Genomic DNA, 101,329 nt, shown 5'->3' on the forward strand with positions numbered 1-101,329 from the left:
GGCCGCGCCCACGGCCGGTGCTGCGCCGCCGCCGGCAGCGGCCACCGCCTTCTCGCAGGCCGGCGACACCTTCTCCTTGTTCTTTTCGAGGCACTGCAGCGCCGATGCGCCGCCGGTCGGCACGCCCGCGCAGACCTTGGGATAATCGGAGCGGCAGGCGCTGCGGATCGCGGAGATCTGTGCGCTGCTTGGCTTTCCTGCTGCGGCCTTCGGTGCCGCCGTCTCGGCGGGCTTGGCCGTCGTCGCCGCGGGCGCCGCGTCGGTCTTGGCTGCTGCGGGTGCAGCGGCCGGCGTTTCCACGGCCTTCACTGCGCTGGCGCAGCCCGGTGCGAGGCTTGCCATGTTCTTCTGCAAGCATTGCAGTGACGCTTCGCCGCCCGGCGGAACGCTTGAGCAGTGTGCGATGTAGTCGTTGCGGCATTGCGACTTGATGGCGTCGCGCTGCGCCTGGCTCGGCGCCTGCGACAAGGCCGGCGCGGCGCTCATGATTGCCGCAAGCGCAAGCCATGCGGACAGCTTCGTTGCACGTGTCAACGCATTGATCATCTGAATAAATCCTCTCGTTGCGCCGGAAGCTTCCAGCTCAACTGAATGGCGTTTTGAAAATGTCTTGCTCTAACAACCTCGGCGAGCGCCATCATTTTCGCTTTCGAGTTCCGCTGCAAGCGGATTGTTGCTATGGATGCAGCATGCGGATTTTTTGCCCGCAGCGACGTCTTCGAATTAAGTCATTTGAATCGAGGCTCGGAAATGAGGCATGCGTACGCATCGGCACATTTCAGTCAGAGCGATTTTGTGCGGCTGCGAAATGCGAGACCGGCACGCGCCGCCTTGGTCATATCGGCTTTCGTCAGTTTAAGTGCCTGCGAGCAGAACAGTTTTGTTGCGCCGCCGCCGCCCAAGGTCGAAGTTGCGCCGCCGGTGCAGCGCGCCATCACACGTTATCTCGATGCCACCGGAAACGCCGCTCCGATCAAGACCGTTGATCTGGTCGCGCGCGTGCAGGGCTTTCTGGCGTCGATCAACTATCAGGATGGCTCCTTCGTAAAGCAGGGGACCACGCTGTTCACGATCGAGCCGGAGACCTACAAGCTGAAGCTGGAGCAGGCGCAGGCCGCCGAAGTCGGCGCGCAGGCGACACTGAAGCAGGCCGAGTCCGATTTCAAGCGGCAGCAGGATCTGGTGCAGCGCCAGGCGGTCTCGCAGGCGACACTGGAAAACTCGACCTCGACGCGGGACAACGCCCAGGCCAATCTGCAGCAGGCCCAGGTCAACACCAGGATTGCCGCGGTCAATTACGGCTACACCAACGTGGCGGCGCCGTTCGACGGCATCGTCAGCACCCATCTGGTGTCGATCGGCGAACTGGTCGGCGTGGCGTCGCCCACCCAGCTTGCCACCATCGTGCAGCTCGACCCGATCTACGTGAACTTCAACGTCAACGAACAGGACGTGCAGCGGGTGCGGGACGAAGCGCGCAAGCGCGGCATGACCGCGAACGATCTCAAGTCATTGCCGGTCGAGGTCGGCCTGCAGACCGAGACCGGCTATCCGCACAAAGGCAATCTCGATTACGCGTCTCCGACGCTCAACCAGTCGACCGGAACTCTGGCGGTTCGCGGCTTGATACCCAATCCCGATCGCGTGCTGCTGCCCGGCTTCTACGTTCGCGTTCGCGTGCCCTTCACCAAGCAGGACAACGCGTTGCTGGTGCCTGACGTCGCGATCGGCAGTGACCAGAGTGGCCGCTACGTGCTGGTCGTCAATGCCGAGAACGTGGTCGAGCAGCGCAAGGTGACGACCGGTCAGCTCGACGAGGGGCTGCGCATCATCGAGAGCGGACTGAAGGCCGATGATCGCGTCGTGACCGCCGGGCTGCTGCGCGCGATCCCCGGGCAGAAGGTCGATCCGCAGATGCAGAAGGCCGACGCGGCGCCGGCACCGGCGCCAGCCAAATAGGACGTAGCGCGCCATGATCTCGAAATTCTTCATCGAGCGGCCGGTGCTTTCCAACGTCATCGCGATCCTGATGATCCTGATCGGCGGCGTCGCGCTGTTCAATCTCGCGGTCGCGCAATATCCCGATGTGGTGCCGCCGACCGTGCAGGTGACGACGCGCTATCCCGGCGCGTCGGCAAAAACCGTGATCGACACCGTGGCGCTGCCGATCGAGCAGCAGGTCAACGGCGTCGAGGACATGCTGTACATGCAGTCCTACAGCGGCGCCGACGGCACCTACACGCTGACGGTGACCTTCAAGATCGGCACCGACCTCAACTTTGCGCAGGTGCTGGTGCAGAACCGCGTCTCCTCGGCGCTGTCGCAGCTGCCGACCGCGGTGCAGAACCAGGGCGTCACGGTGCAGAAGCGATCGACCTCGATCCTGCTGTTCGTGACGCTGACCTCGCCGAACAGGACCTATGACAGCCTGTTCCTGTCGAACTATGCCACCATCAACATCCGCGACGAGCTGTCGCGTCTGCCGGGCGTCGGCAACGTCACCGTGTTCGGTGCGGGACAATATTCGATGCGGGTGTGGCTCGATCCGAACAAGCTGCAGGCGCGCGGGTTGATGCCGCAGGACGTCATCCAGGCGATCCAGCAGCAGAGCCAGCAGGTCACCGCGGGCCAGGTCGGCGCGCCGCCCGCCCCGCAGGGGCAGGCGTTCCAGTACACGCTGAACGTCAACGGGCGGCTCGACGACGCGAGCCAGTTCGAGAACATCATCGTGAAGACCGGCAACGTCGGCGACGTCATCCGCATCCGCGATCTCGGCTCGGTCGAGCTCGGCGCGCAGACCTACAGCCAGGTGTTCTCGCTCAACCAGAAGCCGGCCACCGGCATCGGCGTGTTCCTGTCGCCCGGCGCCAACGCGCTGCAGGTCGAGAAGGAAGTGCAGAAGAAGGTGGCGCAGCTCGCCAGGCAGTTCCCGCAGGACATCCAATACGACACCCCGTTCGACACCACGAAGTTCGTCAACGCCTCGATCGAGGAGGTCTACAAGACCCTGATCGAGGCCGGCCTGCTGGTGCTGGTCGTGATCCTGGTGTTCCTGCAGGACTGGCGGGCGATGCTGGTGCCCGCGACCACGGTGCCGGTCACCATCATCGGCGCATTCGCGGCGATGGCCGCGCTCGGCTTCACCATCAACCTGTCGACGCTGTTTGCGATCGTGCTGGCGATCGGCATCGTGGTCGACGACGCCATCGTGGTGGTCGAAGGCGCCGCGCACAACATCGAGCGCGGCATGTCCGGCCACGACGCCGCGATCAAGGCGATGGACGAATTGTTCGCGCCGATCGTCGGCATCACGTTGGTCTTGATCTCGGTGTTCCTGCCGGCGGCCTTCCTGCCGGGGTTGACCGGCCGGATGTACGCGCAATTCGCCCTGGTGATCGCAGCGACCGCGCTGCTCAGCGCCGTCAATGCGGCGACCTTGAAGCCGACGCAATGCGCGCTGTGGCTGCGGCCGCCGGTGCCAGCGGAGCAACGAAATTTCTTCTACCGCGGCTTCAACGCCGTCTATGACCGACTGGAGCGCGGCTATACGCGGCTGGTCGGCGGCATGGCCGGCCATGCCAAGACCTCGGTCCTCGTCGCCCTGATCCTGATCGGGATTGCCGGCTACGGGCTGTCACGCGTGCCGACCGGCTTCATTCCGATCGAGGACCAGGGCTATCTGCTGGCCGCCGTGCAGCTGCCCGACGGCGCCGCGATCGATCGCACCCAGCGGGTGCTCGATCAGGTCACCGAGATCGCCCGCAAGACGCCGGGCGTCGAGCAGGTGGTCGCCATCGCCGGCATTTCCGCGCTCGACAACTCGTCGAGCCTGGCCAATGCCGGCGTTGCCTATGTGATCCTGAAGGATTGGGGGGCGCGCGGCCCCGGCGAGGATCTGCGCTCGCTGGTGTATGGTCTCAACGACAAGCTGGCGGTGATCCCGGAGGCGCGCATTCTGGTGATCCCGCCGCCGCCGATCGAGGGCATCGGCAACGCCGCCGCTTTGCCATGCAGGTACAGCTCCGTGACGGCAACGCCGATTACAGCAAACTGCAGGCGGTCACCGGCGCCGTCGTCGGCAATGCGCAGACGCAAAGTGCGCTGCAGCGGGTGCAGTCGTCGTTCCGCTCGATGGTGCCGCAGTTCGACGTCCAGGTCGACCGCGTCAAGACCGAGACGCTGCACGTCACCACCGACCAGATCTTCTCGACGCTGTCGTCCTATCTCGGTGCGAGCTACGTCAACCAGTTCACCAAGTTCGGCCGTACCTTCCAGGTCTACACCCAGGCCGATGCGCAATACCGCCTGACGCTGCGCGACATCGAGAACATGATGGTGCGCAACAGCAATGGCGACATGGTGCCGCTCGGCACCGTGGCCAAGATCACGCCGTCGGTCGGGCCGTCGCTGATCAGTCTCTATAATCTCTATCCGTCCGCGACGATCATCGGCCTGCCGTCGCAGGGCTACAGCTCCGGCCAGTCGATGACGCTGATGGAGGAGATCGCCACCAAGACGCTGCCGCCGGGCACCGGGTTTGAATGGACAGCGATGTCGTACCAGGAGAAGGAGGTCGGCAGCCAGATCTACTTCGTGTTCGCGCTGGCGCTGTTGCTGGTCTACCTCGTGCTCGCCGGACAATATGAGAGCTGGTACGCGCCGATCTCGGTGATCCTGGCGGTGCCGCTGTCGCTGCTCGGGCCCATGCTGGTGCTGACGTCGCTTCGGATCGAGAACAATCTCTACACCCAGATCGGCACCATCCTGCTGATTGCGCTGTCGGCCAAGAACGCGATCCTGATCGTCGAGGTCGCGCTCGAGCATCACATCCGCGACGGCAAGCCGGTGCTGGAGTCGGCGATCGACGCGGCGCGCGCGAGATTCCGGCCGATCCTGATGACGTCGTTTGCCTTCATCCTCGGCGTGCTGCCGCTGGTGCTGGCGACCGGCGCCGGCGCCAATGCCCGCAAGTCGATCGGCATCACGGTGTTCTCCGGCATGATCGCCTCGACCTGCCTCGCGGTGCTGTTCGTGCCGGCGTTCTTCGTCGTGGTGCAGAATTTCGAGAACTGGCGCAAGGCGAAGAAGGGCAAGACCGCCGCGCCGCAGCCGGCAGCGGAAGCGCCGAGCACGGCGCATTAGGTCCGCGCACCAAACTCTATCCCCGTCACCCTGAGGAGGCCGCGAAGCGGCCGTCTCGAAGGGACGACGGCCCGCCCGTCTCCGCGCCGCGGTATCTGGGCCGTGCATGCTTCGAGGCGCGCAAGAGCGCGCACCTCAGCATGACGGAACTGAGAGCTTTCGCTCTTACACCTTCACCATGCGCTTGCCGCGGTTCTCGCCGGCGAGCAGGCCGATCAGCGCCTGCGGCGTGTTCTCGATCCCGTCGATGACGTCCTCCTGCACCTTGAGCTTGCCCGAGGAGACCCAGGATTGCAGGTCGGCGAGCGCGGCATCGCGCTGGTCCATGTAGTCCATCACGATGAAGCCCTGCATGATCAGCCGTTTCACCACGATCAGGCCGGGCACGCCGCGCGGGCCGTGCGCCGAGGGCACGCCGTCATATTGCGAGATCGCGCCGCAGCAGGCGATCCGGCCGCGGTTGTTCATCTGCGCCAGGCAGGCCTCCAGAATGTCGCCGCCGACATTGTCGAAATAGACGTCGATGCCCTTGGGGGCCGCCGCGCGCAGCGCCTTGTAGGTGGCGCCGTCCTTGTAGTCGACCGCGGCGTCGAAGCCGAGCTCCGAGGTCAGCCAGTGGCATTTGTCCGCGCCGCCGGCGATGCCGACGACCCGGCAACCCTTGATCTTGGCGATCTGGCCGACGATCGAGCCGACCGAGCCGGCGGCGGCCGACACCACCACCGTCTCACCCTCCTTGGGCTTGCCGACATGGAGCAGGCCGAAATAGGCGGTCAGGCCGGCAACGCCGTAGACGCTGAGCAGATGTGTCATCGGCTCGAGCTTCGGCATCTTCGCCAGGTGCTTGGCGGGCACCGCGGCATAGTCCTGCCAGCCGGTGTCGCCGAACACGATGTCGCCGGGCTTCAGGCCGGGGTCATTCGAGGACACCACTTCGGCGATGCTGCCGCCGGCCATCACGGTGTTGGCTTCCACCGCAGCGCGGTAGGTGGCGCCGTGCATCCAGGCGCGGTTGGCGGCATCGAGCGAGATGTAGCGCGTCCGCACCAGCGCCTCGCCGTCCTTGGGCGCGGGGACTGCGCCTTTGGTCATCCGGAAATGCTCGGGGCCGAGCTTGCCGGTCGGCTTTTCGACAAGCAGGATCTGGCGATTGACGTTGTCGTTCATGGATGTCTCCCCTCACGTTGGTCGTTTCGCATGCAGTTTGACTGCCGCGCGCGCAGCTCATTGCACAGATTGTGCGCTGCATGAACGCTAGTCTGCGCGCTGGCATTCCACAACGGGAACATTCCGGCAAAGGCCCGCTCGGCCCGAAGCGTGTTGCGTAGCTGCGTAAATCTGCCACACTTGCCGCTCGTCGGGAACTTACGGGGGTAAGAATGTCGAACAGGTTTACGCAGTACATCCTGATTGCGATGGTCCTTGGCATCGCGATGGGGACGATCGTCTTCAACTATATGCCTGACAGCCGCGCCGAGATCGCAGCCGACGTCAACCTGATCGCGATGCTGTTCTTGCGCCTGATCAAGATGATTATCGCGCCCCTCGTCTTCGCAACCCTCGTCGGCGGCATTGCCCATATGGGAAGCGGTGCCAAGCTCGGGCGTATCTTCGCCAAGACCATGGGCTGGTTCGTCTCCGCCTCCTTCGTCTCGCTGCTGCTCGGCCTCGTGATGGTCAACCTGCTGCAGCCCGGCGCCAATTTCCCGGGCACGCTGCCCGACAAGGCGCAGTCCACCGGCCTGCCGGTCTCGGCGTTCTCGATCGAAAAGTTCCTGACCCATCTGATCCCCACCTCGATCGCGGATGCGATGGCGCAGAACGAGATCCTGCAGATCGTGGTGTTCGCGGTGTTCTTTGCGGTTGCGCTCGGCGCGATGCCTGAGCGGGCCAAGCCGATCATGAGCCTGATCGACGATCTCGCGCACATCATGCTCAAGGTCACCGGTTACGTGATGCTGTTCGCCCCGCTCGCGGTGTGGGCGGCGATCACGGCGACCGTGGCCAAGAATGGCCTCGGCGTGCTCTGGAAGCTGATCGTCTTCATGGGCGGTTTCTATCTCTCGCTGATGATCCTGTGGGGCATCCTGGTCGTCGTCGGCTTCATCGCGATCGGGCCACGCTACAGCCATTTGCTGCGGCTGATCCGCGAGCCCCTGATGATCGCGTTCTCGACCGCCTCCTCGGAGGCGGCCTATCCGAAGACGCTGGAGGGGCTGAACAGGTTCGGCGCCTCCTCGCGGATATCGGCCTTCGTGCTGCCGCTCGGCTATTCGTTCAATCTCGACGGCACGATGATGTACTGCACCTTCGCGAGCATCTTCATCGCGCAGACCTACCATATCGAGATGTCGCTCGGCACCCAGTTCGCGATGCTGGCGACGCTGATGATTACCTCGAAGGGCGTCGCCGGCGTGCCGCGCGCCTCCCTCGTCGTGATCGCCTCGACGCTCGGCCAGTTCGGCATTCCCGAGGCCGGCCTGCTGATGATCATGGGTATCGACACCTTCCTCGACATGGGCCGCAGCGCCACCAACGTGATCGGCAACTCGCTGGCGACTGCCGTGGTCGCGAAGTGGGAGGGCGAGCTGAAGGCCGAGCACGAGCTCGGGCCCGACGACGCGGTGCCGCAGGACGCGGTGCCCGGCGCCGTGATGGCCGGCCATTGACGGGAGGGACGCATGGATCGCGCCCGCTGGAGGCCGACACGGGCTGAGGCGCCTCTGCTGTCGACATGCCTGCTGTCAGCGTGCCTGCTGGCGGCAAGCCTGCTCGCCGGACCAGCCCTGGCACAGCCGGCGGGCGAGGGGCTCAGCCCCACGCTCGCCAACATCAAGGCCACGCACACGGTGCGGATCGGCTATCGCGAGAGTTCGCCGCCGTTCTCGTTCCTCGATCACTCCAACCGGCCGATCGGCTACAGCCTCGAGCTGTGCGACGCGATCGTCGACGAGATCGGGGCCGAGGTCGACGACGCCAATCTCAAGATCGATTACGTCAAGGTCACCTCCGACGACCGCATTCCGGCGGTCGTGGACAAGAAGATCGACCTCGAATGCGGATCGACCACGGCGAATTCGGAGCGCGGCAGGCTGGTCGCGTTTTCGCCGCTGATGTTCGTGGCCGGTACCAAGCTGATGGTGCCGAAAGCCTCAGGCGTCAACCAGGTTGCCGACCTGAAGGGCAAGACGTTGGTGGTGACGAAGGGCACCACCAACGAGCAGGCGATGCACAATGTCGACGCCAAGCAACAGCTCGACCTCAACATCGTGACCGCGGGCGACCATGAGCAGTCCTACCAGATGCTGGTGGACGGCAAGGCGGATGCGTTCGCGACCGACGACATCCTGCTCTACGGCCTGATCGCGCGGCACAAGTCGCAGGACAAATTCCGCGTCACCGGCGACTATCTGTCCTACGATCCCTACGGCATCATGTACCGCAAGGGCGAGCCGCAGATGAAGAACGTGGTCGAGCGCGCGTTCCGCAAGCTCGCCTCGAACCGCGACATCATCCCGCTCTATAACAAATGGTTCGTCGCCCGCCTGCCGACCGGCGAGAAGCTCAACGTCGCGCTGTCACCACAGCTCGAAGAAGCCTTCAAGGCGCTCGACGATTCGGCGGGCGGCGCGAACTAACTTCGCATTTCGACCTCTCCCCAAGTAGGTCCCAAGTGGGGGAGGTCGAAAGTCCGCCGCGGCTTCGCTCACCGCCAATAGCGATGCGACACATCCAGACACTGCCGGACCCAGAATCCGTTCACATGAATCAACTGGCATGTGCTCGGAGGTGGCTCCTTGATGATCGGGTAGCCGTGGATGTCGATATTCATCGGGGCCGTGACGCCGCGCCAGAACACGGCGTTGGCGGCCGGCGGATTGAAGGTGGCGATGAACGCCGCGACTGCGAGGAAGCTCAAAAGCAGTTTGCGCATAATCTGCATCCGGATCAATCAATGAGCGGAAGCGTACTCCCTTGAGCGGGATGAGCAAGCCGCGGAATCGATGAAACTGACCCGCACAGCGTCGCGCCCGCGTTAGGCGCCTCGCACCGCCATGCAGGCGAGCGCAACGATGCCGACCGCCGTTAGCACAACCATGACCTGGAAGATCGCGCGCCCAACAATAGCCCCCATCAACGCTCCATCGATCCGGCGGAATCTGGTTCGAGTTTCCACGCGCCGCGATCGCTCAGGCATAATCGGCAGGCAAAGTTCAATATTGGGATTTCCGAACGCGCCGCTTCACCGGCTAATGCCGCTCCGCGACGATTCGCTTGACCACCTGCGATAGCTCCGCTTCCATTTCGTCAATGATGTCGTGCAACAGGCGGGCGCCGAGCGGATCGGTCGTCTCTTGCTCCATCGTCTTGAACCGCATGACGTTGGCGCGTTGTTCGCGGACCTCATCTTCAACCGGTCGTGGAGAGGACTGATAGCTCCGCGCGCTCGGCGCTGCGTCAGCGCCAAAGGCTTCGCAAAAATCCTGATGCGACTGTCCAGCGTCCTTCATGAGTGTTGCCTCCTGGCACGACTTCCTTTCCCCAAGCCCGAGCCATTCGGCTCGTCGCTCATCGATGACTCCGACACCTCGAAAGTTGTTCCGGTTGGAACTTGCGAAGGCTTGGCGGAATTCGCCGGTCATTGAGTTTGGAACCAGAACTTTGGGCGTCCTCAGTCATTAATCAGAGTTGACCGATTGGAGGATGCCATGGGTTACGCTAGGCCAATTCGCCAAATCGCAGTCGTGGTTGAAGACGATACGATCCAGCGCGACATGATCGCGTTGCTGTTGGAGGAAGGTCACTTCGATGTCATCCAATGCGAAGACGCAGAGACAGCAGCGCTGGCCATCAAGAAGCGTCACCCGTCGCTGGTGGTCACCGACGTAAAGCTCACGGGCAAAATGGATGGCGTCGAGCTTGCTCGTCTGGCCATCGATTGCGACCCGGGAGTCCGGGTCCTGGTCATCTCGGGCCGACCTCCGGACAGCGCGCTGCCTGACGGCGTCAAGTTCTTCGAGAAGCCGGTTTATCCACCCACCCTGCTGCGAGAGCTGGCGTCGTAATTCTTGCGGATTGGGAGGTGGGCGAAAGCGCGTGGCGCGCTACTCACGCGAACACGGCGTCCAGCGCCGCCGAATACGCCGCTTCGACCAGCGCCGGTTGCCGGCGGCCCAGCGCTTCCATCTTCACGCCTGAATTCACCTCGAGCACTTTCCATACGCCGTCGACGCGCACGACGTCGATGGAGGCAAAGCGGATGCCGACGGCCTGCGCGGCTGTGACCGCCAGCGCAACGCAGGCGCCGCGTGTGGCGTCGTCCGTGAGCAGCACGGGCTCCGCACCGGCGTCGAGATTGTGCCGCCAGTTCAGCAGAACCCGTTCGCCGGCAGAGGGAATGGCGTCGAGCACGGCGGCGTCGAAATCCTCGGCCATGGTCTTGAGTTGTTCGGCCGTCGCGGCCGCCTGTGCCAGCGCACGTAACGACTGGATGCCGTCGCCGACAACCGACGGGCGCGTCTTGGCGTAGACGATCAGCGCGCGCGCATCGAGCAGCACGACGCGCACCTCGTCGGTGATTTCGACATAAGGCGAGATCGCAAGGCTTGGATGCGCAGCAAGGATGCGCGCGACTGCGGTCTCCAGCTGCGTTGGCGTCGTCACGCGGAAGACGAGTTCGCCGGATGTCCCCTGATTGGGTTTGACGACCAGCCCATGCGGATGCGCGTCGAGCAGACGCCGCGTCGCGTCCAGCGAGTCTGATCCTGGAATGTGCTTGCTGAGCCTCGCGCCGAGAAACAGCGTATGCGGAATCGCGGGGACGCAGGCCGATGCGAGCACATCCGCGCAGGCCGACTTGTCGTTGGCGACCTGATGTGCGACCGCGCTGTTCAGCCCGATGTCGTAGCCGATCGCAAGCCGCCGCTCGCTGCCCCTGGTCATGACGACCAGCCAGCCGCCGGACCGCACCTCGACGGCAACGGAGTGCGCCAAACAATATTTTTTGATGGTTTCCAGGAAGATTCGCTGGCTGATCAGGACCACGAGATCATTTTCCCTTCGCCGCGGTTTTCGTAGCAATTAATTGCCAGATCGGCCCTGATCTCAGCAAGTAAATTACGTGCAGCGCCACGTGTTAACGATGCCGCGGCTGAACCTCTCCGCGAAATCGAACGACTGCCATTCTGAGATCGCAATTGCACGCCAGTTGATCTTGACTATCTCACGCATTGGGGCAATGGAAACGCGAGATCTTCAGTGATTTCGGCCACTTCTGCGCCATCGCGAGCAGTCTAGAAATCAAACCATTCTAAATCTGGTCAGTCGAGAAAACGAAAACCCATGAGCGCGTTCTATCGAGAGAAAGTTCTTTCCGTTCAGCACTGGACCGATACGCTTTTCAGCTTCCGGGCGACCCGTGATTCCGGTTTCCGCTTCCAGAACGGGCAGTTTGCCATGATCGGCCTCGAGGTCGAGGGCCGGCCGCTGCTGCGCGCCTATTCGATGGCGAGCGCCAATCACGAGGAAGAGCTCGAGTTCTTCTCGATCAAGGTGCAGGACGGCCCGCTCACCTCAAAGCTGCAGAAGATCCGCGAGGGCGACACCATCCTGGTCGGCCGCAAGGCGACCGGCACGCTGATCACCGACAACCTGATCCCCGGCAAGCGGCTGATGCTGCTGTCGACCGGCACCGGCCTTGCGCCGTTCGCCAGCCTGATCAAGGACCCCGAGGTCTATGATCGCTACGACCAGATCCTGCTGGTGCATGGCTGCCGCCAGGTCTCCGAGCTCGCCTATGGCGAGGAACTGGTCGCCAAGCTGCGCGATGACGAGCTGTTCGGGCCGCTGCTGTCGGAGAAGCTCTCGTACTATCCGACCGTGACCCGCGAGCCGTTCCGCAACCGCGGCCGCATCACCGACCTGATCACCTCCAACCAGCTGTTCACCGATCTGCACCAGGGTCCGCTCGACATCGAGACCGACCGCATCATGATGTGCGGCAGCCCGGCGATGCTGGAAGAGCTGAAAGTGCTGTTCGAGACCCGCGGCTTCAAGGAAGGCAGTGGCAACACCCCCGGTCACTTCGTGATCGAGAAGGCGTTCGTCGAGCGCTGATCTTGCGTCGTCCCGGCGCAGGCCGGGACCCATTACCACCACTGCCTATTTGACGAAGGCTGGGGCCCCATCGGACTCCAGCCTTTTTCTTTTGTGGTTGGGTCCCGGCCTGCGCCGGGACGACGATGGTGTTTGTGGTGCGCACCATTCCCCCGCTACTATAACGCCTCCAACCCCGCGCGCCGTTTCCCGAACGCGGCGACCAGGGAGCCGCACTTTGTCCATCACCGATCCGGATGCACCGAAGACTGCCTTTGTATTTGCCGGCGGCGGCAGCTTTGGCGCGATCCAGGTCGGCATGCTGCAGGCGCTGGCCGGGCATGGCATCGTCGCCGACATGGTGGTCGGCTCCAGCGTCGGCGCACTGAACGGCGCCTTCTATGCCGGTGACCCGACGGTCTCGGGCGTGGCGCGGCTCGCCGAGATCTGGCGCCATCTGAACCGGCAGGACGTATTTCCGGTGACCTGGCGGACGCTGGTGAGCTTCCTGTGGCGGCGCGACTTCCTGATCCCGCACGATGGCGTCCGCAAGCTGATCGAGGACTACATCCCGTTCCGCAATCTCGAGGACGCGCGGATTCCGATCCACATCGTCACCACAGACATCATCAGCGGCGACAGCGTGGTGCTGTCGGAAGGCTCGGCCGCGGAGGCGATCGTCGCATCGACCGCGATCCCCGGCGCGTTCACGCCGGTGCACTATCGCGATCACTACCTCGCCGATGGTGCGATCTCCAGCAACACGCCGGTTGGCGTAGCCGTGGAGCATGGCGCAAAACGCCTGATCGTGCTGCCGACCGGGCATGCCTGCGCCAACCAGGCGCCGCCGGTCGGCGCGCTCTCCAACGCGCTGCATGCGCTGACGCTCTTGATCGCCCGGCAGCTTGTCAACGAGCTCGAGAATATCGGTCCCGGTGTCGAGTATTTCGTCGTGCCGCCGCTCTGCCCGCTGGTCGGCTCGCCCTATGATTTCTCCCGGACCGCCGATCACATCGCCCGGGCGCTCGACACCACCAATGCGTGGCTTGCCGGCGACGGCCTGAAGCCGGGCCACATCCCGCACGAATTGCAGCCGCACGATCATTGAAGGGCGGTGGGCGCGGTGCCGCTTCTTGGTGCAGTGCAAAAGTCGATTTCAAATCAATTTGGCCGGGTGCGGCAAGAGCACCCGCCCATCCGGGCGGTTGTCACATCTGTGACCGCTCGGCCGTATAACCGTAGTGCACTTGTTCCGCGAGTTGGATTAGGCTCACGGCCGACAGGGTAGTCAGGGCAGACCGTAGGGGATTTGATGGACACGATGCTGCTTCCGTTCTCGCCGCGCTTCATCGTGCTGACGATCTGCGCCGTCGTCACCACGCTCCTGCTGCTGGTTGGAATTTTCGACCACAAGGTCTTCAAGATCGTTCTGATCCCGCTGCTGATCTTCGGTGCGCTGACGTTGCTCGGCATCCGAGACCTGACGCAGAAGAACCACGCGGTGCTGCGCAACTACCCGATCTCGGCGCATATGCGCTTCCTGCTCGAGGAAATCCGCCCCGAGATGCGGCAATATTTCTTCGAGAGCGAGAAGGACGGCATGCCGTTCTCGCGCGACACCCGCGCGTTGGTCTATCAGCGCGCCAAGGCGGTGCTCGACAAGCGGCCGTTCGGCACGCAGGAGGACGTCTACCGCGAGGGCTATGAGTGGATGCACCATTCGGTGGCGCCGAAGCCGCGCGCCGAGGAGAAATTCCGCATCACCATCGGCGGCCCCGACTGCACCAAGCCGTATTCGGCGTCGGTCTTCAACATCTCGGCGATGAGCTTTGGCGCGCTGAGCCCCAACGCGGTGCGGGCGCTCAACGCCGGCGCCAGGAAGGGCGGCTTCGCCCACGATACCGGCGAGGGTGGTGTCAGTCCCTACCACCGCGAGATGGGCGGCGACATCATCTGGGAGGTCGGCTCCGGCTATTTCGGCTGCCGCAACCGCGACGGCACCTTCAATCCGGAGCTCTTCGCAAGCGTCGCGGGTGACGACCAGATCAAGATGGTCGAGCTCAAGATCAGCCAGGGCGCCAAGCCTGGCCATGGCGGCGTGCTGCCGGCCGCGAAGGTCTCCGAGGAGATTTCAAAGATCCGCGGCGTGCCGATGGGCGAGGACTGCATCTCGCCGGCCTATCACAAGGCGTTCTCGACGCCGGTGCAGATGATGGAGTTCGTGGCGCAGATGCGCAAACTGTCCGGCGGCAAGCCGGCCGGCTTCAAGATGTGCATCGGCCATCCCTGGGAATTCCTGGCGATCTGCAAGGCGATGAAGGAGAGCGGGCTCTATCCCGACTTCATCGTGGTTGACGGCAATGAGGGCGGCACCGGCGCCGCGCCGCTCGAGTTCATGGATCATTTGGGCATGCCGATGCGCGAGGGCGTCAATTTCGTCCACAACGCGCTGATCGGGATCGGCGCGCGCGACCGCATCAAGATCGGTGCCTCCGGCAAGATCGCGACCGCCTTCGACATGGCGCGCGCGATGGCGATCGGGGCTGACTGGTGCAATTCGGCGCGCGGCTTCATGTTCGCGCTCGGCTGCATCCAGTCGCTGAGCTGCCACACCGACCGCTGCCCGACCGGCGTCACCTCGCAGGATCCGATCCGCAACCGCGCGCTCTACGTCCCCGACAAGATCGAGCGCGTGTACAACTACCATCACTCGACCCTGCACGCGCTGACCGAGCTGCTCGCCGCCGCCGGCCTCGAGCACACCAAGGATCTGCGCCCGATCCACTTCTCGCAGCGGAGCTCGACCACCGACGTCCGTACTTTTGCGCAGCTCTATCCGACGCTGCGCCCGGGCGAGCTGCTCGAAGGTACCCAGGATCCCCGCTTCCGCGACGCCTGGGCGATGGCCCGCGCGGATTCGTTCCAGCCGGCGGGGTAGCGGCGCTCCGCTAGGCAGGCGCGCCGAACCATTTCGCCAGCGCCTCGGTGAGCCCCGCCTGCGTTCGCTCTCCGACCCACGCCACGTAGCCGTCGGGCCGGACCACCACCGCGGTCGGGGCCGAAACTTTTCCGAGCACGGGAAGTTCCCATTTGCCGTCATACGCGGCATCGACCAGCTGAACCCGGCCGATCCATCCCGCGATATCGATGCTGCCGGGCTCGCCGAAATTCAGCAGCACCGGTCGTGCCTGGTGCAGCAGCGCGAAGGCGTGCGTCGGGCCGTCGGCGGTGACGAGGTCGAGATCGGGCATGCGGCGGCCGAGCAGCGGATGGCCGCCGCCGAGATCGTATCGAATGTCCAGCCCGGACAGCACCGCGGCAAAGCGCTTGCGCGGCTCGTCCATACTGAGCAGTTCGCGCACGAACTCATCCAGCGCCTTGGAGCGGTCGTCGGTACGGCGAAGCGCGACCTGCGCCATCGTATTGCGCAGCACTCGGGCGCCGATCGGGTGGCGCTCGGTGTGGTAGCTGTCGAGCAGGCTGTCCGGCGCGATGCCCTCGACCACCAGCGCCAGCTTCCATCCAAGATTGACGGCGTCCTGCACGCCGATGTTGAGGCCCTGTCCGCCCATCGGCGGGTGCACATGCGCGGCATCGCCGGCGAGCAGCACGCGCCGTTCGCGATAAGCGTCAGCCTGACGCGTCATATCGGTGAATCGTGAAATCCAGCCGGGACTGTGGATGCCGAAGTCGGAGCCATAGATCGCGATGAGCGCCTCGCGCACATCGCTCAAGTCAGGTTCGGAGGAGTGCAGCTGCCGCTCGGTCAGCACCAGCCGTAAACCGCGACCGTCCTCTATTTTACCGATCCCGTGGATCCCGACGGCATCGTGATGAAAGCCGAGGGGCGGCTCCTCCACCATCTGCGCCTCCGCGATCAGCCAGCTGGTGGTCGGATCGAAGCCGGGGAAATCGATGCCGGCGGTCTTGCGAACCAGGCTGCGTCCGCCGTCGCAGCCGACGAGATACCGTGCCCGCAGCAGTTCGCCGTCGGACAGCGTGACATCGACGCCGCTGTCGTCTTGCGCAAAGCTGGTCACGTCACGCCCGCGATAGATCAGTACGCCGAGCTCGCCGGCCCATTGGGCCAGGATGCGCTCGATATCATTTTGCCACAGCGCGAGCGTGTAATTGTGCCGGGTAGGAAAGTCGCTGAGATCAAGCGGCATCGGGTGGACGTGCACGATCGGATGGCGCTGCCCTTCCGAGACGAATCGATCCGCGATGCCGCGCTGGTCGAGCACCTCGAGGGTGCGCGCGTGCAATCCGCCTGCACGCGAGCCCGCAAGTTGCTGGCTGGCGCGCCGCTCGACGATGGCAACGTCGATCCCCGCCAGCGCCAGCTCGCCCGCCAGCATCAGCCCGGTCGGACCTCCGCCGGCAATCACCACAGCATGTTCCCGCATCCCGCACTCCTCCGTTCGATTGGGCGCGCGTTCTACGGGATGACCCCGGGCTTGCGGCAAGCCCGGGGGGTCTACATATATCTGAGTGGGGAGAGGGCGGTGGCGTGGCCGTGCCCAATTTCGGTCAATCCGTCATTGCGAGGAGCGAAGTGACGAAGCAATCCATGCTTCCGCGCGTGCGGAATTATGGATTGCTTCGCTTCGCTCGCAATGACGTGCAGATCAGAACTCGCCGTGCAGACGGCCGGAGAAGATGTGCACCGGGCCGCGGTCGGCGTTGTAAGCTGGATTGGTGATGAACTGATAGTCCGCGGTCACCGTGAAGTGCTTGTTGACGGAGTAGGCGTAGTAGCTCTCGAAGATGCCTTCGTTGCGATAGTTGAGCGCGCCGTCGCCAATCAAAAGACCGAGGCCGCCGGCGGCGAGGTAATCGCGGTGCGAGGCGGAGAGCCCGTTGATCGCGCCGCCGATGCCGATCGTGTCGTCCGGCCGTCCCCATCGGCTGCCCTTGATCGACACGCCGCCCGACAGGCTGCGATCGACATCGGTGAACGACAGGATCTCGTTCTGGCCGTCATTCCAGCTCAGGCGCCCGAACAGGCCGACATCGGTTGCGATCTGCTGTTCGGCATTGAGGTAGAAGCCGTATTTCAGGTTGTCCTTACGAATGCCGGCCATCACCGCGTTGATGTCGAGCGACGGGTCGGTGGCTGCGATCGCGAGCGCCTGGCTGTAATTGCCGGTGTTGCCGCGATTGCCGAACACGCCGACGCGGAGTTTGCCGGGCTGATCGAACACCGAGTAACGGCCCTCGAATTCGACCACCGCACCGCCGGTCTTGAACGTGAGGACGTCGCTGTTCGGCGCATCCGGCACCTGGAACACGCCGGCGCGCACCGCCCAATCCTTGCGGTTGAGCTCGGCCACGGCGCCGCGGGTATAGCCGGGCAGATCCGCCGGGAAATCGTAGGCTGCGGAAGCCCACATCGCCCAGTTCATGAAGTCGGCACGTGGATCCTTGGCGTAGGAATTGCCGTCGAAGAAGTCGCCGACCGCGAACCGGCCGACGATCAGTGTCAGGCGATCGATGTCGCGCTTGCCCGCGATCTGGTTCGGGCCGTCGGGGACATCTTCCTGTTCGCCGCCGAAGCCGAAGGTCTGCTTGATGTAGTAACGTTGCGGCCGAATCCTCGGATATTCGGCGCCGGCCTTCTGGGCTTCGCCGTTCGGGAAGCCGGCGAGGCCGAGCGTGCCGTTGAGGCCGAAGCCCTGGGCGGTTTCCGGATTGAAATAGAGCTCGCCGCCTTCCCACAGCTTGACGCCGACGAACGCGGTCGTGGTCCAGGTCTGCTGCGCCTGTCCGGCCGCGGGGAGGCTGTCGGTGCCGGCATAGGCTGCGCGGAAGCCCGGGTAACCCTGCCCGATCAGGGTCGTCTGGCCATGGATCGACCAATTATCGGAGTCCGGCAACCGCGGCTGGGCCGGCGTCGCCGACCATGGCGAGTCGCCGAGCTGATAGTTCAGGCCGAATTTCAGCAGGTGCAGCCGCGGGTCGATGGTGACGCCAGGCATGCCGAAGTCGTTGAGGCCGAGCGTGCGGCGCGACAGGTCGATGTAGTCGTATTCGATCTTGGCCGTCCAATTGCCGCTCAGCGCAAATTCGGCACCGCCGCCAACGGTCCATCCGGTCTGGTACTGCCCCGGTTCGGAGACGACACTGCCCGCAGCGTCATTCACCCTGACCTGGGCGCGGCCCCAGGCGAAGCCGCCGGTGACGTAAGGCATCCAGCCGTTGAAGGCGTAACCGGCACGGCCGCGCACGGTGCCGACATAATCGACCGAGCTGTTGAAGGGGCCGAGCGTGCGCCGCGGCAGATCGACCGGGCCCACGAATGTCGCGTCGGCCTCGACGCCGAGCACGACGCGGTTTGCGAACTGGCGATTATATCCGGCCTGGAAGCCGCCGGTCCCGCCCGTGACACTGTGCGGGAAGAAGACGGCCTGCAGGGGCAGCGGATTGGTATCGGGACCGAGGCTGCCGTCGCCGTAGCCGACATGGCCGCCGACGTAGAAACCGGTCCAGTTGTAGACCGCGTTCAGGGCCGGTGACTTGACGGCCATGTCGGCCGCGGTCGCCGGCGCGCCGAGCGTAGCCGCACCGAGCGCTGCGCCGGCGGCGATCTGAACCCTGAAGAGGCGGACGCAGGTCATGACGCGGCTTTCCGCGAACGGGTGGCGGGTTTGCCCGGCATTACAGATTTGGCGGCCACTTGCCACCCGAGATTTGAAGTCATCGCCCGCCGTCCCCGGTCCGATCCGTGTCGTCCCGTCCAAAGCCAGCTCAGCACCTGGCATTCCCCAACTTTTATTGCAAGTCATTCGCAATAGCAACTGGGGTGCGCCAGATGCCCCTTCGATTTGCACGCCGCCATGACAGTCACGTAACAGCACGCGGCAGCAGGCCCTATCGGCTGCGATCGACAGCGCGTCTGTGGCAAATCGGTCGAAACCCGACCGTTCAATCGATGTCACCATTGTCCCTGTCCCTTGTTTCGATGAATGCCGGCTGCGATGCCCTGCCGAGCACGACCCTCGCGCCGGCCCGTTCGACCCATCGCGCCATCGACAGCGCCGTCCGAAGCTCGGCGCCTGAAATCATGCGGCGCTGAAAGAGCGCGGTTGCACTGCGTAGGATGGCGCTCGCCAGCCTGAACAACACGATCGCGCTCCATCGCCGGCCGCGGCCGAGCGCCGTCACGCACCCACCGTGGCGAGCTGCGCGATCCGCAGCAGCACGAGGCCCGCGGCAACGACCAGATAGCCGCGCAGCACGATCATCCAGATCCGGCTCAGCGGGCTGAGCCGCGCCGGCGGCAGCCGGTCGAGCGGCGGCATCCGCCAGGTGTCGCGATCGAACAGCGGCGGCTTCGGCTTGAAGCGGAACGATGCGTTGTGACGCGACGACATCTCGTACAGCTTGACCAGCGCGGTGACCGCAAGCGCGAGCACGCTGCCGCCGACCAGGATGCCGATGATCCATTCCTCGCCGAGATCGGGGAACAGCACCGACGCGGTCAGGATCACCGACAGCATCACGAGCCCCGCCACGACAGCGCCGGTGAACAGGTTCAACCGGGTCGAGTTGATCCAGGGTCCGAGAATATGGCGGTCGTTGCAGAGCAGCAGCAGGAACACCGTCGCGCTCGGCAGCAGCACGCCGGCCAACGTCTGCACCGCGTTGGTGAGCAGTCCGAGCGGCGTGCCCGGCGTCAGCACCAGCGCCGCCGCGAGCACGATCAGCCCGCAATACACGCTGTAGAAGCCTTTTGCGTCCCACGGCTTGCGGTGCAGTGAGTGCTTGACCGCGAACACGTCGCCGATCGCGTAGGCCGTCGAGAGGGAAACCGCGGCCGCGCCGATGATGCAGGCATCCAGCAGTGCGAGGGCAAACAGCACCGCCGGCAGCCGGCCGGCATATTTCTCGAGCCCGAGCGCGGTTCCCAACGCGTCGGTGTAGTTGCCGAATTCGGGCGTCCCAGCGAACACCGCCGCGCAGAACGAGATCATCGCCACCGCGCCGATCACAACCAGCACGATGCCGATGCATAGATCCATCCGTTCATAGCGGATGAAGCGCGGTGTGATCCGCTTGTCGACGATGTAGCTCTGCTGGAAGAACAATTGCCACGGTGCCACCGTGGTGCCGACGATGGCGACGATCAGCAGCATCACCTCGCTGAGCTTGGCGTCATGCGGCATCTTCGGCACGAAGAAATCAGCTGCGATCTGCCCGACCGGCGGATGCACCATCAGGATCACGGGCACCAGCAGCAGGCTGCCGAACACCAGCACGATCCCGAAGCGTTCGAAGCGGCGGAAGTCTCCGGTCGAGACCGCCAGCATCACGATAACAGCCGAGGCCAATACGCCCCAGAACCGCGAGACGCCGAGAAAGTGAAGCGCGAAGGTGATGCCGATGAATTCGGTGACGATGGTCAGCGCGTTCAGCACCAGGAGATCAATGACGCTGAAGGCGCCCCAGAATTTGCCGAAGCGTTCGAAGATCAGTCGCGCATGGCCGACGCCGGTGACGGCGCCGAGCCGCACCACCATCTCTTGGTTGACGTAGAGCACGGGGATCAGCAGCAGCAACGTCCACAGCAGCGTGGTGCCGTAATTCTGTCCGGCCTGGGTGTAGGTGCCGAACGCGCCGGCATCGTTGTCGCCGACCATCACGATCAGGCCGGGGCCGACGATTGCCATCAACGTCTTCAGGCGGGCAAGCAAGGTCGCCCGCGGTGCGGTGTCGTCCCGCGCGATGCTGCCGAGCGCGCCGCGGATGTCGCCGGCATGCGCGCTATCGAGAATGGCGGTTTGGGTGGTCTTGCTTTCGGTCATTTCGTGTCCTCTCGCCGCCTTGCGGGCACGGCGAGAGGGCGCGGAATCGTCAGGCGCGCGCGTCTCCGCTACCGTGAGCAGCGGCATTTCCAGATGTGATGCAGATCAAGGGTCCCGTTGCCGTGCCGCGATGGCACGCAACGGGACGACTAGGTCCTTCGTCCAATGTGGCCTCCTATGCGCAGAGTTGCGGCTTCGTCGCGCGCCGCCGCCGGCGATCGAGATCGTTGCTGGTCTCTTCGACGATCCACCGGCACTCCAGCCGGCCGTCGATCAGGATCCAATGACAGGCCGGGGTTGGACGCCGGCGGTCCGCCGGGCGGCGAAAACCCGGCAGGTTGTCATTGGAATAGGCGGCCGCCCGCGACGAGATGCGCCGCGGCTCGAACGGCCGAAATTTTGCGAGCTTTTCGAACATCGCTCACCTCCACTTCCGCTGGTCGCGGCAGGCCGGTGAGGAGCAGGCGGTCAGCCGAGGCGCGACCACCCATCCACGCAGCGGAAGCCTGCGCGATCAGTCTTGCTGTGCGGCGTCAGCAGTCCCGTCGTGGGTCTACTGTCGCCTGAGTTGCTACTGCCCATGTGCCTTCTGTGCTGGCTCGTGGTCGGGGCGACGCCCCGGTGCGGAACGAATGTTCCGACAGTCGGCCAGTACGCTTGACGCAGAGGGCTGTCAAGCTGATTTCACTATCCCCCGGGGGATAGTGATTATCCTCCGGGGAGGATAGGAGGATCATATGTCCGACGACCACCCGCACATTGCTATTGCCCGGCGCCTGAAGCGCGCCAACGGCCATCTCGAGACCATCGTCGAGATGATCGAGCAGGGCCGGCCCTGTGCGCAGATCGCCCAGCAATTGCAGGCGGTGGAGAGTGCGATCGAGAGCGCCAAGAAGGCGCTGATCCACGATCACATCGGCCACAGCCTCGAGGAGACGTTGAAGGCATCGGGTCCGAAGGGCCGCAATGTGCTGCGCGACTTCCGGCTGATCGCAAAATACCTGTGACCCAAGATAGCTGTGACCCAAGGCCGCATGTGGCGGACTGAAAAGGGTCGACCCGTCCGGGGATCACCGGACGGGTCGGTTGCGACACGGGGTGGATGAGGACCCGTGCCGAACACAGGATCCGCAGCCTGAGTAAAAACCCGTCGATCAGTAGCAGGTGCGCACGCGGCCGATGTAATTGCCGTAGGCGTCGAGCTGGCGCACCCAGCCGCAGCGGCGGTAGCCGGCGTCGTAGTATCCGTCACTGGCCGCGATCGCGCTACCGACGATGGCGGCGCCGACCAGGCCCGCACCAACGCCCCAGCCCCAGCCATACGGCTTGGCTTCGGCCTGCGAAGTGGTGGACGCGATGGTGCCGGTCACGGCGAGCGCGGTGAGAGCGAGGGCGGCAAACTTGGTCTTGATCGACATGGGATACTCCATCCTGTTTGAGCGCGGTCCGGTTTGGTCCGCATGCCCGTTGGACGGAGGCTTTTCGGTTCCGGTTCGAAGTCCGGCCGCGAAATATGGTTTCGTGGATTGTTTCGTCGCCTCGACCAGGACGAGGGAATTCCCGGTCAGTTGCTGCCAAAGGCGCCCGGATCGAACCTGTCGACATCGGCCAGCAGCTCGCAGAACGCGCGTGCACCGTGCTCGATCAGCTTCTCGCCCTTCTCGGCCGAGGCCTTGGTGGCATCGCCGATCGCGCCGCTCGGATTGAGGTCCTGCGCCTGCCAGGCGAACGGCGCCGGCCGCTGGGTCGACAGATGGCGATGATCCTTCTCGATCTGCACGCTCGCAGGTGTGAAGTCCGCGATGGCATCCTTGCGCACGGCCTGCGGATATTTCGCCAGCATGATCGAGGTCTCGACCGCGCCGCCGTGGATGCCGTGGCGCAATTCGGCAGCATCGAACAGCCCGTCGGGCGCGCCGAAGCGCGACCAGCTCGTGGTCACCACCAGCATCTTGTGTTGCGCGCGCAGATCCTGCGCCACCAGCGACATCGCGGCGGAATTGCCGCCATGGCTGGTTACGATCACGAGCTTCCTGACCCCGGCGCGCGCCACGCTCTCGCCGAGCGCCATCCAGCTCTTCAGCGCCACGTTGGTCGGAAGCGTCAGCGTGCCTGGAAAATCGATGTGCTCGGTGGAGATGCCGACCGGTTGCAAGGGCAGGAAGGTCGCTGGGATGGCCGCCGGCAGCAGCTCCTGAACCCGCGCCAGATACGCTTCGCCGATCATGACGTCGGTTCCGAGCGGCAGATGCGGTCCGTGCTGCTCGGTCGCGGCCAGCGGCAGCACCGCGATCCAGCGCGCAGTCACGCCCTTGGCGAGGTCGGGCCAATGGATGGCGGTCCAGTCGCGGGGCGGAAGCTGAGAGGTCATCAAGCCGGTCGTTTCAATACAAGCGTTTCATTGAATGGATTTGCAGGCTAGTTTGTCTAACATCAGTGGGGCGTTCGCGTCTCCGGGCGCGGTCCACGTCGTCCCGCCTTCCATCATGGGCCATAATATCAGACGGAGTCCAACCATGATCCGGGCCTTTTTGCCGCGAGCGTTAACCATGGGCCTGCTGGCCGCCGCCCTCAGCGCTTCTGCGGCCCTTGCTCCTGCGCGGGCGCAGAGCCCGGACAAGACTTTGGACAAGGTCTCGTTCGGCACCAACTGGGTCGCCGAGGGCGAGCATGGCGGGTTCTTCCAGGCGCTGGCCGACGGCACCTACAAGAAATACGGCCTCGACGTCACCATCGTGCCCGGCGGTCCCAACGAGAACAACCGCATGCTCCTGATCGCGGGCAAGCTCGACTTCTTCATGAGCGCGAACTCGTTGCAGACCTTCGACGCCGTCACCAACAACGTGCCGCTGGTCGCGGTCGCCGCCATGTTCCAGAAGGACCCGCAGGTGTTCCTGACCCATCCCGAGGTCAAGGTCGGCAAGATCGAGGATCTGAAGCCGCTGACGCTGCTGATCTCGAAGGAGGGCATCACCAGCTACTTCCAGTGGCTGAAGTCGGAATACGGCTTCGACGAGAACAAGGTGAAGCCCTACACTTTCAACCCGCAGCCCTTCATCGTGAACAAGCAGACCGCGATGCAGGGTTACGTCACCTCGGAGCCCTTTGCGGTCGAGAAGGCCGCCGGCTTCAAGCCAAATGTTCTCCTGATTGCCGATTACGGCTTCAACTCCTATTCGACGCTGATCGAGACCCGCCGCGACCTGGTCGACAAGAAGCCCGACCTGGTGCAGCGCTTCGTCGATGCGTCTGTTGTCGGCTGGTACACGTATGTCTACGGCGACAACTCGGCCGGCAATGCGATGATCAAGAAGCTCAATCCCGACATGAACGACGAGCTGCTCGCCTATTGCGTCGCCAAGATGCGCGAGCACGGCATCGTCGATTCCGGAGACTCCATCAAGAACGGAATCGGCGCCATGACCGACGAGCGGATGGCGAGCTTCTTCGACAAGATGGTGCGCGCCGGCGTGGTCAAGGGCACGATCGACTATCGCCAGGGCTACACGCTGCGCTTCGTCAACAAGGCGGTCGGCGTCGAGCTTCGGCCGAAGAACTGACGGCTGCGAAATCGCGATGGCGGAGCCTGCGTTGTCTGGATCTGATGCCGGGTCAGCGGTGCGCCTGCGCGGCGTCGCCAAGACTTACGACAGCGGCGTAGCGGCGCTCGGGCCGCTCGACCTCGACGTCGCCAGCGGCGAGTTCGTCTCGCTGCTCGGACCTTCCGGGTGCGGTAAATCCACCGCGCTGCGGCTGATCGCCGGCCTCTCCAGGCCGAGCGCCGGCACGGTCGAGCTCTCGCATCACGGCACGGAGCAGCGCGGCAGCCACAGGATAGGCTTCGTGTTTCAGGAGCCGACCCTGATGCCGTGGGCCAATGTGCGCGACAATGTCCGCCTGCCGCTGAAGCTCGCCCATGCGCCGGCGGCCGATGCCGATGCGCGCATCGCCGCTGCGCTCGATCAGGTCGGGCTTGCGGATTTTGCCGGCGCCTACCCGCGCGAATTGTCTGGCGGCATGAGGATGCGGGTGTCGCTGGCGCGCGCGCTGGTCACCGATCCGGATATCTTGCTGATGGACGAGCCGTTCGCGGCGCTCGACGAGATCACGCGCTTTCGCCTCAACAACGACCTGCTGTCGCTGTGGCGCAACCTGCACAAGACGGTCATCTTCGTGACGCACTCGGTGTTCGAGTCGGTCTATCTCTCGCAGCGCGTGATCGTGATGACGGCGCGGCCGGGCCGGATCGGCGCCGAGTTTCGCATCACCTCGCCGGAGCCGCGCGGCGAGGAATTCCGCACCTCGGCCGAATATGCCGCGTTCTGCCGCGAAGTCTCGGGTGCGCTGGCGCCGTCTTACGCAGGGCAGGCGGGCGCATGAAGTCTCCTCAGGACCTCGTCCGCTTTCTGCTTCCGCTTGCGGTGTTTGCCGCAGGCCTCGTGCTCTGGGAAGCGATCGTCCGCGCCTATGACATCCAGCCCTATGTGCTGCCGAGTCCTTTGTTGGTGCTGAAGACGCTTGTCGCGGACTGGCCGATTCTGTCGCAATCGCTCGGCGTCACGCTGCTGACCACGCTCGAAGGCTTCGTTGCCGCAGCGGTCGGCGGCGTGGTGCTGGCGCTGTTGTTCAACCAGTCGAAATGGCTGGAATATTCGCTGTTTCCCTACGCGGTGGTGCTACAGGTGACGCCCGTCATCGCGATCGCGCCGCTGCTGCTGATCTATCTGCAACAACAGACCGCCGTGATCGTCTGCGCCTGGATCGTGGCGTTCTTTCCGGTGCTGTCGAACACCACGCTCGGCCTCAATTCAGTCGATCGCAACCTCGCCGGATTGTTTCAACTTTATGGCGCATCAAAGCTGCAGGCGCTGCTGTTCCTGAAGCTGCCGGCGGCGCTGCCCTATATCCTCGGCGGCCTGCGCATCGCGGGCGGCCTGTCGCTGATCGGCGCCGTGGTCGCGGAGATCGCGGCAGGCAGCGCCGGCGCTGGCTCGGGCCTCGCGTTCCGGATCGCTGAATCAGGCTACCGGCTGAATATTCCCCGCATGTTCGCAGCCCTTCTGCTGCTATCGCTGGCCGGGATTGTCATCTATGGGTTGCTGGCGTTAGTTTCGCACCTCCTGTTGCGGCGTTGGCATGAGAGCGCGTTAGGAAAGGACAATTGATGGCCCCGATTTCTTCCGAAAAGATCGATCTGTTGGTTTATGGACCGATCCGGCCAATCCTCGAAAACGGCTTTTCCGATCAGTATGTGCTGCACCGTGCCGAGAGCCGCGGCGACCTCGAGCGGCTGACGCCCGACACGATGGGCAAGATCCGCGGCATCGCCGTCACCTATCACACGATGGCGACCGACAGGACCGCGATGGCGCTGTTTCCGAAGCTCGAAATCGTCGGCAGCTTCGGCGTCGGCTACGACCACGTCGATTCTGCTTATGCGCGCGATCACAATATCGTGGTCACCAACACGCCCGACGTGCTGACCGAGGAGGTCGCCGACGTCGCGATGGGGCTGCTGATCGCGACGCTGCGCGAATTCGTCAAGGCCGACCGCTATGTGCGCTCCGGCCTGTGGCAGACCCAGAATTATCCGCTCAGCGTCGGCTCGCTGCGCGATCGCAAGATCGGCATCGTCGGCATGGGCCGGATCGGCCAGGCGATCGGGCGGCGGCTCGAAGCCTCGCGGGTGCCGGTGTCCTATCATTCGCGCAATCCATCCAAGGACGTCGCCTACAAGCACTATCCCGACCTGATCGAGATGGCGAAGGCGGTCGACACCCTGATCGTCATCGTGCCGGGCGGCGCCTCGACGGCGAAGATGATCAACGCCGACGTGCTGAAGGCGCTCGGCCCGCGCGGCGTGCTGATCAATGTCGCGCGCGGCTCGGTGGTCGATGAGCCGGCGCTGGTCGCGGCGCTGAAATCCGGCACCATCCTCGCCGCCGGTCTCGACGTGTTCGCGGCCGAACCAAACGTGCCGGACGAATTGAAGGCGATGCAGAACGTCGTGCTGCTGCCGCATATCGGTTCGGCCTCGGTGGTGACGCGCAATGCGATGGACCAGCTCGTGGTCGACAACATCACGAACTGGTTCGCCGGCAGGCCGCCGCTGACCCCGGTTGCGGAAACGCCCGTCAGGGATCGCTGATGGCCTCGTCCCGCTTCAACGTCGTGCTGCTTGTGCTGCTGGCCGCGTGCGGTCCGGCAGCCGCGCAGGACGCCTCGACGTTGAAGAAGGACATGATCGGGCAGTGGGAGCTCGCCACGACCGAGCGCAGCAAGACCTGCGTCGTGACGCTGAAGAGCGATGCGACGCCGCAGGGCTTCAAGCTCGAGCTCGAGCCGGCCTGCGCCGCCGCGCTGCCCTTCACCAAGGACATCACCGGCTGGAGCATCAAGGGCCTCGGCGACATCGTGCGGCTGCACAACGCGGCCGGCGAGGCGGTGATCGATTTCACCGAGGTCGAGACCGGCATCTTCGAAGGGATGCGCACCAACGAGGGCGTCTACATCCTGCAAAACCTCGCAGCGGCCCGCTCGCTCGCCAAGTCGATGGACCAGATGATCGGCGACTGGTCGATGGTCCGCGGCAACGGCCAGGCGATCTGCGCCCTGGTGCTGACCAACACCGAGGCCGGCAACGACAATTTCCAGGTGTTCCTGAAAGGCAAGTGCGATTCTGCGGTCGCGGCCTTCAATCCGACGCTGTGGCGGCTCGACCACGGTCAGATGATCCTGATGTCGCCCAAGGGCGAGACCTGGCAGTTCGAGGCCGACGATAACGCCCAGTGGCGCCGCGTCCCCGACAGCGCCGACCCGCTGATCATGCTGCGGGAGCAGTAATTCGCGCCGGCCGGAACGGGACGAATTTCCGGCCGAATCTCTCCAAAATAATTCCCGACCTCATGTCGATCCGGCCGCCCCCGGATCGTCGTCCCCCATAGCGAGCCGATTTTGCGGCGATCATCGCCGCTTCTCGCCCAACAGGAGTTTTCCCATGCGGTTCATGTATATCGTCACCTCGTCCCAGCCCCCGCGCCCGCCGACGCCGGCGCTGATGGAGGCGATGGGCAAGCTCGCCGAGCGGGAAATCAAGGCGGGCCGCATGATCGACACCGGCGGTCTGCTGCCGGTCGCGATGGGCGCCCAGGTGCGCATCACCGACGGCAAGCTCAATGTCATCGACGGGCCCTTCGTCGAGACCAAGGAGATGATCGGCGGCTACGCGATCTTCGAGCTGCGCAGCAAGGAGGAGGCCGTCGCGGCCGCCGTCGAGTTCATGCAGCTGCACAAGGAGCATATGCCGGGCTGGGACGGCACCTGCGAGGTGCGTCCGTTCGCCACCCCGGGCGTCGACGGCGCCTGCCAGGTCGATGTATCCGCCTTAGCCTGATGCGCGAACCGGAACGTTTCAAGCGAGGTGGACACCGCTTCGCGTGAAGAAAACGCGACGAGCAGAGATATCAGGTCGGCGGCGATGACGGCCGCCGACATCCAGGCAACCATCCTTGCGGTGTGGCGCATCGAGCAGCCGCGGCTGATCACCAGCCTGTCGCGGATGCTGCGCGACGTGCCGCTGGCCGAAGATCTGACCCAGGAAGCGCTGGTCGCCGCGCTCGAACATTGGCCCGCCGACGGCGTTCCGGAAAAGCCCGGCGCCTGGCTGATGGCGGTCGCCAAGCGCCGTGCGCTCGATCATCTGCGCCGTGCTCGGATGCTCGTCGAGCGGCACGGTATGCTGGCGCACGATCTGGCGCGGGAGCAGGACACCATGCCCGATCTTGATTCCGCGCTCGACGACGATATCGGTGACGAATTGCTGCGGCTGATCTTCACCGCCTGCCATCCGCTGTTGTCGCGGCAAGCCCGTGCGGCGCTGGCGCTTCGGATGATCTGCGGCCTCACCACCGAGGAGATCGCGCGCGCCTTCCTGCAAGCCGAGGCAACCATCGCCCAGCGCATCGTGCGTGCCAAGCGCACGCTGTCGGAATCCGGTCTCGTCTACGAGACGCCGCGCGGCGAGGAGCTGTCCGAACGGCTCGCCTCCGTGCTTGAGGTCGTCTACCTGATTTTCAACGAGGGCTATACCGCGGCCCGCGGTGACGAATGGCTGCGCCCGCAGCTCTGCAACGAGGCGCTGCGCATCGGCCGTGTGCTGACCTCGATCGCACCGTCGGAGCCGGAGGCGCACGGGCTGCTGGCGCTGATGGAGTTCAACGCCTCGCGGCTGGCGGCGCGCACCGATGCGGCCGGCGAGCCGATCCTGCTGATGGACCAGAATCGCGCGCAGTGGGACCACCTGCAGATCCGCCGCGGGCGCCTGGCGCTGGCGCGCGCCCGCGAGCTCGGCGGCGCCGGCGGCTTCTATGTGCTGCAGGCCGCGATCGCTGCCTGCCACGCCGAGGCCGACACGTCAGATGCGACCGACTGGCGCCGCATCGCCGCGCTGTACGGCGATCTCGCCGCGCTGCTGGATTCGCCGGTGATTGCGCTCAATCGTGCGGTCGCGATCGGCATGGCCGAGGGGCCGCAGGCGGCGCTTGCGATCGTCGACGGTCTCGCCGACGAACCGGCGCTGAAGTCCTATCATCTGCTGCCGAGCGTGCGCGGCGATCTGCTGCACAAGCTCAGCCGCTTCGCCGAGGCGCACGCCGCGTTCGAGGCCGCCGCCGCATTGGCCGGCAACGCGCGCGAACGCGAGTTCCTCAAGCGCCGCGCCGCCGCCGCACGCGCTGCGCAGGACCACGGCTGTCGCTGACGGCTCCGCGATTTCGACTCAAATCGCGGGCATGCTTGCGGAATCGCAAACCGATCAGGAACCACCAAAATGACGAAGCCATCCGTGCTGGCGATCGGGCTCGACCCCACCTTCGTCGACCTGTCCGTCATGCCGCAGTTCACTCCCGAACTCGTGCGCAGCTACATCGACGCGCAGATCGAGGGCCTGCGGACGCTCGGCTATGACGTGGAGAGCTGCCTGGTCGACCTCGGCGAGACCGCGGAAGCGGTGACCGCGACGGCCCTCAACGCGCGCCGCTACGATTGCGTCGTGATCGGCGCCGGGCTGCGCGAGCCGCCGGAGCGCCTGCTGCTGTTCGAGCAGATCCTCAATCTGGTGCATCGGCTCGCGCCCGGCGCCGCCATCTGCTTCAACACCAATCCGGCCGACACCGCGGCGGCCGTACAGCGCTGGGTCAAGCCTTAGGCGCAACGGGCACAGCCTTGCCGCGCAGCCCCCACAACAGCAGGATCGATGCTGCGATGATCGCAAGCCCGATCGAGACGAACCCGGCGGTCACCAGCGTTTCCTGCCACTGCGCGGCACTCCGCCCGGCGGCCGTGACCGGCGAGAGTGCACCGGTTCCGAGAACGGAGGCGAGTGTCGTCACGGCCCAGTTGCCGTACGTTCCGCAGAGCAGCGCCCAATAAGCTGCGACGCTGGCGCGGTGCGACAGTCTCACCTCGCTCCAGATTGCGCCGACCGCGAGCAGGAACGTGCCGTTCATGACGCCTTCGAGATGCGCCGCGAGCGCCATCCGCACGTTGGTGAAGTGCTGCTCGATGAGACCGGTCAGCAGCCCGATCAGGAACAGGGCCATGCCGTGAAACAGCAGCCGTCGTCTGTAATCCATTCTCGCCCCTTTTGTAGCCTTGCCCCAATAATGACTGACCATAGCAGAAAGCGCGAAGGCGCCGGTCGCGACCTGGACCCGTGACCCGGGCTCTCCGCGCTGCCCGCCGGCTCTTGGCGGAAGCACGACGCGGCCAGGGGGTGGCGCAACGCCGCCCCGGACCGGGCCCTGTCCACAAAGGCCCGGCGGTTGTTGCCGGCGGCAACCTATGACACCATCCAGATTCCGATTTGTTTTTGATTTTGGAAGCCCATGCCGCGCCGCAAATATGCCTGGGAGAAGCTCACGGATGCGCAGTTGCTCGAGCAACGCCTCAGTAGTTTGAGGGTTGCCGTCGAGGGCACCTGGCTCGCGGATTGTGTCAGCACGCTTTACGAAGAGCTCGAAGAGCGGGGCATCCGGCTGCGGCCGCATACATGGATTTCGAGCGAATGGTTCAGCCCGGCCGATGTGCCCGGCATCGCCATTCCATTCTATCTCGCCCATCCCCGCCTGATGAAGCTCGAGAAGAAGATGATGCTCGACGTCGAGGGCGCCTCGTGGTCCGAGTGCATGGCCATTCTCCGTCACGAGGCGGGGCACGCCATACAGCACGGCTACCAGCTGCAACGCCGCCGGCGCTGGCAGCAGCTGTTCGGCCCGTCGTCGCAACACTATCCGCGCTACTACCGGCCCAATCCGGCCAGCCGCAATTATGTCCAGCATCTCAGGCTCTGGTACGCGCAGAGCCATCCCGACGAGGATTTTGCCGAGACCTTCGCGGTGTGGCTGCGGCCGCGGTCGAACTGGCGGACGCGCTATGCCGGCTGGCCGGCGATGAAGAAGCTCGAATATGTCGACGAGCTGATGGGCGAGATCGCCGGCAAGCGGCCGCTGCTCACGACGCGCGAGCGCGTCGATCCGCTGCATGCGCTCAAGCAGACGCTCGGCGAGCACTACAAGAAGAAACAGGCGTTCTACGCCTTCACGCCGCCGAAGACCTACGACCGCGATCTGTCAAAACTGTTCTCCGCCGATCCGCGGCATCATCGGCATCCGCCGGCCGCATCTTTCATCAGGCGGCACCGCGCCCAGATCAGGCAGCTGGTCGCGCGGTGGACGGGCGAGAACCAGTTGACGCTCGACGCCGTGCTTGACGACATGATCTTGCGCTGCCGCGAGCTCAACCTGCGTGCGGTCGGCCCCGAGCAGAAGCTCGTGACCAACTTCACCATCCTGCTGACCGCCAAGACCATGCACGCGCTGTTCGGCCCGTCGCGCCGCAAATGGATCGCGCTATGAAACACTTTCGCATTCTGGTGCTGATGCACCCGGACTGTGTTCCGCCCGACTCCAGCGATGGCTACTCCGCGCGGGAGATCAATGAATGGAAAACCGAATACGACGTCGTGAGCACCCTGCGCGCGGCCGGTCATGAGGTTCGTCCGCTCGGCGTGCAAGAAGAAATCAAGCCGGTGCGCGACGAGATCGAAGGCTTCAAGCCGCACGTGGTGTTCACGCTGCTGGAGGAGTTTCACTACAACGTCGTGTACGACCAGCACATCGCGAGCTATCTGGAGCTGATGAAGATCCCGTATACTGGCTGCAATCCGCGCGGTCTGATCCTGGCGCGCGGCAAGGATCTGTCCAAGACGCTGGTGCATCACCGCCGCATCCCGGTGCCGGCCTTCGCCGTGTTCCCGATGCGGCGCAAGGTCAAGCGGCCGCCGCGGCTGGCGCTGCCGCTGATCGTCAAGAGCCTGAGCAGCGATGGATCGCTCGGGATCTCGCAGGCATCGATCGTCGATACCGACGAGAAGCTCGTGGAGCGCGTCGCCTTCATCCATGAGCGGATCGGAACGGCCGCGATCGCCGAGCAGTTCATCGAGGGACGCGAGCTCTATGTCGGCGTGCTCGGCAATAACCGGCTACGGGTCTTGCCGGTTTGGGAATTGAAATTCGGCAGCATGGGCGGCCCGGTGGCGCGGCAGATTGCGACCGAGAAGGTCAAGCACGACACCAGCTATCAGGAACGCGTCGGGATTGTCGATGGCCCGGCCGAGGACCTGACGCCCGAACTATCCGCACACATTCAGCGGCTGGCGAAACGCATCTACCGGACGCTCGGGCTCGATGGGTACGCGCGTATCGACTTTCGCCTGTCCACCAATGGCGTTCCATTTTTCATTGAGGCCAATCCCAATCCCGAGATCGCGAAGAGCCAGGAGTTCGCGACAGCGGCCGGGCATGATGGACTGGACTACCCAGGTCTGTTGAACCGCATCCTGACGCTCGGAATCAGCCGCGCCAAGGCCGGCGTATCCCTGGGCTGAACCAAGCCGTCAAAGGCTGCGCTGCATCAGATGGCGCCGTGCGTCCCTCGGGATGAACATCGCAAACGTTTCCCTAACACGCGCCGCCGGCGTCGCGTTCGCAGTGGCGACGGGAGCGGACGCCATGGTCGGATGAAACGCATTCGGTTCCGGCCACCGTCGTGCAAGGATTTCGTTTACCGAACCCGGCATGGCGAGCGCATTGCGGCGGCAGGTATCGTAGACGTACAAGCCGGCAAGAAAAATCGATACGACAACAAGGATCGTCCTGAAAATCGGCATTGTGTTTGCGCCTTCTTGATTGAGGCGAACAATGCCCGGCAAGGGTGAACCGCGCGTTGAGCGGGCCGGTCGATCGGCCGATACGGTTCCCAACTGATGAACGCGGCTGCGTAAAGAGCTCGCTTACCAATGCCTTCAAGGTTGCGGCAACCAGCTTTCCTCACCGGCGGGAAAGAAGTCTCTGGCATTGAGAGACCAAGAAAAACACTGAGGAGGCACCATGTTCGTCGCCATTCGAGTCATGATCCTGATCGCCAGCGCGTATGCCGGCTCCGCCATTGCGGAGATGCAGTTTGCGCCGCTGCCGAGTCTTGCGGCTTCGTCCGCGCCGTAGGCGCGTTGTGGAGGCGTCGAGTGAGCCTGGCGACCGATCGACGTCGAGCATCAAGACAAGAAACACGGCAAGCGCTGCGATGACGAATCGCATTTACTTCGTGAGACCTGAATTGTGATGTGAGCTGCGCGCAAGTGCATTTCGGATAGCGACTCTTAGCGGGTCGATTGCGCCAAAGCGGTGATCTCTGCCGTTCCGCCGCAGCTTTGCACATTGGAACTTCGGCGCTTGCCGTAACTTTACGGAAGGTAGCCACGTTGGGATACGCGATGTTCCGACATTTTTCCGTTGCGCCTTTTGCTCTCGTCCTTTTGCTTGCCCCGGCCGCGCCCGCGATCGCGGCCGGCCTCGATGCCGCCGCGATCAACGACGCTGCGGCACCACCGGCAAAATTGCCGGGCAGGCAACAGATCAACGCTTCCATTGCCAAGCTAGAGATCCTGCTCGATCGCGCGCATTTCTCCCCCGGTGAGATCGACGGCGAGCTTGGCGAGAACGCGCAGAAGGCACTCACTGCGTTCGCCACTGCGAACGGATTGTCGTTCGACAAGGCCGTGACGCCGGATCTCTGGACCAGGCTCACCTCTGCCAGCGAAGGCGCCGCGATCGTCAATTACACGATCGTCGACGCTGATGTGAAAGGCCCGTTCCTGGCGAAGGTCCCCGTAAAGATGGAGAGCATGAAGAGTCTGCCGGCGCTGAATTACACCAGCCCGCGCGAGGCGCTCGCCGAGAAATTCCATATGAGCGAGGCGCTGCTTCAGGCACTCAATCCCGGACGGAAGTTCGACAAGGCCGGCGAGACTATCGCGGTTGCGAACGTGCTCGACGTCGCAAAGCCTCCGGCGATTGCGCGCCTGGAAGTCGACAAGACCCGACAGACGCTCAGCGCATTCGACGCTGCGGGGAAGCTGCTCGCCTTCTATCCCGCGACGGTCGGCAGCGCCGAGAAGCCCACGCCGACCGGCACGTTGAAGGTGACTGCGGTCAACAAGAACCCGACCTATCGCTACAATCCCAAATACAAGTTCAAGGGCGTCAAATCAAACAAGCCGTTCACGATCAGGCCCGGCCCTAACAATCCGGTCGGCGTGGTGTGGATCAACCTCTCGGGGGAAGGCTACGGCATTCACGGCACCGGCAATCCCGGCCTGGTCTCCAAGGCGGCATCCCATGGCTGCGTCCGGCTCACGAACTGGGATGCGCTGCGCGTTGCGGCCGGCGTCGCGAAGGGGACGCCGGTTACATTCGTCGAGGGCGCACGATAATGCGGTGACCGCAGGAGACGACGGCTATTGGTCGGTCGGACGTTTTCTGCTCAGGAATTCCGGCATCGCATCGTGACTCGCAGGCAGGCTGTCGTCCAGCAACAGGAAGTGCACGCAGCCCTCGACGGCTTGCGATGTGCGAGCAAATTGTTCGGCGAGGCTTAGAATGATTGCGCGCTTGTCCGGCTCCATGATGCAATAGAACGCCAGCGTGAGTCTGAGGGCTTCCTTATCGTCGGGGCGGCCGAGCATTGAAGTCTCCGAGAATTCGCAGCAGGCCGCAGCGCGCGCGAGGCCGTTAGTCCCGTTCGGCATCTTGACATCGGCAGCAACGGCTTCCGAGCGAAGATTCTCCGCGATCGCCGACGAGGCTTCGCGGACAAATCCCGCGGCGCGAATCGCTTCGGCGACGAAGCGCAGGTCGATGCGGAAGTGCAGGGCGCGCAGTAGATCCTGTCTGTTTTGTTTTCGGGGCACGCTCGCTTCGTCATTCCGGGGCGTGCGAAGCACGAGTCCGGAATCCATTTCACCACCAACACTGACGCGCGATGGATGCCGGGCTCAGCCCTTTGGGCCGCCCCGGAATGACGAGCGAGGGCAGGCGCGGGCCCATGCAACCGATTGCCCGACGGCGCAAGCTCCCTGCGCCCGCTGCAAGAACGGGCGGAACGAAGAGTAAGGCTCGGGCAATCATGCCGCGAGAATGCGAAGCCATCGTCCACCGACCGCGCAACACATCTGGTGTCATCCCTGCGAAAGCAGAGACCCATAGCCACAGATGCCTGACGTTGAAGGACGGCGGAACGACGAGTCCTGCTCATTACATCCGCCGCGGAGTATGGGTCCCTGCTTTCGCAGCGACGACCCGCGGAAGAAGCGCGCCTCTCAGCTTAGGCGCGGCGGCGGCCTTATTGGTCCACCTTCGGCGGCTTGGCCGCAATGTCGAAGCCGAGCCGCAGCGCACGTTCCTGGCGCTCTTCCGACAAGAACCTCAGCTCCCGTTCCAGCGACCGCGCAACCTCGTCCTGCGTTTCCTTGGAGTGGCGGCGGGAGCCGCCTTGCGGTTTGGCCGGTTGGGCAGTCACGGGAGAACCCTTGTCATCGCAGCGTCACACGCCGTGATGCCACGACCAGCGTCGGCACGACAATCAAAAAGAATTCAGCCGATGCCGTTTGGAATGTTTGTTGTGCAACTGACTCAAATTTGGGCAGGAAATTCTCTCGGGCCTCGTCTGAGCCTCGCCGCGAACACAACCGCATTCAGGCGGGGACCTGCGATCTCATCAATTCGGATGAGAACGCTCGGTTCCCACGAAATCATTTCCGGAATCGCGCGAAGACGTCCTGAAACCGACAAGGTCTAACCTTAGTAGCGTTGTGAAGGACGGGGCCTGGTGAGACGCTGACAACTGTGGTCGTGAGATTCACGATCTGGGTCGTGAGGTCCGCCGGTCCTCCTGAGACGTTGGGGTTGATCTCGGAAATGAAGAAGCCGAATGCTGTGCCATATGTCTGGGCGGCCGCGCTGATCGCGGTCGTGATATGGGGCGTGAGCGGTACCCCGCAGATGGCACATACCTCCGCCAACACGCATCTGGCCCGGGCGCGGTAGCGCCCGAGAGGCCCGGCTAGAGCTTCGGGCGAAGCGAGCGCTGCATGTCCATCGTGTAGGTGTAGCGCCCTTCGGGGTGCGTGGTGATGGTCACCTCGAACAGTTCCTCGCGTACACCGTAGTAGCGGCGGACCACGGTGAGCGCCGGCGAGCCGGTCTTGACGCCGAGCGACTTGGCGATCGGCGCGGGCATGCCCCGGACGAAGATCTCCATCTGCGCGCGCTCGGTGACCTGGCCGTACATCTTGGCGATCTGCTCGTGCACCGGGGTGCGGCCGTGGTCGCTGCGTGTCACCACATCGGCGAACCGGCGCAGCACGTAGATCTCGGTCCAACCGAGCGGCGCGGCGAACTGGTCCGAGCGGCGCACCGCCTCGATCAGGAACCAGCTCCTGCCGGGCTCGCATTTCAGAAGTCCCGCCAGCTTGCGGTCGGCCACGATGTCGCTGCTGGCAACGACGTCGCGGTAGGTTTCGTTGGAATAGCGCAGCCACTCGCCGAGCGACTTGACGCTGTGGGTGAACAGCACCGGCGGCTCCGAGGCGATCACCACCGAACCGAGGCCGGCGCGGCGCACGATCAGGCCCTGGTCGATTAGGATGCGCAGCGCCTCGCGCACGGTCTGGCGGCTCGCCTGGTAGCTCGCCATCAATTCGGTTTCGGTCGGCAGCAGATTACCGACCGTGTAGGTGCCGAGCCGGATGTCCTTCTGCAGTCCGGTGGCGATGTCGCGGTAGCGGGACGATCTCGCTCGGTCCGGTTGTTCAGACATGGCAAGTCACTGGTATGCCGTATGGCAGGCAACCGGATGTCCTGTCTGCATCGATTGCAGCGCGGCCTCGAACGCGGCGAGCGTCGCGAGCACATCTGCCTCCGGTACCGGGAACGGCTGTCTGCCTTCGACCGCGTCGGCAAAGGCGGCGAGTTCCGCGGTGAGCGTGTTGACGGCCGGATAACGCCTCGTCGCAGGTGCTTCGCCGGATGTCCGTAGCACCATCGTCCCCTCGTCGAGCACCTCTGCCGATCCCTTCGTTCCGAACACATGCACGCGCCAATAGAACGGTGTTGCGCGGATCGTCGCAAGGGTTGCATTGACGCCATTCACAAATTCAATCGCTAAAGTTGCAGTGTCGAGCGGCGGCGGTCCCGCCTCGCGTTCGCTCAACCGGGCATAGACCCGGCGTGCCGGACCAAGCAGGCTGACGAAGCCGTCGAGCACATGCAGCCCCGCGCCGGTCAGCCCGCCGCCGGGTGACTCCTCCGGCGACAGCCGCCAGCCCTGCGTGATGGCCTGCGAGTTCTCGTTGCTGTTGTGGCCCTCGGCATGCAGGATCGTGCCGAGTTCGCCGGAGGCTGCGATCGCGCGCAGCGCCTGCATCGAGGGCCAGAACCGGCGGTTATGCCCGACTGCGAGCAGCACGCCGGCGTCGCGGCAGGCCGCGAACATCTCGGCCGCATCGTCGCGCCGGAGCGCCAGCGGCTTCTCGCAAAACACCTGCTTACCGGCTCTGGCCGCCGCGATCACCTGGCCCTTGTGCAGCGAATGCGGCGTTGCCAGCAGCACGGCATCGATGCCTGGCTCGGCGAGCACGGCCTCCAGGCTTGGCGCAGGCGACAGGCCGTGCGCTGCGCAGAAGCTCGCGGCGCCGGGGATGTCGGGTTCCACCGCGCTGACGATCCTGAGCCGGGGCTCGCTCTGCGCAGCCTCGACCAGCGCGCGGCCCCAGCGGCCGAGGCCCGCGATCGCACAATTGATCATGAGTGGTCCTTGTCCTGATCGCGTCCGGCACGGATCGCCTCGATGATTGCGGAGCTGTCGCTGTCCGGGCCCTCAAGCGCGATCGCCGCGCGCAGCAGTTCGGCTTGCACGGAGGTCAGCGGCAGGGGCAGGCCGCGCCGGCCGGCCTCCTGCAGGATCAGTTCGGCGTCCTTCAAGGTCTGCGCGATGTGCGATTGCGGCGAGAAATCCCGCGCCAGCATCTTCGGTCCCTTGCTGTCCATCACTCTGGAATATGCCGCCGATTGCCGCGCGGTCGCAAGGAAGGTCGTGCCGTCGAGGCCGAGCGCCTCGGCAAGTGCGATGCCTTCGGCCAGCGCGGCGCGGTTGTTCTGCAGGATCAGGTTGATGGCGAGCTTGGTGCGGCTGGCATTGCCGATCGCGCCGACATTGATCCGCTGCGGGCAGAGTATGTCGAGCGTTGCGGCGGCGGCGATGATGTCGGCCTCACCGGCGACCAGCGCGGTGGCCGTGCCGGCGCGCACCTCGGCGCTGGTGCCCGAGATCGGCGCTTCGATGAAGCCAAGGCGGGCGTGCGCCGCGAATTCGGCGATCGCCGTAATCTCGCCCGGCGCGCAGGTGGTGGTGCAGATCACGACCGGCGGCAGCCTGGCGCTGGCAAGGTCCGGCAGCAATCCCTTGACCTGGGCCGCGTCGTACACCGCGATGACGATGGTCCGGCAGCGCGCCGCCACGTCGGCGGCGAAGGCCGCGAACTCGGCGCCGCTCGACCTCAGCCCATCGGTCTTCGCCGCATCGATATCGAAGCCGATCACGCCTACGCCGGCGTCGATCAGCCGCGCGGAAAGCGCCGATCCCATCAGCCCCAATCCGATCATGCCGACAGGTGTCTCGTGAGACATGATGCGACGCCGCTTCGCGCTATTGCGGCTGGATGCCCGCCGCCTTCACCTCCGCCGACCAGCGCACGACCTCGCTCTTGACGAAGGCGCCGAACTCGGCCGGCGTCAGCGGCGCCACGATCACGCCGACATCGGCGAGTTTCTTCTTCGTCTCCGGCATCGCGAGGTATTTGGCGCACTCGGCGTAGATCTTGTTGACGATCGGTTCCGGCGTACCGGCCGGCGCGAACAGCCCGTACCAGATGGTGGCCTCGAAGCCGGGCATCGCTTCGGAGAGGGCGGGCAGGCCGGGCGTGAGCTCGTTGCGCGCCGCGGATGTGACGGCGATGCCGCGCAAGGTGCCGCCCTGCATCTGGGGGATCGCGACCGAGAAATCGCCGAAGGTCAGGTCGATCACACCCGCCATCACGTCGGTCATCGCCTGCGGCACGCCGCGGTAGGAGGCCGCAATCAGCGACAGGCCGCCGCGCGACTGCAGCTGCGCGATCGAGAGCTGCGATGCGCCGGAGCCGTAGCCGGCGGTCAAATTGGGCGTGGCCTTGGCGTAGCTGAGGAACTGCGGCAGGTCCTTGGCCGCAAGCTTCGGGTTGACCAGCAGCACCATCGCCGTCGTGGTGGTGCGGATGACCGGTGCGAAATCTTTCACCGGATCGTAGGGCAGGCTCTTCAGCGTCGCGACGTTGCTGGCATGGGTGGTGTTGGTGCCCATCAACAGCGTGTAGCCGTCGGGCGCGCTGCGGGCGACTTCCTGGGCGCCGATGCTGCCGAGCGCCCCGGCGCGGTTCTCGATCAGCACGGTCTGGCCGAATGCGTCCTGCAGATGCTGGCCGACCAGCCGCGCGACATTGTCGGGGCCGGCGCCGGCCGGGAAGGGCACAATGATCTTGAGCGGCCGTTGCGGGAAATCGTCCGCTGCGAGTGCCGGCAGGCCCGGAAGTGCCGCGAGCAGGACGACGAGCAGCCCCAGCCGTAACTTCATCCCGGTCCCTCCGCGCCTGCTTTTGCAGATTTATACGGACAAATATATCCGAATGGCAAGCGTCCGGCCTATCGGAATATTGAGGCGTGCAGGATTTATCCGTATAAATAGCCCATTCAGGGGAGCCAGAAGACGATGGTGGACATCAGCGATCTCCATGCGCGCGGGCTGCGCCGGCGCCAGAAGATGTTCGGCGAAGGCGATGTCGCCAAGCGGATGGCGGCCGCGGGCGATTTCGGCACGCCGCTGCAAAACATCATCAATGCCTATGTCTATGGCGATGTCTGGGAGCGCAGCGGGCTGTCCGACCAGATCCGCAGCCTCGTGATGCTCGGCATCACCGCGGCGAGCAGCAAGCCCGCCGAGTTCCGCGTGCATGCCAAGGGCGCGCTCGCCAACGGCTGCACCGCCGCGCAGGTGCAGGACGTGCTGTTGCTGGTCGCGATGTATTGCGGCATCCCCGCCGCGATCGAGACCAGCAAGATCGCAGCCGAGGTGTTCGGCGAGGCGCCTGCGGAGGGGTAGGGCACCAGCCCGTGCCGTGATAGGGACGTTGCCGACTGCGACGGCAACAGGATGTGCCCAAGGATCTGCCATGTCCGCCTTCCCGACCTCGACCACCGTGCTCGATTCCGTGCTGTTCCGCGATGCCTTCGGCACGCGCGCGATGCGCGAGGTGTTTTCCGATCTGCGGCTGATCGAGCGCTATGCCGAGGTCGAAGTCGCGCTGGCGAAGGCCGAAGCGCGTTGCGGCGTGATTCCGGTTGAAGCGGCCGAGCAGATCGCGGAGCGGACCAACGTCGCCGCGTTCGATTTCGATCTGCTGCGGCAGGAGACCGATGTGGTCGGCTACCCGATCCTGCCGCTGGTGCATCAGATGGCAAAGCAGTGCGGTGAGGCCGGCCGCTATGTCCATTGGGGCGCGACCACCCAGGACATCATGGACACCGCCGTGGTGCTGCAGCTGCGCGATGGCCTGGGGATCATCGAGGATGACATCGCTGCGTTGCGCGGCATCCTCGTCGATCTCTCGAAGAAATACCGCGACACGCCGATGGCCGGCCGCACCCATTTGCAGCAGGCGCTGCCGGTGACCTTCGGCTACAAGACCGCAATCTGGCTCGCCGCGTTCGATCGGCACGCCGTGCGACTGGCAGAGCTGAAGCCGCGCGCACTGGTCGGCCAGTTCGCCGGCGCTGCCGGCACGCTGGCCTCGCTGGGCGACAAGGGCTTCGAGGTCCAAAAGGCGCTGTGCGAGGAACTCGGGCTCGGCGTTCCTGTCTCGACCTGGCATGTCGCGCGCGACGGTCTGGCGGAAGCGGTAAATTACCTCGCGCTGGTCACGGGAACACTCGGCAAGATCGCGCTCGACATCATGATCATGGCCTCCACCGAATTCGGCGAGGTCTACGAACCCTTCGTGATGGGACGCGGCGCGTCCTCGACCATGCCGCAGAAGCGCAACCCGATCTCGTCGGAGCTGATGCTCGCGGCCGCCAAGGCGGTGCGTCAGCATGCCGGCCTGATGCTGGACGCGATGGTGCAGGATTTCGAACGAGCCACCGGTCCGTGGCACGCCGAATGGATGGCGATCCCGGAAAGTTTTGTGCTGACAGCAGGCGCTTTGCACCAGGCCAGGTTCGCGCTTGGCGGCCTGATCGTCGACGGGAAGCGGATGGCCGACAATCTCGACGTCAGCCGCGGGCTGATCGTTGCTGAAGCCGTGATGATGGGCCTTGCGCCCGCGATCGGCCGGCAAGAGGCGCACGACGTCGTTTATGATGCCTGCCGTGTGGCCAACGACAAGGGCCTGACGCTGGCCGAGGCGCTGGCCGCGGATGATCGCGTCGCGAGCCGGATCGATCGGGCGACGATCGACCGCCTCACCGCGCCGAAAAACTATCTCGGCCTTGCGCCCGAGATGGTCGACCGGGTGCTGACGTCTGTGAAGCGGTAAAATTCGACGCAATTGCTCGCTGTGGCGTGATCGGGCGCCGCGGGCGGGAACCTTGCGAATGCGGATCGAATTGGACTACGAATCCTGAAGAGACCCTCAAACGACACGGCGCTTCATGACCGCACATCAACGCAATCTTTCCGCCTCGATCGATCCGGTGAAACTCGATCGGCTCGCCGAAGTCGCAATCAAGGTCGGCCTGCAGCTGCAGCCGGGGCAGGATTTGCTGCTGACCGCGCCTGCGGCGGCAATGCCGCTGGTGCGGCGGGTCGTGGAGCATGCCTACAAGGCCGGTGCGGGTCTCGTGACCCCGTTCTTCTCGGACGAAGAGCTGACGCTTGCGCGCTACCGCTACGCCAACGACGCGAGCTTCGATCGCGCCGCAGGCTGGCTCTATGAGGGCATGGCGAAGGCGTTCGGCGCCAACACCGCGCGGCTTGCGATCGTCGGCGACAACCCGATGCTGCTGTCGGGCGAAGACCCGACAAAGGTTGCGCGCGCCAGCAAGGCCAATTCGATCGCCTACCAGCCGGCGCTGGAGAAGATCGTCAATTTCGACACCAACTGGAACATCATCGCCTATCCGAGCACGTCGTGGGCGAAGCAGGTATTTCCTGACGATGCCGAGGACGTCGCGGTGGCCAAGCTGGCGGATGCGATCTTCTCCGCGTCGCGGGTGGACCAGGACGGCGCCGTCGCCGCCTGGGAGAAGCACAACGCGAAGCTGCGCGAGCGCACCGAATGGCTGAACGGCCAGCGCTTCCATGCGCTGAAATATTCCGGTCCCGGGATGGATCTCACGATCGGGCTTGCCGATGGGCATGAATGGGAAGGCGGTGCGTCGACCGCCAAGAACGGCATCGTCTGCAATGCCAATATCCCGACCGAGGAAGTGTTCACGACGCCGCACTGCCGCCGCGTCAGCGGCCACGTCGTCAGTTCCAAGCCGCTGTCCTATCAGGGCACGCTGATCGACAACATCTCGGTCAAGTTCGAGGAAGGCCGCATCGTCGAGGCCAGGGCCTCGCGCGGCGAGGAAGTGCTGAACAAGGTGCTCGACACCGACGAGGGCGCGCGCCGCCTCGGCGAGGTCGCGCTGGTGCCGCATTCCTCACCGATCTCGAAGAGCGGGCTGCTGTTCTTCAACACGCTGTTCGACGAGAACGCCGCCTCGCACATCGCGCTCGGCCAGTGCTATTCGAAATGCTTCGTCAACGGCGACAAGCTGACGCCGCAGCAGATCGCCGCGCAGGGCGGCAACAAGAGCCTGATCCACATCGACTGGATGATCGGTTCTGCCCACACCGACATCGACGGCATCCATGCCGACGGCCGCAGCGTGCCGGTATTCCGCAAGGGCGAGTGGGCGTAAGGGCGCAGCTAGCTAGCCCAGTTTGCGCGCGGCTCAGTCCCGTCATCCCCGCGCAACGGCTTCGCCGTTGTCGCTGGAGGTGCGCGCCCTTGCGCGCCTCGAAGGATGCACGGCCCGGATATCGTGGCGCGGAGAGGGCCCGGCCGTTCGCCATTCGAGGCTCGCTTCGCTCGCACCTCAGGGTGACGGGGATAGGTTTGCGGCGCCGGACTAACGTTGCAGAGGGCTATTGAAACCGCCGCTCGCGCGCGGCGATCAGTTCGCCTCGCATCGCCAGGAAGCGGCAGGTCTCGTGCTGCGGCCGGAAGCCGAGGCGGCGATAGATCTTCAGCGCGGGGGCGTTGCGGCTCGAGACATTGAGCCAGCAGGGATGTTCGACCGAAACGTCGTGTGCGCTCAGCACCCGATAGACCAGGAGCTGGCCGAGCCCGCGTCCCTGCCGCGCCGGGTCGACGGCGACCGACTCGATCCACATCGAGTTCCGCTCCGGTTCGGTCAGGCAGAAGCCCGACATCTGTCCGTCCTCCGAGGCGATCCAGACTTCGCTCTCGGTCAGGACCTGCGCCATTTCCTCCGGCGAATACAGCCGGAATGCGGCGTCCGAGGCATAGGCGGCGTTGTGGATGCGCGCGACCTCGCCCGCGCAGGCGGTGACGTCTGAGACCTGCTCGATAGTGGCACGGGCGGCCGCGAGCGTGCGCGCCGGCTGCAACGGCTCGACGCATGTCATCCCGATCTCGGACTCGACGTGAACAAAGCCGAAAGCGGCGACGAAGGCCATTCCCGCCGGCCAGTCGCTGCTCACCAGCGTCTGCACGGTGAGATCGGCGTCGGTGTCGATCGCAAGGACGTCGTCGACCAGCGCGAGGCCAATCCGGCGGCGCCGCATCTCGGGCGCAACGACGATCTTGAGGAAGCGGGAAAGGTGCGCGCCCTGGTCGCGCAGCGAGGACTCGGCGAGCCCGACCAGCCGGCCATTCAGCTCGGCAACACGAAAGTCGCGCCCGCCACGGTTCTGCGGCAGCTTCAGGAACTGGTCCCATTGCGGCAGCGTGACAGGGCCTAGCCGCGGTTCCACCGCGGCTGTCTTTGCGTAAAGTGCGACCACCGCTTCCGCATCAGCCTCTCGAAGCGGCCGGATGGTGATGCTGTCATCCATGAGTCGGAAGTTTACCCGATATCGAGCCGATAGACATCCTTTGCCGTCTTCAAGAACAACGCCGTCTTCTCGGCTTCGCTATATTGTGATGCAAGCCGTTTAAAGGTGTTGAAGATCACCTGATAGCTGCACTGTCCCTTATCAGGTGGGAAGTTGCTCTCGAACATGCAACGGTTCGGGCCGAACGCCTCGATGCAGGTCTCCACATAGGGCCGCCAGGCGGCGGCGAGTTCCTCCGACGAGGGCGGCCGGGGGCGCAGGTGGAAGTCATAGCCGAGCAGGCACATCGCCAGCCCGCCGAGCTTGACCACGACGTTCGGGCATGTGGCGATCTCCTGGATCGACGCCTTCCAGAGCGGAAAGGTTTCCGCGCGCTTGCCGGCGAAGCGGCCGGTGCCGACCGGGCCGCCGCAATGGTCGAGCACGATCCGTGTGTCGGGGAAGGCGCGGGCGAGGTCGGTGAGCTCGCCGATCTGCGGATGGAACAACCAGGCATCGAAGCTCAGGCCGAGCGGCGCCAGGCAGGCAAACCCCTTGCGGAAGGTGGCATCCAGCAGAATTCCCTTCGGCCGGTTTGCATACATGTGGGCGACATTGGGGTCCTCGTCCCAGGCCGAGGAGTGGCGGATGCCGCGGAACCGGCCGTTGCCGGCGGCAATCTCGGCCTCCAGGACCGCCTTGGCCTGGTCGCCGATCAGAAGGTTAACGTGGCTGACGATGCCGGCGCAGATCGCCGCCTTGCCGTAGCCTCCGCTCGCCGCCATCGCCGCGACGCCGTTTGCGAACTCGACCTCGCCGACCGGGCGGAACGCTTCCGGGCCATCGGCGCGGTACATCGACCGGCAGTCGACATAGACGGTGGCCACGATGTTGTGACCTGAGGCAATGTCGTCGCGCATGTCCTCGATCAGGTAGCGCAAGCCCCCGCGATCCCAGAGGTGGTGATGCGGATCGACGATCGGCCTGTCAGCATCGATGATCTCCTCGGCGTATTGGGCGAGCCAGTCTTCGCGCGGATCGGCATAGAGCCCGCTGGCGGAGGCGGGTAACGTGCTGGCCATCGATTTTCACTCCCGTTGGTTTTGCTTCTTCTTGAACAGAGACATTACACGCCGTCGAGAATGATCACCGTCGGCGTCGCAGGCAGGGTGTCGCGCGAAATCCGTAAGGTACGCTCGCCGCCGCGGCGGTCGATCTCGAATTGCTGGCCGATCAGGCGCATGAACTCATCGAGCGGGGTGGCGAAGCGGTGCATCGGCAGTACCACCGATGCGCGCAGCCGCTTGGTGATCTCGGAGATGCCGTCGAGCGACATCGTATAGGTGCCGTCGATCGGCACCATCACGATGTCGAGCCGGCCGATCGCCGCAAAATGGCTGTCGTCGAGCCTGACGTGGAGGTGGCCGAGATGGCCGATGCAGAGACCGGCGACCTCGAAGATGAAGATCGAGTTGCCGTCCTTGATCATCTCGCCGCCGGAATCTTCGCCCCAATAGCGGCGGATGTCAGTGGTGACGTTGCGGATATAGACGTCGCCGATGCGGTCAGCGTAATGCGCGGGCTGGCCGTTCTCGCCCCAGCCGTGCAGCACATGGGGAATTTTCGGGTCGGGAAACAGCGTGTAATGCGTCGCGTGGGCCCGGTTCATGGTCGCGACGTCGGGCAATCGCCCGGTCTGATAGACGCCGTTGTAGTCGGTCGCGATCCGGACGCCGCCGGGCGTGTCGATATAATAGGTCGAATGGCCGGCATAGGTGATCGCGACCTCGTCGGCCTTGGTGGCTGTCTTGGCAGCGACGCGTCGGAAGTTCACCGGAATGGCGCGCGGCGGCGCGTTGGCCATCGCCAGGCATTCGCTGCGCTGGGCATCTTGCGCGACGGCATGGCTGGCCAAGGTTCCCAGCAAGACGAGCGCGGCGAGCAATCTCAGCATGACCTGTCCCGTCATTGGCGGCGCCAGCCTATCGCGCAATGGCCTTGCCGTCATGATGAGACCAGCGCATCGCTCCATGGCGCTGATTGCAACACGATCCAGGCGATTATCGCGCCGCGACGCGCTACCATGCCGTGCAGATCATGGAGATCAGGGAGTTCTGCGTGACCGACACCGCCTCTTCGCCACGTGCGTCATCGACCAAACGGCTTGAGCCATTGCGCCATGTCGACGCAGGCGTGCTCAACATCGCCTATTACGAGGCCGGCCCGGCGGACGGTCCGGCCGTGTTGCTGATGCACGGCTTCCCCTACGACATCCACTCCTTTGTCGACGTTGCGCCGATACTGGCGGCGGAGGGCTGCCGGGTCATCGTGCCCTATCTGCGCGGTTACGGGCCAACGGTATTCCGCGACAAGGCGACGCCGCGCTCGGGCGAGCAGGCCGCGGTCGGGGCCGACCTGATGGCGCTGATGGATGCGCTCGACATCAAGCGCGCAGTGTTCGCCGGCTATGACTGGGGCGGCCGCGCCGCGTCGATCGGCGCGGCGCTGTGGCCGGAACGCTGCATCGGCTTGGTCTGCACCAATGGCTACGTGATCCAGGACATTGCGCATGCAATGGTGCCGGCGCCGCCGGAGCGCGAGGTGCCGCTCTGGTATCAGTACTACTTCCAGCTCGAGCGGGGGCGCGCAGGGCTTGCCGCCAACCGGCGCGGCATCGCGAAAATCCTGTGGTCGCAATGGTCCCCCACCTGGGCGTTCGACGAGGCCTGCTTCGAGCGGACTGCGGTCGCATTCGACAATCCTGATTATGTCGACGTCGTGATCCACAGCTACCGGCATCGTTACGGCGTTGTCGAAGGGGACCCGCAATATGCCGATCTGCAGCGGCGGCTCGCCGCATTGCCTGTGATCAAGGTCCCGGCCATCTCGCTCGACGGCGCCGACGATGGCGTGACGTTCGTGTCCGACGGCACTCGTACCGCGGCAAAGTACTCCCGCCGCCTGGCATATCGCGCAATTCCGGGCGTCGGCCACAATGTGCCGCAGGAAGCCCCTGAAGCATTTGCCGCGGCGGTGATCGAGGTGATGAGGGCTTAAGCGCGGTCTCACGCTTGCCGCGGGCTGATCTTCCAGGCGATGGCGAGCGTCATCAGCGTCAGGATGCCGCTGACCAGCGCAGCTCCTGGAATCGTCAGCGCCAATGCCGCGGTTGCGGCCCAGCCGATCGAGGAGAAGGCCTCCGCGAAGGTGGCGATCTGGGAGGAGGTCTGGCGCCGGCGGAACTGGCTGCGCTTGGCCTGCGCACGGAACCAGAGCTGGACGGCGGCAGCGGATGCGGTCGCGATGATGATCGCGATTGCCGTCACCGCAGCCTGCTGCGGCGAGGCGAATACCAATGCGGCCACCAGCGGCGCGAAGACCACGGCGATTGCGATCAGCACGACCTCGATCTTGGCACGGGTCACGCGCGACGGCGGCAGCGGCGCGGTCGCCACCAGATCGGGAGCGTCCTCGCCCGAGATGGTCAGCCACGCAAGCCCGCCGGCGAGCTGGCCCGCGGCCATCACGATGACAGGCGTAATCAGCACGATCGCGGTCGAGGTGCCGGAGAAGCTGCGCCACAGCATCAGCGCCGGCGGCAACAGATAGAGCATCTGCATCAGGCTCTGCGACAGCAGCCACGGATCGCGGCGCAGCAGCAAGATCTCCTTGCGTCGCAACGCCTGCTGCCGCGAGCCGGGGCGGAACGCGCGGGCGCGCCCCTGCGTGACCGCAGCCGGATTGGCGGCGACGCTCGCGACCGTGTCGGCAAACCGCGGTGCGAACACCGCCATCACGACGCCGAGCAGCACGAGGCTTGCTGCGAGCAGCAGCATCATGATCTCGAGATCGCCGAGTGAGGCGCGCGCCGGCCACCAAAGCAGGCTGTCGAGGGCGGGAGCAATTCGTGCCGCGGTATCCGAGGTCAGAAAGGCAAACCGCGACAGCGTGCCATAGGACAGCACGGCGACGATCTGCAGCGCGATGACGAAGCCCGCGCCGATGACGGCGGAGACGATCTGCGCCACAAGCCGGGTCCGGCTCGGCCCGATCAGGCGAAACAGGAAGGCGGTGACGGCGATCGCCGTGGCGGCCGCCGACAGCCCGATCGCAAGCACGACGCCGAAGCCGGCGAGCCAGCGCGGGCCACCGAGATACACCAGCACGTCGATGAAGGGCGTCGACAGCAAGAGCGCCATGCTGCTCACCGTCAGCGCGATGGCGGCGATCCGGATCGAGAAGATGTTGGTGAGCTTCGCCGGCGACGACATGATCAGATCGAGATCGGCCCGGGCATAGAACACGCGCGTCACCGATTCGATTGCCTGCGACAGCATCAGCGCCCAGGCCAGGAAGATCGTCGCGGTCAGCACGATCAGCGAGGACGGATCGAGCGGAAACCGCAGATCGGCATAGCGGCTGACCACGGCATACGCCGGCAGATGCAGGATCGCCGCGAAGATCAGGAGGCCGATCACCACGCGATTGCGCCGGCGCCGGCCGCCGGTCATCATCGCCAGCCATTCGCGCCAGGCCAGGCGGAATTCGTGGCGCACGAACCAGGTGAGATGGGCGGTCGAGCTCACGCGGCCGCCGCTTCGGTGTCGACCAGCGCGATGAACATGTCTTCGAGCGTGGTGTCATTGCGGCCATTCTGCGCGCGCAGCTCGGAAAGCGTGCCCTCGGCGATCAGTCTGCCGGCCGCGATCACGCCGATGCGGTCGGCCATGCGCTCGGCGACCTCAAGAATGTGAGTCGTCATGATCACGGTGCAGCCGGCGCGGACGCGCTCCTGCAGCAGCCCCTTGACGTGACGCGCCGACAGCGCGTCGAGGCCGGTCAGCGGTTCATCGAGAATGATCAGGCGGGGATCGTGCACCAACGCGCCGGCGAGCGCCACCTTCTGTCGCATGCCCTTGGAGAAGCCTTCGCAGCGCTCGTTGAAATGCGGCTCGAGCCCGAGCGACGCCAGGAGATCGCGCGCCGACTTCTCCGAGGTGCGGGGATCGATGCCCCACAGGCCGGCGACGAATTCGAGATACTCCAGCGGGGTCAGCTTGTCGTAGATCATCGGCTCGTCGGACACCCAGGCCATGATCTGCTTGGCTGAGACCGGGTCGGCCAGTGCGTCGATCCCGAGGATCGACACCGAGCCGGCATCGGGCCGCAGCAGCCCCGCCACCATGCGCAGCGTCGTGGTCTTGCCGGCGCCGTTCGGGCCCAGCAGTGCATAGAACTCGCCGACACGGACGGTGAGATCGAGCGCGTCCACCGCCGGGCGGTCAAAACGCTTGCTTAACCCTCGCACGGCGAGTGCGGACAGTTCCGAAGTCATGATGTTTGGCGATCCGGGAGTTCGCTCGTCGGTTGCGTGACCTTGGACAAAAACCGTTTCGGTGCAGTGAATCGCACGGGGACAATCGAACGCGATATCCGTATTAGTCCGTGCTGCGGTAAATCTCCGCAAATGTGATGATATAGCCGGATTAGCGGTTTGTTGACAGGGAACGGGCGTTTTGGCTCAATCGGGGCGGACATAGGCGGCTTTCAGCGCTCCCGACACAAGGGTGCGAAGGCGGGATGCAACGAGCGATCGGATAAGAATCGCCGGGCATCGGGGAGGGAACGATGCTGGACTTTGTTCAGCAGCTCGTCAGCGGCATTGCGCTCGGCTGCGTTTACGGCCTGATCGCGCTCGGCTTCGTGCTGGTCTACAAGGCAACCGAGGTCGTCAATTTCGCGCAAGGCGATTTGATGATGCTGGGCGGGTTTTTCGCCTTCACCTTCATCGGCATGCTCGGGCTGAATTACTGGGTCGGCTTCGCCGGCGCGGTGATCTGCATGGCGCTGTTCGGCATGCTGGCCGAGCGGCTCGTGGTGCGGCCGATCCTCGGTTATCCGCAGTTCTCCATCATCATGGCGACGATCGGGCTCGGCTATTTCCTGCGCTCGGTTGCCGGCATGATCTGGGGCACCGACGACTTCAAGATCGAAACGCCGTTCAGCCAGGGCGTCTTGCGGATCGGCAGCCTGGTGCTCGCCTATGACAAGCTGTCGGTGATCGCGGCGACCATCATCCTGTGCGCGCTGCTCTACCTGTTCTTCAACCGCACCACGCTCGGCACCGCGATGCGCGCCAGTTCCGAGAACATGCTGGCTGCCTATTACATGGGCATCCCGGTCAAGCGCGTGGTCTCGATCGTCTGGGCGATCTCGGCGGCGGTGGCGACCTGCGCTGGCGTGCTGCTGGCGCCGATCACCTTCATCCATTCCAATGTCGGCCTGGTGCTGGGGCTGAAGGCGTTTCCCGCCGCGGTGCTCGGCGGCTTCGGCTCGATCCCCGGTGCGGTGGTCGGCGGCGTGCTGATCGGCGTGATCGAGAGCATGGCCGGCTTCTACCTGCCGCAGGGATGGAAGGACGTCGCACCCTACATCGTGCTGCTCGCGGTGCTGCTGCTCAAGCCCGAAGGCCTGTTTGGCCTTCATGTGCGCAAGAAAGTCTGAGGAGGAAGCATGCGGTTTCTCTTCAAGACCGACTATGAAGACGACATCAGGCTGTTTCCGCATTCCGGCTACGTCTATTCCTACGGCCTGCTGCTGGCGGTGCTACTGATCGCGCCCTATGTACTCTCGAGCTATCTGATGAGCCAGCTGGTCTTCGTCTGCATCTACGCGACGGTCGGCGTCGGGCTCTTGATCCTGACCGGCTTCACCGGACAGGCCTCGCTCGGCCATGCCGCGTTTCTGGCGATCGGCGCCTACACCGCGGCCTATCTGCAGCAATTCAACGTGCCGTTTCCGGTGTACTTCCTCGCTGCCGGGCTGTTGACCGGCGTCGTCGGCGCGCTGGTCGGATTTCCGGCGCTGCGGCTGCAAGGCATCTATCTCGTGATTGCCACGATCTCGTTTGCCTTCATCGTCGAAGAGATCATGGCGCGCTGGGAAAGCGTGACCAACGGCAATGAGGGCATGCGGGTCAAGACCATGCAGCTCTTCGGCATCACGGTGTCGCGCGACGGCCCGACCTTCTATTATCTCTGCCTCGCGGTGCTGGTGCTGACCATCGTCGGGACACTCAACCTGTTGCGCTCGCCGACCGGGCGCGCCTTCGTCGCGATCCGCGACAGCGAGACTGCGGCGCGCAGCATGGGGATCAATGTCGCGCTCTACAAGGTGAAGTCGTTCGCGATCTCGGCGGCGATCACCGGATTCGCCGGCGTGCTGTTCGCCCACAAGCTGTCCTTCATCTCGCCCGAGATGTTCACGCTGCAGCTCTCGATCGAGTTCATCATCGTGATCCTGATCGGCGGCACGTTCAGCCTGCATGGTGCGGTGCTGGGCGCGATCTTCCTGGTCATGATCGATCCGTTCCTGACCTATCTGAAGGACGACATGCCCGGCGTGATCGCGGGCGCTGCGGCCACGCTGGGCGCCGGCGCCGAGCGCGCAGGCCACATCCAGGATGCGGTCGCGGCCTTTGCTTCCGCCAACGGACTCAAAGGCGCGATCTACGGCATCATCATCGTGGTGTTCGTGCTCTTCGAGCCCTTGGGGCTTTATGGCCGCTGGCTCAAGATCAAGCTCTTCTTCCAGCTGTTCCCGCTCTACAAGCGCGCGACCTTCAAGCGGCAGAAGATCTACGTGAAATCGGAGCGGAATCGATGAGCTATTTCCGCGCCGAGAACCTGTCGCTGCATTTCGGCGGCCTCAAGGCGGTCGATGCCGTCAGCTTCGCGGTCGAGAAGGGCGAGATCCTCTCGATCATCGGGCCGAATGGCGCCGGCAAGAGCTCGATCTTCAACCTGATCTCGCGCATCTATCCGCCGACCTCGGGCAAGATCTTCTTCGAGGATCAGGACATCACCCAACAGCCGGCCTACGACATCGCGAAGCTCGGCATCGCGCGCACCTTCCAGAACATCGAGCTGTTCGAGAATGCGACCGTGCTGAGCAATCTCCTGGTCGGCCGCCATCGCCATTCCACGACGCAGCTCTGGCAGGAGCTGTTGTTCCTGCCGAGCGTCCGCGCCGGCGAGAAGGCGCACCGCCGCCGGGTCGAGCAGGTGATCGAATTCCTCGATCTCGAGCCCTACCGCGACAAGCTGATCTCGGGCCTGCCCTACGGCGTGCGCAAGGTGATCGAGCTGGCGCGGGCGCTGTGCTCGGAGCCGAAGCTGATTCTGCTCGACGAGCCGTCGTCCGGCCTCAATGTCGAGGAGACCGACGACATGTCGTTCTGGATCCGCGACATGAAGAGCGAGCTCGGCATCACCGTGCTGATGGTCGAGCACGACATGACGCTGGTCAACCGCGTCTCGGACCGCGTCATCGCGCTGAACTACGGCCGGGTGCTGGCGATGGGTTCGCCCTCGGAGGTGCAGCACCATCCCGACGTCGTCGCCGCGTATCTGGGCGCATGAGGATGACGCCATGAGCACGCCGGACATCATCCTGAAGCTCTCCAACATCGAAAGCTATTACGGGCCGATCATGGCCATCCGCGGTATCAGCCTCGAGGTGCCGCGCGGCCGGATCGTGACGCTGCTCGGCGCCAACGGCGCCGGCAAGACCACGGTGCTGAAGACCATCTCCGGCATTCTCGACCCGCAGAAGGGATCGATCGAATTTTTGGGCAAGCCGATCCAGCGCATGGAGGCCGACCGGATCGTGCGGCTCGGCCTCAGCCATGTGCCTGAGGGACGCGAGGTGTTTCCGTTCCTGTCGGTGCGCGAGAACCTGATGATGGGCGCCTATCTGCGCAAGGACCGCGACGGCGTGGCGCAGGACCTCGAACGCGTCTACGGCTATTTTCCGCGGCTGAGGGAGCGGCTCGGCCAGCCGGCCGGCCAGCTTTCGGGCGGCGAGCAGCAGATGCTGGCGATCGGGCGCGCGCTGATGAACCGGCCGACGCTGCTGCTGCTTGACGAGCCGTCGCTTGGGCTGTCGCCGATCCTGGTGAAGGAGATCTTCACCATCATCCGCCGCGTCAACGAGGAGCAGGGCATGTCGATCCTGCTGGTCGAGCAGAATGCCAAGATCGCGCTGGAGACGGCCCATTACGGCTATGTGCTGGAGATCGGCCGCGTCGTCATGAACGACACCTGCGAGCGGCTGATGAATTCACCAGATATCCAGGAGTTCTATCTCGGCGCCAAGGAAGCCGGCGCCCGGGGTGAGCGGCGCTGGAAAAAGAAGAAAACCTGGCGCTAGGAAGGTTGGCGTCGACGAAAGTCGACGCTGCGCTGCGAGAGAGTTGGAGCTAGATTTCAGGCCTGTTTCGCAAACAAGACCGGCGCCCGAGCCGGCGCGTGAAACAAGCGGCAGAGGAGGGAGCGCGCATGGCAGGACCAGCGGTGCTGACGGTTGCCGACACGATCGCGCGGAGCTTTCTGCTCGCGGTGCAAACGCGTGGCGACAGGCCCGCGATCCGCGAGAAGAAGTTCGGCATCTGGCAGCCGACCAGCTGGCGCGAATGGCTGCAGATATCCAAGGACATCGCCTTCGGCCTGCATGCGACCGGCTTCCGCCCCGGCGACGTCGCCTCGATCATCGCCAATGCGGTGCCGGAATGGGTCTATGCCGACATGAGCATCCTGTGCGCCGGCGGCGTGTCGTCCGGCATCTATCCGACCGATTCCGCAGCGCAGGTCGAATATCTCGTCAATGATTCCCGCACCCGGGTGATCTTCGTCGAGGACGAGGAGCAGCTCGACAAGGTGCTGGCCTGCCGGTCGCGCTGTCCGACGCTGGAAAAGATTGTCGTGTTCGACATGGAGGGCCTCTCCGGCTTCTCCGACCCGATGGTGCTGTCGCTCGCCGAATTCGCGGCACTCGGCCGCAATCATGCACAAGGCAATGACGCCTTGTGGGACGAGATGACCGGCAGCGGCACCGCCTCCGATCTCGCGATCCTGGTCTACACCTCGGGCACCACGGGCCCGCCCAAGGGCGCGATGCATTCCAACCGCAGCGTGACGCACCAGATGCGCCATGCCAATGATCTCTATCCCTCGACCGACAGCGAGGAGCGGCTGGTGTTCCTGCCGCTCTGCCACGTCGCCGAGCGGGTCGGCGGCTATTACATCTCGCTCGCGCTCGGCTCGGTGATGAATTTTGCCGAGAGCCCGGAGACCGTGCCGGACAATCTGCGCGAGGTGCAGCCGACCGCGTTCCTTGCGGTGCCCCGGATCTGGGAGAAGTTCTATTCCGGCATCACCATCGCGCTGAAGGACGCGACCCCGTTCCAGAACTGGATGTACGCCCGCGCGCTCGCGATCGGCAATCGGATGACCGAGTATCGCCTGGACGGCGAGATGCCGCCGCTGTCGCTGCGGCTCGCCAACCACGCTGCCTACTGGCTGGTGTTCCGCAACATCCGTCGCATGCTCGGGCTCGACCGCTGCCGGATCGCGTTGACCGGCGCTGCACCTATCTCGCCGGATCTGATCCGCTGGTATCTCGCGCTCGGTATCGACATGCGCGAGGTCTACGGCCAGACCGAGAATTGCGGCGTTGCGACCATGATGCCGGCCGACCGCATCAAGCTCGGCTCGGTCGGCAAGGCCGCGCCCTGGGGCGAGGTGATGATCTGTCCGAAGGGCGAGATCCTGATCAAGGGCGACTTCCTGTTCATGGGGTATCTCAACCAGCCGGAGAAGACCGCCGAGACGATCGACGCAAAGGGCTGGCTGCACACCGGCGACGTCGGCGCGATCGACAATGAAGGCTATGTCAAGATCACCGACCGGATGAAGGACATCATCATCACCTCCGGCGGCAAGAACGTCACGCCGTCCGAGATCGAGAACCAGCTCAAATTCTCGCCCTATGTCTCGGACGCGGTCGTGATCGGCGACAAGCGGCCGTATCTCACCTGCCTGATCATGATCGATCAGGAGAATGTCGAGAAATACGCCCAGGACCAGGACATTCCGTTCACCAATTACGCGAGCCTGTGCCGGGCCCGCGAGATCCAGGACCTGATCCACCGCGAGGTCGAGGCGGTCAACGCGAAGTTCGCGCGCGTCGAGACCATCAAGAAATTCTACTTGATCGAGCGCCAGCTGACGCCCGAGGACGAGGAACTGACGCCGACCATGAAGCTGAAGCGCAGCTTCGTGAACAAGCGCTACGCGGCCGAGATCGACGCCATGTATGGCGCGCGGGCGGTCGCATAGCCGGCGGAAAGGGAATTGGCGAAGGAGCGAGCAGGCCCGACCCTTCGCCCAACATGGGCCGTTGTGTAAGGAGGAGACTGCAATGTCGAAATCGCTGAAGGCGCTGGGCCTTGCGGTGAGCGCGCTGGCGCTGACCTGTCTGTCGGCCGCAGCCCAGACCAAGGTCACCAATGAAGGCATCTCACCGACCGAGATCGTGATCGGAACGCATCAGGATTTGTCCGGCCCGATCAAGGTCTGGGGCGTTCCGGTGTCGAACGGCATGAAGATGGCGGTTGAGGAGATCAACGCCGGCGGCGGCATCAACGGCCGCAAGATCAAGATGATCCTGGAGGACAACGGCTACGACCCGAAGAAGGCCGTGCTGGCCTCGCAGAAGATGGTCGAGCGCGACAAGGTGTTCGCGATGATCGGCCCGATGGGGTCGCCGACCGTGCTTGCGGCGCAGGATATCCTGTTCGATGCGGGCGTGCTGCAGCTGTTCCCGCTGACCGCCGCCGAATTCACCTTCAAGTTCGATCCCGCCAAGCCGCAGGAGCGGCTGAAGTTCAACAACCTCCTGCCTTATGTCGAGAGCACGCGCGCCGCGCTCAAATACATGATGGAATGGAAGAACTTCAAGAAGCCCTGCATCATGCACCAGGACGACGAGTACGGAAAGAACGTGCTCGACGGCTTCACCCAGCAGCTCGGCGCGATGAAGGTGCCGCCGGCCTCGGTCACGAGCTACAAGCGCGGCGCCTCCGACTTCTCGGCGCAGGTTGCCAAGATGAAGTCCGACGGCTGCGATCTCGTCGTGCTCGGCACCGTGATCCGCGAAACCATCGGCGCGATGAACGAGGCCAGAAAGCTCGGCTGGGACGTGACCTTCCTCGGCGCCACCCCGACCAACGTGCTCGAAGTGCCGGCGCTCGGCAAGGAGGCCGTCGAAGGGCTCTACGCCGCCTCGGGCTTCGAGATTCCCTATGAGGACACTGCCAAGGGCAAGGTGAAGGACTGGCTGGTCAACTACAAGAAGATGTTCAACACCGACGCCAACACCCAGGCGATCATCGGCTACAACGCGGTGATGACCTTCGCCTTCTACGCGCAGAAGGCGGGCAAGGATCTCACCGGCCAGAAGATGCTCGACGCGCTGGAGTCAGGCGACAAGTTCCTCGACATCTTCAGCTCGCCGCCGACCAGGTTCTCCAAGACCGATCATCTCGCCAACACCATCACCCAGGTGCAGCAGGTCAAGGGTGGCCGCTGGGTTCTGGTGAAAGACAATCTGATGTTCTGAAGCGCAGTTCGAGCTGGCCGTCATTGCGAGCCACCCGGTCGGCGCGAAGCGCCGCCGGATGACAGGCTCCGCGAAGCAATCCATCATTCCGCAAGCGCGGCGGCATGGATTGCTTCGTCGCTTCGCTCCTCGCAATCACGACTTACGGCCGTTACGTCCCGTAGCGATCAATTCACCGCGCAGCAGGCCGCCACGCGGCTTCGGTGACCAGCGGCGCATCGACGTAGCGGCTGACGCCATTCTGGTCGATCACGAAGGTCGGCCGGAAACTCCTGATGTCGCTGTCCTCGATCATCGCCATGCGGCGATTGTCGAGCATCAGCCAGTGGCCGTCGAGCCGCGCCGCGACCACGGCATGGTCCTCGCCGCCGGGCAGGTCATGCATGACGACGATGCGCAAATCGTCCGGCGCGACGCCGGCCTTGCGCAGCGCCACGAATTTCGCGATCGCATAGTCCTCGCAATCGCCGCTGCCGCGCGCGAAGGTGGCGAGCGGCGTGGCCCAGACGTCGGGCTCGCCGTAGGTTGCAAGATCGCTGCCCGGACGGATCGCAAGGTTGATCGCGCGGTTGATTTCGCCCAGCCGCGCGCGCCTTGGCGCGCCCGTCCGGCATCGACGATCGCCAGGAACCGCAGCGCCTCCGGCGACGCGCAGCCGGCGCGATCGCTCTCGCAGTCTGCGAGTTGCACCAGTTCGCCGGCGAGCTGGCGCTGCACGCCGAGCCATTTATCGTAAAGGCCGCCGCCGGCAAGCAGGCTGGTGGCCAGACCGAACGGCTCGATTGATTTTCTGATCAGCGACGACGGGCCGGGCGAAAGTATCGAGGCGGCATTGAGCTCGGTGACCGACGCCGCGAGCACCAACCCGAAGCCCAACATGACGGAACGCAGCGCAAACGAGCGAAGCGAGAATCCCATGTGACACCCCCTGTCCGCTCATCGGCGGGTGGACACTACACCGCACACGCGACCGGATCGTTTCATGCGCGAGCATGGCCAACGATCCCTTCGAATCGACTTAAGATGTGGGCAATCCGGACGGCAGGCTGAAGGGCGTCTGCCCGGGGTCCCGAAAACTTTACCGGTTTGTGAAACGAACCGGCGAACCTTTTTCCACCGCGAAACGCCTCATGCTTGCTTTCTGGTTAACCCGGCCAGTCCGGGCACAGGATTGCTGCGATTTGTAAGCCAAGTCACAGCTTTAGCCGGAAAAATCGGGTCAAATGACCCCTCGGGGCTGTGGGGAAATAAAGGCAAGTAGAGAAATGCCAGTCAATACCACGAATACGTGGCTCAGTACGCATCTTGGCTCGAATCCCATCTCATGGTACCGTCAGTCAAGTTCTGACTACATAGCTCTTCCGAGAGTGAGCCAAGTCACACCCACCCAAATGGCGCGGCCAGCACACCTTGCGAAAGCAAAGGATGGTTTCGCCAAGCTTTATCCGATGATATGCAGGCGTAATCATTCGGATACTTTACCAATATTAACCCTCGTGCGGTGATCCGCAGTGAACTTCGTTGGGAAATTCGACGGCCATTCGCCGAGCGTGGACGCTTATGTCCGCGGCTCGGCATACGTCGAAAGTGTTACCTCGCATGCTCCTCCTGGCGCGATCACGGTCGACGACGGGCAATTGCTGTTCACCGGCGACTTCAAGCGGACCGGGCTTGATCTCGTCATCTCGAAGGACGATCGGGAACTCGTCCTGCGCGACTACTTCAAGGGCGAGAAGCACGCCGCCCTGGCATCGCCTGAAGGCGCGCATCTCACCGGCGACCTCGTCAACGCGCTCACTGGCTACACCCAATATGCGCAGGCCGGCGGCGCCGCCGAACCGGCCAAGGTCATTGGCCATGTCACCAAGTTGGCGGGCAGCGCCACCGCCATTCGCAACGGCGTCGCGATCGTCCTGAACCAGGGCGACGCCGTCAACAAGGGTGACGTGGTGCAGTCCGGCGGCGACTCGACGCTCGGCATCACCTTCATCGACGGCACCGTGTTCGGTCTCGGACCGAACGCCAAGATGGTGCTGAACGAGATGATCTATGACCCGAACGGGTCGAGCAATTCGTCGTTGATGAGCCTCGTCTCGGGCACGATCTCGTTCGTGGCCGGCGCCACCGCCAAGCACGGCGACATGAAGGTCGATACGCCGGTCGCGACCATGGGCATCCGCGGCACCGCGGTGCTGGTCGAGATCGATTTCGACGTCCAAGGCACCGGTGGCGTGCCGCCCGCCAAATTCCAGGTGCTGGTCGAACCCGATGGCAGCACCGGCTCCTACATCCTGTTCGACAAGACGACGCTCAATCCGATCGCAACCGTCGACCAGGCCGGCACCCAGACCATCGTCAACGGCCAGGGCAGCGTCAGCTTCGTCTCGTCGGCGCAACTGTCGACCGACGCGCAGAAGCTGATCTCCGATGTCTTCGCGTTGAAGTTCACCGACAATTCGAATCCAAACACCAAGCTGACGACGAATTTCACGGACAGCATCGTCCCGTTCACGACCATCCTCAAGCTCGCTACCGGCGACGCTGTCGTGCCGACAAGCTTTCTGCTGGGTTTGACCAACGATACCCAGTCACAGGCTGCGCCCGGCAGGTCCGACCATATCCCCGGGGCGCCGCATGTCGTGACACAGGATGGTGCGTTCGCCGAACTGCCCGGGCAGACCCATAGCGGGCAGCCCGACACGGTGACCGGCCAGATCACATGGGTGGACGTCAATCTCGGCGACAAGCCGACCGCGACGGTCAGTTTCAATTCGTTCAGCTACCGGGACGCCAGCGGCCACGACGTGACTTCGTCGCTGACGGCGGCGGAGCGCGCGGCCATCAATGCCGTCGAGATCCCGCTGCTGCTCGACCCCAATCCGCAGAACACCAACATCGGCTCGGCGAGCTGGACCTACAGCCTTGCCGACGGCGCGTTCGACTTTCTGGCCGCCGGCGAGACGCTGACGCTGACCTATCTCGTGCGCGTCGATAACAACTACCAGCTGAGCAACGAGACCGGCTTCAAGACCATCACCATCACGATCACCGGCACCAATGACACGCCGGTCGTGACGTCCGCGGCGCAGGTCGGCTCGATCACCGAACTCCCGTGGACGACGAATTCCGCCGCGCCGGATGCGGCGCACGGCACCGTGACGTTTACCGATGCTGACCTCACCGACACGCACTCGGTCACCATCACCGGCGTCACCGAGGCCGGCGTTACCAGCGGACTTGCCAACCAGGCCACCGTGCTGAGCTGGCTGTCGCTGGGCGCACTGACCGATTCGACCGATGGCGTGACCGGATCGCGCTCCTGGACGTTCTCGGCCGCCGACAAGAGTTTCGACTATCTCGCCGTTGGCGAGACGCTGACGCTGATCTACACGGTCCAGATCGATGACCATCATGGCGGCGTCGTCACGGTCCCCGTCACGATCACGATCGTTGGCACCGATGACAAGCCGGTGATCACCTCGCCGACCCAGGCGGCTGCCATCACCGAGACCGAAGGGGTGACCGGTTCGACGAAGCCGGATACCGCGTCCGGTACGGTCACCTTCACCGACGTCGATCTCAGCGACACCCACAGCATCACCGTGGCCGGGGTCACCGAAACGGGCGTGACCAAGGGGCTTCCCGATCAGGCGACGATACTGAGCTGGATATCGCTCGGCGTCCTGAAGGATTCGACCGGCGGCGTGACCGGATCGAGCGGCTGGACGTTCTCGGCCGCCGACAAGAATTTCGACTATCTCGCTGCCGGCGAGAAGCTGACGCTGAGCTACCTGATCCAGGTCGACGACCATCATGGCGGCGTCGTCACCCAGCCCGTGACGATCACCATCACGGGCACCAACGACGTCCCGACGTTTACGTCGGAACCGCCGATGGCGACCATTGCCGAGCAACCCGACACGACGGGTTCATCGAAGCCGGACGTCGCCCAGGGCGTAGTGGCGTTTGCCGACGTCGATCTCAGCGACACTCACTCCGTGTCGATCACCGGCGTGGCGGAAACCGGAACGACCACGGGCCTGCCCGAGGACGAGTCGACGGTCCTGAACTGGCTCTCGCTGGGGACGCTGACCGATTCGACCGGCGGGGTGGCCGGATCGCAGGCCTGGACCTTCTCGGCTGCCGACAAGAATTTCGATTATCTTGCCGCCGGCGAGACGCTGACGCTGACCTACACCGTCAAGATCGACGACCATCATGGCGGCGTGATCAGCGAACCGGTGACGATCACGATTACCGGCAGCAACGATGCGCCAATTGTCACCTCGGCACCGCAGGCGGCCACCATTGCCGAGCAACCCGACACGACCGGTTCATCCAAGCCGGACAGCGCATCGGGCACGATGACGTTCACCGACGTGGACCTCAGCGACATCCACTCCGTCACCATCACCGGCGTGGCGGAAACCGGGGCGGCCACGGGTTTGCCCGAGGACACGTCCACCGTCCTGAACTGGCTGTCGCTGGGCACGTTGACGGATGCCACCAATGGCGCGACGGGATCGTCCACCTGGACCTTCTCGGCCGCGGACAAGAATTTCGATTATCTCGCCGTCGGCGAGACGCTGACGCTGACCTACACGATCCAGGTCGATGACCATCATGGCGGCGTCATCACCACGCCTGTGACCATCACGATCAACGGCGCCAACGACGCGCCGACGCTCGCGGACGTCAATGCCGGCACGCTCACCGATACCGCGGCCTATGACACGTTCAGCCCGCTGACCGGCACGCTGCACGGCCATGACGTCGACGATGGTGAGACCGCGACGCTGACCTACGCCGGCCTCAATTCGGACCACGTTGCCGTCAATTCGGCCATCACGGGCCTCTACGGCTCGCTCACGGTCAATAAGGACGGCACCTACAGCTATGTTCCCAATGATGCCGCGATCAACGCGTTGGCCAAGGGGACTTATGCCGACACGTTCACTGTCGAGACGATCGACGCGCACGGCGCGGCCGGGACCGCGACGTTGACGATCGATGTCGTCGGCGCCAATGACGCGCCCGTGATTCATACCGATAACGTCACCATCGTCGAAAATGCCAACGGGACCGAGACAATCTCCGGCCTGACCGTGACGGACGTCGATGCAACCGCTGTCGAGAATTTCACCCTGGCGGCCACGACGGCCGGTTCAGGCAGCAGCGTGACGCCACCAGCGCAGGCCGGCCACCTGGCGGATATCAACGCAGCCCTCTCATCGTCGGTCCTCACCTATCACCCGGGCACCGCGCCGACCGACACGGTCACGCTCTCCGTGACCGACGGCAATGGCGCGAGCGATACGGTCAACCTGATCTTCAACGTTCAGCAAAACCCGACCGCGCCGGTGACACTCACGAGCACCGCCGGCAAGGACGTGCTGTTCGGGACGGCGGGTTACCAGGACCAGTTTGTGTTCGCGGCGAACTTCAGCCACGACACGATCATGAATTTCAAGCCCGGCCTCGACCATATCGACCTCACCGCTGTCGTCTCGACCAGCAGCGTCGATACCTGGATCAGCCAGCACGTCGCGCAATCGCCGACCAACGCGGCGGATACGCTGATCACCATCGACAGCGCGGATACCATTACGCTGCGCAACGTCACGCCCTCGGAGCTTGGCCACAACGACTTCCTGCTTCACGTCACCTGAAGGATCTCCTGGCCGCGCTGCCAGAGGCGGTGCATTTGACCGGGCTGATTGTGCATTGCGCAGCTTGCGGCGATTGGAACAACTCCGCGCGCGTGATATCCAGACGGCATGAGACGGCTGAAGGCGATACGAAGGTGGTTCGGACGGCGCTTCGGTTATGCGCGGCTGGCCTGCGTCGGGCTGCTGATCGGCCTCGCCGCGCTGCGGGTCGTGGATCCGGCTCCGGTGCAGGAGCTTCGCGTCCGGACGTTCGACACGTTCCAGGTGATCGAGCCGCGCCGGAAGACCGCGCGGCCGGTCACCATCGTCGATATCGACGAGAAGAGCCTCGCCGATACCCGGCTCGGGCAATGGCCCTGGCCGCGAACGCGGCTCGCCGACATCGTCACCAATCTCACCCGGCTCGGCGCCGTGGTGATCGCGTTCGACGCGGTGTTCTCCGAGCCGGATCGCCTCAACCCCGATATCGCGGCCGATACGTTCAGTAATCTCGACGAGGAAATGCGGGCCAGGCTGCGGCAGTTGCCGAGCAACGACAGCATCTTCGCCGAGGCCATCAGAAGCTCGCGCGTGGTGCTCGGCGAATCCGGTGGCCCCAACGTGCGCGCCGACCTCAATGAAAGGCTTCCGGTCACCGGGCTTGCGACGCTCGGCGAGGAGCCGCAGCCCTTTATGTTCATGTTTCCGGGGTTGCTGCGCAACGTGCCGGTGCTGGAGGAGGCCGCCGCAGGCCGCGGCCTGTTCACGATCAGGCCGGAGCGCGACGGCATCGTGCGCCGCGTCCCGATGATCATGGTGGCGCAGGGCATCACTATGCCGTCCCTGAGCTTCGAGATGCTGCGGGTGGCGAGTGGTTCGGGCACTATCCTGATCAAGACCGACAAGGCCGGTATCCAGAGTCTCGGCCTCAAGGGCTTTGCGATCCCGACCGATCTCCACGGCCAGCTCTGGATTCACTACGCGCGCCGCGACCCCTCGATCTATGTCTCGGCCGTCGACGTGCTGGATGGGCGCGTCCCGCCGGACCGGATCGCCGGCAAGCTGATCCTGATCGGCACCTCCGCGGTCGGGCTCAACGACATCAAGACCACGCCGGTGACGCCGGCGATGCCCGGTGTCGAGGTTCATGCCCAGGTGTTGGAGAGCGCGCTGACCGGCGACGTCGTTTCGCAGCCGAACTACGGCATCGGCATCGAGTTTTTCGCCGCGCTGATCATGGGGCTCCTGGTCATCGCCTTCGCGCCGAAGTTCGGTCCGATCACGCTCGTCGTGGTCGGCGGGATGTTCGCCTCGGTACTGACCGGCACGTCCTGGTACTTCTACTCCCAGCACCGGCTCCTGATCGATTTCACCTATCCGCTGATGTCGACCACGGCGATCTACCTGACGCTGATCTTCTCCGCCTTCGTGCGCGAGCAGCAGCAGCGCCGGCAGATCAGGTCGCAGTTCGTGCAGTACATGTCGCCGGCGCTGGTCGAGCAGCTTGCCAACGCGCCGGAACGGCTCGTGCTCGGCGGCGAGGAGCGCGAGATGACCATCATGTTCTCGGACATGCGTGGCTTCACCTCGATCTCGGAAACCTACAAGAGGGATCCGCAGGGCCTCACGGCGCTGATGAACCGCTTTCTCACCCCGCTCACCAACGCGATCCTCGCGCGCAAAGGCTATATCGACAAATATATGGGCGACGCCATCATGGCGTTCTGGAATGCGCCGCTCGACGACAAGCAGCACCACCTCAACGCCTGCGAGGCCGCGCTCGACATGCTGGAGCGCGTCGACCAGCTCAACGAGACGCGCGAGCAGGAGGCCAAGGACGGCGGTCACGTCTATGTCCCGCTCAACATCGGCGTCGGCCTCAACACAGGCACCTGCGTGGTCGGCAATATGGGATCCGATCTGAAGTTCAATTATTCGGTGCTCGGCGACAGCGTCAATCTAGCGGCGCGACTCGAGGGGCAGTCCAAGGAGTACGGCTTCCCGATCATCGTGGGATCGAAGACCGCGCTCGCGGTGAAGGAGAAGTTCGCGATCCTCGAGCTCGACTTCATCATGGTCAAGGGCAAGAAGGAGCCCGAGGTGATCTATGCGATCGCCGGCCGCGAGGACGTTGCCCAATCGGGCCGTTTCCAGCGGTTGCGCAACCTGACCATCGAGATGCTCGCCTGCTACCGCGGCCGTGATTGGGACGGCGCGCTGGCCGCGATCGAGCGTGGCCGCAAGACCGACGAGGCGCAGTCGTTGCAATACCTCTACCGTCTCTATGAGGCGCGCATCCGCGCCTTCCAGAAAGAGCCGCCGCCGGACGATTGGGACGGCGCCTTTGCGTTGACGACGAAATAGGCGCTAACCCTGCGTCGTCCCGGCTGACGACGAAAATAGACGCCACAAACCCGGCGTCGTCCCGGCGAAAGCCGGGACCCATAACCACGAATGGGTATTGTTAGAAAGCCGTCTGGCCGCGTGCCTGTTGCCACCGCCGCGGCGTATGGGTCCCGGCCTTCGCCGGGACGACGGCGGAGAGATTTGCGCGGCGACGGCCAACAAGCTTACTCCACCCCGATCTGCGTCAGATCCTGGAACCAGTGCTGCGCCTGCACGAAGGTTTTGACTTTCGGTGACAGCGCGTGCGGATTGGTGTCGTGCACCACCCACACCAGCGCGGCGTCGTCGACGATCAGCGCGTGCGCCTGCGCCAGCAGCGCATCCTGTTTCGTGCTGTCGAAGGTCTGTTTGGCCTCGTCGATCAGCGCGTCGACCTTCGGGTTCTTGTAGCCGCCCCAGTTGACGCCTGTCGGCGCCACCTGGCCGGAGTGGAAGAACCGCACGATGGCATACAGCGGATCCGACGTGACATAGGCGATGTTGTTGGCGGTGATGCCGGCGTTCATCTCGTCGGCTGCGCCCTTGCGCCAGTGCGAGTACAGCGTCTCGAGCTCCACGACCTTGAAGTCGATGTCGATGCCGATCTCCTTGAAGCTCTGCTGCAGGAATTCGTTCATCGGCAGCGACAGCATCTGCCCGGTGCCGCCCTGGGCGATGATGAAGGTGGTCTTCAGCGGCTTGTCCTTGGAGTAGCCGGCTTCCTCCACCAGCTTCTTGGCGGCCGCGAGGTCGTATTTCAGCTCGAAGGTCGGCCTGCCGAACCATGGGCTCGACGGGTCGACCTGGCCCTTGGCCGGCTTTGCCAATCCATTCATCAGTCCAACGACTGCGTCGCGGTCGATCGCGAGGTTGAGCGCCTTGCGCAGGCGGATGTCGGTCCAGGGCGAGCCCGGCAGCACGCTTAAGTGATAATTCCAGACATGCGGCGTCACGTTGTCGACGATCCTCATGCCGGCGGCCTTGAGCTGCGGCACGGCATCGGGCGCCGGCGTCTCGATCAGGTCGACCTGGCCGGCCAGCAGCGCGTTGGTGCGGGTGAGCGCCTCCGGCATCGGGATCAGGATCATCTTGTCGACCTTCGCGAGCCGCTTCTTGTCCCAATAGTCCGGATTCCTGGTCAGCTCGGCGAGCTCGCGCGGCACCAGCTTGGTCAGCTTGAACGGGCCGGTGCCGGAGGGCTGGCTGGCGAACTTGTCCCAGTCCTTGCCGAGCTTTTCATATTGCGCGGGGCTCGAGACCAGGAACCAGAGCATCTGGTAGGGGAAGAAGGAGTCGACCGTCTTGGTCGTGATCTCGATGGTCGCGTCGTCGATCTTGGCGTAGCTGGCGACAGAGGGCAGGCGGGTCTTGACCTGCGCGCTCTGCCGCTTGTCGAATTGCGGCGCCTTGTCGTTCAGCACCTTGTCGAGATTCCAGATCACGGCATCGGCGTTGAAGTCGCTGCCGTCGTGGAATTTCACACCCTTGCGCAGCGTGAAGCGCCACTTGGTCTTGTCGTTGTCGTCGACCTTCCATTCGGTCGCAAGCCCAGGCACCAGCTTGCCCGGCCGGTCGGCCACGTCCATCTCCCAGGCCACCAGCGGGTCGTAGATCGTGTAGGCCGTGAACTGATACGCGCCGGCGCCGCGGTCGGGCTGGCCCGTCGTCAGCGGAATGTCGGCCATCGAAATGCCGTAGCGCACAATGGACTCCGCTCGCGCGGATAAGGCAGGCCAGCCCGCAGTCAGGGCAAGCGCCATTGCCGCCATCAGGATCGAATTGCGCGCACGCATATTAAAGGCTCCGTTGGTGGGGAAGTCAGAGCCAAAACTTGCAAGCATGATGCCAGAATAGGCAGCATTGCCCCACCTTAGTCTAAGGTGGGAAGAAATGACGCGCCTAGCGGTAATTTGCTGAAGAACTATTCCCCTTGGCACAGGCATTGCATACGCTTGCCCAAGAAATAATCACCAAAATGTCACCAGACTCGAAGGGGCTGCTCAGATGCGTAACAGGAAGACCAATGCGACGGCGATCATGCTGGCGCTTGCGATTGCGACCGGTGTGCCGGCGATCGCCAGCGCAGAGACCGTGCTGCGTATTGGCATGACCGCTGCCGATATTCCGCGCACGCTCGGACAGCCTGACCAGGGTTTTGAGGGCAATCGCTTCACCGGACTGACGATGTATGACGCGCTGACGATGTGGGACCTGTCGTCGTCGGACAAGGCGAGCGCGCTGATCCCAGGCCTGGCGACCGAATGGAAGGTCGACGATGCCGACAAGACCAAGTGGGTTTTCAAGCTGCGTCCCGGCGTCACCTTTCACGACGGCTCGCCGTTCAATGCCGACGCCGTGGTCTGGAACGTCGACAAGGTGCTCAAGCAGGACACACCACAATTCGATCCGAGCCAGGTCGGCGTCACCGCCTCGCGCATGCCGACGCTGGTCTCGGCGCGCAAGATCGACGACATGACGGTGGAGCTGACCACCAAGGAGCCGGACAGCTTCCTGCCGATCAACCTCACCAATCTGTTCATGGCGAGCCCGGCCAAGTGGCAGCAATTCTACGACAAGGCCGACGGGGCCGATGCCAAGGCGAAGTCGCAGGCCGCATGGGCCGCGTTCGCCAAGGACGCGTCGGGCACCGGTCCCTGGAAGATGTCGAGCTTCACCCCGCGCGAGCGGCTCGAGCTGGTGAAGAACGACAACTACTGGGACAAGGCGCGCGTGCCGAAGACCGACAAGATGGTGCTGCTGCCGATGCCGGAGGCCAATGCCCGCACCGCGGCACTGCTGTCCGGGCAGGTCAACTGGATCGAGGCGCCGGCGCCGGACGCGTTGCCCGAGATCAAGCAGCGTGGCTTCAATCTCTATTCCAACGAGGAGCCGCATGTCTGGCCCTGGCAGTTCTCGCGCCTCGAGGGCTCGCCGTGGAACGACATCCGCGTCCGCAAGGCCGCCAATCTCTGCGTCGATCGCGAAGGGCTGCGCGACGGGCTGCTCGCGGGCCTGATGGTGCCGGCCACCGGCACCTTCGAGCCCGGCCATCCCTGGCGCGGCAACCCGACCTTCCAGATCAAATACGACAAGCCGGCTGCGCAGAAGCTGATGCAGGAGGCGGGCTTCGGTCCGAACAAGAAGCTGACGGTCAAGATTCAGACGTCGGCGTCCGGCTCGGGCCAGATGCTGCCGCTGCCAATGAACGAGTATCTGCAACAGGCTTTGGCCGAGTGCTACTTCGATGTGCAGCTCGACGTCATCGAGTGGAATACGCTGTTCACCAACTGGCGGCGCGGCGCCAAGGATCCGTCGGCCAACGGATCGAATGCGACCAACGTCACCTATGCCGCGATGGATCCGTTCTTCGCGCTGGTGCGCTTCCTGCAATCGGGCATGGCGCCGCCGGTCTCGAACAATTGGGGCTTCATCAACAATCCGAAGTTCGACGAACTGGTGAAGAAGGCTCGCCAGACCTTCGAACCGGCGGCGCGTGACGCGGCGCTTGCCGAGCTGCACGCCGCCTCGGTCGACGATGCGGCGTTCCTCTACGTCGCTCACGACGTCGCGCCGCGCGCGATGAGCCCGAAAGTCAAGGGCTTCGTGCAGCCGAAGAGCTGGTTCGTCGACTTCTCGCCGGTGTCGGTCGTGCCGTGAGGCGCGCCGCGTAACGTGTACCCTCTCCCCTTGTGGGAGAGGGTGGCTTCGCTGAAAGCGAAGCCGGGTGAGGGGTTGCGTCCGCGGGCGATCCTCCTTGCTGTGCAATGACTGTATCCGCGGATAGAACCCCTCATCTGGCGCGCTTTGCGCGCCACCTTCTCCCACAAGGGGCGAAGGAAGAAAGAACACAACGTGCTTGCCTATACGTCCAGACGGATCGTCTACGTCATTCCGATCGTGCTCAGCGTTGCGCTGGTGTGCTTCCTCCTGGTGCACATCACGCCGGGAGATCCCCTGGTCGCGGTGCTGCCGGCCGATGCCTCGCAGGAGCTCGCCGCGCAACTGCGCAGCGCCTACGGCTTCGATCGCCCGTTGCCGGTGCAATTCGGCCTGTGGCTGTGGCGCGCGATCCATGGCGATCTCGGCAATTCGATCGCCACCGGGCGCCCAGTCCTGAGCGAGGTGATGCGCGCGGTCGGCAACACCGTGATGCTGGCGATCGCAGCCGCGATGATCGGCTTCACGCTCGGCCTGCTGTTCGGCCTGATCGCCGGCTACTTCCGCGACACCTGGGTCGACAAGGTCGCGACCTCGATTGCGATCGCCGGCGTCTCGCTGCCGCATTACTGGCTCGGCATGGTGCTGGTCATCATCTTCTCGGTACAGCTGAACTGGCTGCCCGCGGTCGGCGCCGGTCCCGGCGGCTCCGGCGCCTGGGCTTGGGACTGGGAGCATCTGCGCTATCTGGTGCTGCCGGCGATCACCACCTCGGTGATCCCGATGGGCATCGTCACACGCACGGTCCGCGCGCTGACCGGTGATATCCTGAGCCAGGATTTCGTCGAGGCGCTGCGCGCCAAGGGACTGCGCGAGACCGAAGTGTTCCGCCACGTCATCAAGAATGCCGCGCCGACCGCGCTCGCGGTGATGGGCCTGCAACTCGGCTACATGCTCGGCGGCTCGATCCTGATCGAGACGGTGTTCTCCTGGCCGGGTTCGGGGCTGCTCTTGAACTCGGCGATCTTCCAGCGCGATCTGCCGCTGTTGCAAGGCACGATCCTGGTGCTGGCGCTGTTCTTCGTGCTGCTCAATCTCCTGGTCGACATCGCGCAGGCCGCGATCGATCCGCGCATCAAGCGGAGCTAACCATGAGTGCAATGTCAGATACCGCATTGCAGGCCGCCCCCGCGAGCAAGGCGCGCGGCTACTGGGCGACCGTTGCCCGCCGCATCAGGCGCGACAAGGTCAGCATGGCCTGCGCCGTCATCCTGCTACTGATCTTTGCCTCGGCGCTGCTGGCGCCGTGGCTGCATCTCGCCGATCCCTATCAGGGCTCGATGATCCGCCGCCTCCGCCACATCGGCACACCGGGTTATCCGCTCGGCACCGACGAGCTTGGCCGCGACATGCTGGCGCGGCTGATCTATGGCGGGCGTCTTTCGCTGGTGATCGGTATCCTGCCCGTGGTCCTCGCCTTCATTATCGGCACTTCGCTCGGCCTGATCGCCGGCTACGTCGGCGGCAAGCTCAACACCGCGATCATGCGCACCGTCGACGTGTTCTATGCTTTCCCCTCGGTGCTGCTGGCGATCGCGATCTCGGGCGCGCTCGGCGCCGGCATCACCAATTCGATCGTGTCACTGACCATCGTGTTCGTGCCGCAGATCACCCGGGTCGCCGAGAGCGTCACCACCGGTGTCCGCAACATGGATTTCGTCGAGGCGGCGCGCGCCTCCGGCGCCGGTCCCTTCACCATCATGCGCGTGCACATGCTCGGCAATGTGCTCGGCCCGATCTTCGTCTACGCCACCGGCCTGATCTCGGTGTCGATGATCCTCGCCGCCGGTCTGTCCTTCCTCGGGCTCGGCACCAAGCCGCCGGAGCCGGAATGGGGCCTGATGCTGAATACGCTGCGCACCGCGATCTATGTCAATCCGTGGGTCGCGGCGCTGCCGGGCGCGATGATCTTCGCGGTCTCGATCTGCTTCAATCTGCTCAGCGACGGCATGCGCAGCGCCATGGACATCAGGAACTAGTGCGATGACGGATGCCAATCTTCCCACCGATATGCTGGAGCCAGTCGCCGACATCGGCGGCGCGGCGCAGCCGCTGTTGCAGGTCAATGGCCTGACCAAGCACTTCCCGGTGCGCGGCGGGCTGTTCAGCCCGCGCAAGACCGTACGTGCCGTCGACGACGTCAGCTTCGCAGTCATGAAGGGCGAGACCGTCGGCATCGTCGGCGAATCCGGCTGCGGCAAGTCGACCACGGCGCGGCTGCTGATGCATCTGATGACGCGCGATGCCGGCGAGATCATCTATGATGGAAGGCAGGTCGGCCCGGCGCTCTCGCTGCGCGATCTGCGGCGCGGCGTGCAGATGGTGTTCCAGGACAGCTACGCCTCGCTCAATCCGCGCCTCACCATCGAGGAATCGATCGCCTTCGGGCCGAAAGTCCACGGCATGGCCGACGACACGGCACGGACGCTGGCGCGCGAACTGCTCGGCAAGGTGGGCTTGCGGCCGGAGATCTTCGCCAATCGCTATCCGCACGAAGTGTCCGGCGGACAGCGCCAGCGCGTCAACATCGCCCGCGCACTGGCGCTGTCGCCGCGGCTTGTGATCCTCGATGAAGCGGTGTCGGCGCTCGACAAGTCGGTCGAGGCACAGGTGCTCAATCTGCTCGCCGATCTGAAGCGCGAGTTCGGCCTGACCTATCTCTTCATCAGCCACGATCTCAACGTGGTCCGCTACATCTCCGACCGCGTGCTGGTGATGTATCTCGGCGAAGTCGTCGAGCTCGGCCCGGTCGATGCGGTCTGGGACGCGCCGGCGCATCCCTATACCCGCGCGCTGCTGGCAGCGATGCCGTCATCCGATCCCGACAAGCGCACCGAGGTGCCGCCGATCTCGGGCGATCCGCCCAATCCGATCGATCCGCCGTCGGGCTGCCGGTTTCACACCCGTTGTCCGTTTGCGGAGCCGCTCTGCGCAAACGACACGCCAAAACTCAGCGATCTCGATACAATGGGCCATCAGGCGGCGTGCTACATGGCCATCTCTGGCTCGGGGCACAGCCGCGCGCCGGCAAAAGCAAAAGGAGAAAACGCGGCATGACCAGACCCACCCCCAAGGATGTCAAGGTGATCGCGCACGTCGCCGACGTGCCGGCTGACGACGACACCGCCAGTCGCATCGCCAATTCGATCGGACCGGCCTTCGACGGCTTCGCGCCGATCTCCGGTACGCTGCCTTTCGATCTCGAACCCGCGAGCTTCCTGCTGGCGCAGATCGCAAAGGTGTCGAAATGAGCTCTGATCTGGCCCTGATGACGCTGACCGCGGTCGCCAAGGCGATTGCCGACAAGAAGGTCTCCTCGCATGAGGTGACGCGCGCCGTACTGCATCGCATCGCGGAATGGCAACCGCGCCTCAATGCCTATATGGCGATCGAATCCGAACAGGCGCTGGCTGCCGCGACCGAAGCCGATGCCGCGCTCGCCAAGGGCAACAGAAGCGGCTCATTGCACGGCGTGCCGCTGGCGCACAAGGACATGTATTACGAGGCCGGCAAGGTCGTGACCTGCGGCTCGCTGATCCGCCGCGACTTCGTGCCGAAGACAACTTCGACCGCATTGCAGCGGCTGAAGGATGCCGGGCAGGTCCGGCTCGGCTCGTTGCAGATGGTCGAGTTCGCGTATGGGCCGACCGGCCACAACGTGCATTACGGTGCGGTGCGCAATCCCTGGAACACCGAGCACATCACCGGCGGCTCGTCGTCGGGCTCGGGCTCGGCGGTCGCCGCGCGGCTCACCTTCGCCGCGCTCGGCTCCGACACCGGCGGCTCGATCCGCATGCCGGCGCACTTCTGTGGTGTCACCGGCCTGAAGACGACCGTCGGTCGTGTCAGCCGTGCCGGCGCGATGCCGCTGTCGCAGTCGCTCGATACCGTCGGTCCGCTGGCGCAGACCGCGGAAGATTGCGCGCTGCTGCTCGGCCTGATGGCCGGCGCCGACCCCGAAGATCTCACCGCCTCGACGCAGCCGGTGCCCGACTATTTGGCTGCGACCAGGCAGTCGCTGAAGGGTCTGAAGATCGGCGTCCCGACGGCATTCTATGTCGATGACCTCGATGGCGAGGTGGCGCGCATCCTTGATGAGACGGTCGCCACCCTTAAGAAAGAGGGGGCGGAGATCGTCAAGGTCGAGCTGCCCGATCAACGCCAGCTCAGCGCGGCGTCGCAACTGGTGCTGGCGGTCGAGGCCGCCGCCTTCCACAAGCGCTGGATGATCGAGCGGCCGCAGGATTACGGCGCGCAGGTCCTGATGCGGTTGCAGAACGGCCTGACCATACCGGCGGTCAGCTATCTCGAGGCGATGCGCTGGCGTGGCCCTGCGCTCGCTGCGCACAACGCGGCGGTCAGCGGGATCGATGCGGTGATCGCGCCGTCGGCTCCGGTGCCGGCACCGACGATCGCCGAGAGCGATGTCGGCAACGGTCCGGGCGCGGAAGCCGTAATCCAGCGGCTGACGCGGTTCACCCGTCCGGTCAACTATCTCGGCCTGCCGTCACTGTCGATTCCGAGCGGGTTCATGAAGACGGGCCTGCCGGTCGGCATGCAGCTGATCGGCCGCTCCTTCGAGGAAGCGACATTGCTTCGGATCGGCGCTGCCTTCCAGCGCGCGACCGATTTCCACGCCAGGGTGCCAAGACCCTCATGACAAAGCGGCTCGCATGACCAATCTCGTCGAGATCAACAACCTCAACATCCGCTTCACCGGCGATCGCACGGTCCATGCCGTGAACGATCTCAGCCTGTCGCTCGGCGAGGGCGAGGTGTTGGGGCTGCTCGGCGAGTCCGGCTCGGGCAAGAGCGTGACGCTGCGCGCGCTGATGCGGCTGTTGCCGCGGAAGCGCACGCAGATCTCCGGCAGCGTCAAGGTGCTGGGCCGGGAGGTGCTGGCGATGGATGACGAGGCGCTGTCCGCATTCCGCGGCCAGACCGTCTCGATGATTTTCCAGGAGCCGGCGCTGGCGCTCGATCCGGTCTATACCATCGGTCGCCAGATCGCGGAGACGGTGATACGCCACGAGGGCAAGAGCGAGCGCGACGCCACCGCGCGGGCGCTCGAAATGCTCGAAGTGGTGCGGATCCCCTCCGCGAAACGGCGGCTCGATTCCTATCCGCACGAGATGTCGGGCGGCATGCGTCAGCGTGCGATGATCGCGCTGGCGCTGGCCTGCAAGCCGAAAATCCTGCTCGCGGACGAGCCGACCACGGCGCTCGATGCCACCGTGCAGATCCAGATCCTGCTGCTGCTGCGCGAGCTGCAGCGCGAGTTCGGCATGTCCGTCATCTTCGTCACCCACGACATCGGCGTCGCCATCGAGATCTGCGACCGCGTCGCGGTGATGTATGCCGGCCAGATCGTGGAGCAGGGCGCGCTGCGCGACATCGTGCGCACGCCGGTGCATCCTTATGCGAAGGGCTTGCTGGCTTCGACCATCCACGGTGCGATGCGCGGCCAGCGGCTCGAGACCATTCCGGGCACGCCGCCGTCGCTCGACCAGGCGCCGGCGAGCTGCTCCTTTGCACCGCGTTGCAAGTTTGCCGAGCCGCGCTGTAGCGAGAGCCTGCCGCCGAATGTGCCGGTCGCGCCCGGCCACCAGGCGCGCTGCGTCCTGGCGGAACCCAGCGTCGCGACGGCCTAGCTCGCCCGCGCGACCGCGTCGGAGATCCAGCGCCGCACCGCCGATATCCGCCGGTCCCGCGCCTGCTCGGTCCGGGAGACCAGAAAGATCGTCTCGCTCTGCACAGGCTCGAACGCAAACGGCGCCACCAGCCGCTTGCCGAAGCCCGGCCGCGCCTTGATCAGGGGTGCCAACGCCAGCGCCACGCCGAGCCCGTGCTCGGCGGCCTCCAGCATCGCCGGCACGCTGTCGAGCCACAGATGCCCGCGCGGGGCGAGATGCGGCAGGCCGGCCTCCTTCAGCCAGCCCGGCCACGCGCGCGGCTGCGTCGTGACATGGATCAGCACCTCGCGCGACAGGTCCGCGGGTGTTCGAAGACCCGCTTTGAGCAGGGCGGGTGTACAGACCGGCAATCCCTTGACCTTGACCAGCGGCTCGACCTTCAGCCCGGCGGCATGTTCCCGCCCGTAGCGGATCGCGACATCGACGCGCGATCCGGTGAAGTCGGCATATTGATGGGTGGCCTCGATCCGCAGCGTCAGTTGCGGATGGCGCCGCTTGAACTCCGGCAGCGCCGGCAGCAACACGGCGCTGGTGAAGAACGGCAGTGAGCTGATCCAGAGTTCGCTGCTTGCCTCGCCGCGTTGCCGCAGCATGTCGCGGCTCGCCTCCTGCAGCGTCGCCAGCGCGGCCGACACTTTTGCAAGGTAGCGCTCGCCGTCCGCGGTCAGCCGCACCGCGCGCGCGCCGCGGACGAACAGCCTGGTGCCGAACTGCTGCTCCAGCCCGCGGATCTGGTGGCTGATCGCGGACGGGCTCAGCGACAGGTCGCGCGCGGCGCGCCGGAAGCTGAGCTGGGTGGCCGCGCGCTCGAAGGCCAGCAGCGCCGTCAGCGGCGGGATGACCCGAGGGTCGGGGGCGTCCAATGGGTGAATCCTGTTCACCTCGAGTGATGAATGGCCTTTTGTCATGGTCGATATTCATGGATCAGATTGCGCAAACGCTCAATCCTGCTCACCTCAGGGATTCCCCCGCCTTGGCGATCTTCGAACCGCTCTCCACGCCCCATCACTGGAAACCTGCCGCGCTGGCGGCGGGGCCGTTCGCTGGCCTCCAGGGCGGGGCGGTTGCCAGCCTCTTGACCGCCGAGGTCGAGGCCATGGCGGGCGCGCGCAACTGGGGCACGGCGATATCGGCGGCGGCCTGGTTCCTGCGGCCGACGCCGATGGCGGACTTGCGCACGCAAGTCTCTGTCGTGACCGAAGGCGGCCGGGTCAGCGTCGTCGACAACACGCTATGGCCGGCAGGCGAAGAGCAGCCCTGCGCGACGGTCCGCGTGACGCTGTCGCGCGAACGTGCGGTCGAGATCCCCGGTTTTCATGGCAGCGCCGCCGCCCGCGTCGATCCGACGGTGTTTCCGCTGCGCAGCCCGCACGCCGTCCATGGTCGCAGCTGGTTCATGGACGCGATGGAAGCCCGTGCCGGGGACGATGTCGCGTGGTTTCGGATGCACCATAGCGTGATTACGGACGCCGGCCCGCTGTCGCGCGTGCTCGGTCCTGCCGATTGGACCCACGGCATCGCACGCCCGGTGCAGAATGTGGTGGCCGACCCCAACCCGAACCTTGCGGTGCAACTGTTCAGGCCGCCGCGGGGCGCGTGGGTCGGCGTTCGCGCCGAGGCGCGCTGGCGGGCGGAGGCCGGGCTTGGCGTTGGCAGCGGGGTACTGCTCGATGTCGACGGCGAGATCGGCCGGGTCTCGATGTCGGTCATTCTCGTGCCCTTTCCGAGAAGCCGGGCCGCCTCTGGCGAGGGTTCCGCGGCCGGTTAACCCTAATTATTCCGTCAACTGTTTGTGGGATCACAAAAATACGGCGCGAACCATGCTCTGCTCGGCGTGACTTGAAATGGACGATGATCGCAAACGCCTGTACAACGTGGTGATCACGTAACTCTTTTGTTTTGCAGAGATCGGTTTTTATGGCAGTCGCGCCCGCTGTCCGGCGTTCCGAACTGGCTGAGGCGCTGCGTGCATGCCGCAGTGCCTTCATCGGCGTTGGCCTCATCAGTTGCATGATCAACCTGCTGTATCTGACGGGTTCGATGTTCATGCTCCAGGTCTACGACCGCGTGCTGCCGAGCCGCAGCGTTCCGACCCTGGTCGGCCTCGTGGTCATCGCCGCGGTGCTCTACATCGCCCAAGGTATGCTTGATCTCCTGCGCGGACGAATCCTCGGCCGTGTCGGTACCTCGCTCGACGAAGCGCTCAATGCGCGCGTGTTCGACACCATCGTGCGGCTGCCGCTGATGGCCGGCAATCGCAGCGAGGGCCTGCAGCCGCTGCGCGATCTCGACAATGTGCGTTCCTTCCTCGGCAGCATGGGCCCCGGTGCATTCTTCGACCTGCCCTGGCTGCCGTTCTACATGCTGATCTGCTTCGCATTCCATTGGCTGCTCGGCGTCACCGCGCTGGTCGGCGCCATCATTCTGGTGACGCTGACGCTGATCACCGAATACATGTCGCGCACGCCGGCCAAGGAGGCGATGTCGCTCGCCGCGCGGCGCAACGATCTCGCCGCTTCGAGCCGCCGCAATGCCGAGGTGCTCGTGGCCATGGGCATGGCCGGGCGGATGAACAAGCGCTGGAACGAGGCCAACGAGGAATATCTGTCGGGCAACCAGCGTGCGAGCGACGTGACCGGCGGGCTCGGTGCGGTCGCCAAGGTGCTGCGCATGATGCTGCAGTCGGCCGTGCTCGCGGTCGGTGCCTATCTCGTGATCCACCAGGAGGCCACCGGCGGCATCATCATCGCCGGGTCGATCCTGAGCGCGCGGGCGCTGGCGCCGGTCGATCTCGCGATCGCGCACTGGAAGGGCTTCGTCGCCGCGCGGCAGAGCTGGCAGCGGCTCAACCGCCTGCTGCAACAGATGCCGGCACGCCCCGCGCAGACGCTGTTGCAGGCGCCGGAGAAGAAGCTCTCGGTCGAGGCCGTGACCATGGTCGCGCCGGGTGACCAGCGCGCCATCGTGCAAGACGTCACCTTCGCCGTCGAAGCCGGCAGCGGCGTCGGCGTGATCGGTCCGAGCGGTTCCGGCAAGTCGTCGTTGATCCGGGCGCTGGTCGGCGTCTGGGTGCCGGCGCGCGGCAAGGTGCGGCTCGACGGCGCCGCGCTCGATCAGTGGTCCTCGGACGAGCTCGGTCGCCATGTCGGCTATTTGCCGCAGGACGTCGAACTGTTCGCCGGCACCGTCGCGCAGAACATCTGCCGGTTCGATCCCGACGCGAAATCCGACGGCATCATCGCGGCGGCCAAGGAGGCCGGCGTGCATGAGATGATCATCAAGATGCGCGAGGGCTACGACACCCAGGTCGGCGAGCAGGGCACGGCGCTCTCCGCCGGCCAGGCGCAGCGCGTCGCGCTGGCGCGTGCGCTCTACGGCAATCCGTTCCTGATCGTGCTGGATGAGCCGAACTCCAACCTCGACAGCGAGGGCGACGAGGCGCTGACCCGCGCGGTGCGTGGCGCCCGCGAGCGCGGTGCCGTTGTCATCGTGGTTGCGCACCGGCCGATCGGCATCGAGGGCGTCGACCAGCTGCTGGTGCTCAAGGACGGCCGCATGCAGACCTTCGGGCCGAAGGAAACCGTGCTCGCGCAGGTGCTGCAGCGTGCCGCGCCGCCGGTGCCCACGCCGATCAAGATCGTCGCCGATGCGGGGGCGGCCAAGTCATGAGCGACCGCATGAGCGATCAACCGCGTAACGCGCATGCTTCGATCAGAAAGCATCTCGTGGTCGGCCTCGCCGTGGTCCTGGTTCTCGGCGGCGGCGTCGGCGGCTGGGCCGCGACGGTGCCGATCTCGGGCGCGCTGATCGCGCCGGGCTCGGTGGTGGTCGATACCAACGTCAAGAAGGTGCAGCATCCGACCGGCGGTGTCGTCGGCGAGATTCTGGCGCGTGACGGCGACACGGTTAAAGCGGGCGACATCGTCGTGCGTCTCGACGAGACCGTCGTCAAGGCGAGCCTTGCGATCGTGGTCAAGACGCTGAACGGTCTCTACGCGCGCGCGGCGCGGCTCGAGGCCGAGCAGCAGGGCCGCGACAAGATCGTGTTTCCGCCGCAGCTCCTCGAGCAGGCCAAGGATCCCGACGTGCGGGACATCATGACCAGCGAAACCAAGCTGTTCGAAGTGCGCGTCAACGGCCGTACCGGCCAGAAGGCGCAGCTGCGTGAGCGCGTCACGCAGCTCAACGAGGAAATCTCCGGCCTGCAGGCGCAGGAGAAGTCCAAGGACAAGGAAATCGAGCTCGTGAACACCGAACTGGTCGGCGTTCGTCAGCTCTATGATCAGCACCTGGTGCAACTGACCCGCCTGACCACGCTGGAGCGCGATGCGGCCCGGCTGTCCGGCGAGCGCGCGCAATACATCGCTTCGCGCGCCCAGGCCAAGGGCAAGATCACCGAGACCGAGTTGCAGATCATTCAGGTCGACAAGGACATGCTCGCGGAGGTTTCCAAGGATCTGCGCGAGGCCAACGACAAGATCGGCGAGTTCGTCGAGCGCAAGGTTACCGCTGAAGACCAGCTTCGCCGTGTCGACATCCGCGCGCCGCAGGACGGCGTGGTGCTGCAGTCGACCGTTCATACCGTCGGCGGCGTCATCACCGCGGGCGATGCGATCATGATGATCGTGCCGAAGGCCGACGATCTGTCGGTCGAGGCCAAGGTCAACCCGCAGGACATCGACAAGCTGCAGGTCGGACAGAAGACCATGCTGCGTCTCTCCGCCTTCAACCAGCGCACCACACCCGAGCTGAACGGCGTTGTCACGCGGGTCTCCGCCGACACCACGACTGACCAGCGCACCGGTCAGAGCTACTACACGATCCGCGTCTCGATGCCGCCGGGCGAGGTCGCGCGTCTCGGCAGCGAGGTGAAGATCATCCCGGGCATGCCGGTGGAGGCCTTCGTCCAGACCGGCGACCGCACCATGATGTCATACCTGATGAAGCCCTTGCACGACCAGTTCATGCGCTCGTTCCGCGAGAAGTGAGTTTTCCTCGCGGGGCTCTCTCCCCGGGTCGTCCCGGCGAAAGCCGGGACCCAAAACCACCGCAGGTCATTGTGGCACACCGCTGTGGCCCCAGCGTTCTCCAACGCTGACAGCTGTGGTTATGGGTCGCGCTTCCGCCTTCGCTCGTTGAGCTACGGCGGACAAGTCGCTTGCCCGGGACGAAAGCAGAAAATTACGGCGACAAATTCTTCAGCAACAGCTCCAGCGCCGCTTTCGCGAACGCCTGCATGTTCGCGGCGCGGTCGCTGCTCGCGGTTTCCAGCGTGATCACCTGCTGCTTGGGCCCTGCAACCGCCATGCAGCTATGGCCGGCGGCATCGCCGTAGCGATTGCCGGTCGGGCCGGCGGCGCCGGTCTCCGACAATCCCCAGTCGGTCGCGAGGCGCTCGCGGATCTGGCGCGCCAGCAGCTGTGCGTAGGGTTCCGACGACGAACGGAGGCCGCGCATGGCATCGTCGGAAATGTCCATCAGCGCGCGCCGCGCATCGCGGGTGTAGATCACGCCACCGCCGAGGAAATAGGCCGATGCGCCGGGCACTGCGAGCAGCGATGCCGAGATCAGCCCGCCGGTGGAGGATTCCGCGACAGCGATCGTCTGCTTGTTCGCGATCAGTCTTGCGGCGACCTGTTCGGCGATGGATGTGAGTGCGTTCATCGGCGGTCTTTCTCGTTGTTGGCCATGAAAATCTTGTGGGGCGTTCTGCCTTCCTAGCACACCACATCGGTCCCTGCAGAGTTGCACACCGCGGCCCGGCCTGCTTGAATATCGGACAACAACCAGGCCGCGCCTCACCAATTGTCGTGAGAGCGTGCGCGGAGGAAACACCATGACGTCGCCGATCGCGGGCGGCGTGGATTGCGATCTGCATCCCGCCGTGCCTCACCTCACCAGTCTGCTGCCGTACATGAACGACTACTGGCGCGACCAGGTGACGACGCGCGGCATGACGGATCTGATCTCGCAATCCTATCCGACCAATTCGCCGATCTCGTCGCGGCCGGATTGGCGCCCCGCGCAAGGCAAGCCGGGCTCGAGCCTTGCGGACATGCAGCGTCAGGCGCTCGACAAGTTCGGCTCCGCGTACGGCATCTGCAATCCGCTCTACGGGGTGCAGATGGTGTTCTCCGAAGACATGGCCGACGCGTTCTGCCGCGCGTTGAACGACTGGCTGGTCAAGGAATGGCTCGACAAGGACGATCGCCTGCGCGGCTCGATCGTGATCCCCGTGCAGAGCATCGAGAAGGCGGTCGCCGAGATCGAGCGCTGTGCGCAGGATAGGCGCTTCGTGCAGGTGCTGATGCTGGTGATGGGCGACATGCCGCTCGGCAAGCGCCACTACTGGCCGATCTATGCCGCGGCGGAACGGCTCGGCCTGCCGATCGGCATCCATGCCGGCAGCGCCTATCACAACCCGCCGACCTCGGTCGGCTGGGGCTCCTATCATATCGAGGACTATGTCGCGCAGGCGCAGGCGTTCCAGACCCAGCTCACCAGCCTGATCGTCGAGGGCGTGTTCGCGCGTCATCCGAACTTGAAAATGGTGATGCTGGAAAGTGGCTTCACCTGGCTGCCGCCGTTCCTGTGGCGGCTGCACAAATTCTGGCGCGGCGTGCGGATGGAAACGCCGTGGGTCGACCGCGCGCCGCTCGAGATTGTGCGCAGCAACATCCGCTTCTCGCTGCAGCCGGTCGACGCCCCGCCGGACGGTGACACGTTGAACCGGCTATTCGACCATATGCAGTCGGACGAATTGATCCTATTCTCGACCGACTATCCGCATTGGCAGTTCGATGGCGATGATGTGCTGCCGAAGGGGTTGTCGCGGGATCTGGTCCGCAGGATCATGATCGACAATCCGCATGCGACCTATGCGCGGTTGAAGATGAAGGAGACGACGCCATGAACATTCAGATTCGTGAACGTCCCGAGGCGGGCGCCTCGGCCGGCATCAAGACCGCGATCGCCGATTGCGACATCCATCCGGCGCGCGCGACCAAGGACGAGCTGTACCCTTATCTGGCCAAGCGCTGGTACGCGCATCTCGAGACCTTCGGCGTCCATGCCTATCAGGGTATGATGGAAGGCCCGCCCTATCCGAAGGCGCAGCCCAACGCGTCGCGCCGCGATGCCTATCCGCCGGAAGGCGGGCAGCAGGGCTCGTCGTTGTCGTTCATGCAGAAGCAGCATCTCGATCCCAACAACGTTGCGCTCGGGGTGCTCAACCCGCTCAACACCGGGCAGGGTCTGCGCAACCAGGATCTCGCCGGCGCGATCTGCTCGGCGATCAACGACTGGCAGATCGAGAAATGGACCAGCAAGGATGCGCGACTGAAGGGCTCGGTCGTGGTCCCCAATGAGGACGGCGTGGCCGCTGCCGCGGAAATCCGCAAGCGCGCGGGTGACACGAATTTCGTCCAGGTGCTGCTGCTGAGCCGCAACGTCGAGCCGCTCGGGCAGCGCCGCTACTGGCCGATCTATGAGGCGGCGCAGGAAGCTGGTCTTCCGATCGGCGTGCACGCCTTCGGCTTTGGCGGCAACCCGATCACCGCGTCGGGTTGGCCGAGCTTTTACGTCGAGGAAATGGTCGGGCATTCGCAGTGCCAGCAGACCGCGCTGGCGAGCCTCGTGCTCGAGGGCGTATTCGAACGTTTCTCCAAACTGAAGATGGTGATGGTCGAGGCCGGCTTCGGCTGGGCGCCGTCGCTGGCCTGGCGGCTCGACAAGGTGTTTTCGCGGCTGCACGCCGAAGTGCCGCATCTGAAGCGCAAGCCGTCGGAATATATCCGCGACCACATCTGGTGGACGACGCAGCCGATGGAGGATCCGGAGAGCCGCGACCATCTGTTCCAGACCATCGAGTGGATCGGTTGGGACAGACTGCTGTTCGCGACGGATTATCCGCATTGGGATTTTGACGAGCCGTCGCGCGTGCTGCCGGCAGGCGTCAGCGACGCCAACAAGCAGGCGTTCTATCTCGACAATGCGAAGCAGCTTTACGGTATCGCATGATCCGAAAAAGCGGGAACCGATTTTCGAATCAGATCGTGCGTGAGAACAGCTAATGGCGCGTCATGTGATCGCCCCGGTGGACGAGTTGCCTCCGGGGTCGCGAAAATTCCTCGAGATCGACGGACGGCCGATCGCGGTGTTCAACGTCAAGGGCGAGTTCTTCGGCCTGTTGAACCGCTGTCCGCATCAGGGCGCGGCGCTGTGCGAAGGGCCGCTGATCGGACTCGCGTCGTCGTCGGATCCCGGCGAGATCGAATATACCAAGCTCGGTGAAATCCTGCGCTGTCCCTGGCACGGCTGGGAGTTCGATATCCGCACCGGCCAGTCCTATTGCGACCCGCGCCGCTTCCGGGTGCGTGCCTATCCGGTCAGCGTCGAGCCGGGCACCAATGTGGTGAAGGGACCATATGTGGCCGAGACCATCAAGGTCGCGGTGGAAAGCGACTACGTGGTGGTGGATCTCTGATCACTCGTCATTCCGGGGCGCCGCGCAGCGGCGAGCCCGGAATCCATTTCGCCACTTGTTCTTGGGCTCGATGGATTCCGGGTTCGCGCTACGCGCCCCGGAATGACGGCGGTTCGAGCCTACTCCGCCATCATCCGTCGTTCCCGCGCGTAGCGCACCAGCGCGACGAAGCGGTAGATGCCGTGCACGAATTTTCCGTAAGGCATGGTGATGAACAGCGCGAACACCACGCCGAGATGCAGCGCCAGCAGCGGGCCCATCGCGGCGGTTTCGCGCCATAGCAACAGGGCGAGGCCGGTGATGCTGGTCAGGAACAGCATCAGGATGAATGCGGTGTCCATGCCCATCTGCTGCTCGTCGACCAGTACGCGGTCGCGCTTCCATTTCTCCGACAAGAGCCCGAGCGGACCGACCACGAGGCCGATGCCGCCGAGCGTGCCGAGCACCACCGGCAAATCCCACCATGCATAAGGCGCCTCGCGCGCCAGCAGATAGTGATAGAGCGTGCCGACGCAGGTCGCGGCAAAGCACAGCGCGAAGCCATAGAACGTGAAGTGATGATACAGCTTGCGGCGGTCGGTCGGATGGTCGTCCTCGTTGAAGCAGCCGACGCCGCCACCGTCGAGATAGCGCAGCTCGCCGGCATCGCGGACCGCCTGCAACAGCGATTTCGCATCCGTCGTCATGCCGACCGGTTCGCCGATCGCGCGCCAGAACGCGCGCAGGCCCATCGCCAGCGCGACGATGGCGTAGAGCAGGGCGGCCCCGAACAGCAGCGCCATCGCGTTGTGCGGCATCAATCTGTAGAACGCACCGGGGCCGGTATGAATGCCGGTGAGCACGCCGGGATCGTTGATCGCGGCAAAGCCGAAGATGAAGGCGGCGACGCTGAGCGCCGCGATCAGGCTGATGACGAGGCCGTTGCGCGCGAAGGCACCGGCAAAGGCGCGCGGCCAAGCATAGGCGGCATAGGACTCGGCGCGCGCGATCGCAAGCGTCTTCGGCACGTTGACGTTGAACTCGTGCGGCGGCGAGAACTGGCAGTCGGTGTAGCAGGCGCCGCAGGCGTGGCACAGATTGGCGAGATAGTTGAGATCGCCGTCGGAGAAGGCGCGGCGCATCTCCATCGCGGGAAACACCGCGCACAGGCCCTCGCAATAGCGACAGGAATTGCACACCGTCATCAGACGGTCGGCTTCCTGCAAGATCCTCGTCCCGTGCATCGCTCTCTGGTGCTCTTTATTTTGACGCGTTTTCTTAACGCGAACCGGTTCCCACTTCGCTTGAAAACGCTACGTTACTTCTTCGTCAGTCCCTTGCCTTCCAGCCATGTCTGGATCAGGCCGGCGACCTCGGCATTGTTCTTGTCCATCATCATCATGTGCGAATTGCCCTTGATGCCGGCCTTCGGCAGATCGACCACGTCGACGCTGCCGCCCGCGGCGCGGATGGCGTCGGCGAAGGCGCCCCCGGTGGCGCGGATCTTCGGCCAGCGCGTATCGCGCTCGATGTAATCGCCATAGACCATCAGTGTCGGGATGTTCTTCAACACGTCGACCTTGGCGGGATCGCCGACGCCGGCCGGCTCGATCGCGATCAGCGCCTTGACCTTGTCGGGACGCGCCTGCGCGACCTTGAAGCCGAACGTGCCGGCCTGGCTGTGGAACAGGATGATGCAGGGGCCGACGCGATCGATCTCGGCGATGTAGGCTGCGATCGTCGCGTCATCGGTGGTGGTCCAGCGCGGGACGTTCTGCTTGACGAAGTTCTCGTAGCCTTCGTTCGGGAACTGGCTGCCGGGCATCAGCTTGCGCTTGGCCGGATCGGGATCGTAGGAGTCGGGACCGTCGCCGATGCGAAACCGCTGGAACGGATTCGACGTGGTGAGAAACACCGGCTCGCCCTTGAAGATGTCGGGGTATTGCGCCCAGCCGGCACGGCCGCGCTCGACCGCGTCCGAGTTGTAGACGCTCCAGCCCTTGCGCAGGAAATAGTTCAGCCAGCCCTCGCGGCCGTCCGGCGTCGTCTCATAGGTGACGCCGGTCAGGCCGCCGCCGTGCCACAGCAGCAGCGGATAGGCGCCCTTCTCGTCTTGCGGCAGGAAGTACTGCACGTACATCTGCTCGACCTGGTAGGTGCCGTTCGGATCGACTTTTGCCGGCACGCCGCCGGGCGTGAAGGTGACGTCCTTGACCGGCCTGCCTGATATCTCGACGAGACGGCCGCCGACGTGGAACGAGCCCATGTCGCGCAGCGCGAACGGCTCGGCGGCGTTGCTCGTGGCTGACGCCATCAGCGCGGCGGCTGCGGCGAACGTCGCAAGACGTGACATCGCTCCTCCTCGATCGCGCGAAGCTTAGTTCCGCGCATTCTTCGCCGCTTCCCGCCCGGCGACGCGGCCGAACACACTGCCGATGGTCATGCCGATGCCGGCAGCGTAGCCCTTGCCGAGCACGTTGCCGGCCATGATCTCGCCGGCCGCGAACATGTTGGCCGACGGCTTGCCGTCCTTCATCAGCATCCGCGACTGCTTGTTCACGCGGGTGCCGAGATAGGTGAAGGTGATGCCTGGCCGCACCGGATAGGCGAGATAGGGCGGCGTCTCGATCCTGCGCGCCCAATGCGTCTTCGCCGGCGTGATGCCTTCGGTTCGGCAGTCGTCGAGGATGGTGTGGTCGAAGGTACCGGGCCGCACTGCGGCGTTGAAATCGGTGATGGTCTTTTCCAGCGCGGCGGCATCGAGCTCGAGCTTGCCGGCGAGCTCGGCGATCGTCGCACCCGCGATCGGCGGAAACAGCGTCGGCATGAAGCTGGTCACGACGGTGGAATCGAAGATGATATAGGCGATCTGGTCCGGTTGGGCTGCGACCAGGCGGCCCCAGATCGCATAGCGCTTCGGCCAGATGTCCTCGCCCTCGTCGTAGAAGCGCTCGGCGTGCTTGTTGACGACGATGCCGAACACCACCGAATCGTGGCGGGTGATGATGCCGCCGTCGAACTTCGGCGCGCGGGCGTCGATCGCCACCGCATGGCATTGCGTGGGGTCGCCGATCTCCTGCACGCCCTTCGCCAGCAGCATCTTCAGGATCGCGCCGCGATTATAGGGCGTGCCGCGGATCAGGAAATTGTCGGCCGCCTCGCCCCAATATTGCTTCAGCCATTCGATGTTGGCCTCGAAGCCGCCGGCGGCTGCCACCAGCGTCGAGGCGCGTACCTCGGTTCGTCCGCCGACCGGCTGCTTCAGTTGGGCCGAGAGGAACATGCCGTGCTCGATCACGAGATCGATCACCTCGGCATCGTAGAGGATGTCGACACCGAGCTCCTCGGCGGTGCGATAGAGCGCATTCAGCATCGCGCGGCCGCCGCCGAGGAAGAACGAGTTGGTGCGGCCGAGGCTCAGCGTGCCGCCGAGCGAGGGCTGCCAGCGCACGCCCTGTTCGACGATCCAGTTCAATATGTCCTTGGACTCGTGGATCATGAAGCGGGCCAGTTCCTCGTCGGTCTGGCCGCCGGTCACCAGCAGCAAATCCTTCCAGAACTCCTCCTCGGTGTAGGGCCCGGTGAGGATCTCGGTCGCCGCGTCATGGGCGCAGCGCATGTTGCGGGTGTGGCGGGTGTTGCCGCCGCGGTAGAATTTCGGGGCGCCCTCCAGCACCAGCACCGAGGCGCCGGCGCGCCGTGCGCTGATCGCAGCGCAGAGGGCGGCGTTGCCGCCGCCGATCACCAGCACGTCGAACCTGCGCGTCAGATCAACCATGCGCTCTTGTGATCGTTGTTGGCATCGAAAGCAACATGCCGGGGCAGGCGAGCGGCCTGCCCCATTTGCATGCTGAAGATCAGGCCGCGACCGTCTTGCGCTGCTCGATGGTCTGGCCGCCGCGATAGACGATCAGTGCAGCGATGATGCCGAGCGCCGCGCCGAACATCAGCCAGTAGGCAGGCGAGGCCTTGTCCCCGCCGGTCATGGCGATCAGCTTGGTCGCGACAAAGGGGGTCGATGTGCCGAAAATGCCGGCCGCCAGTGCGAACGCGATCGAGAAGCAGGTGGTGCGGACATGCGCCGGCACGATCTCGACCAGGCATCCCAGCATTGTGCCGCTGTAGACGCCGAAGTAGAACGAGAACATCATCTGCACCGCCAGCAGCTTCCCGAGCGTGGGCTCATGCGCGAGCCACGACAGGGCCGGATAAGCGGTCACAAACGACAGGCCCGCGATCGCGAGCAGCACCGGCTTGCGGCCGATCCGGTCGGACAGCGCGCCGCCGACCGGATTCCAGATGAAGTTCGTCACTGCGACGAGCAGGGTCACCAGCAGTGTCCCGGACGCCGAAAGGTGCAGCTCCTTGCCAAAGCCGGGTGCATACACGGTGATGAAATAGAACGTCGTGGTGGTCAGGATCGCGATCATCATGCCGAGGATGACGATGCGCCAGTTCTCGATCGCCGAGGCGAACACTTCACTTGGCGTCGGGTGCTTCTTCATGGCCAGGAAGGCCGGCGTTTCCTCGAGCGAACGCCGCAGCATGAAGATCACGGGAATGATGAGGCAGCCGACAAAGAACGGGATGCGCCACTTGGCGACGCCGCCGATCGCATCCAGGAAGGTGTCGCCGGGCATGACCTCGCGCAGGACATATCCGATGATCGCGGCAACGAAGATCGCGACCTGCTGGCTGGACGATTGGAACGAGGTGTAGAAACCGCGGTTGCCGGGCGTCGCGATCTCGGAGAGATAGACGGAGACGCCGCCCAGTTCGACGCCGGCCGAAAAGCCCTGGATCAGGCGGCCGATCAGCACGATGATCGGCGCGGCGATGCCGATCGCGGCATAGCCCGGGCAGAATGCGATCACGACGGTGCCGAGCGCCATCAGCGCGAGTGTCACGATCAGGCCTTGCCGCCGGCCGATGCGATCGATGTAGGAGCCGAGCACGACCGCGCCAACCGGACGCATCAGCGCGCCGAGCCAGAACACGCCATAGGCGTTGAGAAGGGCCGCGGTCTCGTTCTGGGCGGGAAAGAACGCCTTTGCGATGTCCTGCGCATAGAAGCCGAACAGGAAGAAGTCGAACTGCTCGAGGAAATTGCCGCTGGTCGCGCGCAGGATGGCGCCGAGACGCGATTTGATTTGCGGTGCTTGCGATGGACTCGACTGCGACATAACGCCCTTTCCTCCCCGTGGCAAAACGGCCGGCGCAAATTCTGTCGCCGGCCAAGGCAGTTAACTGCCGTATGCGGCAATTTGGCACGCCAGTCCGGCGCGACCAACCCGAAATCGCGCCGCTGCTATCGGAAAAAAGCCGTAGAGAAAACCGCGTGCGCCGCATCAAGGCATCGCATGCGCCGCGGCGCCAAGCCAGGACCGGAATGCCGAGAGCTTCGGTGAATCGGCGCGCCCCTGCGGCGAGACCAGATAGAAGCCCGCGTCCGCCGGCAGCGCGATCTTGAAGGGAACCACGAGGCGGCCCTTGGCGATGTCGTCCTGCACATAGGAGGTGCGGCCCATCGCGATACCGATGCCGTCGATCGCCGCCTGGATCGTCACGAACAGCAGATCGAAAGTCACGCCGGGCTGCTTGGAAATGTCGGTCGCAAGGCCCGCTGCGGTCAGCCACAGCCGCCAGTCGTCGCTGTTGGCGTTGCTGGTGTGCAGCAGCACGTGGTCCCTGAGGTCTTCGGGGCATTTCAGCGGTTTGGTTCCTTGCAGCAGCGACGGGCTGCACACCGGAAACAGTTCATCCGCCATCAGCCAGTCCGCGCGCAGGCCCGCCCATTGGCCGCGGCCATAGCGGATCGCCGCATCGACCTTGTCGCGCTGGAAGTCGACCAGGCTGGTCGAGGTGGTGATGCGGACGTCGATACCGGAATGCGCCTCCTGGAATGCCGAGAGCCGCGGCAGCAGCCATTTGGCCGCGAGCGATGCCAGCGTCGAGACCGTCAGCACGTGATCGTCATCCCGGCGCAGCAGGCGATCGGTCGCGAGCCTGAGGTCGTTGAAGGCGGCGCGGACGCCGGGAAGGTATTCGGTAGCCTCCGATGTCAGGCTCAGCGAGCGGTTCTGGCGGATGAACAGCCGCACGCCGAGCTCTTCCTCCAGCCGCCGGATCTGATGGCTGATCGCGGTCTGCGTCACGTTCAGTTCGGATGCCGCCAGCGTGAAGCTCATGTGCCGTGCGGCGGCCTCGAACGCCCTCAGGCCGTTCAATGAAGGCAGGCGGCTGGTCATCCCTGAAGTGCCTCCAAATGCATGACTTTAATTCATGCGAAGCGGTACAAAGTGTCGTTTGTGAACAGGCTCAATAACCCTGATATTCCCCCCAACAGGTTACCGATTGGAGCCGCAAATGTCCATTTTCACCCATGAATCGATGACAAATCATCATACGCCGGGCCTTTTGAACCAGGTCGGCGAAACCCTGCACGTCTGGTGGGAGCGCTACGAGCGCCGCCGCGAACTGTCGCAGTGGACCGAGCGCGACCTGCACGACATCGGCATGTCCCGCAGCGACATCGTTTTCGAGACCGAGAAGCCGTTCTGGCGGGCCTGACAGGCCGCCTTCGCCGGCGCTGCCTCGATCGAGGGGCGCCGGCCAGTACTTTCACCCGAGGAGCGTGTCATGACTGCGCTGCATCTCGACGATCTCAAGCAATACTCGGATGTGCTGCGCGCCAGGAACGGCAGCGAGATCAAGGTGCGCTTCGTCGAGCCGCGCGACCGCGAAGAGCTGCAGAGCTACATCCGCTCGCTCTCCGCGGCGTCCCGTTACAGCCGCTTCCTGGGCGCACTGAGCGAGCTGCCGAAGACGGAGCTCGAGCGTTTCATCCACGTCGGCGAGGCAGACCGGTTCACGGTGGTCGCGACGATGGTGGTCGATGGCTTTGAGACCATCGTCGGCGAAGCCCGCTACGCTTTCCATGCCGATACGTCGAGCGTCGAGTTCGGCCTGTCGATCGATGACCGGTGGCAGGGCCACGGCATTGGCAAGGCGTTGTTGAAGAATCTCGAATGCCGCGCGGCGTCCTTCGGAGCCGAGCGCATCTTTGGCGACACGTTGCGTTCCAACGCGGCGATGATCGGCCTCGCCCGCAAGTCTGACTACGCTTTCACTGCAAGCCCCGGTGATTGGAAGCTGGTGCGCTTTGCCAAGGAGATCCACGTCGAACCGCAAGACATTCCCTGTGCCAGCTGGCGGCTTGCCGCCACTTCCCGCTTGGCCACGATGTCCTCGCTTGCGGTTTGACTGACTAGGCCCGGTTCTGGCCCCTCCAGAACCGGGCCCTTTTCTTTCAGTGTTCCTGCTGCAATTTCCTCTTGTCATGCGCGGGCTTGACCCGCGCATCCATCCAGCAAGAGCGCTTCCCTCGATCGATTGCCGGGTCAAGCCCGGCAATGACACTGCAGCGCAAGCTGCGGATCAGCTCCCCCGAAACACCGGCTTGCGCTTCTCGACGAAGGCCTGCACGGCCTCCCTGTGATCCGCCGTCGTGGTGAGGCGGATCAGCCGCTCGGCCTCGTGGTCGCGCGCGGTGGCGAAATCGAACTGCAGCGCCTCGTCGAGATTGTCCTTCATGTAGCGCAGCGCCAGCGTCGGGCCTTCGGCGATCGACTTCGCCAGCGCGAACGCTTCGTCCTGCAGCACCTCGTCGGGCACCACGCGGTTGACGAGGCCGATCTGCTCGCACCTTGCGGCGTCGACCTTCTCGGAGGTGAACATCAGCTCGCGGGCGCGCGAGGTGCCGACCAGGCGCGTCAGCAACCAGGCCATGCCATAGTCGCCGCTCAGCGCCACGCGCAGATAGCCGGTCGAGATGAAGGCGGATTGCGCGGCGATCCGGATGTCGCAGGCCATCGCAATGGCGAGGCCGGCGCCGACCGCAGGGCCGGGAAGTGCTGCAATGGTCGGCTTGCGCACCGAGGCGAGGGCACCGGTGAGCAGGCGCTGGCGCTCCTGCAGATCCGCCACCTTGTCCTCATAGGACATTTCGAGCTTCTTCGGATCGCGATTTGCGCCCATGCCCTTGACGTTGCCGCCGGCGCAGAACGCCTTGCCGGCACCGGTGACGAGCAGCACGCCGACCTCGGGGTTCTCGCCGCAGGTTCGGATCATCGTGCGCAGCGCCGGCGTCAGCGTGTCCGACAGCGAGTTGCGGGCATCCGGACGGTTCAGCGTGATGACGGCGACGCGGTCGCGCATCACGCAGAGCAGTTCGTCGGTGCCGGTCTCGATCTTGATTTCGTTCGACATGTTTCCTCCGGGGGCCAAGTCCTGACCGTCATTGCGAGGAGCGAAGCGACGAAGCAATCCATACTTCAGCTTGCAGCGACATGGATTGCTTCGCTCCGCTCGCAATGACGAATGTGGCGGCGGCTGCGAGCCAGCCTACGCCGTTTGCATGATCTCCGTCATCTCAAAACTTCTCAACCCAGGGCCGCAATTCCAGCTCCCAGGTCCAGGCGCTGCGCGGCTGCTGCAGCACGTTCCAGTAGCTCAATGCAATCGCGTCGGGGTCGAGCATCGAGTCCGGCCGGTCGGCGGGCTCGGTGCGGGCGGCGCTGCGGATCCCGCCGTCGATCACGAAATGCGCGACGTGGATGCCCTGCGGCGACAATTCGCGCGCCATGCTCTGCGCCAGCCCCCGCAGGGCGAACTTGCCCATCGCGAACGGCGCCGATTGTGCATAGCCCTTGACGCTGGCGGAGGCGCCGGTGAACAGGATCGCGCCTTTCTTGTTGGGCAGCATGCGCTTCGCCGCCTCCTGCGCCACCAGGAAGCCGCCGAACGCCGAGACGGCAATTGCACGTTCGACCTCTGACGGCACCAACTCGGCGAAGGGACCGCGGCTGCGGCCGGATGCGTTGTAGACCACGAGGTCGGGGGTTCCGATTTCGCGCTCGACCAGACCAAAAAGGCGTTCGACATCTTCGGCCTTGGTGGCATCGCAGGCATAGGCCTTCGCACCGGTTTCGGTGCAGAGCGCGCCGAGCTTCTCGATGCTGCGGGCGCCCAGCGCCACGCGAATTCCCTCCCGCGAAAATAGCCGCGTCAGCGAGGCGCTGAGGCCCTCGCCGGCGCCGACGATCAGGGCGATCTTGTATTTCGGAATATCCATTGGGCTTTCCTTTGCTCGGCCGGAGGAGGATAGTCGTGCCCAAACAAATGAGCACCGCAGCCGGGAATTCAATGCAGCCGCACAAGCAGGATCCGAAAACGTCGTCCGCCAGCCAGCCGGGCTTGCTCGCGCCGGACACGACGGGAATGAATTTCTACCGGGCCGATCCGGCGCTGACGGATATTCTGAAACTGCATTTGCCTGACGCGTTGTTCCGCCACATCGAGCCGCATCTCGACCGGCTCGGCGGACTGGCCGGCGGTTACCTCGACGAATGCGCGCGACTTGCCGACCGACATACGCCGGTGCTGCACCAGCGCGACAAGTTCGGCCGCGACGTGCAAACGATCGAATATCATCCGGCCTATCGCGAGATCGAGAAGGCCGCGTTCGGCGAGTTCGGCATTCATGCGCTTTCGCTGCGCAAGGGCATCATGGGCTGGCCCGACAAATATCCTGTCGTCGCCAAGCACGCCTTCACCTTCCTGTTCAACCAGACCGAATTCGGCATGGGCTGCCCGATCAACGTCACCGACGGCTGCGCAAAGCTGTTGGCGAATTTCGGCAGCGAGGCGTTGAAGGCGAAGTATCTCGACGGCCTGACCCAGACCGACATGAACAGACTGACGCAAGGCGGCCAGTTCATGACCGAGAAGGAAGGCGGCTCCGACGTCGGCACGCTGACCACGCGCGCGGTGCAGGAGGGTGATCACTGGCGGCTCTACGGCGAGAAGTGGTTCTGCTCGAACGCCGATGCCAAGGTGGTGATGCTGCTGGCGCGCCCCGAGGGCGCGGGGCCGGGCACCCGCGGCGTCGGCCTGTTCCTGATGCCGCGTTTCCTCGACGACGGTTCGCAGAACCATTATCGGATCGTGCGGCTGAAGGACAAGCTCGGCACCCGTTCGATGGCCTCGGGCGAGATCAAGTTCGACGGCGCGATCGCCTATGCCGTCGGCAAGCTCGACCGTGGCTTCGTGCAGATGGCCGAGATGGTGAACTCGTCGCGGCTGTCCAACGGCGTGAAGTCGACCGCGCTGATGCGCCGTGCCTGGCACGATGCGATCACAGTTGCGCGGGGCCGCGTGGTGTTCGGTCAGCGCATCATCGACCTGCCGCTGGCGCGGCGGCAGCTGATGAAGATCATGCTGCCGACCGAGCAGGCGCTGTCGATGAGCTTCCTGACCGCGGACGCGCTCGACCGCGCCGAGGCCGGCAGCCAGGATGCCGCAGCGTTGCTCCGCATCTTGACGCCGACCTTGAAATTCCGTGCCACCCGCGATGCCAGAAAAGTCTGCGGCGACGCGATGGAGATGCGCGGAGGCATCGGCTACATCGAGGAATTCGTCACGCCGCGGCTGCTGCGCGATGCGCATCTCGGCTCGATCTGGGAGGGCACCGGCAATATCGTCGCGATCGATGCGCTGAAGCGTGCGGTCGGACGCCACGGTGCCGACAATGCGCTCGCCGCCGATCTGCATGCGCGGCTCGATGACAGTCCGAATGTGCCGCAAGCCTGGCGCAACCGGCTGCGCGAGCTCAGCGACCGCGCAATTGCGTTCGCCCGCGAAGTCGCAGGCCGCATCGACAATGAGGGCGATGCGCGGCGCGCGACCAGCCTGCTCTATCATGTCGCAAGCGCCGTGGCGCTGGCGTGGGAGGGCGGTCGCATCCACGAGATGCGCGGCGACGCGCGCCGGCTGCTGCTGTCGCGGATGGTGATCGACCATCGCGTGATGCCGGGTGATCCGTTCCGGCTAGCGGAAAATACCGTTCAGCGCAGGATGACCGATCACCTGCTCGGCGATCGCGCCGTCGGCATGGCCGAGGTTGGCGAATTGCTTGTCGCAGCGTAGGCTCGTAGTTGGCTGCTCGGGTAGTCTCACCTCTCCCATAGGGAGAGGTCGGATCGCGCCAGCGATCCGGGTGAGGGGTTGCGCTCTATTGATCGACCTGAACCCCTCACCCGGACCGCATCTTCGATGCGCTCCGACCTCTCCCTTTGGGAGAGGTGGAGAGCGTGCGCAACAAAAAACATGAGAGGAAATTCCGATGAAGGCCGCCGTCCTGCATGAAGTCAATCAGCCGCTGGTGATCGAAGACGTCAGCGTGCCCAATCCGGGGCCGCGCGAGGTCCTGATCCGCACCGCGGTTGCGGGCCTCTGCCATTCCGACCTGCACTTCATGGAAGGCCTTTATCCGCATCCGTTGCCCGCCGTACTCGGCCATGAATCGGCCGGCGTGGTCGAGAAGGTCGGCTCCGACGTCAATTACGTGAAGCCCGGCGATCACGTCGTCACCTGCCTCTCGGTGTTCTGCGGCACCTGCGATAATTGCACCACCGGCCGCACCGTGCTGTGCACCGACACCACGGTGAAGATGCTGCCCGGCGCCTCCAACCGCCTGTCCTGGGGCCGGAAGGAGAAGCTGAACCAGTTTCTCAACCTGTCGTCGTTCGCCGAGCAGATGCTGGTGCACGAGAACGCCATCGTGAAGATCAGGAAGGAGATGCCGCTCGATCTGGCCGCGCTGATCGGTTGCGGCGTCATCACCGGTTATGGCGCCGTGGTGAACACCGCGAAGGTGACCGCCGGCGAGACCGTGGCTGTGATCGGCTGCGGCGGCGTCGGCATGGCGGCGATCAACGGCGCGCAGATCGCCGGCGCCGGCCGCATCATCGCCATCGACACCAATCCGGCCAAGCTGCAACTTGCGACCAAGCTCGGCGCCACCGACATCGTCGATCCCGCTCGCGGTGACGTGGTGCAGCAGGTGCGCGAGCTCACCGGCGGCGGCGTGCATCACTCCTTCGAGGTGCTCGGCCGCAAGGAGACCGCCGAGCAGGCCTTCGCCATGCTGGCGGCGGGCGGCACCGCGACCATCGTCGGCATGATCCCGTTCGGCCAGAAGATCGAGCTGCACGGCTTCGACTTCCTGCGCGAGCGCCGCATCCAGGGCTCGTCGATGGGGTCAAACCACTTCCGCGTCGACATGCCGCGCCTAGTCGACTTCTACATGCGCGGCAAGCTGCATCTGGAGGACTGGATCTCGGCCAAGCTGAAGCTCAGCGAGATCAACGAGGGCTTCGCCAACATGAAGGCCGGCAAGACGCTGCGCAGCGTGATCATGTTCGACAGCTGAGCAATCTGTCGTCGCCCGGCTCGACCGGGCGACCCAGTACGCCGCGGCGGAAGTTGCGTGAAGCAACTGCGGCCGCGGAGTACTGGATGCCCCGCATGAAGCGGGGCATGACAGCGGAGGGTGACGCTGCGAACGTCACCTTCACCGCGCGACGTGCGCGGACACCGCGAGCCATTTGCCGTTCTGCCGCGCCCAGCAATCGGTGTAGCGGCCATAGGCCTGCTCGCCGTCGGCGTTGAGATAGCTGGTGCGGGCGTGGATGATGGCGAAATCGCCGAGGATGCGGATCTTGACGTCTTCGGCCTTCAGCCCCTTGATCTTCACCGGGATCGCCGTCTGCTTCAGGAAGGCGGCGCGGTCGACCAGGCTCTTGTCCGGATTGGTAGCGTAGAAATCCTGTGCCAGGATTTCGTCGAAGCGCTTGACGTCGCAGTTCTGAACGGAATCGACGTAGTCCCTGTTGAGCTTAGTGAGCTCTTCGAGGTCTGTGCTCATTGGTTTTCTCCTGATTCACCCCATCGTCATTGCGAGGAGCGTGAGCGACGAAGCAATCCATGGCTGCGTATGCGGATATATGGACTGCTTCGCTCCGCTCGCAATGACGATCAGACGCCGTCAATCATCAAACATCTTCGGCGGCACGAAGCCGCCGAACTCGCGCTCGATCAGCTCGGCGAGCTTGAGCGGCGTGCGGTCCTCGAGCCAGGGGCCGACGATCTGGACGCCGATCGGCAGTCCGTCGGGCGCGAAGCCGGTCGGGATCGCGGTCGAGGGTAGCCCCGGCAGGGTCGCGATGCCGGGCCAGGCGAGTTGGTCGGTGTAGACGTGCGGCACACCGTCGATCAGGATCCTGCGCTGCTCCTGGTCGGGCGAATGATCGTGCGGATAGGCCGGCGTCGGCATGATCGGGCAGATCACCGCGTCGAACGATTTGAACAGCTCGCGCCACTGCGCGCGCAGCCGCGCGCGGCCGCCGTCGGCGATCACCCAGTCGCGATGGCTGAGTGCGATGCCGCGCAGCCGCTCGGCCTGCAGGCTGGTGTCGCCGGCCGGCAGCGCGGCCGCCGCTGCGCAGGCACCGGAATAGACCTCCGGCGGGAAGGACGCCGCGAGGAACGACAGCAGGATCCGCATATAGAGCCGTGAGGAGGCGGCAAAGTCCGGCAGCAGCGGGCTTGCGCGCGACACTTTCGCGCCGGCCTTGTCGAGGTTGCTGGCGAGCTTGTCGATGTTGCCGCGGACCACGCTGTCGGTCGGCAGCACCGGATCGCTGTCGATGACAAGGATGCGGAAATCCTTCAAGGCGGTGTGGCGCGCCGCCGGCAGGTCCAGCCGGTAGGCCTTGCCCGCTTCGAGCGGATCGGGACCGGCCATCACGTCGAGCACGAGCGCGAGGTCGGCCGCGCCGCGCGCCATCGGGCCGATCACCGAAAGATCGCGATCGAACGGCAGGGGCGGCAGCGGCGGCGGAGTGTGGCCGCGCGACGGCAGCAGCGCGAAGGTCGGCTTGTGCGCGTAGATGCCGCAGTGAAATCCCGGCACCCGCAGCGAGCCGCCGATATCGGAGCCGAGCGACAGCGCGCCATAGCCGGCAGCGAGCGCGGCCGACGATCCGCCGGACGAGCCGCCAGGCGTACGGCCGAGGTCATAGGGGTTGTTGGTGGTGCCGTAGATCTCGTTGTAGCTCTGCCAGTCGGCGAGCCCGACCGGTACGTTGGTCTTGCCGAGGATCACGCCGCCGGCGTCCTTCACCCGCTGGATCGAAAGCGCGTCCTCGGCCGGCACGAAGTCCTTTTGCGGCAGGAAGCCCCAGGTCGTCGGCAGTCCAGCGACGTTGAAGGATTCCTTCACCGTCATCGGGATGCCGAGCAGCGGCTTGTGCTCGCCGCGCGCGATCGCGGCATCCGCGGCGCGTGCAGCAGTGAGGCCGCGCTCGAAGTCGCGCACGCAGACCGCGTTCACCTTGCCGTCATGGCGCTCGATACGGCCGATCGCATCCTCCGCGAGCTCGACCGCCGAGACCTGCTTCCTGCGCAGCGCCTCCGACAGTTCGACGGCGGTCTTGTAACTCCATTGTGATTTGGCCACGGCGTGCTCCCTGATTTTGACAGATCATGCGCAGAATGGAGCAGTCGGGCAAGGCCGCTTGATCGCGATTGCGCCGACAACTAGCCCGGAAGCATGCGCTGCATGATGCGATCGCGGTAGATCAACAGGTGCACCAGCGCGGTCGCGATATGGATTCCGATCAGCACCAGCAGGGACCATTCAGCGGCCTGATGCAGACCATCGATCGCCTTCCCTGCCGCCGCATTGTCCGAGGCCAGCATGGGCAGCGGCATCATGTACAGGAACGAGATGGTCCAGCCGCGAAATGATGCAAACAGCCAGCCGCTGACGGTCGTTGCCAATACAAAAACATAGAGCATCCAGTGTACGGCTTCCGAGCTCAACCGTTGCCAGGCCGGGAGCGAGCTCTCCGGCGCAACCGGATGTGTCAATCTCCAGACGAACCGAACCGAAATCAGAACCAGGATGATGATGCCGAACGAAATGTGAAGCGTCATGGCGGCGCCAGGCGCCTGGCCGCGATGAATGTCCGGCATTAGCCAGCCAATCGGGTATTGCACGGCCAGCAGGGCGACGATCACCCAATGCAGCAGCTTCGCGGTGGTGCCGTAGTGCAGACGGTCGGTCATGGACTCTCAGCCGATTCTGAAGCCGTCAGGATAGTCTAATAGGGCGTGCTGCGCGCCGATAGATGCGCCATCGGATTGATGGCGCCGCTCGCGCTGGCGCGCTCGCTGCTCTGCTTGGTCCCAGGTACCGGGAACGCGTATCCAATGATGGTCTTGACGACGAGCCGGTCGGATGCCCGCGTCAGGCCGTAGCCGACGCCGAAGTCGATATCGAAATCACCCACCTTGAAGTCGGTCACCGCGAACAATGTGTGCTGCTGCTCGGCGAGCGGGCTGAAGTCGCCGATCTTGCCGAAATCGGCGTAATATTCGAGGCCGACATACACGTCGTCCTTCAGCTTGCGCGCCACGCGCGCGGCGGGAGCGAAATCCGCCTCGCCATATCTGCCGAAGCCGATGTCGACGATCGGGTTGACGATGAACTCATAGTCCGCGTTGCGCACGCCGATAATGGGGCGGATCTCCAGGCCCCAGCGGGTCTGCGCAAATTTCGGCATCTCGTGGCTGAGCTCGAAATTGACGCCGTAGAACAGATTGCGCTTGTCGGCGTTCGGCGAGACGAACAGCGTGCGCAGCTTGAAGGCGTCGGACAGAAACTGGCGGTCCTGCACGGCAAACGGCAGATAGAGCCCGAGCTCCCACCAGTCGGTCATGCCATAGGCAAACTCCGGCGTGCCGTTGAGGCTGTGGTTGGACGGAAATCCGCCGGGGAAGGGCGGATCCTTCTGGCCGATGCCGACATAGTTGAGATGCTGCTGGATGGTGAATTGGCCTGGCGCCGCGATGCCGGCATTGTAGACCTGAATCTCGTCGGTCGCATTCGCGCGACCGCTGCATCCGAGCGCGGCCAGCACGATCATGGCTGTGCCGGCCGGAACGCGATGTTTGCGGAAACGGGACATCAGGGCACCTCGCTTCCGCGCTACGCCGCGCCGATCAGGATGCCGACCGCGAGCACGATCGCGCCGCCGAGCACGATCTGGAACACGGCCTGCAGGAACGGCGTGTCCATGTAGCGCGAGCGGATGAAGGCGATCGCCCACAATTCGAAGAACACCACGATCCCGGCGATCGCGGTCGCGATCCAGAATGCATTCGGCCAGGCATCGGGCACCAGATAGGGAATGGTGTGGCCGAGGCCGCCCAGCGTCGTCATCAAGCCGCAGGTGATGCCGCGCAGCCAGGGCGATCCGCGGCCGGTCAGCGAGCCGTCGTCGGAGAGCGCCTCGGCAAAGCCCATGCTGATGCCGGCGCCGATCGAGGCGGCAAGCCCGACCAGAAAGGTCTGCCAGTTGTGATGCGTGGCGAAGGCGGCGGCAAACAGCGGCGCCAGCGTCGAAACCGAGCCGTCCATCAATCCGGCGAGGCCCGGCTGCACATATTGCAGCACGAACATCCGCCGCCGCGTGCGGTCTTCTTCCGCGCGCACATCGGGCTTGAGGATATCGCCGGTGAGCTTGACCGCGAGCTTCTCGTGGCCCTTCTCCTCTTCGGCGAGATCGCCGAGCAGGCGGCGCACGCCGGTATCCTCGGCCTTCTCGGCCGCCTTGGCGTAGAAGCGTTCGGCCTCCAGCTCCATGGTCTCGACTTCCTTGCGGATGGTGTCGAGCGGCAGGTTCTTGGTCAGCCAGATCGGCCGCCGGCGCAGGAAGCCCTTGACGTCCTCGCGCCGGATCGGCGGCAGATGCGGGCCGAAGCGTTGCTCGTAGGTTTCGAGCAGCCGGTGGCGATGGCCCCGCTCCTCCTCTGCCATCTCCTCGAAGACCTTTGCGGTATCGGGATAGCGGCTGGCGAGGTCCTCGGCGAAGGACATGTAGATGCGGCTGTCCTCCTCCTCGGAGGCAATCGCGACCGCAAGCACCTCGCGCTCGGTCAGATCGGCGAAATTTTTCAAGGTCAGGCTCTCGTTTAGCCAGCTTAGAATTAGAATAATTCTAATATGTCTGGTCGGGTGCCGGGTCAATCTGTAATGCCGAGGCCCGACGAGTTTGCTGATCACATCAAGGGAACCAGAGCTTGTGGTGCCCGTTCGAGTTCCGGCTGCTTATGAGCGGAGAGGTCATGACCACAGTCAAATATCGCCTGAACGATCCGCGCCTGGCGCCGCGGCGGACCAAGCTGGAGATTCCCGGCTGGGCGGGGCAACGCGAGCCACGCGCCGACGGCTCACGCGAGCAGGTCTGGCATTGCGTGCCGTTCTCGGAGGGCGCGCAATACGGCATCGAGCTGTTCTACCCCTACGACTTCGAGCTGCACGTCACCACGCGGGATGGCCAGCTGCATCTCGACGCGGATTGGGGTGAGCCGCCGGACAGCGGCGTGCAGTGGCCGCCGTTCCGGAATTTCGGCACGACGTTCTACACCTACCAGATCCTGCTCGACCTCAAGGTCGAACGGGGCATGGCGGTCCGCACCGAGCCGCATCCGCGCTTCTACACCGACCGCACCGACACCGTGCCGATCGCCGTTCCGGCGCTGATCCGCAATTGGTGGCCGATGATGTTCTTCTGTGTCTTCAAGGCGCCGGCGGAAGGGCGCACGCACATTTTCCGGCTGAACGAGCCGTTCGCCCAGATCATCGTGATTCCCGAGGAAGCGAACTTTCAGCTCGAGCAGATGGGCGAGGAGGAGGCTGCCGAACGCGAATTGCAGGCGCGCCGCATCTACAACAATCGGCCCAAACTGGCCGCCGGAACGGAATGGACGTCGTCATCGGACACGGTGTTCGACGGCACATATCGCCATCTGCACCGCGCCGCAAAGGAGAAGGCGCGCAACGATTGAGCGAGATGCCGCATCATAGTCGACAAAACAACGGGGCCCGCGGGCCCCGTTGTGGTATCGCCGATCGGTCGCCATCGCTCAGTAATCGCGACGGTAGAAGCTGTGATGATGATGGTGGTGATGATGGTGATGGTGGTAGCGCCGATAGCGCGGCACCACGATGACCGGGCGATCGTAGTAGTCGCGGCGATAGTAGCCGTGATGATGGTGGTGGTGATGGTGGTGGTGGTAGTACTGTGCAAGCTGCACGTTCTCGCGGACCGGAGCGGGCGCAGCCTCGTCGAGCGCCTGCAGCTTTGCGGAGGCGTTCGAGATCGGCTCCAGCAGGTCCGCGTATGAGTTCGCCTGCAGAACGTCGGCCGGGTTCGACCCAGGCGCAGCTTCGGCGGCACCGACCGCGCCGAACGCGGCCACGGCTCCCAGAAGTCCAGCGATTTTCCTATCCATCTTTGCTCTCCTCAAAAAGTCGCCGGACCGAGCGCCGGTTTCTAGCAACGCCAATCATTGCCCAATGTTTCGTGAACCGCGCATTAACGCCCTGTGACCGGATCGTGGCGGCAGGCATCCGCAACTGACGCGGGACGGATGCCGGTTCGCGCGAAGAAAAAAACTGCCAAAACGAGAATCTAGAGCGTGATGAGA

Annotated in this window: 89 protein-coding genes and 2 pseudogenes; 50 read left to right on the forward strand and 41 right to left on the reverse strand. The window is 64.6% G+C overall.

What is annotated here, in order from left to right:
* On the reverse strand, positions 1-546 hold a 546-nt coding region (locus H8A92_RS08030), incomplete at its 3' end, for a cysteine rich repeat-containing protein (RefSeq protein WP_229195296.1).
* Positions 547-795: 249 nt separating this feature from the next.
* Between H8A92_RS08030 and H8A92_RS08035 the strand changes: the two genes are divergently transcribed.
* Both H8A92_RS08035 and H8A92_RS08040 read left to right on the forward strand, forming a co-directional pair.
* Complete coding sequence (locus H8A92_RS08035; protein WP_420831299.1) at positions 796-1,959, forward strand: efflux RND transporter periplasmic adaptor subunit; 1,164 nt, start codon at positions 796-798, stop codon at positions 1,957-1,959.
* Positions 1,960-1,972: 13 nt separating this feature from the next.
* A pseudogene (locus H8A92_RS08040) lies at positions 1,973-5,142 on the forward strand (efflux RND transporter permease subunit).
* Positions 5,143-5,307: 165 nt separating this feature from the next.
* Here H8A92_RS08040 and H8A92_RS08045 read toward each other — a convergent pair.
* Positions 5,308-6,309: an NADP-dependent oxidoreductase gene (locus H8A92_RS08045; protein WP_229195297.1), complete on the reverse strand. Its 1,002-nt coding sequence runs from the start codon at positions 6,307-6,309 to the stop codon at positions 5,308-5,310.
* Between the two features lie 212 nt (positions 6,310-6,521).
* Here H8A92_RS08045 and H8A92_RS08050 point away from each other — a divergent pair, with 212 nt between their 5' ends.
* On the forward strand, positions 6,522-7,811 hold the full coding sequence (locus H8A92_RS08050; protein ID WP_229195298.1) for a dicarboxylate/amino acid:cation symporter: 1,290 nt from the start codon (positions 6,522-6,524) through the stop codon (positions 7,809-7,811).
* Between the two features lie 12 nt (positions 7,812-7,823).
* Positions 7,824-8,780: an amino acid ABC transporter substrate-binding protein gene (locus H8A92_RS08055; protein ID WP_229195299.1), complete on the forward strand. Its 957-nt coding sequence runs from the start codon at positions 7,824-7,826 to the stop codon at positions 8,778-8,780.
* Between the two features lie 68 nt (positions 8,781-8,848).
* Here H8A92_RS08055 and H8A92_RS08060 read toward each other — a convergent pair whose 3' ends face one another.
* On the reverse strand, positions 8,849-9,076 hold the full coding sequence (locus H8A92_RS08060; protein ID WP_163163361.1) for a hypothetical protein: 228 nt from the start codon (positions 9,074-9,076) through the stop codon (positions 8,849-8,851).
* Between the two features lie 316 nt (positions 9,077-9,392).
* Positions 9,393-9,653 (reverse strand): hypothetical protein, encoded by a 261-nt coding sequence (locus H8A92_RS08065; RefSeq protein WP_229195300.1) that lies wholly within the window; start codon positions 9,651-9,653, stop codon positions 9,393-9,395.
* Between the two features lie 198 nt (positions 9,654-9,851).
* Here H8A92_RS08065 and H8A92_RS08070 point away from each other — a divergent pair, with 198 nt between their 5' ends.
* Positions 9,852-10,208 carry a response regulator gene (locus tag H8A92_RS08070; protein WP_229195301.1) on the forward strand — a complete coding sequence of 119 codons (357 nt, stop codon included), beginning with the start codon at positions 9,852-9,854 and terminating at the stop codon, positions 10,206-10,208.
* A gap of 43 nt (positions 10,209-10,251) precedes the next feature.
* Here H8A92_RS08070 and H8A92_RS08075 read toward each other — a convergent pair whose 3' ends face one another.
* Positions 10,252-11,187, reverse strand: a complete 936-nt coding sequence (locus H8A92_RS08075) for an ATP-grasp domain-containing protein (RefSeq protein WP_229195303.1) — start codon at positions 11,185-11,187, stop codon at positions 10,252-10,254.
* 297 nt (positions 11,188-11,484) lie between these two features.
* Between H8A92_RS08075 and H8A92_RS08080 the strand changes: the two genes are divergently transcribed.
* The 3 genes from H8A92_RS08080 to H8A92_RS08090 all read left to right on the forward strand — a co-directional run bounded on the left by H8A92_RS08080 (position 11,485) and on the right by H8A92_RS08090 (position 15,175).
* On the forward strand, positions 11,485-12,258 hold the full coding sequence (locus tag H8A92_RS08080) for a ferredoxin--NADP reductase (protein WP_163154331.1): 774 nt from the start codon (positions 11,485-11,487) through the stop codon (positions 12,256-12,258).
* A 217-nt stretch (positions 12,259-12,475) separates the two neighbouring features.
* The gene (locus H8A92_RS08085) at positions 12,476-13,345 is read left to right on the forward strand and encodes a patatin-like phospholipase family protein (RefSeq protein WP_229195304.1); all 870 of its coding nucleotides are present in this window, start codon (positions 12,476-12,478) and stop codon (positions 13,343-13,345) included.
* 204 nt (positions 13,346-13,549) lie between these two features.
* Positions 13,550-15,175 (forward strand): FMN-binding glutamate synthase family protein, encoded by a 1,626-nt coding sequence (locus tag H8A92_RS08090; RefSeq protein ID WP_229195305.1) that lies wholly within the window; start codon positions 13,550-13,552, stop codon positions 15,173-15,175.
* A gap of 10 nt (positions 15,176-15,185) precedes the next feature.
* Here H8A92_RS08090 and H8A92_RS08095 read toward each other — a convergent pair whose 3' ends face one another.
* The 4 genes from H8A92_RS08095 to H8A92_RS08110 all read right to left on the reverse strand — a co-directional run bounded on the left by H8A92_RS08095 (position 15,186) and on the right by H8A92_RS08110 (position 21,459).
* A complete protein-coding gene (locus tag H8A92_RS08095; RefSeq protein ID WP_229195306.1) occupies positions 15,186-16,643 on the reverse strand; it encodes an FAD-dependent monooxygenase in 1,458 nt (485 codons plus the stop codon).
* A gap of 222 nt (positions 16,644-16,865) precedes the next feature.
* On the reverse strand, positions 16,866-18,854 hold the full coding sequence (locus H8A92_RS08100; protein WP_229195307.1) for a carbohydrate porin: 1,989 nt from the start codon (positions 18,852-18,854) through the stop codon (positions 16,866-16,868).
* A 543-nt stretch (positions 18,855-19,397) separates the two neighbouring features.
* Positions 19,398-21,041, reverse strand: coding sequence for an Nramp family divalent metal transporter (locus H8A92_RS08105; RefSeq protein ID WP_229195309.1), 1,644 nt, complete (start codon positions 21,039-21,041; stop codon positions 19,398-19,400).
* Positions 21,042-21,216: 175 nt separating this feature from the next.
* Positions 21,217-21,459 carry a hypothetical protein gene (locus H8A92_RS08110; RefSeq protein ID WP_229195310.1) on the reverse strand — a complete coding sequence of 81 codons (243 nt, stop codon included), beginning with the start codon at positions 21,457-21,459 and terminating at the stop codon, positions 21,217-21,219.
* Positions 21,460-21,778: 319 nt separating this feature from the next.
* On the opposite strand from H8A92_RS08110, the gene H8A92_RS08115 reads away from it, so the two are divergent.
* Positions 21,779-22,048 carry a metal-sensing transcriptional repressor gene (locus H8A92_RS08115; protein ID WP_229182752.1) on the forward strand — a complete coding sequence of 90 codons (270 nt, stop codon included), beginning with the start codon at positions 21,779-21,781 and terminating at the stop codon, positions 22,046-22,048.
* A gap of 147 nt (positions 22,049-22,195) precedes the next feature.
* On the opposite strand, the gene H8A92_RS08120 is transcribed toward H8A92_RS08115, so the two are convergent.
* Complete coding sequence (locus H8A92_RS08120) at positions 22,196-22,459, reverse strand: hypothetical protein (protein WP_229195312.1); 264 nt, start codon at positions 22,457-22,459, stop codon at positions 22,196-22,198.
* Positions 22,460-22,605: 146 nt separating this feature from the next.
* Positions 22,606-23,412 carry a creatininase family protein gene (locus H8A92_RS08125; RefSeq protein WP_229195313.1) on the reverse strand — a complete coding sequence of 269 codons (807 nt, stop codon included), beginning with the start codon at positions 23,410-23,412 and terminating at the stop codon, positions 22,606-22,608.
* Positions 23,413-23,557: 145 nt separating this feature from the next.
* On the opposite strand from H8A92_RS08125, the gene H8A92_RS08130 reads away from it, so the two are divergent.
* The 8 genes from H8A92_RS08130 (at position 23,558) to H8A92_RS08165 (ending at position 30,246) form a co-directional block, all read left to right on the forward strand.
* Positions 23,558-24,601 (forward strand): ABC transporter substrate-binding protein, encoded by a 1,044-nt coding sequence (locus H8A92_RS08130; RefSeq protein WP_229195314.1) that lies wholly within the window; start codon positions 23,558-23,560, stop codon positions 24,599-24,601.
* Positions 24,602-24,617: 16 nt separating this feature from the next.
* A complete protein-coding gene (locus H8A92_RS08135) occupies positions 24,618-25,421 on the forward strand; it encodes an ABC transporter ATP-binding protein (RefSeq protein WP_229195315.1) in 804 nt (267 codons plus the stop codon).
* Positions 25,418-26,206 carry an ABC transporter permease gene (locus tag H8A92_RS08140; protein WP_229195316.1) on the forward strand — a complete coding sequence of 263 codons (789 nt, stop codon included), beginning with the start codon at positions 25,418-25,420 and terminating at the stop codon, positions 26,204-26,206. The genes H8A92_RS08135 and H8A92_RS08140 overlap by 4 nt, the downstream gene beginning before the upstream one ends.
* The gene (locus tag H8A92_RS08145; protein WP_229195317.1) at positions 26,206-27,189 is read left to right on the forward strand and encodes a 2-hydroxyacid dehydrogenase; all 984 of its coding nucleotides are present in this window, start codon (positions 26,206-26,208) and stop codon (positions 27,187-27,189) included. The genes H8A92_RS08140 and H8A92_RS08145 overlap by 1 nt, the downstream gene beginning before the upstream one ends.
* Positions 27,189-27,884 (forward strand): AprI/Inh family metalloprotease inhibitor, encoded by a 696-nt coding sequence (locus H8A92_RS08150; RefSeq protein ID WP_229195318.1) that lies wholly within the window; start codon positions 27,189-27,191, stop codon positions 27,882-27,884. Before H8A92_RS08145 ends, H8A92_RS08150 begins: the two co-directional genes overlap by 1 nt.
* 154 nt (positions 27,885-28,038) lie before the next feature.
* Positions 28,039-28,434 (forward strand): YciI family protein, encoded by a 396-nt coding sequence (locus tag H8A92_RS08155; protein ID WP_163154293.1) that lies wholly within the window; start codon positions 28,039-28,041, stop codon positions 28,432-28,434.
* Positions 28,435-28,518: 84 nt separating this feature from the next.
* Positions 28,519-29,799, forward strand: coding sequence for an RNA polymerase sigma factor (locus H8A92_RS08160; RefSeq protein WP_229195319.1), 1,281 nt, complete (start codon positions 28,519-28,521; stop codon positions 29,797-29,799).
* Between the two features lie 69 nt (positions 29,800-29,868).
* Positions 29,869-30,246, forward strand: a complete 378-nt coding sequence (locus H8A92_RS08165; RefSeq protein ID WP_229195320.1) for a type 1 glutamine amidotransferase family protein — start codon at positions 29,869-29,871, stop codon at positions 30,244-30,246.
* Here H8A92_RS08165 and H8A92_RS08170 read toward each other — a convergent pair.
* Positions 30,236-30,673 carry a styrene oxide isomerase gene (locus H8A92_RS08170; RefSeq protein ID WP_229195321.1) on the reverse strand — a complete coding sequence of 146 codons (438 nt, stop codon included), beginning with the start codon at positions 30,671-30,673 and terminating at the stop codon, positions 30,236-30,238. The two genes, H8A92_RS08165 and H8A92_RS08170, sit on opposite strands and share 11 nt — an antisense overlap.
* A 252-nt stretch (positions 30,674-30,925) precedes the next feature.
* Here H8A92_RS08170 and H8A92_RS08175 point away from each other — a divergent pair, with 252 nt between their 5' ends.
* On the forward strand, positions 30,926-31,954 hold the full coding sequence (locus H8A92_RS08175) for a putative zinc-binding metallopeptidase (RefSeq protein ID WP_229195322.1): 1,029 nt from the start codon (positions 30,926-30,928) through the stop codon (positions 31,952-31,954).
* Complete coding sequence (locus H8A92_RS08180) at positions 31,951-32,985, forward strand: D-alanine--D-alanine ligase family protein (protein WP_229195323.1); 1,035 nt, start codon at positions 31,951-31,953, stop codon at positions 32,983-32,985. The genes H8A92_RS08175 and H8A92_RS08180 overlap by 4 nt, the downstream gene beginning before the upstream one ends.
* 9 nt (positions 32,986-32,994) lie before the next feature.
* Here H8A92_RS08180 and H8A92_RS08185 read toward each other — a convergent pair whose 3' ends face one another.
* Positions 32,995-33,267 (reverse strand): hypothetical protein, encoded by a 273-nt coding sequence (locus H8A92_RS08185; RefSeq protein WP_229195324.1) that lies wholly within the window; start codon positions 33,265-33,267, stop codon positions 32,995-32,997.
* 603 nt (positions 33,268-33,870) lie between these two features.
* Here H8A92_RS08185 and H8A92_RS08190 point away from each other — a divergent pair.
* Entirely contained in the window at positions 33,871-34,869 is a 999-nt protein-coding gene (locus H8A92_RS08190) for a L,D-transpeptidase family protein (protein ID WP_229195325.1), read from the forward strand.
* A gap of 24 nt (positions 34,870-34,893) precedes the next feature.
* On the opposite strand, the gene H8A92_RS08195 is transcribed toward H8A92_RS08190, so the two are convergent.
* From H8A92_RS08195 to H8A92_RS08220, 6 genes are all read right to left on the reverse strand, one after another.
* Entirely contained in the window at positions 34,894-35,394 is a 501-nt protein-coding gene (locus tag H8A92_RS08195; protein WP_229195326.1) for a hypothetical protein, read from the reverse strand.
* 383 nt (positions 35,395-35,777) lie between these two features.
* Positions 35,778-35,954 (reverse strand): hypothetical protein, encoded by a 177-nt coding sequence (locus tag H8A92_RS08200; protein ID WP_229195328.1) that lies wholly within the window; start codon positions 35,952-35,954, stop codon positions 35,778-35,780.
* Between the two features lie 543 nt (positions 35,955-36,497).
* Entirely contained in the window at positions 36,498-37,253 is a 756-nt protein-coding gene (locus H8A92_RS08205; protein ID WP_229195330.1) for a GntR family transcriptional regulator, read from the reverse strand.
* 6 nt (positions 37,254-37,259) lie between these two features.
* A complete protein-coding gene (locus H8A92_RS08210; RefSeq protein WP_229195331.1) occupies positions 37,260-38,240 on the reverse strand; it encodes a Gfo/Idh/MocA family protein in 981 nt (326 codons plus the stop codon).
* Entirely contained in the window at positions 38,237-39,121 is an 885-nt protein-coding gene (locus H8A92_RS08215) for an NAD(P)-dependent oxidoreductase (RefSeq protein ID WP_229195333.1), read from the reverse strand. Before H8A92_RS08215 ends, H8A92_RS08210 begins: the two co-directional genes overlap by 4 nt.
* A 19-nt stretch (positions 39,122-39,140) precedes the next feature.
* The gene (locus tag H8A92_RS08220) at positions 39,141-40,100 is read right to left on the reverse strand and encodes a Bug family tripartite tricarboxylate transporter substrate binding protein (protein WP_229195335.1); all 960 of its coding nucleotides are present in this window, start codon (positions 40,098-40,100) and stop codon (positions 39,141-39,143) included.
* Between the two features lie 135 nt (positions 40,101-40,235).
* Here H8A92_RS08220 and H8A92_RS08225 point away from each other — a divergent pair, with 135 nt between their 5' ends.
* The 3 genes from H8A92_RS08225 to H8A92_RS08235 all read left to right on the forward strand — a co-directional run bounded on the left by H8A92_RS08225 (position 40,236) and on the right by H8A92_RS08235 (position 43,429).
* Positions 40,236-40,625, forward strand: coding sequence for a carboxymuconolactone decarboxylase family protein (locus tag H8A92_RS08225; protein ID WP_229195337.1), 390 nt, complete (start codon positions 40,236-40,238; stop codon positions 40,623-40,625).
* A 70-nt stretch (positions 40,626-40,695) separates the two neighbouring features.
* Positions 40,696-42,057 (forward strand): class-II fumarase/aspartase family protein, encoded by a 1,362-nt coding sequence (locus H8A92_RS08230; protein ID WP_229195339.1) that lies wholly within the window; start codon positions 40,696-40,698, stop codon positions 42,055-42,057.
* A gap of 115 nt (positions 42,058-42,172) precedes the next feature.
* Positions 42,173-43,429, forward strand: coding sequence for an aminopeptidase (locus tag H8A92_RS08235; protein ID WP_229195340.1), 1,257 nt, complete (start codon positions 42,173-42,175; stop codon positions 43,427-43,429).
* Between the two features lie 226 nt (positions 43,430-43,655).
* On the opposite strand, the gene H8A92_RS08240 is transcribed toward H8A92_RS08235, so the two are convergent.
* From H8A92_RS08240 to H8A92_RS08250, 3 genes are read right to left on the reverse strand one after another with little or no spacing between them, the layout of a single operon-like run.
* Positions 43,656-44,588, reverse strand: a complete 933-nt coding sequence (locus H8A92_RS08240; RefSeq protein WP_229195341.1) for a GNAT family N-acetyltransferase — start codon at positions 44,586-44,588, stop codon at positions 43,656-43,658.
* An 11-nt stretch (positions 44,589-44,599) separates the two neighbouring features.
* A complete protein-coding gene (locus H8A92_RS08245; RefSeq protein ID WP_229195342.1) occupies positions 44,600-45,649 on the reverse strand; it encodes an amidohydrolase family protein in 1,050 nt (349 codons plus the stop codon).
* Positions 45,650-45,693: 44 nt separating this feature from the next.
* Entirely contained in the window at positions 45,694-46,521 is an 828-nt protein-coding gene (locus H8A92_RS08250; RefSeq protein ID WP_229195343.1) for an MBL fold metallo-hydrolase, read from the reverse strand.
* A 218-nt stretch (positions 46,522-46,739) separates the two neighbouring features.
* Here H8A92_RS08250 and H8A92_RS08255 point away from each other — a divergent pair, with 218 nt between their 5' ends.
* On the forward strand, positions 46,740-47,624 hold the full coding sequence (locus H8A92_RS08255; RefSeq protein ID WP_229195379.1) for an alpha/beta fold hydrolase: 885 nt from the start codon (positions 46,740-46,742) through the stop codon (positions 47,622-47,624).
* 8 nt (positions 47,625-47,632) lie between these two features.
* Here the strand turns inward: H8A92_RS08255 and H8A92_RS08260 are convergent, their stop codons facing one another.
* Positions 47,633-49,153, reverse strand: coding sequence for a permease (locus tag H8A92_RS08260; RefSeq protein ID WP_229195344.1), 1,521 nt, complete (start codon positions 49,151-49,153; stop codon positions 47,633-47,635).
* A complete protein-coding gene (locus H8A92_RS08265; protein WP_229195345.1) occupies positions 49,150-49,902 on the reverse strand; it encodes an ABC transporter ATP-binding protein in 753 nt (250 codons plus the stop codon). The genes H8A92_RS08260 and H8A92_RS08265 overlap by 4 nt, the downstream gene beginning before the upstream one ends.
* 293 nt (positions 49,903-50,195) lie before the next feature.
* On the opposite strand from H8A92_RS08265, the gene H8A92_RS08270 reads away from it, so the two are divergent.
* The 6 genes from H8A92_RS08270 (at position 50,196) to H8A92_RS08295 (ending at position 57,026) form a co-directional block, all read left to right on the forward strand.
* On the forward strand, positions 50,196-51,071 hold the full coding sequence (locus tag H8A92_RS08270) for a branched-chain amino acid ABC transporter permease (protein WP_021080282.1): 876 nt from the start codon (positions 50,196-50,198) through the stop codon (positions 51,069-51,071).
* Positions 51,072-51,080: 9 nt separating this feature from the next.
* The gene (locus H8A92_RS08275) at positions 51,081-52,232 is read left to right on the forward strand and encodes a branched-chain amino acid ABC transporter permease (protein ID WP_229195346.1); all 1,152 of its coding nucleotides are present in this window, start codon (positions 51,081-51,083) and stop codon (positions 52,230-52,232) included.
* A complete protein-coding gene (locus H8A92_RS08280) occupies positions 52,229-52,987 on the forward strand; it encodes an ABC transporter ATP-binding protein (protein WP_050403853.1) in 759 nt (252 codons plus the stop codon). Before H8A92_RS08275 ends, H8A92_RS08280 begins: the two co-directional genes overlap by 4 nt.
* 10 nt (positions 52,988-52,997) lie before the next feature.
* Positions 52,998-53,777 (forward strand): ABC transporter ATP-binding protein, encoded by a 780-nt coding sequence (locus H8A92_RS08285; protein WP_229195347.1) that lies wholly within the window; start codon positions 52,998-53,000, stop codon positions 53,775-53,777.
* A 128-nt stretch (positions 53,778-53,905) separates the two neighbouring features.
* Positions 53,906-55,744: an AMP-dependent synthetase/ligase gene (locus tag H8A92_RS08290; protein ID WP_229195348.1), complete on the forward strand. Its 1,839-nt coding sequence runs from the start codon at positions 53,906-53,908 to the stop codon at positions 55,742-55,744.
* An 82-nt stretch (positions 55,745-55,826) separates the two neighbouring features.
* Positions 55,827-57,026 (forward strand): ABC transporter substrate-binding protein, encoded by a 1,200-nt coding sequence (locus H8A92_RS08295; RefSeq protein ID WP_229195349.1) that lies wholly within the window; start codon positions 55,827-55,829, stop codon positions 57,024-57,026.
* 172 nt (positions 57,027-57,198) lie between these two features.
* On the opposite strand, the pseudogene H8A92_RS08300 reads toward H8A92_RS08295, so the two are convergent.
* Positions 57,199-57,944 (reverse strand): annotated as a pseudogene (locus tag H8A92_RS08300) (transglutaminase-like cysteine peptidase).
* Between the two features lie 593 nt (positions 57,945-58,537).
* Here H8A92_RS08300 and H8A92_RS08305 point away from each other — a divergent pair.
* Both H8A92_RS08305 and H8A92_RS08310 read left to right on the forward strand, forming a co-directional pair.
* The gene (locus H8A92_RS08305) at positions 58,538-62,695 is read left to right on the forward strand and encodes a VCBS domain-containing protein (protein WP_229195350.1); all 4,158 of its coding nucleotides are present in this window, start codon (positions 58,538-58,540) and stop codon (positions 62,693-62,695) included.
* Between the two features lie 108 nt (positions 62,696-62,803).
* Positions 62,804-65,038, forward strand: coding sequence for a CHASE2 domain-containing protein (locus H8A92_RS08310; RefSeq protein WP_229195351.1), 2,235 nt, complete (start codon positions 62,804-62,806; stop codon positions 65,036-65,038).
* 206 nt (positions 65,039-65,244) lie between these two features.
* Here H8A92_RS08310 and H8A92_RS08315 read toward each other — a convergent pair whose 3' ends face one another.
* The gene (locus H8A92_RS08315) at positions 65,245-66,852 is read right to left on the reverse strand and encodes an ABC transporter substrate-binding protein (protein ID WP_229195352.1); all 1,608 of its coding nucleotides are present in this window, start codon (positions 66,850-66,852) and stop codon (positions 65,245-65,247) included.
* A gap of 211 nt (positions 66,853-67,063) precedes the next feature.
* Here H8A92_RS08315 and H8A92_RS08320 point away from each other — a divergent pair, with 211 nt between their 5' ends.
* The 7 genes from H8A92_RS08320 to H8A92_RS08350 all read left to right on the forward strand — a co-directional run bounded on the left by H8A92_RS08320 (position 67,064) and on the right by H8A92_RS08350 (position 74,427).
* Positions 67,064-68,716, forward strand: a complete 1,653-nt coding sequence (locus tag H8A92_RS08320; RefSeq protein ID WP_420831300.1) for an ABC transporter substrate-binding protein — start codon at positions 67,064-67,066, stop codon at positions 68,714-68,716.
* Between the two features lie 195 nt (positions 68,717-68,911).
* On the forward strand, positions 68,912-69,865 hold the full coding sequence (locus H8A92_RS08325; protein ID WP_095731554.1) for an ABC transporter permease: 954 nt from the start codon (positions 68,912-68,914) through the stop codon (positions 69,863-69,865).
* Positions 69,866-69,867: 2 nt separating this feature from the next.
* Complete coding sequence (locus H8A92_RS08330) at positions 69,868-70,755, forward strand: ABC transporter permease (protein ID WP_229195353.1); 888 nt, start codon at positions 69,868-69,870, stop codon at positions 70,753-70,755.
* A gap of 4 nt (positions 70,756-70,759) precedes the next feature.
* Positions 70,760-71,833, forward strand: a complete 1,074-nt coding sequence (locus tag H8A92_RS08335; RefSeq protein ID WP_229195354.1) for an ABC transporter ATP-binding protein — start codon at positions 70,760-70,762, stop codon at positions 71,831-71,833.
* On the forward strand, positions 71,830-72,027 hold the full coding sequence (locus H8A92_RS08340; protein WP_229195355.1) for a hypothetical protein: 198 nt from the start codon (positions 71,830-71,832) through the stop codon (positions 72,025-72,027). The genes H8A92_RS08335 and H8A92_RS08340 overlap by 4 nt, the downstream gene beginning before the upstream one ends.
* Positions 72,024-73,436, forward strand: coding sequence for an amidase (locus tag H8A92_RS08345; protein WP_229195356.1), 1,413 nt, complete (start codon positions 72,024-72,026; stop codon positions 73,434-73,436). Before H8A92_RS08340 ends, H8A92_RS08345 begins: the two co-directional genes overlap by 4 nt.
* 13 nt (positions 73,437-73,449) lie before the next feature.
* Entirely contained in the window at positions 73,450-74,427 is a 978-nt protein-coding gene (locus tag H8A92_RS08350; RefSeq protein ID WP_229195357.1) for an ABC transporter ATP-binding protein, read from the forward strand.
* On the opposite strand, the gene H8A92_RS08355 is transcribed toward H8A92_RS08350, so the two are convergent.
* On the reverse strand, positions 74,424-75,332 hold the full coding sequence (locus H8A92_RS08355) for a LysR substrate-binding domain-containing protein (protein ID WP_229195358.1): 909 nt from the start codon (positions 75,330-75,332) through the stop codon (positions 74,424-74,426). The two genes, H8A92_RS08350 and H8A92_RS08355, sit on opposite strands and share 4 nt — an antisense overlap.
* A gap of 56 nt (positions 75,333-75,388) precedes the next feature.
* Here H8A92_RS08355 and H8A92_RS08360 point away from each other — a divergent pair, with 56 nt between their 5' ends.
* The 3 genes from H8A92_RS08360 (at position 75,389) to H8A92_RS08370 (ending at position 79,457) form a co-directional block, all read left to right on the forward strand.
* Positions 75,389-76,237, forward strand: a complete 849-nt coding sequence (locus H8A92_RS08360) for an acyl-CoA thioesterase domain-containing protein (RefSeq protein ID WP_229195359.1) — start codon at positions 75,389-75,391, stop codon at positions 76,235-76,237.
* A 149-nt stretch (positions 76,238-76,386) separates the two neighbouring features.
* Complete coding sequence (locus tag H8A92_RS08365; RefSeq protein ID WP_229195360.1) at positions 76,387-78,138, forward strand: type I secretion system permease/ATPase; 1,752 nt, start codon at positions 76,387-76,389, stop codon at positions 78,136-78,138.
* Positions 78,139-78,146: 8 nt separating this feature from the next.
* A complete protein-coding gene (locus H8A92_RS08370) occupies positions 78,147-79,457 on the forward strand; it encodes an HlyD family type I secretion periplasmic adaptor subunit (RefSeq protein ID WP_229195361.1) in 1,311 nt (436 codons plus the stop codon).
* Positions 79,458-79,650: 193 nt separating this feature from the next.
* Here H8A92_RS08370 and H8A92_RS08375 read toward each other — a convergent pair whose 3' ends face one another.
* Entirely contained in the window at positions 79,651-80,133 is a 483-nt protein-coding gene (locus tag H8A92_RS08375; protein ID WP_229186190.1) for a CinA family protein, read from the reverse strand.
* Positions 80,134-80,305: 172 nt separating this feature from the next.
* Here H8A92_RS08375 and H8A92_RS08380 point away from each other — a divergent pair, with 172 nt between their 5' ends.
* The 3 genes from H8A92_RS08380 to H8A92_RS08390 are packed head-to-tail and all read left to right on the forward strand — an operon-like array spanning position 80,306 to position 82,954.
* Positions 80,306-81,382 (forward strand): amidohydrolase family protein, encoded by a 1,077-nt coding sequence (locus H8A92_RS08380; protein WP_229195362.1) that lies wholly within the window; start codon positions 80,306-80,308, stop codon positions 81,380-81,382.
* Positions 81,379-82,488 carry an amidohydrolase family protein gene (locus H8A92_RS08385; protein WP_229195363.1) on the forward strand — a complete coding sequence of 370 codons (1,110 nt, stop codon included), beginning with the start codon at positions 81,379-81,381 and terminating at the stop codon, positions 82,486-82,488. Before H8A92_RS08380 ends, H8A92_RS08385 begins: the two co-directional genes overlap by 4 nt.
* Before the next feature lie 52 nt (positions 82,489-82,540).
* Complete coding sequence (locus tag H8A92_RS08390) at positions 82,541-82,954, forward strand: Rieske (2Fe-2S) protein (protein ID WP_016846808.1); 414 nt, start codon at positions 82,541-82,543, stop codon at positions 82,952-82,954.
* A 119-nt stretch (positions 82,955-83,073) separates the two neighbouring features.
* Here the strand turns inward: H8A92_RS08390 and tcuB are convergent, their stop codons facing one another.
* From tcuB to H8A92_RS08415, 5 genes are all read right to left on the reverse strand, one after another.
* Positions 83,074-84,177 (reverse strand): tricarballylate utilization 4Fe-4S protein TcuB, encoded by a 1,104-nt coding sequence (gene tcuB, locus H8A92_RS08395; protein WP_229195364.1) that lies wholly within the window; start codon positions 84,175-84,177, stop codon positions 83,074-83,076.
* Positions 84,178-84,251: 74 nt separating this feature from the next.
* On the reverse strand, positions 84,252-85,286 hold the full coding sequence (locus H8A92_RS08400; RefSeq protein WP_229195365.1) for an alpha/beta hydrolase: 1,035 nt from the start codon (positions 85,284-85,286) through the stop codon (positions 84,252-84,254).
* A gap of 24 nt (positions 85,287-85,310) precedes the next feature.
* Positions 85,311-86,711 carry an FAD-dependent tricarballylate dehydrogenase TcuA gene (gene tcuA, locus H8A92_RS08405; protein ID WP_229195366.1) on the reverse strand — a complete coding sequence of 467 codons (1,401 nt, stop codon included), beginning with the start codon at positions 86,709-86,711 and terminating at the stop codon, positions 85,311-85,313.
* Between the two features lie 79 nt (positions 86,712-86,790).
* Positions 86,791-88,116 carry an MFS transporter gene (tcuC, locus tag H8A92_RS08410; protein ID WP_163155456.1) on the reverse strand — a complete coding sequence of 442 codons (1,326 nt, stop codon included), beginning with the start codon at positions 88,114-88,116 and terminating at the stop codon, positions 86,791-86,793.
* 165 nt (positions 88,117-88,281) lie between these two features.
* Positions 88,282-89,181: a transcriptional regulator GcvA gene (locus tag H8A92_RS08415; protein ID WP_229195367.1), complete on the reverse strand. Its 900-nt coding sequence runs from the start codon at positions 89,179-89,181 to the stop codon at positions 88,282-88,284.
* A 118-nt stretch (positions 89,182-89,299) separates the two neighbouring features.
* Between H8A92_RS08415 and H8A92_RS08420 the strand changes: the two genes are divergently transcribed.
* The gene (locus H8A92_RS08420) at positions 89,300-89,503 is read left to right on the forward strand and encodes a DUF1127 domain-containing protein (protein WP_028339130.1); all 204 of its coding nucleotides are present in this window, start codon (positions 89,300-89,302) and stop codon (positions 89,501-89,503) included.
* Positions 89,504-89,572: 69 nt separating this feature from the next.
* Positions 89,573-90,196, forward strand: a complete 624-nt coding sequence (locus H8A92_RS08425; RefSeq protein WP_229195368.1) for a GNAT family N-acetyltransferase — start codon at positions 89,573-89,575, stop codon at positions 90,194-90,196.
* Between the two features lie 174 nt (positions 90,197-90,370).
* Here H8A92_RS08425 and H8A92_RS08430 read toward each other — a convergent pair whose 3' ends face one another.
* Both H8A92_RS08430 and H8A92_RS08435 read right to left on the reverse strand, forming a co-directional pair.
* Positions 90,371-91,201, reverse strand: a complete 831-nt coding sequence (locus H8A92_RS08430) for an enoyl-CoA hydratase (RefSeq protein WP_229195369.1) — start codon at positions 91,199-91,201, stop codon at positions 90,371-90,373.
* 163 nt (positions 91,202-91,364) lie between these two features.
* Complete coding sequence (locus H8A92_RS08435) at positions 91,365-92,066, reverse strand: SDR family NAD(P)-dependent oxidoreductase (protein ID WP_229195370.1); 702 nt, start codon at positions 92,064-92,066, stop codon at positions 91,365-91,367.
* Between the two features lie 71 nt (positions 92,067-92,137).
* Between H8A92_RS08435 and H8A92_RS08440 the strand changes: the two genes are divergently transcribed.
* Together H8A92_RS08440 and H8A92_RS08445 are read left to right on the forward strand one after the other, a co-directional pair.
* A complete protein-coding gene (locus tag H8A92_RS08440; protein ID WP_229195381.1) occupies positions 92,138-93,919 on the forward strand; it encodes an acyl-CoA dehydrogenase family protein in 1,782 nt (593 codons plus the stop codon).
* 196 nt (positions 93,920-94,115) lie between these two features.
* Positions 94,116-95,204 (forward strand): Zn-dependent alcohol dehydrogenase, encoded by a 1,089-nt coding sequence (locus H8A92_RS08445; protein WP_163155468.1) that lies wholly within the window; start codon positions 94,116-94,118, stop codon positions 95,202-95,204.
* Positions 95,205-95,345: 141 nt separating this feature from the next.
* On the opposite strand, the gene H8A92_RS08450 is transcribed toward H8A92_RS08445, so the two are convergent.
* The 5 genes from H8A92_RS08450 to mbfA form a co-directional block, all read right to left on the reverse strand.
* The gene (locus H8A92_RS08450) at positions 95,346-95,699 is read right to left on the reverse strand and encodes a nuclear transport factor 2 family protein (RefSeq protein ID WP_229195371.1); all 354 of its coding nucleotides are present in this window, start codon (positions 95,697-95,699) and stop codon (positions 95,346-95,348) included.
* Between the two features lie 120 nt (positions 95,700-95,819).
* Complete coding sequence (locus H8A92_RS08455) at positions 95,820-97,292, reverse strand: amidase (protein ID WP_229195372.1); 1,473 nt, start codon at positions 97,290-97,292, stop codon at positions 95,820-95,822.
* A gap of 80 nt (positions 97,293-97,372) precedes the next feature.
* The gene (locus H8A92_RS08460) at positions 97,373-97,903 is read right to left on the reverse strand and encodes a cytochrome b (RefSeq protein WP_229195373.1); all 531 of its coding nucleotides are present in this window, start codon (positions 97,901-97,903) and stop codon (positions 97,373-97,375) included.
* A gap of 35 nt (positions 97,904-97,938) precedes the next feature.
* Positions 97,939-98,805, reverse strand: a complete 867-nt coding sequence (locus H8A92_RS08465) for a hypothetical protein (RefSeq protein WP_229195374.1) — start codon at positions 98,803-98,805, stop codon at positions 97,939-97,941.
* Between the two features lie 20 nt (positions 98,806-98,825).
* The gene (mbfA, locus tag H8A92_RS08470) at positions 98,826-99,797 is read right to left on the reverse strand and encodes an iron exporter MbfA (protein ID WP_229195375.1); all 972 of its coding nucleotides are present in this window, start codon (positions 99,795-99,797) and stop codon (positions 98,826-98,828) included.
* A gap of 167 nt (positions 99,798-99,964) precedes the next feature.
* Between mbfA and H8A92_RS08475 the strand changes: the two genes are divergently transcribed.
* Complete coding sequence (locus tag H8A92_RS08475; RefSeq protein WP_229195376.1) at positions 99,965-100,687, forward strand: hypothetical protein; 723 nt, start codon at positions 99,965-99,967, stop codon at positions 100,685-100,687.
* Between the two features lie 78 nt (positions 100,688-100,765).
* Here H8A92_RS08475 and H8A92_RS08480 read toward each other — a convergent pair whose 3' ends face one another.
* A complete protein-coding gene (locus tag H8A92_RS08480; RefSeq protein WP_229195377.1) occupies positions 100,766-101,134 on the reverse strand; it encodes a hypothetical protein in 369 nt (122 codons plus the stop codon).
* Positions 101,135-101,329: the final 195 nt, after the last annotated feature.

Origin of the sequence: Bradyrhizobium acaciae (assembly GCF_020889785.1) — a bacterium.
GTDB lineage: Bacteria > Pseudomonadota > Alphaproteobacteria > Rhizobiales > Xanthobacteraceae > Bradyrhizobium > Bradyrhizobium acaciae.

Coding starts and splice junctions, on each gene's coding strand:
- H8A92_RS08320 (WP_420831300.1), top strand. CDS start 67,064: ATGCGTAACAGGAAGACCAATGCGACGGCGATCATGCTGGCGCTTGCG.
- H8A92_RS08460 (WP_229195373.1), bottom strand. CDS start 97,903: ATGACCGACCGTCTGCACTACGGCACCACCGCGAAGCTGCTGCATTGG.
- H8A92_RS08335 (WP_229195354.1), top strand. CDS start 70,760: ATGACGGATGCCAATCTTCCCACCGATATGCTGGAGCCAGTCGCCGAC.
- H8A92_RS08425 (WP_229195368.1), top strand. CDS start 89,573: ATGACTGCGCTGCATCTCGACGATCTCAAGCAATACTCGGATGTGCTG.
- H8A92_RS08115 (WP_229182752.1), top strand. CDS start 21,779: ATGTCCGACGACCACCCGCACATTGCTATTGCCCGGCGCCTGAAGCGC.
- H8A92_RS08435 (WP_229195370.1), bottom strand. CDS start 92,066: ATGGATATTCCGAAATACAAGATCGCCCTGATCGTCGGCGCCGGCGAG.
- H8A92_RS08445 (WP_163155468.1), top strand. CDS start 94,116: ATGAAGGCCGCCGTCCTGCATGAAGTCAATCAGCCGCTGGTGATCGAA.
- H8A92_RS08365 (WP_229195360.1), top strand. CDS start 76,387: ATGGCAGTCGCGCCCGCTGTCCGGCGTTCCGAACTGGCTGAGGCGCTG.
- H8A92_RS08265 (WP_229195345.1), bottom strand. CDS start 49,902: ATGACTTCGGAACTGTCCGCACTCGCCGTGCGAGGGTTAAGCAAGCGT.
- tcuC (WP_163155456.1), bottom strand. CDS start 88,116: ATGTCGCAGTCGAGTCCATCGCAAGCACCGCAAATCAAATCGCGTCTC.
- H8A92_RS08045 (WP_229195297.1), bottom strand. CDS start 6,309: ATGAACGACAACGTCAATCGCCAGATCCTGCTTGTCGAAAAGCCGACC.
- H8A92_RS08345 (WP_229195356.1), top strand. CDS start 72,024: ATGAGCTCTGATCTGGCCCTGATGACGCTGACCGCGGTCGCCAAGGCG.
- H8A92_RS08175 (WP_229195322.1), top strand. CDS start 30,926: ATGCCGCGCCGCAAATATGCCTGGGAGAAGCTCACGGATGCGCAGTTG.
- H8A92_RS08215 (WP_229195333.1), bottom strand. CDS start 39,121: ATGTCTCACGAGACACCTGTCGGCATGATCGGATTGGGGCTGATGGGA.
- H8A92_RS08280 (WP_050403853.1), top strand. CDS start 52,229: ATGAGCTATTTCCGCGCCGAGAACCTGTCGCTGCATTTCGGCGGCCTC.
- H8A92_RS08225 (WP_229195337.1), top strand. CDS start 40,236: ATGGTGGACATCAGCGATCTCCATGCGCGCGGGCTGCGCCGGCGCCAG.
- H8A92_RS08430 (WP_229195369.1), bottom strand. CDS start 91,201: ATGTCGAACGAAATCAAGATCGAGACCGGCACCGACGAACTGCTCTGC.
- H8A92_RS08235 (WP_229195340.1), top strand. CDS start 42,173: ATGACCGCACATCAACGCAATCTTTCCGCCTCGATCGATCCGGTGAAA.
- H8A92_RS08100 (WP_229195307.1), bottom strand. CDS start 18,854: ATGACCTGCGTCCGCCTCTTCAGGGTTCAGATCGCCGCCGGCGCAGCG.
- H8A92_RS08285 (WP_229195347.1), top strand. CDS start 52,998: ATGAGCACGCCGGACATCATCCTGAAGCTCTCCAACATCGAAAGCTAT.
- H8A92_RS08140 (WP_229195316.1), top strand. CDS start 25,418: ATGAAGTCTCCTCAGGACCTCGTCCGCTTTCTGCTTCCGCTTGCGGTG.
- H8A92_RS08155 (WP_163154293.1), top strand. CDS start 28,039: ATGCGGTTCATGTATATCGTCACCTCGTCCCAGCCCCCGCGCCCGCCG.
- H8A92_RS08250 (WP_229195343.1), bottom strand. CDS start 46,521: ATGCTGAGATTGCTCGCCGCGCTCGTCTTGCTGGGAACCTTGGCCAGC.
- H8A92_RS08375 (WP_229186190.1), bottom strand. CDS start 80,133: ATGAACGCACTCACATCCATCGCCGAACAGGTCGCCGCAAGACTGATC.
- H8A92_RS08185 (WP_229195324.1), bottom strand. CDS start 33,267: ATGCCGATTTTCAGGACGATCCTTGTTGTCGTATCGATTTTTCTTGCC.
- H8A92_RS08360 (WP_229195359.1), top strand. CDS start 75,389: ATGGATCAGATTGCGCAAACGCTCAATCCTGCTCACCTCAGGGATTCC.
- H8A92_RS08165 (WP_229195320.1), top strand. CDS start 29,869: ATGACGAAGCCATCCGTGCTGGCGATCGGGCTCGACCCCACCTTCGTC.
- H8A92_RS08275 (WP_229195346.1), top strand. CDS start 51,081: ATGCGGTTTCTCTTCAAGACCGACTATGAAGACGACATCAGGCTGTTT.
- H8A92_RS08415 (WP_229195367.1), bottom strand. CDS start 89,181: ATGACCAGCCGCCTGCCTTCATTGAACGGCCTGAGGGCGTTCGAGGCC.
- H8A92_RS08295 (WP_229195349.1), top strand. CDS start 55,827: ATGTCGAAATCGCTGAAGGCGCTGGGCCTTGCGGTGAGCGCGCTGGCG.
- H8A92_RS08240 (WP_229195341.1), bottom strand. CDS start 44,588: ATGGATGACAGCATCACCATCCGGCCGCTTCGAGAGGCTGATGCGGAA.
- H8A92_RS08150 (WP_229195318.1), top strand. CDS start 27,189: ATGGCCTCGTCCCGCTTCAACGTCGTGCTGCTTGTGCTGCTGGCCGCG.
- H8A92_RS08105 (WP_229195309.1), bottom strand. CDS start 21,041: ATGACCGAAAGCAAGACCACCCAAACCGCCATTCTCGATAGCGCGCAT.
- tcuB (WP_229195364.1), bottom strand. CDS start 84,177: ATGCACGGGACGAGGATCTTGCAGGAAGCCGACCGTCTGATGACGGTG.
- H8A92_RS08195 (WP_229195326.1), bottom strand. CDS start 35,394: ATGGATTCCGGACTCGTGCTTCGCACGCCCCGGAATGACGAAGCGAGC.
- H8A92_RS08465 (WP_229195374.1), bottom strand. CDS start 98,805: ATGTCCCGTTTCCGCAAACATCGCGTTCCGGCCGGCACAGCCATGATC.
- H8A92_RS08210 (WP_229195331.1), bottom strand. CDS start 38,240: ATGATCAATTGTGCGATCGCGGGCCTCGGCCGCTGGGGCCGCGCGCTG.
- H8A92_RS08120 (WP_229195312.1), bottom strand. CDS start 22,459: ATGTCGATCAAGACCAAGTTTGCCGCCCTCGCTCTCACCGCGCTCGCC.
- H8A92_RS08475 (WP_229195376.1), top strand. CDS start 99,965: ATGACCACAGTCAAATATCGCCTGAACGATCCGCGCCTGGCGCCGCGG.
- H8A92_RS08220 (WP_229195335.1), bottom strand. CDS start 40,100: ATGAAGTTACGGCTGGGGCTGCTCGTCGTCCTGCTCGCGGCACTTCCG.
- H8A92_RS08340 (WP_229195355.1), top strand. CDS start 71,830: ATGACCAGACCCACCCCCAAGGATGTCAAGGTGATCGCGCACGTCGCC.
- H8A92_RS08310 (WP_229195351.1), top strand. CDS start 62,804: ATGAGACGGCTGAAGGCGATACGAAGGTGGTTCGGACGGCGCTTCGGT.
- H8A92_RS08135 (WP_229195315.1), top strand. CDS start 24,618: ATGGCGGAGCCTGCGTTGTCTGGATCTGATGCCGGGTCAGCGGTGCGC.
- H8A92_RS08110 (WP_229195310.1), bottom strand. CDS start 21,459: ATGTTCGAAAAGCTCGCAAAATTTCGGCCGTTCGAGCCGCGGCGCATC.
- H8A92_RS08160 (WP_229195319.1), top strand. CDS start 28,519: ATGACGGCCGCCGACATCCAGGCAACCATCCTTGCGGTGTGGCGCATC.
- H8A92_RS08370 (WP_229195361.1), top strand. CDS start 78,147: ATGAGCGATCAACCGCGTAACGCGCATGCTTCGATCAGAAAGCATCTC.
- tcuA (WP_229195366.1), bottom strand. CDS start 86,711: ATGGTTGATCTGACGCGCAGGTTCGACGTGCTGGTGATCGGCGGCGGC.
- H8A92_RS08290 (WP_229195348.1), top strand. CDS start 53,906: ATGGCAGGACCAGCGGTGCTGACGGTTGCCGACACGATCGCGCGGAGC.
- H8A92_RS08230 (WP_229195339.1), top strand. CDS start 40,696: ATGTCCGCCTTCCCGACCTCGACCACCGTGCTCGATTCCGTGCTGTTC.
- H8A92_RS08060 (WP_163163361.1), bottom strand. CDS start 9,076: ATGCGCAAACTGCTTTTGAGCTTCCTCGCAGTCGCGGCGTTCATCGCC.
- H8A92_RS08070 (WP_229195301.1), top strand. CDS start 9,852: ATGGGTTACGCTAGGCCAATTCGCCAAATCGCAGTCGTGGTTGAAGAC.
- H8A92_RS08390 (WP_016846808.1), top strand. CDS start 82,541: ATGGCGCGTCATGTGATCGCCCCGGTGGACGAGTTGCCTCCGGGGTCG.
- H8A92_RS08440 (WP_229195381.1), top strand. CDS start 92,138: ATGCAGCCGCACAAGCAGGATCCGAAAACGTCGTCCGCCAGCCAGCCG.
- H8A92_RS08130 (WP_229195314.1), top strand. CDS start 23,558: ATGATCCGGGCCTTTTTGCCGCGAGCGTTAACCATGGGCCTGCTGGCC.
- H8A92_RS08480 (WP_229195377.1), bottom strand. CDS start 101,134: ATGGATAGGAAAATCGCTGGACTTCTGGGAGCCGTGGCCGCGTTCGGC.
- H8A92_RS08400 (WP_229195365.1), bottom strand. CDS start 85,286: ATGTCACGTCTTGCGACGTTCGCCGCAGCCGCCGCGCTGATGGCGTCA.
- H8A92_RS08180 (WP_229195323.1), top strand. CDS start 31,951: ATGAAACACTTTCGCATTCTGGTGCTGATGCACCCGGACTGTGTTCCG.
- H8A92_RS08420 (WP_028339130.1), top strand. CDS start 89,300: ATGTCCATTTTCACCCATGAATCGATGACAAATCATCATACGCCGGGC.
- H8A92_RS08380 (WP_229195362.1), top strand. CDS start 80,306: ATGACGTCGCCGATCGCGGGCGGCGTGGATTGCGATCTGCATCCCGCC.
- H8A92_RS08055 (WP_229195299.1), top strand. CDS start 7,824: ATGGATCGCGCCCGCTGGAGGCCGACACGGGCTGAGGCGCCTCTGCTG.
- H8A92_RS08315 (WP_229195352.1), bottom strand. CDS start 66,852: ATGCGTGCGCGCAATTCGATCCTGATGGCGGCAATGGCGCTTGCCCTG.
- H8A92_RS08190 (WP_229195325.1), top strand. CDS start 33,871: ATGTTCCGACATTTTTCCGTTGCGCCTTTTGCTCTCGTCCTTTTGCTT.
- H8A92_RS08170 (WP_229195321.1), bottom strand. CDS start 30,673: ATGGATTACAGACGACGGCTGCTGTTTCACGGCATGGCCCTGTTCCTG.
- H8A92_RS08385 (WP_229195363.1), top strand. CDS start 81,379: ATGAACATTCAGATTCGTGAACGTCCCGAGGCGGGCGCCTCGGCCGGC.
- H8A92_RS08145 (WP_229195317.1), top strand. CDS start 26,206: ATGGCCCCGATTTCTTCCGAAAAGATCGATCTGTTGGTTTATGGACCG.
- H8A92_RS08330 (WP_229195353.1), top strand. CDS start 69,868: ATGAGTGCAATGTCAGATACCGCATTGCAGGCCGCCCCCGCGAGCAAG.
- H8A92_RS08065 (WP_229195300.1), bottom strand. CDS start 9,653: ATGAAGGACGCTGGACAGTCGCATCAGGATTTTTGCGAAGCCTTTGGC.
- H8A92_RS08050 (WP_229195298.1), top strand. CDS start 6,522: ATGTCGAACAGGTTTACGCAGTACATCCTGATTGCGATGGTCCTTGGC.
- H8A92_RS08125 (WP_229195313.1), bottom strand. CDS start 23,412: ATGACCTCTCAGCTTCCGCCCCGCGACTGGACCGCCATCCATTGGCCC.
- H8A92_RS08205 (WP_229195330.1), bottom strand. CDS start 37,253: ATGTCTGAACAACCGGACCGAGCGAGATCGTCCCGCTACCGCGACATC.
- H8A92_RS08095 (WP_229195306.1), bottom strand. CDS start 16,643: ATGCGGGAACATGCTGTGGTGATTGCCGGCGGAGGTCCGACCGGGCTG.
- H8A92_RS08090 (WP_229195305.1), top strand. CDS start 13,550: ATGGACACGATGCTGCTTCCGTTCTCGCCGCGCTTCATCGTGCTGACG.
- H8A92_RS08270 (WP_021080282.1), top strand. CDS start 50,196: ATGCTGGACTTTGTTCAGCAGCTCGTCAGCGGCATTGCGCTCGGCTGC.
- H8A92_RS08245 (WP_229195342.1), bottom strand. CDS start 45,649: ATGGCCAGCACGTTACCCGCCTCCGCCAGCGGGCTCTATGCCGATCCG.
- H8A92_RS08080 (WP_163154331.1), top strand. CDS start 11,485: ATGAGCGCGTTCTATCGAGAGAAAGTTCTTTCCGTTCAGCACTGGACC.
- H8A92_RS08450 (WP_229195371.1), bottom strand. CDS start 95,699: ATGAGCACAGACCTCGAAGAGCTCACTAAGCTCAACAGGGACTACGTC.
- H8A92_RS08350 (WP_229195357.1), top strand. CDS start 73,450: ATGACCAATCTCGTCGAGATCAACAACCTCAACATCCGCTTCACCGGC.